At 69.3% G+C, this 115,343-nt stretch carries 98 protein-coding genes, 1 tRNA gene, 2 pseudogenes and 1 riboswitch (1 of these 102 running past the window's edge); of the genes and pseudogenes, 46 read left to right on the plus strand and 55 right to left on the minus strand.

Annotation, left to right across the window (positions count from 1 at the left end; all coding sequences use genetic code 11):
* Positions 1-3: 3 nt before the first annotated feature.
* The 3 genes from tdh to ACO0LU_RS14805 are packed head-to-tail and all read left to right on the plus strand — an operon-like array spanning position 4 to position 3,101.
* Positions 4-1,065, plus strand: coding sequence for an L-threonine 3-dehydrogenase (tdh, locus tag ACO0LU_RS14795; protein WP_424789386.1), 1,062 nt, complete (start codon positions 4-6; stop codon positions 1,063-1,065).
* 52 nt (positions 1,066-1,117) lie between these two features.
* Positions 1,118-2,326, plus strand: coding sequence for a glycine C-acetyltransferase (locus ACO0LU_RS14800; RefSeq protein WP_424792121.1), 1,209 nt, complete (start codon positions 1,118-1,120; stop codon positions 2,324-2,326).
* 37 nt (positions 2,327-2,363) lie between these two features.
* A complete protein-coding gene (locus ACO0LU_RS14805; RefSeq protein ID WP_424792122.1) occupies positions 2,364-3,101 on the plus strand; it encodes a TSUP family transporter in 738 nt (245 codons plus the stop codon).
* Positions 3,102-3,114: 13 nt separating this feature from the next.
* Here the strand turns inward: ACO0LU_RS14805 and ACO0LU_RS14810 are convergent, their stop codons facing one another.
* Positions 3,115-5,067, minus strand: coding sequence for a BCCT family transporter (locus ACO0LU_RS14810; RefSeq protein WP_424792123.1), 1,953 nt, complete (start codon positions 5,065-5,067; stop codon positions 3,115-3,117).
* Between the two features lie 178 nt (positions 5,068-5,245).
* Here ACO0LU_RS14810 and ACO0LU_RS14815 point away from each other — a divergent pair, with 178 nt between their 5' ends.
* Entirely contained in the window at positions 5,246-7,282 is a 2,037-nt protein-coding gene (locus tag ACO0LU_RS14815) for a prolyl oligopeptidase family serine peptidase (protein ID WP_424792124.1), read from the plus strand.
* 112 nt (positions 7,283-7,394) lie between these two features.
* On the opposite strand, the gene ACO0LU_RS14820 is transcribed toward ACO0LU_RS14815, so the two are convergent.
* The 7 genes from ACO0LU_RS14820 to dnaK form a co-directional block, all read right to left on the minus strand.
* Positions 7,395-8,261 (minus strand): LLM class F420-dependent oxidoreductase, encoded by an 867-nt coding sequence (locus tag ACO0LU_RS14820; RefSeq protein ID WP_424792125.1) that lies wholly within the window; start codon positions 8,259-8,261, stop codon positions 7,395-7,397.
* 256 nt (positions 8,262-8,517) lie between these two features.
* Positions 8,518-9,162, minus strand: coding sequence for a pyridoxine/pyridoxamine 5'-phosphate oxidase (locus ACO0LU_RS14825; RefSeq protein WP_424792126.1), 645 nt, complete (start codon positions 9,160-9,162; stop codon positions 8,518-8,520).
* The gene (locus ACO0LU_RS14830) at positions 9,162-9,704 is read right to left on the minus strand and encodes a DUF4282 domain-containing protein (RefSeq protein ID WP_424788679.1); all 543 of its coding nucleotides are present in this window, start codon (positions 9,702-9,704) and stop codon (positions 9,162-9,164) included. Before ACO0LU_RS14830 ends, ACO0LU_RS14825 begins: the two co-directional genes overlap by 1 nt.
* A gap of 179 nt (positions 9,705-9,883) precedes the next feature.
* Positions 9,884-10,306 carry a heat shock protein transcriptional repressor HspR gene (locus ACO0LU_RS14835; RefSeq protein WP_424792127.1) on the minus strand — a complete coding sequence of 141 codons (423 nt, stop codon included), beginning with the start codon at positions 10,304-10,306 and terminating at the stop codon, positions 9,884-9,886.
* 1 nt (position 10,307) lies between these two features.
* Entirely contained in the window at positions 10,308-11,333 is a 1,026-nt protein-coding gene (locus tag ACO0LU_RS14840) for a DnaJ C-terminal domain-containing protein (RefSeq protein ID WP_424792128.1), read from the minus strand.
* Positions 11,334-11,405: 72 nt separating this feature from the next.
* On the minus strand, positions 11,406-12,041 hold the full coding sequence (locus tag ACO0LU_RS14845) for a nucleotide exchange factor GrpE (protein ID WP_424792129.1): 636 nt from the start codon (positions 12,039-12,041) through the stop codon (positions 11,406-11,408).
* Entirely contained in the window at positions 12,038-13,927 is a 1,890-nt protein-coding gene (dnaK, locus tag ACO0LU_RS14850) for a molecular chaperone DnaK (RefSeq protein ID WP_424792131.1), read from the minus strand. The genes ACO0LU_RS14845 and dnaK overlap by 4 nt, the downstream gene beginning before the upstream one ends.
* A gap of 231 nt (positions 13,928-14,158) precedes the next feature.
* On the opposite strand from dnaK, the gene ACO0LU_RS14855 reads away from it, so the two are divergent.
* On the plus strand, positions 14,159-14,911 hold the full coding sequence (locus ACO0LU_RS14855; protein WP_424792132.1) for an alpha/beta fold hydrolase: 753 nt from the start codon (positions 14,159-14,161) through the stop codon (positions 14,909-14,911).
* Between the two features lie 42 nt (positions 14,912-14,953).
* Here ACO0LU_RS14855 and ACO0LU_RS14860 read toward each other — a convergent pair.
* Positions 14,954-15,157, minus strand: a pseudogene (locus tag ACO0LU_RS14860) (AAC(3) family N-acetyltransferase); the annotation flags it as partial.
* 132 nt (positions 15,158-15,289) lie between these two features.
* On the opposite strand from ACO0LU_RS14860, the gene ACO0LU_RS14865 reads away from it, so the two are divergent.
* From ACO0LU_RS14865 to ACO0LU_RS14885, 5 genes are all read left to right on the plus strand, one after another.
* Positions 15,290-16,021: a ThuA domain-containing protein gene (locus ACO0LU_RS14865; RefSeq protein ID WP_424792133.1), complete on the plus strand. Its 732-nt coding sequence runs from the start codon at positions 15,290-15,292 to the stop codon at positions 16,019-16,021.
* Positions 16,006-17,103: a Gfo/Idh/MocA family protein gene (locus ACO0LU_RS14870; protein WP_424792134.1), complete on the plus strand. Its 1,098-nt coding sequence runs from the start codon at positions 16,006-16,008 to the stop codon at positions 17,101-17,103. The genes ACO0LU_RS14865 and ACO0LU_RS14870 overlap by 16 nt, the downstream gene beginning before the upstream one ends.
* Positions 17,104-17,127: 24 nt before the next feature.
* Positions 17,128-18,303 carry a Gfo/Idh/MocA family protein gene (locus ACO0LU_RS14875; protein ID WP_424792135.1) on the plus strand — a complete coding sequence of 392 codons (1,176 nt, stop codon included), beginning with the start codon at positions 17,128-17,130 and terminating at the stop codon, positions 18,301-18,303.
* Positions 18,304-18,415: 112 nt separating this feature from the next.
* Positions 18,416-19,408 (plus strand): DUF4349 domain-containing protein, encoded by a 993-nt coding sequence (locus ACO0LU_RS14880; protein ID WP_424792136.1) that lies wholly within the window; start codon positions 18,416-18,418, stop codon positions 19,406-19,408.
* 120 nt (positions 19,409-19,528) lie between these two features.
* Positions 19,529-19,990, plus strand: coding sequence for an Hsp20/alpha crystallin family protein (locus tag ACO0LU_RS14885; protein ID WP_424792137.1), 462 nt, complete (start codon positions 19,529-19,531; stop codon positions 19,988-19,990).
* Between the two features lie 95 nt (positions 19,991-20,085).
* Here the strand turns inward: ACO0LU_RS14885 and ACO0LU_RS14890 are convergent, their stop codons facing one another.
* From ACO0LU_RS14890 to ACO0LU_RS14915, 6 genes are all read right to left on the minus strand, one after another.
* A complete protein-coding gene (locus tag ACO0LU_RS14890) occupies positions 20,086-20,805 on the minus strand; it encodes an HAD-IA family hydrolase (RefSeq protein WP_424792138.1) in 720 nt (239 codons plus the stop codon).
* Positions 20,806-21,810 (minus strand): aldo/keto reductase family protein, encoded by a 1,005-nt coding sequence (locus ACO0LU_RS14895; RefSeq protein ID WP_424792139.1) that lies wholly within the window; start codon positions 21,808-21,810, stop codon positions 20,806-20,808.
* A gap of 146 nt (positions 21,811-21,956) precedes the next feature.
* Positions 21,957-22,505: a type 1 glutamine amidotransferase domain-containing protein gene (locus tag ACO0LU_RS14900; RefSeq protein ID WP_424792140.1), complete on the minus strand. Its 549-nt coding sequence runs from the start codon at positions 22,503-22,505 to the stop codon at positions 21,957-21,959.
* Positions 22,506-22,634: 129 nt separating this feature from the next.
* Complete coding sequence (locus tag ACO0LU_RS14905) at positions 22,635-23,567, minus strand: carbohydrate ABC transporter permease (RefSeq protein WP_424792141.1); 933 nt, start codon at positions 23,565-23,567, stop codon at positions 22,635-22,637.
* A 1-nt stretch (position 23,568) separates the two neighbouring features.
* Positions 23,569-24,513 carry a carbohydrate ABC transporter permease gene (locus ACO0LU_RS14910; RefSeq protein WP_424792142.1) on the minus strand — a complete coding sequence of 315 codons (945 nt, stop codon included), beginning with the start codon at positions 24,511-24,513 and terminating at the stop codon, positions 23,569-23,571.
* A gap of 13 nt (positions 24,514-24,526) precedes the next feature.
* Complete coding sequence (locus tag ACO0LU_RS14915) at positions 24,527-25,909, minus strand: extracellular solute-binding protein (RefSeq protein WP_424792143.1); 1,383 nt, start codon at positions 25,907-25,909, stop codon at positions 24,527-24,529.
* Between the two features lie 130 nt (positions 25,910-26,039).
* Here ACO0LU_RS14915 and ACO0LU_RS14920 point away from each other — a divergent pair, with 130 nt between their 5' ends.
* Entirely contained in the window at positions 26,040-27,134 is a 1,095-nt protein-coding gene (locus tag ACO0LU_RS14920) for a LacI family DNA-binding transcriptional regulator (protein WP_424792144.1), read from the plus strand.
* A gap of 118 nt (positions 27,135-27,252) precedes the next feature.
* Positions 27,253-29,112, plus strand: coding sequence for a glycoside hydrolase family 2 protein (locus ACO0LU_RS14925; protein ID WP_424792145.1), 1,860 nt, complete (start codon positions 27,253-27,255; stop codon positions 29,110-29,112).
* An 11-nt stretch (positions 29,113-29,123) separates the two neighbouring features.
* Here ACO0LU_RS14925 and ACO0LU_RS14930 read toward each other — a convergent pair whose 3' ends face one another.
* Entirely contained in the window at positions 29,124-29,804 is a 681-nt protein-coding gene (locus ACO0LU_RS14930) for a hypothetical protein (protein WP_424792146.1), read from the minus strand.
* Between the two features lie 171 nt (positions 29,805-29,975).
* Here ACO0LU_RS14930 and ACO0LU_RS14935 point away from each other — a divergent pair, with 171 nt between their 5' ends.
* The 5 genes from ACO0LU_RS14935 (at position 29,976) to ACO0LU_RS14955 (ending at position 35,476) form a co-directional block, all read left to right on the plus strand.
* Complete coding sequence (locus ACO0LU_RS14935) at positions 29,976-31,133, plus strand: N-acetyltransferase family protein (RefSeq protein WP_424792147.1); 1,158 nt, start codon at positions 29,976-29,978, stop codon at positions 31,131-31,133.
* Between the two features lie 115 nt (positions 31,134-31,248).
* Positions 31,249-32,673, plus strand: coding sequence for a branched-chain amino acid ABC transporter permease (locus ACO0LU_RS14940; RefSeq protein ID WP_424792148.1), 1,425 nt, complete (start codon positions 31,249-31,251; stop codon positions 32,671-32,673).
* A 16-nt stretch (positions 32,674-32,689) separates the two neighbouring features.
* On the plus strand, positions 32,690-33,679 hold the full coding sequence (locus ACO0LU_RS14945; protein WP_424792149.1) for a branched-chain amino acid ABC transporter permease: 990 nt from the start codon (positions 32,690-32,692) through the stop codon (positions 33,677-33,679).
* Between the two features lie 88 nt (positions 33,680-33,767).
* On the plus strand, positions 33,768-34,667 hold the full coding sequence (locus tag ACO0LU_RS14950; protein WP_424792280.1) for an ABC transporter ATP-binding protein: 900 nt from the start codon (positions 33,768-33,770) through the stop codon (positions 34,665-34,667).
* Positions 34,664-35,476, plus strand: a complete 813-nt coding sequence (locus ACO0LU_RS14955; protein ID WP_424792150.1) for an ABC transporter ATP-binding protein — start codon at positions 34,664-34,666, stop codon at positions 35,474-35,476. Before ACO0LU_RS14950 ends, ACO0LU_RS14955 begins: the two co-directional genes overlap by 4 nt.
* A gap of 117 nt (positions 35,477-35,593) precedes the next feature.
* Here the strand turns inward: ACO0LU_RS14955 and ACO0LU_RS14960 are convergent, their stop codons facing one another.
* From ACO0LU_RS14960 to ACO0LU_RS14975, 4 genes are all read right to left on the minus strand, one after another.
* A complete protein-coding gene (locus ACO0LU_RS14960) occupies positions 35,594-36,850 on the minus strand; it encodes an ABC transporter substrate-binding protein (protein WP_424792151.1) in 1,257 nt (418 codons plus the stop codon).
* 189 nt (positions 36,851-37,039) lie between these two features.
* On the minus strand, positions 37,040-38,080 hold the full coding sequence (locus ACO0LU_RS14965; protein ID WP_424792152.1) for an ABC transporter ATP-binding protein: 1,041 nt from the start codon (positions 38,078-38,080) through the stop codon (positions 37,040-37,042).
* Positions 38,081-39,859, minus strand: coding sequence for an ABC transporter permease (locus ACO0LU_RS14970; protein WP_424792153.1), 1,779 nt, complete (start codon positions 39,857-39,859; stop codon positions 38,081-38,083).
* Between the two features lie 268 nt (positions 39,860-40,127).
* Complete coding sequence (locus tag ACO0LU_RS14975; protein ID WP_424792154.1) at positions 40,128-41,261, minus strand: thiamine ABC transporter substrate-binding protein; 1,134 nt, start codon at positions 41,259-41,261, stop codon at positions 40,128-40,130.
* A gap of 47 nt (positions 41,262-41,308) precedes the next feature.
* Positions 41,309-41,424, minus strand: a riboswitch (TPP riboswitch).
* A 92-nt stretch (positions 41,425-41,516) separates the two neighbouring features.
* On the opposite strand from ACO0LU_RS14975, the gene ACO0LU_RS14980 reads away from it, so the two are divergent.
* Positions 41,517-41,759, plus strand: coding sequence for a DUF4235 domain-containing protein (locus tag ACO0LU_RS14980; RefSeq protein ID WP_424792155.1), 243 nt, complete (start codon positions 41,517-41,519; stop codon positions 41,757-41,759).
* 18 nt (positions 41,760-41,777) lie between these two features.
* Here ACO0LU_RS14980 and mnhG read toward each other — a convergent pair whose 3' ends face one another.
* The 9 genes from mnhG to ACO0LU_RS15025 form a co-directional block, all read right to left on the minus strand.
* Complete coding sequence (gene mnhG, locus ACO0LU_RS14985) at positions 41,778-42,152, minus strand: monovalent cation/H(+) antiporter subunit G (RefSeq protein ID WP_424792156.1); 375 nt, start codon at positions 42,150-42,152, stop codon at positions 41,778-41,780.
* Positions 42,149-42,499, minus strand: a complete 351-nt coding sequence (locus ACO0LU_RS14990) for a monovalent cation/H+ antiporter complex subunit F (RefSeq protein WP_424792157.1) — start codon at positions 42,497-42,499, stop codon at positions 42,149-42,151. Before ACO0LU_RS14990 ends, mnhG begins: the two co-directional genes overlap by 4 nt.
* Positions 42,496-43,101, minus strand: a complete 606-nt coding sequence (locus tag ACO0LU_RS14995; RefSeq protein WP_424792158.1) for a Na+/H+ antiporter subunit E — start codon at positions 43,099-43,101, stop codon at positions 42,496-42,498. Before ACO0LU_RS14995 ends, ACO0LU_RS14990 begins: the two co-directional genes overlap by 4 nt.
* On the minus strand, positions 43,098-44,639 hold the full coding sequence (locus ACO0LU_RS15000; RefSeq protein WP_424792159.1) for a Na+/H+ antiporter subunit D: 1,542 nt from the start codon (positions 44,637-44,639) through the stop codon (positions 43,098-43,100). The genes ACO0LU_RS14995 and ACO0LU_RS15000 overlap by 4 nt, the downstream gene beginning before the upstream one ends.
* Positions 44,636-45,157 (minus strand): Na(+)/H(+) antiporter subunit C, encoded by a 522-nt coding sequence (locus ACO0LU_RS15005; RefSeq protein WP_424792160.1) that lies wholly within the window; start codon positions 45,155-45,157, stop codon positions 44,636-44,638. Before ACO0LU_RS15005 ends, ACO0LU_RS15000 begins: the two co-directional genes overlap by 4 nt.
* Complete coding sequence (locus tag ACO0LU_RS15010) at positions 45,154-48,156, minus strand: Na+/H+ antiporter subunit A (protein ID WP_424792161.1); 3,003 nt, start codon at positions 48,154-48,156, stop codon at positions 45,154-45,156. Before ACO0LU_RS15010 ends, ACO0LU_RS15005 begins: the two co-directional genes overlap by 4 nt.
* Positions 48,157-48,384: 228 nt before the next feature.
* Positions 48,385-49,431 (minus strand): hypothetical protein, encoded by a 1,047-nt coding sequence (locus tag ACO0LU_RS15015; protein ID WP_424792162.1) that lies wholly within the window; start codon positions 49,429-49,431, stop codon positions 48,385-48,387.
* A 2-nt stretch (positions 49,432-49,433) separates the two neighbouring features.
* Positions 49,434-50,015, minus strand: coding sequence for a dCTP deaminase (gene dcd / locus ACO0LU_RS15020; RefSeq protein ID WP_424788717.1), 582 nt, complete (start codon positions 50,013-50,015; stop codon positions 49,434-49,436).
* A 71-nt stretch (positions 50,016-50,086) separates the two neighbouring features.
* Positions 50,087-50,160, minus strand: a tRNA-Gly gene (locus ACO0LU_RS15025).
* 207 nt (positions 50,161-50,367) lie between these two features.
* Here ACO0LU_RS15025 and ACO0LU_RS15030 point away from each other — a divergent pair.
* Complete coding sequence (locus ACO0LU_RS15030) at positions 50,368-52,056, plus strand: potassium channel family protein (RefSeq protein ID WP_424792163.1); 1,689 nt, start codon at positions 50,368-50,370, stop codon at positions 52,054-52,056.
* Positions 52,057-52,082: 26 nt separating this feature from the next.
* On the opposite strand, the gene pgi is transcribed toward ACO0LU_RS15030, so the two are convergent.
* Positions 52,083-53,765 carry a glucose-6-phosphate isomerase gene (gene pgi / locus ACO0LU_RS15035; RefSeq protein WP_424792164.1) on the minus strand — a complete coding sequence of 561 codons (1,683 nt, stop codon included), beginning with the start codon at positions 53,763-53,765 and terminating at the stop codon, positions 52,083-52,085.
* A gap of 152 nt (positions 53,766-53,917) precedes the next feature.
* Positions 53,918-54,637 (minus strand): M50 family metallopeptidase, encoded by a 720-nt coding sequence (locus ACO0LU_RS15040; protein ID WP_424792165.1) that lies wholly within the window; start codon positions 54,635-54,637, stop codon positions 53,918-53,920.
* A gap of 150 nt (positions 54,638-54,787) precedes the next feature.
* Here ACO0LU_RS15040 and ACO0LU_RS15045 point away from each other — a divergent pair, with 150 nt between their 5' ends.
* Positions 54,788-57,394: a circularly permuted type 2 ATP-grasp protein gene (locus ACO0LU_RS15045; protein ID WP_424792166.1), complete on the plus strand. Its 2,607-nt coding sequence runs from the start codon at positions 54,788-54,790 to the stop codon at positions 57,392-57,394.
* The gene (locus ACO0LU_RS15050; RefSeq protein WP_424792167.1) at positions 57,391-58,383 is read left to right on the plus strand and encodes a transglutaminase family protein; all 993 of its coding nucleotides are present in this window, start codon (positions 57,391-57,393) and stop codon (positions 58,381-58,383) included. Before ACO0LU_RS15045 ends, ACO0LU_RS15050 begins: the two co-directional genes overlap by 4 nt.
* A 12-nt stretch (positions 58,384-58,395) precedes the next feature.
* On the opposite strand, the gene ACO0LU_RS15055 is transcribed toward ACO0LU_RS15050, so the two are convergent.
* From ACO0LU_RS15055 to ACO0LU_RS15070, 4 genes are read right to left on the minus strand one after another with little or no spacing between them, the layout of a single operon-like run.
* Entirely contained in the window at positions 58,396-59,823 is a 1,428-nt protein-coding gene (locus ACO0LU_RS15055) for a glucose-6-phosphate dehydrogenase (RefSeq protein WP_424792168.1), read from the minus strand.
* Positions 59,824-59,882: 59 nt separating this feature from the next.
* Complete coding sequence (locus ACO0LU_RS15060) at positions 59,883-62,186, minus strand: heavy metal translocating P-type ATPase (protein WP_424792169.1); 2,304 nt, start codon at positions 62,184-62,186, stop codon at positions 59,883-59,885.
* 41 nt (positions 62,187-62,227) lie between these two features.
* On the minus strand, positions 62,228-62,452 hold the full coding sequence (locus ACO0LU_RS15065; RefSeq protein ID WP_424792170.1) for a hypothetical protein: 225 nt from the start codon (positions 62,450-62,452) through the stop codon (positions 62,228-62,230).
* On the minus strand, positions 62,452-62,661 hold the full coding sequence (locus tag ACO0LU_RS15070) for a heavy-metal-associated domain-containing protein (RefSeq protein WP_424792171.1): 210 nt from the start codon (positions 62,659-62,661) through the stop codon (positions 62,452-62,454). Before ACO0LU_RS15070 ends, ACO0LU_RS15065 begins: the two co-directional genes overlap by 1 nt.
* A gap of 166 nt (positions 62,662-62,827) precedes the next feature.
* On the opposite strand from ACO0LU_RS15070, the gene ACO0LU_RS15075 reads away from it, so the two are divergent.
* Positions 62,828-65,023 carry a heavy metal translocating P-type ATPase gene (locus ACO0LU_RS15075; RefSeq protein WP_424792172.1) on the plus strand — a complete coding sequence of 732 codons (2,196 nt, stop codon included), beginning with the start codon at positions 62,828-62,830 and terminating at the stop codon, positions 65,021-65,023.
* 31 nt (positions 65,024-65,054) lie between these two features.
* Here ACO0LU_RS15075 and map read toward each other — a convergent pair whose 3' ends face one another.
* The 4 genes from map to ACO0LU_RS15095 all read right to left on the minus strand — a co-directional run bounded on the left by map (position 65,055) and on the right by ACO0LU_RS15095 (position 70,619).
* Positions 65,055-65,822, minus strand: coding sequence for a type I methionyl aminopeptidase (gene map / locus ACO0LU_RS15080; RefSeq protein ID WP_424792173.1), 768 nt, complete (start codon positions 65,820-65,822; stop codon positions 65,055-65,057).
* Positions 65,823-66,531: 709 nt separating this feature from the next.
* The gene (locus tag ACO0LU_RS15085; protein WP_424792174.1) at positions 66,532-67,158 is read right to left on the minus strand and encodes a TetR/AcrR family transcriptional regulator; all 627 of its coding nucleotides are present in this window, start codon (positions 67,156-67,158) and stop codon (positions 66,532-66,534) included.
* A gap of 32 nt (positions 67,159-67,190) precedes the next feature.
* A complete protein-coding gene (locus ACO0LU_RS15090; protein ID WP_424792175.1) occupies positions 67,191-67,655 on the minus strand; it encodes a (deoxy)nucleoside triphosphate pyrophosphohydrolase in 465 nt (154 codons plus the stop codon).
* A 213-nt stretch (positions 67,656-67,868) separates the two neighbouring features.
* The gene (locus ACO0LU_RS15095) at positions 67,869-70,619 is read right to left on the minus strand and encodes a glycosyl hydrolase (RefSeq protein WP_424792176.1); all 2,751 of its coding nucleotides are present in this window, start codon (positions 70,617-70,619) and stop codon (positions 67,869-67,871) included.
* Positions 70,620-70,722: 103 nt separating this feature from the next.
* On the opposite strand from ACO0LU_RS15095, the gene ACO0LU_RS15100 reads away from it, so the two are divergent.
* The 4 genes and pseudogenes from ACO0LU_RS15100 (at position 70,723) to ACO0LU_RS15115 (ending at position 74,334) form a co-directional block, all read left to right on the plus strand.
* Entirely contained in the window at positions 70,723-71,433 is a 711-nt protein-coding gene (locus ACO0LU_RS15100; RefSeq protein ID WP_424792177.1) for a dienelactone hydrolase family protein, read from the plus strand.
* A gap of 63 nt (positions 71,434-71,496) precedes the next feature.
* Complete coding sequence (locus tag ACO0LU_RS15105) at positions 71,497-72,174, plus strand: DUF2993 domain-containing protein (RefSeq protein WP_424792178.1); 678 nt, start codon at positions 71,497-71,499, stop codon at positions 72,172-72,174.
* On the plus strand, positions 72,171-73,154 hold the full coding sequence (locus tag ACO0LU_RS15110; protein WP_424792179.1) for an acetylxylan esterase: 984 nt from the start codon (positions 72,171-72,173) through the stop codon (positions 73,152-73,154). Before ACO0LU_RS15105 ends, ACO0LU_RS15110 begins: the two co-directional genes overlap by 4 nt.
* A 212-nt stretch (positions 73,155-73,366) precedes the next feature.
* Positions 73,367-74,334 (plus strand): annotated as a pseudogene (locus ACO0LU_RS15115) (IS481 family transposase).
* A 13-nt stretch (positions 74,335-74,347) separates the two neighbouring features.
* Here the strand turns inward: ACO0LU_RS15115 and ACO0LU_RS15120 are convergent.
* On the minus strand, positions 74,348-76,027 hold the full coding sequence (locus tag ACO0LU_RS15120; RefSeq protein WP_424792180.1) for a SulP family inorganic anion transporter: 1,680 nt from the start codon (positions 76,025-76,027) through the stop codon (positions 74,348-74,350).
* Between the two features lie 287 nt (positions 76,028-76,314).
* On the opposite strand from ACO0LU_RS15120, the gene ACO0LU_RS15125 reads away from it, so the two are divergent.
* Positions 76,315-77,229: a bile acid:sodium symporter family protein gene (locus tag ACO0LU_RS15125; RefSeq protein ID WP_424792181.1), complete on the plus strand. Its 915-nt coding sequence runs from the start codon at positions 76,315-76,317 to the stop codon at positions 77,227-77,229.
* A 30-nt stretch (positions 77,230-77,259) separates the two neighbouring features.
* A complete protein-coding gene (locus ACO0LU_RS15130; protein ID WP_424792182.1) occupies positions 77,260-78,969 on the plus strand; it encodes a sulfatase-like hydrolase/transferase in 1,710 nt (569 codons plus the stop codon).
* Between the two features lie 102 nt (positions 78,970-79,071).
* Here ACO0LU_RS15130 and ACO0LU_RS15135 read toward each other — a convergent pair whose 3' ends face one another.
* Complete coding sequence (locus ACO0LU_RS15135) at positions 79,072-81,156, minus strand: cytochrome c oxidase assembly protein (RefSeq protein WP_424792183.1); 2,085 nt, start codon at positions 81,154-81,156, stop codon at positions 79,072-79,074.
* A 333-nt stretch (positions 81,157-81,489) separates the two neighbouring features.
* Here ACO0LU_RS15135 and ACO0LU_RS15140 point away from each other — a divergent pair, with 333 nt between their 5' ends.
* Genes ACO0LU_RS15140 through ACO0LU_RS15165 form a run of 6 tightly spaced genes read left to right on the plus strand, consistent with a single transcriptional unit; the run spans position 81,490 to position 86,940 of the window.
* A complete protein-coding gene (locus tag ACO0LU_RS15140) occupies positions 81,490-82,512 on the plus strand; it encodes an AAA family ATPase (RefSeq protein ID WP_424792184.1) in 1,023 nt (340 codons plus the stop codon).
* Positions 82,509-83,411: a DUF58 domain-containing protein gene (locus ACO0LU_RS15145; RefSeq protein WP_424788738.1), complete on the plus strand. Its 903-nt coding sequence runs from the start codon at positions 82,509-82,511 to the stop codon at positions 83,409-83,411. Before ACO0LU_RS15140 ends, ACO0LU_RS15145 begins: the two co-directional genes overlap by 4 nt.
* Positions 83,398-83,898 carry a hypothetical protein gene (locus tag ACO0LU_RS15150; RefSeq protein ID WP_424792185.1) on the plus strand — a complete coding sequence of 167 codons (501 nt, stop codon included), beginning with the start codon at positions 83,398-83,400 and terminating at the stop codon, positions 83,896-83,898. Before ACO0LU_RS15145 ends, ACO0LU_RS15150 begins: the two co-directional genes overlap by 14 nt.
* Complete coding sequence (locus tag ACO0LU_RS15155) at positions 83,895-84,920, plus strand: vWA domain-containing protein (protein ID WP_424792186.1); 1,026 nt, start codon at positions 83,895-83,897, stop codon at positions 84,918-84,920. Before ACO0LU_RS15150 ends, ACO0LU_RS15155 begins: the two co-directional genes overlap by 4 nt.
* The gene (locus tag ACO0LU_RS15160; protein WP_424792187.1) at positions 84,917-86,035 is read left to right on the plus strand and encodes a vWA domain-containing protein; all 1,119 of its coding nucleotides are present in this window, start codon (positions 84,917-84,919) and stop codon (positions 86,033-86,035) included. Before ACO0LU_RS15155 ends, ACO0LU_RS15160 begins: the two co-directional genes overlap by 4 nt.
* Positions 86,032-86,940, plus strand: a complete 909-nt coding sequence (locus tag ACO0LU_RS15165) for a hypothetical protein (protein WP_424792188.1) — start codon at positions 86,032-86,034, stop codon at positions 86,938-86,940. Before ACO0LU_RS15160 ends, ACO0LU_RS15165 begins: the two co-directional genes overlap by 4 nt.
* Before the next feature lie 130 nt (positions 86,941-87,070).
* Here ACO0LU_RS15165 and ACO0LU_RS15170 read toward each other — a convergent pair whose 3' ends face one another.
* From ACO0LU_RS15170 to hisC, 4 genes are all read right to left on the minus strand, one after another.
* Complete coding sequence (locus tag ACO0LU_RS15170) at positions 87,071-88,678, minus strand: dihydrolipoamide acetyltransferase family protein (protein WP_424792189.1); 1,608 nt, start codon at positions 88,676-88,678, stop codon at positions 87,071-87,073.
* Positions 88,679-88,717: 39 nt separating this feature from the next.
* Positions 88,718-89,824 (minus strand): alpha-ketoacid dehydrogenase subunit beta, encoded by a 1,107-nt coding sequence (locus tag ACO0LU_RS15175; RefSeq protein ID WP_424792190.1) that lies wholly within the window; start codon positions 89,822-89,824, stop codon positions 88,718-88,720.
* Entirely contained in the window at positions 89,821-90,999 is a 1,179-nt protein-coding gene (pdhA, locus tag ACO0LU_RS15180; RefSeq protein ID WP_424792191.1) for a pyruvate dehydrogenase (acetyl-transferring) E1 component subunit alpha, read from the minus strand. Before pdhA ends, ACO0LU_RS15175 begins: the two co-directional genes overlap by 4 nt.
* Positions 91,000-91,234: 235 nt before the next feature.
* Complete coding sequence (gene hisC, locus ACO0LU_RS15185; protein WP_424792192.1) at positions 91,235-92,323, minus strand: histidinol-phosphate transaminase; 1,089 nt, start codon at positions 92,321-92,323, stop codon at positions 91,235-91,237.
* 122 nt (positions 92,324-92,445) lie between these two features.
* Between hisC and ACO0LU_RS15190 the strand changes: the two genes are divergently transcribed.
* On the plus strand, positions 92,446-92,841 hold the full coding sequence (locus ACO0LU_RS15190) for a phage holin family protein (RefSeq protein ID WP_424792193.1): 396 nt from the start codon (positions 92,446-92,448) through the stop codon (positions 92,839-92,841).
* A 57-nt stretch (positions 92,842-92,898) separates the two neighbouring features.
* Here the strand turns inward: ACO0LU_RS15190 and ACO0LU_RS15195 are convergent, their stop codons facing one another.
* Positions 92,899-94,368 carry a WXG100 family type VII secretion target gene (locus ACO0LU_RS15195; RefSeq protein WP_424792194.1) on the minus strand — a complete coding sequence of 490 codons (1,470 nt, stop codon included), beginning with the start codon at positions 94,366-94,368 and terminating at the stop codon, positions 92,899-92,901.
* Between the two features lie 31 nt (positions 94,369-94,399).
* Positions 94,400-94,663 carry a hypothetical protein gene (locus ACO0LU_RS15200; RefSeq protein WP_424792196.1) on the minus strand — a complete coding sequence of 88 codons (264 nt, stop codon included), beginning with the start codon at positions 94,661-94,663 and terminating at the stop codon, positions 94,400-94,402.
* Between the two features lie 185 nt (positions 94,664-94,848).
* On the opposite strand from ACO0LU_RS15200, the gene ACO0LU_RS15205 reads away from it, so the two are divergent.
* The 3 genes from ACO0LU_RS15205 to purB all read left to right on the plus strand — a co-directional run bounded on the left by ACO0LU_RS15205 (position 94,849) and on the right by purB (position 97,719).
* The gene (locus tag ACO0LU_RS15205; RefSeq protein WP_424792197.1) at positions 94,849-95,343 is read left to right on the plus strand and encodes a low molecular weight protein-tyrosine-phosphatase; all 495 of its coding nucleotides are present in this window, start codon (positions 94,849-94,851) and stop codon (positions 95,341-95,343) included.
* The gene (locus ACO0LU_RS15210; RefSeq protein ID WP_424792198.1) at positions 95,340-96,116 is read left to right on the plus strand and encodes a fructosamine kinase family protein; all 777 of its coding nucleotides are present in this window, start codon (positions 95,340-95,342) and stop codon (positions 96,114-96,116) included. The genes ACO0LU_RS15205 and ACO0LU_RS15210 overlap by 4 nt, the downstream gene beginning before the upstream one ends.
* 169 nt (positions 96,117-96,285) lie before the next feature.
* A complete protein-coding gene (purB, locus tag ACO0LU_RS15215; protein WP_424792199.1) occupies positions 96,286-97,719 on the plus strand; it encodes an adenylosuccinate lyase in 1,434 nt (477 codons plus the stop codon).
* Positions 97,720-97,815: 96 nt separating this feature from the next.
* Here the strand turns inward: purB and ACO0LU_RS15220 are convergent, their stop codons facing one another.
* Complete coding sequence (locus ACO0LU_RS15220) at positions 97,816-98,898, minus strand: DUF2330 domain-containing protein (RefSeq protein ID WP_424792200.1); 1,083 nt, start codon at positions 98,896-98,898, stop codon at positions 97,816-97,818.
* Positions 98,899-99,098: 200 nt separating this feature from the next.
* Between ACO0LU_RS15220 and ACO0LU_RS15225 the strand changes: the two genes are divergently transcribed.
* Positions 99,099-99,434 (plus strand): metal-sensitive transcriptional regulator, encoded by a 336-nt coding sequence (locus tag ACO0LU_RS15225; RefSeq protein ID WP_424792201.1) that lies wholly within the window; start codon positions 99,099-99,101, stop codon positions 99,432-99,434.
* Positions 99,435-99,464: 30 nt separating this feature from the next.
* Here the strand turns inward: ACO0LU_RS15225 and glsA are convergent, their stop codons facing one another.
* Entirely contained in the window at positions 99,465-100,736 is a 1,272-nt protein-coding gene (gene glsA, locus ACO0LU_RS15230) for a glutaminase A (RefSeq protein WP_424792202.1), read from the minus strand.
* Positions 100,737-100,904: 168 nt separating this feature from the next.
* Between glsA and ACO0LU_RS15235 the strand changes: the two genes are divergently transcribed.
* The 3 genes from ACO0LU_RS15235 (at position 100,905) to ACO0LU_RS15245 (ending at position 105,875) form a co-directional block, all read left to right on the plus strand.
* Positions 100,905-101,672 carry a CPBP family intramembrane glutamic endopeptidase gene (locus tag ACO0LU_RS15235; protein ID WP_424792203.1) on the plus strand — a complete coding sequence of 256 codons (768 nt, stop codon included), beginning with the start codon at positions 100,905-100,907 and terminating at the stop codon, positions 101,670-101,672.
* 41 nt (positions 101,673-101,713) lie between these two features.
* Positions 101,714-104,470, plus strand: coding sequence for a flippase-like domain-containing protein (locus ACO0LU_RS15240; RefSeq protein ID WP_424792204.1), 2,757 nt, complete (start codon positions 101,714-101,716; stop codon positions 104,468-104,470).
* Positions 104,471-104,579: 109 nt separating this feature from the next.
* Positions 104,580-105,875 (plus strand): PP2C family protein-serine/threonine phosphatase, encoded by a 1,296-nt coding sequence (locus ACO0LU_RS15245; protein WP_424792205.1) that lies wholly within the window; start codon positions 104,580-104,582, stop codon positions 105,873-105,875.
* 40 nt (positions 105,876-105,915) lie between these two features.
* Here ACO0LU_RS15245 and ACO0LU_RS15250 read toward each other — a convergent pair whose 3' ends face one another.
* Positions 105,916-106,461 carry a winged helix-turn-helix transcriptional regulator gene (locus tag ACO0LU_RS15250; protein ID WP_424792206.1) on the minus strand — a complete coding sequence of 182 codons (546 nt, stop codon included), beginning with the start codon at positions 106,459-106,461 and terminating at the stop codon, positions 105,916-105,918.
* Between the two features lie 67 nt (positions 106,462-106,528).
* Between ACO0LU_RS15250 and ACO0LU_RS15255 the strand changes: the two genes are divergently transcribed.
* Positions 106,529-107,098: a dihydrofolate reductase family protein gene (locus tag ACO0LU_RS15255; RefSeq protein WP_424792207.1), complete on the plus strand. Its 570-nt coding sequence runs from the start codon at positions 106,529-106,531 to the stop codon at positions 107,096-107,098.
* Positions 107,099-107,107: 9 nt separating this feature from the next.
* Here the strand turns inward: ACO0LU_RS15255 and ACO0LU_RS15260 are convergent, their stop codons facing one another.
* On the minus strand, positions 107,108-108,457 hold the full coding sequence (locus tag ACO0LU_RS15260) for an LssY C-terminal domain-containing protein (RefSeq protein ID WP_424792208.1): 1,350 nt from the start codon (positions 108,455-108,457) through the stop codon (positions 107,108-107,110).
* A 155-nt stretch (positions 108,458-108,612) separates the two neighbouring features.
* Here ACO0LU_RS15260 and ACO0LU_RS15265 point away from each other — a divergent pair, with 155 nt between their 5' ends.
* The gene (locus ACO0LU_RS15265) at positions 108,613-109,221 is read left to right on the plus strand and encodes a GNAT family N-acetyltransferase (protein WP_424792209.1); all 609 of its coding nucleotides are present in this window, start codon (positions 108,613-108,615) and stop codon (positions 109,219-109,221) included.
* A 25-nt stretch (positions 109,222-109,246) separates the two neighbouring features.
* On the opposite strand, the gene ACO0LU_RS15270 is transcribed toward ACO0LU_RS15265, so the two are convergent.
* From ACO0LU_RS15270 to ACO0LU_RS15285, 4 genes are all read right to left on the minus strand, one after another.
* A complete protein-coding gene (locus tag ACO0LU_RS15270) occupies positions 109,247-109,849 on the minus strand; it encodes a hypothetical protein (protein ID WP_424792210.1) in 603 nt (200 codons plus the stop codon).
* 130 nt (positions 109,850-109,979) lie between these two features.
* Complete coding sequence (locus ACO0LU_RS15275) at positions 109,980-110,714, minus strand: ThuA domain-containing protein (RefSeq protein WP_424792211.1); 735 nt, start codon at positions 110,712-110,714, stop codon at positions 109,980-109,982.
* Entirely contained in the window at positions 110,711-111,865 is a 1,155-nt protein-coding gene (locus ACO0LU_RS15280) for a Gfo/Idh/MocA family protein (protein WP_424792212.1), read from the minus strand. The genes ACO0LU_RS15275 and ACO0LU_RS15280 overlap by 4 nt, the downstream gene beginning before the upstream one ends.
* A 66-nt stretch (positions 111,866-111,931) precedes the next feature.
* A complete protein-coding gene (locus tag ACO0LU_RS15285) occupies positions 111,932-113,479 on the minus strand; it encodes a gluconokinase (protein ID WP_424792213.1) in 1,548 nt (515 codons plus the stop codon).
* A gap of 56 nt (positions 113,480-113,535) precedes the next feature.
* On the opposite strand from ACO0LU_RS15285, the gene lpdA reads away from it, so the two are divergent.
* Complete coding sequence (gene lpdA, locus ACO0LU_RS15290; RefSeq protein WP_424792214.1) at positions 113,536-114,933, plus strand: dihydrolipoyl dehydrogenase; 1,398 nt, start codon at positions 113,536-113,538, stop codon at positions 114,931-114,933.
* Between the two features lie 44 nt (positions 114,934-114,977).
* A protein-coding gene (locus ACO0LU_RS15295; RefSeq protein WP_424792215.1) for a YqeB family protein crosses the window boundary here: on the plus strand, positions 114,978-115,343 show its 5' portion. The gene runs 135 nt beyond the window's last position; only the first 366 of its 501 coding nucleotides appear in the window; it begins with the start codon at positions 114,978-114,980; its stop codon lies beyond the right edge, outside the window.

Here is a 115,343-nt window from a genome sequence, read left to right on the forward strand (position 1 = left end):
CCGTTGCGTGCCCTTTATAAGCCCGGCCCGCGTGCTGGTCTGGAACTTGTCGAACGTCCTGAGCCTGAGCCTGGTCGGGCGGAGGTGAAGATCCGGGTGTTGACTACGGGGATTTGCGGGACGGATCTGCATATCCGTAATTGGGACTCCTGGGCGGCCTCGATGGTGACTGCTCCCTATATTCCCGGGCATGAGTTCTATGGCGAGGTGGTGGCCGTGGGGGATCTGGTGCAGGACGTCAAGGTCGGGGACAGGGTCTCTGGTGAGGGTCATATCGTGTGCGGGACCTGCCGCAACTGTCGCGCCGGGCAACGCCAGTTGTGTATCCGCACCATCTCGGTGGGGGTGCAGCGCGACGGGGCTTTCGCTGAGTTCGTGGTGATTCCGGCGGAGAATGTGTGGGTGCACACCTTCCGGGAGGGGCAGCAGCCCATCACTGCCGAACTGGGTGCGATCTTTGACCCGTTCGGTAATGCGGTGCATACCGCGTTGAAGTTCTCGGTGGTGGGTGAGGATGTGCTGATCACCGGCGCCGGGCCGATCGGGTTGATGGCCGCGGCGGTGGTGCGTCATGTGGGTGCCCGGTACATCGCGATCACCGATGTGTCCGCGCCCCGGTTGGCTCTGGCCGAGCGGATGGGGGTGGACCTGAGTGTGGATGTGTCCAAGACCAGCATCGAGTGGGCTTTCGGGGAGTTGGGGTTGAAGGAGGGGTTCGATGTGGGCCTGGAGATGTCCGGGCACCCCGATGCGCTGCCGGAGATGATCCGGGATATGAACCACGGGGGTCGTATCGCGCTGCTGGGGCTGCCTACTGCCTCCATCGATATCGACTGGTCGGTGGTGGTGACGCACATGCTCACGTTGCAGGGGATCTACGGGCGGGAGATGTTCGAGACCTGGAACGCGATGGCCGCGATGCTGAGTTCGTCCACCTGGCTGCACCACACCATCTCCTCGGTGATCACCGACGTCCTACCCGCCACCCAGTGGGAGCGCGGCTTCGAGATCGCCGCCAACGGCACCAGCGGCAAAGTCGTCCTGGACTGGTCCACCCTCTCCTGAGCAGGTTCCGTAGGCTGGGCGCCACGCCCCGCAGCCCGAAAGGACGCCCCCGATGTTCACCACGATGCGCACCGAACTACAGGACGAGTTGGAGGAGTTGCGCGAGTCCGGGCTGTACAAGGCCGAACGGGCCATCACCACCCCCCAGTCGGCGCAGATCCGGGCCGGAGCCCCGGGCGCGCAGCCGGCTTCGGTGCTGAATTTCTGCGCCAACAACTACCTCGGCCTGGCCGATGACCCGCGCATCATCGCCGCGGCCAAGAGCGCCCTGGACGAACGCGGCTTCGGGATGGCCTCGGTGCGGTTCATCTGCGGCACCCAGGACCGGCATCTGGAACTGGAGCAGCGAGTCAGTCAGTTCCTGGGCACCGAGGACACGATCCTGTTCTCCTCCTGTTTCGATGCCAACACCGGACTGTTCGAGATCCTCCTCGACGCCCGCGACGCCGTCATCTCCGACCAGTTGAACCACGCCTCGATCATCGACGGCATCCGGCTGTGCAAGGCCTCCCGGTTCCGCTACGCCAACCGCGACATGGACGACCTGCGCGCGCAGCTTCAAGCAGCGGCCGACGGCGGTGCTCGCCGGATCCTGATCGTCACCGACGGTGTGTTCTCGATGGACGGCTACCTGGCACCGCTGCGCCAGATCTGCGATCTGGCGCAGGAGTTCGGCGCGCTGGTGATGGTCGACGACTCCCACGCCACCGGGTTCATGGGCGCCACCGGTGCCGGCACACCCGAGCACGCGGGCGTGAGTGACCGGGTGGACATCTACACCGGCACCTTCGGCAAGGCCCTTGGTGGCGCCTCGGGCGGGTACGTCTCCGGGCGGGCGGAGATCGTGGCGATCCTGCGGCAGCGGGCCCGGCCCTACCTGTTCTCCAACTCCCTGGCGCCCTCGATCGTGGCGGCCACGCTGACCGCTCTGGACCTGGTGGCGGACGCCGGGGAGTTGCGCGAGCAACTGTTCGCCAACGCCGCCCACTTCCGCCGCCGGATGTCCGAGGAAGGCTTCGACCTGCTGGAGGGGGAGCATCCGATCATCCCGGTGATGTTCGGCGATGCGGTGCTGGCCTCCAAGATCGCCGAGCAGATGCTGGCCCGCGGGGTGTTCGTGACCGCGTTCTCCTTCCCGGTGGTGCCCCGGGGAGCGGCGCGGATCCGGGTGCAGCTCTCCGCCGCGCACACCGCCGAGCACATCGAGGAATGCGTCGCGGCGTTCGTCGCCTCCCGGGAGGCCGCCGCGGCCGAGGGCTAGGGTTCGGGCCCCGGGCGCCTGATGGAAGGATGGCCGGGTGCTGTACGTGCTGGTGATCCTCGCCGTGTTCATCGGCGCCCTGGCCCAGCGAGCCACCGGTCTGGGCTTCGCGATGATCTCCGCGCCGGTGCTGGTGTTGCTACTCGGCGCGTTCGACGGCGTGCTGCTGGTGAACCTGTGCGGCGCGGTCGCAGCGCTGCTCATCATCACCCGGGTGTGGCACCTGATCGAGTGGCGGCAGTTCTGGCTGCTCACCATCCCGGCCCTCGTCGCAGTGGTGCCCGGCACGATCATCTCGGTGCTGTTCACCGGCCCGGGCCTGCAGATCATCGTGGGGGTGATCCTCATCGTGGCGCTCACCGCCTCGCTCATCGTGCGGCGCAGTTTCCGTCCCGTCGCGATCACGCCGAGTGCGCTCCTGAGTGGAGCGGTCTCCGGGTTCACCAACACCACCGCCGGCGTAGGTGGACCGGCGCTGAGCGTGCATGCGGTGCTGACCCGGTGGGACCATCGGGCATTCGCCGCCACCATCCAGCCCTACTTCGTCGTCAGCGGCATGGTCGCCTTCATCGCCAAGGTCGCCAGTGCCCCTGAGGGTCTACCGGCCTATGCCTGGTGGTTGTGGCTGATGATCGTCGGGGCGATCCTGACCGGGCTGGCGGCCGGGGAGTGGGTCAGCACCCGGATCAGCGCCAGGGCGGCGCGCACCGCAGTCATCCTGCTCGCCTACGGCGGCGGGATAGTGGCCATCATCGATGGCGCGCTGGCCGCCTGACGACGCGCGCCGGTCAACGGCCTTGCTCGGGACCCTCGGTGCCCTCCTCAGACGTTCCGGCCGGATCCGTTCCGTCGGCATACTCACCCGTCTCATAGTCGTACTCGACGGGGTTACCCTCCTCATCGGTGCGCTGGTACCACGCGGTGAACTCCTCATCCGAGGTGTCCATGGCCTCGCCGGTGGCGTACTCGTCGGGCGGGGTCACCGGTTCGAGACTGAGGACCCAGTGGTCCCCGTGCTCCTCCACGCCCCGCTCGACGGCCTTCTCGAGTGCCCAGTTCTCGTAGGCGTAGCGGATCACCTGCGGGTCGTTGCGCAACTCACGCACCAAGGCCGCTGCCATGCCGATAATGATGATGGAGAACGGCAGGGCCGTCACGGTGATCAGGTTCTGCAATCCGGTGAGGGCGTCCTCGTCACCGACCAGCAGGATGACCACCGCGATGCCGGCCATGCACACCACCCAGAAGACCGTGATGGGCCGCTTGGGTTCCGGGTTTCCTTTCTGCGACATCTGCGAGTTGACCAGCGAGGCGGAGTCGGCGGTGGTGATGAAGAAGATCGCCAGGATCACGATCACCAGCGGGGCCAGGACCGCGCCGCCCGGCAGTTGGTCGATGACGACGTAGAAGATCTCCTCCGGTGCCGGCAGTGACTGCGCGGTACCGTCGGGGGCGACCTCCCCGTGCTCGCGTTGCAGCCAGATCGAGGTGCCGCCCAGGAGGGTGAACGCCCCGACGATGATGGACGAGGGAATGAGCAGCACCCCGAGGACGAACTGGCGGATCGTTCGTCCGCGGCTGATCTTGGCGACGAAAACCCCCACGAACGGGGCCCAGCTCACCCACCAGGCCCAGTAGAAGGTGGTCCACGCGGTGAGGAACTCCTGGGTCGGCTCCCCGTCGGACATGGTGGCTCCGAGCATCTCGGGCATCGAGCCGAAGTACTCCACGACGACGCCCGGGATGACGTTGAGGAGGAACGCCGTCGGGCCGACCACGAAGAAGAACACCGCGAGCCCGACCGACAGGACCAGGTTGACGTTGGACAGCCGGCGAATGCCCCGCTGGATGCCAGAGACCGCCGAGACGATCGTCCCGGCGGTCAGGGTCACGATGATGACGATCGCGATGGTATTCCCGGTTGTGCCGATGCCGCTGACGATCTCCACTCCCCGAGCGATCTGCAGCGCACCGATCCCCAGGCTCGCAGCCGTTCCGAACAGCGTGGCGAAGATGGCCAGGCCATCGATGATCCGAGCGCCGGCACCGCTTGCTCTACCGTTCCACAAGGGCGTCAGCACCGAGCTCATCAACGGCACCCGGCCGCGGCGGTAGGAGACGTAAGCGACGCAGAGTCCCACGATCGCGTAGATCGCCCATGCGTTGATTCCCCAGTGCAGTGCGGCTTGAGCCATCGCACCCCGGACTGCCTCTGCGGTGGCGGGCTCGTAGAGTCCGGGGAGGGGGTCGAGGTAGTGGCTCAACGGCTCGAAGGGCCCGAAGAAGATGATCCCGATCCCGATGCCCGCGGCGAACAACATCGCGACCCACGAGACGGTGGAGTACTCCTGCTTCTCACCATCGAGGCCGAGCGGGATCCGGCCGTAGCGGGAGAAGGCGAGGAAGAGGAGGAAGACCGCCATTCCGGTGGCCAGCAGGTTGAATACCCACCCGAGGTTCTGGGTAACCCACGCCAGGGCCATCCCGGAGACCTCGCTCACGCTAGCCGGGTTGAGAATGCCCCAGATGATGAACCCGACGATGGACGTCCCGACGACCAGCACGATCGGCCGGTCGATCCCGTAACGAACTCTCTGATCCTCGATGGCGACCCCCGGCACCAGCGCCGGGTGGATGTTGTGCGGGTAGTCGATCTCCTTGATGAACTCCGCAGCCCTGCGCCCCGCGCTTCGCAGCCGGTGGCGATCGGATCCGGGACCCTGCCCTGACTCCTTCTGCATGTCGCTCCTGCCGTTCGAGGGCGAACGTCCGGACTTCCCGGGCGCCTGAGGAATTTCGCCCCTAACGTAGCGAATGGGTACCGCAGAAGCGCGTCCCCACGCGAAGGAATCGGTGCCATGTCATATGCCGCAGCGGTTAGGCTGTCCCGGCATCGAAGTTCATACGGAGAGGACCGTCGTGACCGACACCCGCATCTGGCTCGAGGACGTCGCAGGCAGTGAGGCCCTGAACTGGGTCCGCGCCCGCAACGCCGAGAAAGCCGCGGACCTGGCCGCCACCCCGGAGTTCGCCCGCGCCAAGGACCGTATCACCGCGATCCTGGACTCCGACGACAAGATCCCCGAGGTCTCCAAGATCGGTGCGTACTACTACAACTTCTGGAAGGACGCCCAGCACGAGCGCGGCATCTGGCGGCGCACCACGTTGGAGTCCTACCGCACCGAGAATCCGGACTGGGAGACGGTCCTGGATGTGGACGCCCTCAACGAGGCCGAGAAGGAGAACTGGGTCTGGCACGGCGTCAGCGTGTTGCCGGCCGCCGACCAGGAGTACCGCCTCGCGATGATCCATCTGTCCCGTGGTGGCGCCGACGCCGACGTCTCCCGGGAGTTCGACCTGCACACCCGCCGGTTCATCGAGGGCGGCTTCTACCGCCCCGAGTCCAAGGGCGGCACCTCCTGGATCGATGAGGACACCCTGTTCGTCCACACCGACACCGGTGCGGGCAGCATGACCTCCTCCGGCTACCCGCGGATCACCCGACGTTGGCGCCGCGGCACCCCGATAGAGCAGGCCGAGGCCATCTTCGAGGGCGAGCACGACGACATGTCGGTCGCCGCGATGCACGATTCCACACCGGGTTTCGAGCGCGACTTCGTGGTGCGGGCGCTGGCCTTCTACAACGCCGAGATCCACCTGCTGGACGGAACCGGACTACGCCGGATCGAGGTGCCGGGCTCGGCCGAGATCATGGTGCACCGCGAGTGGCTGGCGATCGAGTTGCGAAAGGACTGGACCCCGGCCGGGACCACCTACTCCGGCGGTTCCCTGCTGGTGACCAACTTCGATGACTTCATGGCCGGTTCCCGTGAGTTCCAGGTGCTCTACTCCCCAACTCCCTCCAGTTCGTTGATCGGTGCCACCTGGACCCGACACCACCTGGTACTGAACATCCTGGATGACGTCAAGCACTGGCTCGAGGTGCACACCCCGGGACCGGACGGCACCTTCACCTCCGCACCCTTCGCCGGCGCGGAGGCCGGTGCCGTCGGCACGGTCCGCGTCGGCGCGGTCGATCCCAAACATAGCGACGACCTGTGGCTGGTCACCACCGACTTTCTCACCCCGACCACTCTCTGGCTCGCCCGGGTGGACGGAGAGCCGGAGAGGCTCAAGTCGATGCCGGGGTTCTTCGACGCGGCCGGATTGGTCGCCGAGCAGTACTTCACCACCTCCGACGACGGAACCCGGGTGCCGTACTTCCTGGTGCGCCGCGAGGATCTCACCTTCGACGGCACCGCGCCGACCCTGATGTACGGCTACGGCGGCTACGAGATCCCGATGCTGCCGAACTACAACGCCGCCCTGGGCGCCGCCTGGTTGGAGGAGGGCGGCGTGTATGTCCTGACCAACATCCGCGGCGGCGGAGAGTACGGCCCGGCCTGGCACCAGGCGGCGATGCGGGAGAACCGACACCTGGCCTACCAGGACATGGCCGCTATCGCCCGGGACGTGGTCGAGCGCGGTGTCACCTCCCACGACCGGATCGGCGTGCAGGGCGGATCCAACGGTGGTCTGCTCACCGGGAACATGCTGGTGCACTACCCCGAGCTCTTCGGTGCGATCGTCATCCAGGTGCCGCTGCTGGACATGGAGCGCTACCACCTGCTGCTTGCCGGTGCGTCCTGGATCGCGGAGTTCGGCGACCCGGACGTCCCCGGGGACCGGGAGTTCCTACGCACGTTCTCCCCGTACCACCTGTTCGAGCCCGATGCGGAGTACCCGCCGGTGCTGTTCACCACCTCCACCCGCGATGACCGGGTGCACCCCGGGCACGCCCGCAAGATGGCGGACCTGATGATCGAGGCGGGCAAGGACGTGACCTACTACGAGAACATCGAAGGTGGTCACGGCGGGGCGGCCACGAACGCCCAGGCCGCCCACATGCAAGCGCTGGTCTACCGCTTCCTGGCCGAGCGCCTCGGCCTGAACTGACCCCGACCGCCGCCCGAGCGCCTGCGAGCGGGTCGAGTACGCTCGCGGGCCCGGGCGAGCCGGGCGGCTCAGCGCCGCTCGGCGGCGGCCGGCCGGCCCGCTCGGCGGACCGCTACGCGCCGTTGACCTCGTCGCGCCACGCGATCCACCGGTCGAAGCCGGTCATGTCGTAGTCCGGGCCGGAGCTGCCCAGGGTGAACAGGCGCACGCCCTGGGCGCGCAGCGCTTCCCCTGACTCAGCCGGTTCGGGCAGTGTGTTCCCGTCCCGGCCGCGGGTGCCGGCACCCGCGGAGACCTCGATCTCACCCATGTCCCGGCCCACGGCGTCGCAGTGCGCCCGCAGCACCGAGAGCTTGTGGTCCAGTTCCGCACCCCTGGCGAAGGAGTGCCAGATGTCGGCGTGCTCGGCCACCATGCGCAGCGTCTTCTTCTCCCCGGCGCCACCGATCAGCAGCGGCATCGGCCCGGCAGGGGCGGGATTGAGCACGTCCAGCCGGTGCCGGATCCTGGGCAGCGCCTCGCCCAGTGCGTCCAAGCGGGTGCCGGGGGTGCCGAACTCGTACCCGTAGGCCTCATAGTCCTTCGCGAACCAACCGGCACCAAGACCCAGGATCAGCCGGCCGCCGCTGATATGGTCGACCGTGCGCGCCATGTCCGCAAGCAGGTCCGGGTTCCGGTAGGAGTTGCACGCGACCAGGGCACCCAACTGGATGCTCGAGGTCTGCTCCGCCCACGCACCGAGCATGGTCCAGCACTCGAAGTGCTTGCCATCGGGGTCACCGTTGAGGGGGAAGAAGTGGTCCCAGTTGAACGCAACGTCGACTCCGATGTCCTCGGCGCGGCGTACCGCGTCGCGGATCGCGGCGTAGTCGGCGTGCTGGGGTTGGATCTGGACCGCGATGCGCACCGGACGCTGCTGCGCCGGCGGGCTCTGCGCGGACGTCGGACTCTGGGCGATGGCAGGACTGCGCTCGGTCATGAAGAACATTATGGCAGTCAGGGCCGGGCGGCCTACCGTGCGTCCATGCGGTCAGAAGCCAGGCCGAGTGGTCAGCAGCGGTCCTTCACGAGCAGGCACGCCGGGCCCAGATCGTCCAGGCCGCGATCGAGCGTGTTCCCTCATCCACCCCGTTGCTGCCGCGACGCCTCGGGGGGCCGCGCACCGTAAACCTCGCCTCCGACGGTCTGCTCGAGCCGTTCCTGGTGCCTCCGGCCCGGCCCGCGGACTGACGGGGTCAGGGCCAGCGCAGCCCGCTCGTCCAGGCTCCCTCCGCAGCGGTGTAGCGCAGCCGGATCTGGCCGCGGTCAGTGGTAGCCTGCCAAAACTCCACCCACTCCGGCCGAATCGCGTAGGCGGCCCAGTGCCGGGCCACCAGGTCCGGGTCGGCCTCGACCTCGGCCAGTGATTGCGCATAGGCGTCCCAGTACTCCTGCCGCGAACCCAGCGGCTGGCTCTGCGCACCGGTGCGGCATGCGGCCCGCGAACCGGGTGGCCGCGCCAGGAAGTCCGCGGCGCCGGCCTCGGCGGACAGTCGCCCCACCCCACCCTGTACCCGCACCTGACGGCCCATGCCGGGCCAGAAGAAGGTCAGTGCGGCGTAGGGGTTGGCCGCCATGTCCTGACCCTTGGGACTGGTGGACTGGGTGGCGAAGACCCAGCCACGCTCGTGCAGGTCCTTGAGGATCAGGGTGCGCCCACTCACCCGGCCGCGATCACCGGCAGTGGACAGCACCGCAGCGTGCGGCATCGGTACCCCGGACTCGGCGGCCTCGCGCAGCCATGCGGTGAACAGGGTGATCGGGTCGGTTGGGGCGCTGCCGGGGTCGAACTCCGGCAGCGGGCCGGGAAACGTCGGCAGCGCCCGCAACCATTGGCGCATCAGAGCCGTTGCAGCAGTTGCTCAGTGTTCTTGGCGGCCTGCACCGCCGCCACGATCGCCTCCAGCGAGACCCGGATCAGGATCAGATAGAGCAGCGCCAGTAGCCCACCCAGGATCATCGTGGCGAATCCGGCGCCGACGCTGGCCGAGAAACTCGCGATGACCGCGAACAGGTATCCGATCCCGAAGGCGACCAGGAGCAGGATGAACAGCACCTTCACCACGGATTCGGCGATGTAGCGCTTGAAGGTGAAGTCGAAGAGATTGGCGAAGAAGTTCCCGCTCTGCTGCTGCTCATAGCCCTGGACCCACCCTGGGGCGCCCGGGCCGCCAGGTGCGCCGGGACCTGCAGGACCTCCCGGGCCGGCGCCGTATCCGGCGGCCGGGGGCTGGTAGCTCTGCCCCGGAGGCGGGCCCTGGTAGCCACCACCCTGGGGCTGCTGTGCCCCCGGCTGCGGTGGGACTGACTGGTGACCACCGGGCGGGGGCGGCGGCATGTTCGGGTTCTGCGGCTGGCTGGCGTTGCCGTAGTTGTCAGTCACAAGGACTCCTAGTTTCTGGTGGTTGGCGGCGCGCGCCGAACTCGCAGGTCGCACACGCCTTGTCGTTCCGAAGCGTAGTAGAGCAACCGGCCACCTGACTGCGGATCGCGATGGGCAGGGGTGCCCATCGACCGGCGCCCCGGGCCGGGATGGCGAACGGCAGGACTCCGGTGGTCGTCTCAGCGCAGTGGCCGCCACAACACCAACGCGCGCTGGGAGTCCTCACCGGCGCGTTGGCGGGCACGCTGTCCCAGCGGGAGGGCGACGACGTCCCCGGTGGCGCTCGCGGTGAACACCCGGCGATGGCCGGTGCTGACCCCGAGCAGGCGCTGGACCTCGTTGACCAGGCGCTCGTTCCGCTCGGTCAGTTCCAGAATGCGTTTGATCCCGGCCAGGTTGATGCCCTCGTCCTGAGAGAGTCGCTGGACCTCCCGGAGCATGTCGACGTCACGCTCGGAGTAGCGCCGCCCCCGACCTGGGGTGCGGCGGGGGACCACGATTCCCAGGCGGTCATACTGGCGCAGCGTCTGCGGATGCATGCCCGCCAGTTCCGCGGCTGCGGAGATCGCCAGCCGTGGAGTGGTGTAGTGCGCGCCTGGCATGTCATGCCCTTGCCGCATCCGCCAGGCCGGCGCGCGGGTCGGTGTCATCGCTGGCGGCGACGAACGTGTCCAACGCCGACTTGGCCTGTTTGGACAGGTTCCTCGGGACGGCGACCTGCACCGTGACGATCAGGTCACCGGTGCTCCTCGCCGTCTTCACGCCCTTGCCCTTGACCCGCAACCGGGCCCCGGACTGAGTGCCGGCCGGGACCTTCAGCCGCACGCTCTCCCCGGACAGGGTCGGCACCGAAATCGTGGCACCCTCCACCGCCTCCGGGAAGGTGATCGGCACGGTGATGGTCAGATTGTTCCCGCTGATCCCGAACACCGGGTGCGGGTCCACGTGCACGGTGACCACGAGGTCGCCGGGTGCGCCCCCGCCGATACCGGGCTGGCCCTTTCCGGCCAGGCGGATCTTCTGCCCGTCCCGGACCCCGGCGGGGATGCGGACGCTCATCGAGCGTCCGCCCTCCATGGTCAGGGTGACGGTGGAGCCCTCCACCGCGGTCCGGAAGGGCAGGTGCGCGGACGTGGTGATGTCGCCACCCTTCTGGCCACCGAACCCGAAACCGGACCGCCCGCCGGCCTGTGGCCCGGCACCACCGCCGAACAGGCCCCCGAGCAGATCGTCCAGGTCCGGACCGCCGGTCCCGCCGGCGCCTCCGGGACCACCACTGGAGTAGCGCACCCGTGGCCCCGCGCCCCCGCCACCGGCGAACATGCCGTTGAACAGGTCCTCGAAACCAGTGGCACCGGCGCCGCCGGGACCGGAGGCGAACCGCGGGCCGCCCCCGGCCATGGCGCGTAGCGCGTCGTACTGTTTGCGCTGCTCGGCGTCGGAGAGAACCGCGTAGGCCTCGCCGATCTCCTTGAACTTCCGCTCCGCGGCCGCGTCACCCGGGTTCTGGTCGGGGTGCCACTTGCGGGCCAGTTTGCGGTAGGCCTTCTTGACCGCAGCCGCATCGGCATCCTTGGACACTCCGAGGGTGCGGTAGAAGTCCTTCTCCAGCCAGTCCTGTCCGCTCATAGCACCTCACCTCCCTGGTTCATTGTCGCGTGCAATCTCATGCGCCGTCTGGCCTCGTGCGAGCGGTCGAGTTCACTGCGGTCCGGACACCGCCACCCGCGCCGGCCGGACCACCCGATCGCCCACGCGGTACCCGGGCTGCAACACGGTGGCGATCGTGTTCTCGGTCGCCTCCTCGCTGTGCTCGTGCATCAGGGCCTCGTGCACCTCCGGATCGAACGGCTCACCGACGGTACCGAAGCGTGCCACGCCGTACTTACCGGCGAGGCTGGACTCCAGCTTCTCGGCGATCGCACCGAACGGGCCGGACAGCTCCTCGTGCTCACGTGCCGCGGCGATGTCGTCCAGCACCGGGATCAGGGTCTCGACCACATCGGCCACGCCCAGGTTCTGCGCCGATTCCACCTCCGCACGGGAGCGACGCACGTAGTTGTTGAACCGCTGGTCCAGGTTGTACAGGTCCGCCTTCGCGCGTTGCAACTGGTCGAACAGATCCGCCGCCTCCGCCTTGGCTTCGGCGACCGGGTCGGGCTCGGCTGGGGACTCGTCGTCGGACGCTTCCGGGGCGCCCCCGGCCGGGGCGCCGTCTGGGGAGACGGCGCCCGGCTCGGTGGCTTCCGGCATCTCCTCGCGGCGCTGACCGGTCTCGGGGTCGATGCGCCGCTTGTCGCGAATCACCGGTTTACCCTCGAACTCGGACTCGCTCACTTGGATTCCTCGTCCTCGTCCACGATCTCGGCGTCGACGATGTCCTCGTCCTCGCCGGCGCCCGCGTCCGGAGCCTGGCCCTCCGTGGTGCCCGAGTCGCCACCGGCCCCGCCGGCCGCACCCGACTCGGACTGCTGCTGGGCGTAGAGGGCCTCACCGATCTTCTGGCTGGCGGTGGACAGTTCGGTCTGGGCCGTCTTGATCGCCTCGATGTCCTCGCCCTCCAGGGCCTTCTTCAGTTCGTCGACCTTGCCCTTGACCTCGCTGGAAACATCCTCGGGGAGTTTCTCGGCGTTGTCGGTCAGCAGCCGCTCGGTGGAGTAGGCCAGTTGCTCGGCACTGTTGCGGGTGTCGGCCTCCTCACGGCGCTTGGCGTCCTCGGCCGCGTGGGCCTCGGCCTCCTTGACCATCCGGTCGATCTCCTCCTCCGGCAGCGCCGAGCCGCCGGTGATGGTCATCGACTGCTCGGTGCCGGTCCCCCGGTCCTTGGCCGAGACATGCACGATTCCGTTGGCGTCGATGTCGAAGGTGACCTCGATCTGCGGCATACCCCGGGGAGCCGGGGCGATACCGGTGAGTTCGAAGGTGCCCAGCGGCTTGTTGTCGCTGGTGAACTCTCGCTCACCCTGGAACACCTGGATCGCCACCGAGGGCTGGTTGTCCTCCGCGGTGGAGAACACCTCGCTGCGCTTGGTCGGGATCGCGGTGTTGCGCTCGATCAGCTTGGTCATCACCCCGCCCTTGGTCTCGATGCCCAGGGACAGCGGTGTGACGTCGATCAGCAGCACGTCGGTGCGGTCACCGGAGATGACGCCGGCCTGCAGGGCGGCACCCACCGCCACGACCTCATCGGGGTTCACGCCCTTGTTGGGCTCGCGGCCACCGGTGAGTTGTTTGACCACCTCCGTCACGGCCGGCATCCGGGTGGAACCACCCACGAGCACCACGTGGTCGATCTCGGAGAGGTCGATCCCGGCATCCTTGATGACGTTGTGGAAGGGGGTCTTGGTCCGGTCGAGCAGGTCGGAGGTCATGTCCTCGAACTGCGCACGGGTCAGACGCTCGTCCAGGTGGATCGGGCCGTTCTCGCTCATCGACAGGTACTGCAGCGAGATGTTCGTCGAGGTGGCGCTGGACAGTTCCTTCTTGGCCTGTTCGGCGGCCTCACGCAGACGCTGCAGGGCGATCTTGTCCTTGGACAGGTCCACCCCGGAGGAGCTCTTGACCTGGTTCACCAACCAGTCGACGATCCGCTGGTCCCAGTCGTCACCGCCGAGACGGTTGTCGCCGTTGGTGGCGCGCACCTGGATGGTGGAGAACTCGTCCTCGTCCTTGCCGACTTCCAGCAGGGAGACGTCGAAGGTTCCGCCACCGAGGTCGAAGACCAGGATGAGCTCGTCCTCCTTGCCCTTCTCCAGCCCGTAGGCCAGGGCGGCCGCGGTGGGCTCGTTGACGATCCGCAGCACGTTCAGCCCGGCGATCTGCCCGGCGTCCTTGGTGGCCTGCCGTTCGGCGTCGTTGAAGTAGGCGGGCACGGTGATGACCGCGTCGGTGACCGGCTCACCCAGGTAGGACTCGGCGTCCTTCTTCAACTTGCCCAGTACGCGCGCGGAGATCTCCTGCGCGGTGTAGGTCTTGTCGTCGATGTCGACCGACCAGTCGGTGCCCATGCTGCGCTTGACCGAGGTGACCGTGCGGTCGACGTTGGTGACGGCTTGGCGCTTGGCGATCTCGCCGACCAGCACCTCACCGGTCTTGGAGAACGCGACCACCGAGGGGGTGGTCCGGGCGCCCTCTGCGTTGGCGATGACGGTGGGTTCGCCACCTTCGAGAACCGACACCACCGAGTTCGTGGTGCCCAGGTCGATACCGACCGCTCGTGCCATGGTGATTGCTCCTTCCCGGCCTGTGGGCCGGCGGTTGATTCGGGATGTTCGTGGCGCTGGTGAACCTCGGGAGGCTCACGGTTGAGTCGTGCGCACTCAAGATTCACCCGCCCGGATTCCGTTGTCAAACCCAGACCGAAGAACTTGAGTCTATTAGGCTCAACTACGCTCAGGGGCGGTCTATTCCCCGGCTTCCGACGTCAGGGGCAACGTGGCCCTAGCCTGACCCTTGTGCAGCCACTACACATTCACCGATACGGCCGCAGCGGGGCCAGGCCCGTGGTGCTCCTGCATGGAGTCACCGACGCCGGCACGGCGTGGCCGGACCTGGTCTCACACTGGCAGGAGCGGTGGGATATCCACGCTCCGGACCTACGCGGCCACGGCGCCTCCCCTCGCTTCGCCGGGGACCAGTTCGACGCCGCCCCGGACGTCATGCTCGACGACGTGCTGGCGGTGCTCGAGCACATCGGTGAACCGGTGGCACTCCTCGGGCACTCGCTCGGGGGGTTCCTCGCACTGCGCGCCGCGCTGGCGCGCCCCCGGAACATCGCCGCCCTCGTCCTGGAGGACCCGGCCAGGCCGAGCGGGGCACATCCCGATCCGCAGTTCGTGGCAGCGAATGAGGAACTGCTGGACAGCATGGTCGATCCGGGGACCCAGATCGAACGGATGCTGCGCGAGACCCCCTGGACGCGGACCGAGGTGGAAGCCTGGGCCACCTGCAAACCGCTCGTGGATCGCCGGTACATCGCTCGTGGCCTGTTCCTGGGTGAAGCGCTCTGGGAGGAGCGTTTCGAGGCGCTGACCGTCCCCACCTTGCTCATCCTCCCGCCGGAGGCGCCGATGGCTCCGCGTCCGGTGCGCAACGACTCGGTCCGCACGGTCGTGATCCCCGGGTCCGGTCACTGTGTCCGGCGGGACCAGCCCGACCGTTACCACGAGGCCGTCGACGCGTTCCTCGCCGACCACCTGGGCGCGTGATCGTCGGGCACCGCGGGGGGACCGCACGTAGTCCCAGGCCTCGAAGGTGACCCACTCGCGCCTGCCGTCGCGGTTGACCGGCGCGCCCTGGCGAACCACCGGCGAGGTGCCGGCCCGGACCTCGGCCAGCTGAAGACTCGTGCAGTTGGTGGTGCCGAGCAGCAGCGTCCGGCCACCCGGTTCGTAGACCCGCGCCAGCGGTGAGAGTTCACCGAGTGACCAGGGCAGGTGATGCCCCGCGGTCACCCTCTCTCACGACGTGTCGAGCGGGCCGGGATCGCTCGCGTCGGCGCACCGTCGGCCCGGTTTCGTTGTCGTCCAGAACAAATCCGCTAGGATCACTCTCGTGCCCTGCTCCCGACGGTGAAGAGCGACCCCATGACTGACCCCCGAACTCTGCCGGATTTCGACAGCAGCCGCGCCCGCCAGGCCCTGGTGGTCCGCGGCGGTTGGGACGGCCACCAGCCCATCGAGGCCACCGAGGAATTCATCCCGTTCCTGCGCGAGCACGGCTTCGAGGTGCAGGTCCACGAGTCGCCCGAACCTTATGCCGACGCCGACCTGATGGCCGGCATCGACCTGATCGTGCAGTGCAACACGATGAACACCATTACCGATGAGCAGTTCACCGGCCTGCGCACCGCGATCGAGGCCGGCACCGGGTTCGGCGGCTGGCACGGCGGCATCGCCGACTCCTACCGGAACAACTCCGACTACCTGCACCTGGTGGGCGGGCAGTTCGCCACCCACCCGGGCAAGGCCCCGGAGGAACGCCGCGGCCACATGGACGACAACTACGTCCCGCACACCATCGAGATCACCGGCGCCGGGCGAAACCACCCCATCACCGCCGGCATCTCCGACTTCGACCTGGTCACCGAGCAGTACTGGGTCCTTGCCGATGACTACAACGACGTGCTGGCCACCACCACCCAGACGGTGCGCCCGTGGGACCCCTGGCACCGGGAGGTCACCTCACCCGCGGTGTGGACCAGGCTGTGGGGCGCCGGGCGCATCTTCGTGTGCACCCCCGGCCACCGCGTGGACATCCTGCGGGACGACAACGTGGGCACCATCGTGCGCAGAGGACTGTTGTGGGCCAGCCGCTGAACGTCGGGATCGTCGGCTGCGGCAACATCTCCCGCCAGTACCTGGCCAACCTGCGCCGACTGGGCAACCTGAACCTGACCGCCGTCAGCGACGTCCACGAGCCCGCCGCCCGCGCGGTGGCCGAGGCCGAAGGAGTTCCCGCGCTGCAGGTAACCGACCTGCTGCAGGCAGAGACCGTCGATGTGGTGCTGAACCTGACCACGCCCACCGCGCACGCCCCGCTCGCGCTGGCCGCCTTCGAGGCGGGTAAGCACGTCTACCTGGAGAAGCCCTTCGCCACCACACCCACCGAGGCACAGGCACTCATGAGCGCGACCACCGACACCGGCCTGCGCCTCGGCAGCGCTCCGGACACCGTGCTGGGCACCGGCATCCAGACCGCCCGGGCACTGGTCGATGAGGGCCGGATCGGGGCGCCGGTCGGGGCCACTGCGTTCATGCTGGCCCCCGGGCACGAGTTCTGGCACCCCAACCCCGCCTACTACTACGCCGCGGGCGGCGGCCCGCTGCTGGACATGGGCGTGTACTACCTGACCGCCCTGGTCACCATGCTCGGCCCGGTGCGCACCGTCTCGGCGATGGCCGGCCGCGCCCGCACCGAGCGGGTCGTTCCCGAGGGCGCTCCCCGCGCCGGTGAGGTACTTCCGGTGAGCGTGGACACCTTCACCTCGGCACTGTTGCAGCACGCCGGGGGCGCCATCTCCACCCTGGTGGTCAGTTTCGACGTGGTCGCCAGCGAGGTACCCCGGATCGAGGTCTACGGGGCCGAGGGCAGCATCGCGGTGCCCGACCCGAACCAGTTCGACGGCGACGTGCGGCTGGGACGGTTCGGCTCGGAGTTCACCGCGGTGGCCCCCCAGGCAGGCTATCGGGGCGCCGGGCGGGGTTACGGCCTGGCCGACATGGCCCGGGCGATCGAGGACGGTGGGCCGCACCGGCAGAGCGCCGAACTCGGCTTCCACGTCCACGAGGTGATGGACCGGATCATCCAGGCAGCCGAGCAGCAGGCGGTGCTGACGGTGCCCAGCACCTGCGAGCGCCCGGCACCGGTCCCCCTCAGCGATGACCCAGCCCTGAACTGAAACCCCGACGGAAGGAAACCGGCTATGACCGCAACGGTGCGGGTGGCAATGATCGGACACGCTTTCATGGGTGCCGCCCACTCCCAGGCCTGGCGGGCGGTGCACCGCTTCTTCGAGCTCGACGTGCATCCGCAGATGGCGGTGCTGGTGGGCCGGGACCCGGCGCGGGCCGCGGAGGCGGCCGCCACGCTGGGCTGGCAGGAGTCGGCCACCGACTGGCGTGAGGTGGTGCGCCGTGACGATGTGGACCTGGTGGACATCTGCACCCCCGGCGATACCCACGCCGAGATCGCCCTGGCAGCCCTCGGGGCGGGCAAGCACGTGCTGTGCGAGAAACCGCTGGCCAACACCCTGGCCGAGGCCACCCGGATGACCAAGGCCGCCCGCTCGGCAGCAGGCAACGGGGTGCGCTCGATGGTCGGGTTCACCTACCGGCGGGTGCCCGCGGTGGCGCTGATGCGCAGGATGGTCGCCGACGGCGCGATCGGCACCATCCGCCACATCCGCGGCCAATACCTGCAGGACTGGATCGTGGACCCCGACTTCCCGCTCGTGTGGCGTCTGCAGCAAGAGCGGGCCGGCTCCGGTGCGCTCGGGGACATCGGCGCGCACATCCTGGACCTGGCCCAGTTCGTCTCCGGCCAGCGCATCACCGGGGTTGCCGCTCAGACCGAGACCTTCGTTCGCCGTCGGCCGCTCGCCCGCGGGGGTGGCGCCCTGGGCGCCGCGACGGCACAGGCGGACGGACCGATGGGAGAGGTGACCGTCGACGACGCGGCGGTGCTGCTGGCCCGCACCGACGGCGGGGCACTCGGCACCTTCGAGGCCACCCGGTTCGCCACCGGACGCAAGAACCGGATCATGCTGGAGATCAACGGCTCGGACGGCACCCTGGCGTTCAACTTCGAGAACATGAACGCCCTGGAGTACTACGACGCCTCCCGAGGGGACCTGGCCGGGTTCACCACCATTCCGGTGACCGAACCGACCCACCCCTATGTGGGGGCCTGGTGGCCGCCCGGGCACGGGCTGGGCTATGAGCACGCGTTCATCCACCAGGCCCGGGACTTCCTGGAGGCGATCGCCACCGGAACCGACCCCCAACCCTCCTTCGCCGAGGGCACCGGGGTGCAGCACCTGCTGGAGGCGGTGCTGGCCAGCGCCGCGGACCACGCCCGCTGGACCGACGTGGGCACCTGAAGCACCGCGGCCCTGCTCAGAAATCGGTAACGGCCCCCCGCCGCCGCAACAGCGGTCGCGATGGTGACACAGAGCAGTCATCACACACCGACCACGAACCAGGGGATGACCGATGAGACACGCGGGAGTGATCGCCGCCGCAACCATGGTCGCGGGACTGGGCCTCGCCGGATGCGGGAGCACCGGTTCGGACTCGGGGGGCGCACCGGAGACGGTGGAAGCCACCCGGGAGTACCGCGAGCCCGCGACGGACGCCGACGCCGGCTACGACGAGGCGGGGGGCTACGCCGACGCCGCCGATGACGGCCACGTCCCCAGCCAGCCCTCCGGTGACATCTCCGTCCGGGAGGTCATCACCACGGCCGAGGTGAGCATCGTGGTGCCGGACCCCGCCGAGAGCGCCAACGAGGTGGTACGCCTGGCCGAGACCGCCGGCGGCCGGGTGGACCAGCGTTCGCTGCACGCGGCGGACAACGACGGTGACGAGGACTATCCGGCCAGCGCGTGGTTGACGGTGCGCATTCCCGCCGCCGATCTGGATGACTTCCTCGACGACCTGGACGAGGTGGGCGAGATCCGCCAGGTCAGCCAGAGTTCCGACGACGTCACCCAGGTCGCCCAGGACCTCGACGCCCGGATCGAGGCGCTGGAGACATCGACCGACCGGTTGCTGGACATCATGGCCGAGGCCGAGGACAGCGCGGACCTGATCGCGGCCGAGGAGGCCCTGAGCCGGCGGCAGGGCGAACTGGAGTCGCTGCGCTCACAGCGGGCGTACCTGTCCGACCAGGTCGCCATGTCCACAGTGCACGTGGACCTCACGGCAGAGCGGGCGCCGGCGATCGAGTCCGACGGCTTCACCGGCGGGCTACAGACCGGATGGCACGCCATGATCTCCTTCGTCTCGGCCCTGCTGGTCCTCGCCGGCGTGCTGGCGCCGTGGCTGGCCATCGTCGGGGTGCCCCTGCTGGCGCTCCTGCTGGTGCTACGCCGGCGCCGCCGGTCCCGGGTGGCCGGAACGACGACGGGGCCGACGACGGGAACCGGGGCGACGGTCACTGCTTCGGGCGCCCCGGGCCGCACGGCGCAGAACCCACAGGACTAGCCGGAACCACGCGGGTCGCGGGATTCGCTGTCAGCGAATCGTGGAATTGAGCCGAAGACGCTCAAGTTGACCTGGATAGCACGTGTTCGAACGTGAACTGTCAAGTTTCTGGAGGAAACGATGAGCACTCTCTCCCTGTGGTCCCGCCGCAACCCCGCCGCCGAGTTCGACGCCCTGGTTCGCAACGCCTTCGGCGCCCACGCACTCGCCACCACCGGGTACAACCCGGCCGCCGAGGTGGTGCCCGACGGCGAGGATGCCCTGGTGCGGTTGGAACTGCCCGGCGTGAACATCGACTCCGACGTGACCGTGGAGGTGACCGACGGACGGCTCGTGATCCGCGGTGAGCGCCACGAGACGAAGGAATCGGCTGAGACCGCCACCGTGCGCGAGATCCGCTACGGCTCCTTCGAGCGCACCTTCCGGCTGCCGGGTTCGGTCGGCGCCGACCAGGTCAGCGCCGACTACGACGCCGGGATCCTCACCGTGCGCGTGGCCGGTGCCTACGCCGGCTCCACGCCGCGTCAGATCGCCATCAACACGGTTGCGCCCGCCCAGGCCGGGGGCGAGCAGTCCGAGTAGGCCGTGACCACCCCACCCGAGGGCCCTTGACGCACCAACCGGCCGGGCCGGCCCGCACGGGTCGTGCCCGGCCGGCGTGCGTGCGTCCGCTGCGGCTACCCGGCCTGCGGGGAGCGGTCGCCGACCGCGATCCCGGCCGGGCCGACGGCGAAGCCGACTCGGTCCAGTCCACTCGCCCCCGCGTGGGCTTGCCCGAGCAGGGACAAGCCGTGGCGGCCGCCCACCCCCAGCACGGCACACCCGGCGGCCAGGGCCGCGGTCACTCCCGCCGGGGCGTCCTCGATCACCAGGCACCGCCGCGGATCCACACCGAGCGCCCGAGCACCCAAGCGGAACGGATCCGGATAGGGCTTGCCGCGCTCGACGTCGTCGGCCGTGACCACCACCTCGGGTGGTTCCAGCCCGGACCCGTTGATGCGCGCCCACGCTTGCGCATGGGTGCAGGAGGTCACGATCGCGGCCTGACCCGGGCGCAGTGAGCCCAGCGCTAACTCGGCGCCGGGTAGCACGTGGATCCCGGTTGCGTCGGCGATCTCCAGTTCCAGGATCCGGGCGACGCCGGCCTCCACCTGCTCGGCGGGCAGCAGAGTCGGGACCACCTGCGAGGCCGGGATCCCGTGCTGCACCTCGAAGGTCTCGGCGTCGGGCAGGCCGAACTCACGGGCCCACCGGCGCCAGCAGCGCTGCGCCGAGGCAGCCGAGTCGATCAGGGTGCCGTCCATGTCGAACAGCACGGCATCGAAGGTGCGGTCGTCGAACGCGCGGCCCGGCGTCGGCAGGCCGGCGCCTCCGGCCTCCGGGTTGTGGCCGTGCACTCAGGACAGGCGGGCGGGCGGGGACTGGGTCAGCGAGGCGTCGGTCTCCACGACTTTGCCGAGGGCCTTGTCGACCCTCTTCAGCACCGACTTGTCCAGTTTCACCCCGGCGGCGCCGACGTTGTCGCGCACCTGCTCCGGCCGGGACGCACCGATGATCGCCGAGGCCACGTTGGGGTTCTGCAGCACCCAGGCCACCGCGAGCTGGGCCATGGTCAGGTCCAACTCATCGGCGATCGGCTGGAGTTTGGCGACCGCCTTGAGGGTTTTGTTGTTGAGGAACTTGGCGATCATGTCCGCCCCGCCCTTGGTGTCGGTGGCGCGGGAGCCCTCCGGGAAGTCCTTCCCGGGGCTGTACTTGCCGGTCAGTACGCCCTGGGCGATCGGGGAGAACACCACCTGGGAGATGCCCAACTTCTCCGAGGCCGGGACCACCTCGCCCTCGATGACCCGCCACAGCATCGAGTACTGCGGCTGGTTGGAGATCAGTTGCACGCCCAGGGCGTCGGCGAGCGCGTGGCCCTCCTTGAGTTGGTCGGCGGTCCACTCACTCACCCCGATGTACAGGGCCTTGCCGGCCCGGACCACGTCGGCGAAAGCCTGCATGGTCTCTTCCAGGGGCGTCTCGTAGTCGAACCGGTGCGCCTGATACAGGTCCACGTAATCGGTGCCCAGGCGCTTGAGGGAGGCGTCGATGGACTCCCGGATGTGCTTGCGGGACAGGCCGGTGTCATTGTGACCCATCGGACCGGTGGGAAAGTAGACCTTGGTGAAGATCTCCAGCGACTCGCGCCGCTCGCCCTTCAGTGCCTTCCCGAGCACCTCCTCGGCCACCGTGTTGGCGTAGGTGTCGGCGGTGTCGAAGGTGCTGATGCCCTCATCCAGGGCCGCCTGGACACATCGCGTGGCGACCTCGTTCTCCACCTGGGAGCCGTGAGTGAGCCAATTGCCGTAGGTGATCTCGGAGACCTTGAGACCGCTATTGCCGAGGTATCGGAATTCCATACCGCCAGACTAGAGGGCTTCCGGTGAACGTGCTACGGGTGACACCCTCCCTATCGTTCCACCGCTGCCCCGGGGGTGCCGGCGAGGTCGGGCAGCAGGCTACCAGGGCTCTGCGCGCGAATACGCAGCGGGCAGAACGTGCGGACTCAGGCGGTCTGGCCGGCGTGCTTACCCTCGCCGATCTCCTCCACGATCTTGTCGTTGAAGGCGGGCAGATCATCCGGGGTACGGCTGGACACCAGACCCTGGTCCACCACCACCTCCTCATCCACCCAGGTCGCCCCGGCATTGCGCAGGTCGGTCTTGAGGCTGGGGAAAGAGGTGATCGTGCGGCCCTTCAGCACATCCGCATCGGCCAGGATCCACGGGCCGTGGCAGATCACGCCGACCGGCTTGTGCTGGTTGAAGAAGTCCCGGGTGAAGCCGACCGCGTCGGTGTCCATCCGTAGGTGATCGGCATTGGAGGTGCCGCCGGGCAGCACCAGGCCGTCGAAGTCGGCGGCCCGGGCCTGGCTCACGTGCATGTCCACGTCCTGGGTGTGACCCTTCTTGCCCTCAACGCGCTCCTGCTGCGGTGAAACGAGCACCGCCTGCGCGCCGGCCTCGGTGACCGCCTGCCAGGGGCTGGTCAACTCGCTGTCCTCGAAGTTGTTCGTGAGCAGGAACGCGATCTTCTTTCCACTCAGGTCAGCCATCAGGCTCTCCCTTCGTCGATGTCATCAGGTCCATTCCCCACGTTAACCGGGGCGGCCGTGATGTGCCCGCCGGGCGGCCCCGGGTGACCCCGAGCCGCTTTGGCCACGTCACGCAGCGCCGGAGCGCTGCTACTGACCACCCATGCCGGTGGTGGCGACCCCGCGCACGATCTGACGCTGGAACAGCATGAACACCACCAGCAACGGCAGGGCCGCCAGCAGCGCCGCGGCCATGGTGCGCGCGTACTGCAAGCCGTACGTCTCGGTCACCGTGGCCAGGCCCACCGGAATCGTCATCAGTGCCGAGTCCGTGGTGACGATGAAGGGCCAGAGGAAGTTGTTCCACGCACTGATGAACACGAAGATCGCCACCGCTCCGAGGATCGCGCGGGACAACGGCAGGACCACGGTCCAGAAGGTGCGCCAGGCGCCCGCACCGTCCACCCGCGCGGCATCGATCAGTTCGCGCGGGATGCCGTCGAAGAACTTCTTCAGGATGAACACCATGATCGGCGCCACCACCTGGGGGAGGATGATACCGGCGAAGGTGTCCACCATGCGGAAGAACAGCATCTGCTGGAACAGCGGCACGATCAGGATCTGGGCGGGCACCATGATCGAGGCGATCGTGACCGCGAACATCCAGCCACGGCCGCGGAACCTCAGTTGGGAGAACGCATAGGCTGCCATCGCCGAGATGATCAGAGTGATGGCGGTGACCAGTACGGCCACGAGCAGGGAGTTGAACATCCACAGGGGAAGGGCGCCGCGCGTAATGACGCCGATGTAAGCGCCGAGGGTCCACCCGCCCTCGGGCACGATCTGCCCGGGATCGGCCGCGTCGACCTCGGACTTGAACGAGGTGATCACGGCCCAGGCGAACGGCAACAGCCAGATCACGGTCATCAGGATGAGCGCCGCCAGCGACAGCACTCTGCCGCTGGTGCTGGTGCCGAGCAGCAGGCTGGTCGAGCGCCGGCTCTCCGCGCGGCGCGCGATCGCCTTGCGCTCGCGCGCCCGGCGGCGGGCCACCTCGGGTAGGACGAGGGTCTGCGCCGACATCTCAGGGCTCCCTTCGGGCTGCGAACAGCCTGGTCAGTGACACCGCAACGATCAGGGCAAAGAAGATGAAGGAGATCGCCGCCGAGTAACCCAGCCGGTAGTTCACGAAGCCGGTGTCATAGATGTAGACCAGCACCGAACGGGTCGAGCCCGCCGGACCACCACCGGTGAGGAGGTAGATCTGGTCGAACACCTTGAGCGAGGCCAGGATCTGCAACACCAGCACCACCCCGGTGATCCGGCGTACCTGCGGCAGCGTGATCGACCACAACCGCCGCCATGCCCCCGCCCCGTCGATCGCCGCGGCCTCGTAGTGATGCTCGGGGATGGCCTGCAACGCCGAGAGGTAGAGCAGGAAGTTGAAGCCCACCGTCCACCACACGGTCACCAGCGCGATGGACCACATGGCCACGCGTTCGTCCGTCAGCCAACCCACCGGGTCGAGTCCGACGGCGGTCAGCCAGGTATTGAGCAGGCCCAACTCGGGGTTGAACAACCATGACCACACATCGGTGACCACGACGACCGGCAAGAGGAAGGAGGCGAAGAACGCGAACCGCCACAACCATTGCCCGGGCAACCCGGTGTAGACCAGCAACGCCATCACCAGCGCCACGATCACCAGCGGGATGGTGGTGATGATCGTGAAGAAGACGGTCTGCCACAGGGTCTGCCAGACCTGGGGGTCAGCGAACGCCTCGACGTAGTTGGACAGGCCGATCACCGAGGGTTCCAGACCGATCAGGGATCGGTCGGTCAGACTCATCCACATGCCGTAGACGATCGGCCAGACCAGGAACAGCACGAACGCCAACGCGAACGGGGCCAGAAACCAGTAACCGCTCCCCCCCGAGTGCAGGCGCTGGGCACGTCGCTCGGCCTCACGTCGGGCCCGCCGCACATCGCGGGGGACGGACATCGGGGCTGAAGTCGTTGTGGAAACCATCGATCCCTCCGGGTCAGGCCGGCGCCGGTGAGGACAGCAGGACGTTCATCTCATCGAGCATGCTCTGCACGCCCTCCTCCGCCGAGATCAGGCCGAGCAGCGCGCGTTGCATCTCCTGGCACATCCGGTTCTGGAAGTCCGAACCCGATCCGGTGAACCAGACCGGGGGGTCCAGGAAGATCCACTCACCGGCCTCGGCGTAGTTCGCCTGGGGGCGCATCTCCTGGTACTCCTGCGACTCCACCACCTCGGTGAGCGTGGGGATGTGCCCGGCGCCGGCCCAGGCTTTGCCCTCGCGCAGGATCGCGGCCAGGACCTCATACGTAGCCCGCCGACGCTCGGGGTCGGGGCTGATCTGGCGCGGCAGGACGTAGGCGTGGGAGTCACCGAACGCCGCAGGCTGGTCATAGATGATCGGCAGCGGCACCGCCGAGACCTCGGGCACCGCACCGCGCAGGCTGTTCAACTCCCAGTCACCGGAGATGATGGCGCCGGCACGTCCGGTGTTGAAGTTGGCGATCGCGCTTCCGTAATCGCTGTTCGGTGCGGTCACGGTACCGTCCAGCATCGACTGCATGAACTCCAGGACCTCGGTGGCTGCGTCGACGTCCAGTTCGGCGGGGCGCCCGGGCGTGAGGTCGTACTCGGCACCCTTCTGCCCGTACAGTCCCCAGAACAGCCGCCACGCCTGCGCGCTGTCGTTGAGGTAGCCGTAGGCGATGCCGGTGTCCCCGGTGACTTCGGCCAGTGCCCGGCCGGCGTCGAGGAACTCCTCGGGGCTGGTGATCTCGGTGAGCAACCCGTCGTCGCCGATCAGTCCGGCCTGCTCGGCGACCGCCGGGTCGTAGAACAGGATCACCGGGTGGGTGTCCAGGGGCAGGGCGTACAACTCCCCCTCGTACAGGGCGCGCTCCCACAGTGCCGGCGGGAAGTCGGCCTCGGTGATGCCCACCTCGGCAAGCATGTCCAGATCGAACGGTTCCAGCAGCCCGCCGGGCGCGTAACCGATGAGGCGGGACAGATGCACGATCGCCGATTCCGGGGCACGCCCCCCGGCAGCGGCCATGGCCAGTTTGGTGTAGTAGGGGGCACCCCAGGCCAGCGTGGTCCGGTCGATCACCGTCTCGGAGAAGTCCCCGCGCACGTCATTGAGGATGCTGTCCATCAGTTCCCCGTCGGAGCCGCCGAGCAGGTCCCACACCCGCACCAGCGTGCCCCCGGCCGTGGCTGTGCGCACGTCGCCCGAGCAGCCGGCCAGGGATCCCGCCGCGGCCAGGGCACCGAGGCCGAGCGCACCCTGGAGGACACCGCGCCGTGAGAGCCCCGTGAGTCCGCGACCTGCCGTGGCCGGGCGCGGTGGCAACGACGCGCCGTTGTGCGGCGTGGATCTGGTCATCGACGACCTCCCTGAGTCCGCATCATCACGGGTCACTACAACGTTGCAAGTAGGGTGGCGCGGTTGCCCCGTCGTGTCAAGACCCCCAGGTGCCCGCTCCACCCACGGCCGCGTGCGGCACACTGTGGAGATGTCTCGCGCCGATTCCCCCACGCCGTGGCAGGGCCGCTCCCGCCCCGGAATCAAGGACGTGGCGGCCCTGGCGAGTGTCTCGTGGAAGACGGTCTCCAACGTGGTCAACGAGAGCGCACCGGTGCGCCCGGAGACCCGGGCACGGGTGCAGGCCGCGATCGCCGAACTGGGTTACCGTCCCACGCTCTCCGGGCGATACCTGCGCCAGGGTCGCAGCCGGATCCTCGGCCTGGCCGTGGCGGACCTGCGCCTGCCCTACTTCTCCGACCTCGCCCACGCCGTGATCGAAGCCGCCGGGACGCGTGATTACACCGTCCTGATCGAGGAGACGCTCGCCGAGGTGGAACGGGAACGCCACGCCGCCGACGGCTTCGGAGTGCACCTGTTGGACGGCCTGATCTACTCCCCCCAGTCACTGGATCCCGAGGAGATCCGCCGGGCGAGCACCACGCTGCCCACCGTGGTCCTCGGCGAACACGGCCTGGCCGAACTGGCCAGGGACCTGGCCCTGGACCGCGTGCTGATCGACAACGTCGCTGCGGCCCGGGAGGCTACCCAGCACCTCCTGGACACCGGTCGGCGAGCGATCGTGTTCCTGGGTGCCGACCCCCGCCCCGGTGCGGGCCCACCCGATCACCGGCGGCGGGGCAGCGCCAGCGGCGCGGGAAGCCTGCGGCGCGATGGCTATCTGGAGGCGATCGGTACCGACATGACGCCCACGATCCTGCCGACGTCGGTCTACTCACGCCCAGCCGGCTACGACGGTATCTCGACCTACCTGACGGAGTCGGGGACCGACCGCCTGGACGCGATCTTCTGCGCCAATGACCAACTGGCGATCGGCGCGATGGCAGCACTGCGCCAGGCCGGGCTGCGCGTGTCCGAGGATGTGGCCGTGCTGGGTTGGGACGGGTCGGAGGAGGGGCGATTCGCCAACCCGGGACTGACCAGCGTCACGCCCGATCTCAGCGCGCTGTCCGAACTCGCCGTGGACCTCCTGCTCGCCCGGATCGAGGGCAGTGCCGGTCCCGGCAAGGTCCACGTGCTGCCGCATCAGATCCACATCCGGGACAGCACCGCGCCGGCACGTTGACCGAGCACCCAGGCGGCAAATGGCTGCACGTTCACGTGGGCACGAGTATGCTTTCCGTGCAGCCCTACAACGTTGTACTGCAGTCGTTGTACTGAAGTCGTACCGAAAGGTGCATGCGATGCCCGAGCACACGCCCGCCCAGACCCACGACCACGCCGCCGTTCCCCGCCCCGAGTACCCCCGCCCGCAGATGGTGCGCCCGGACTGGCTGAACCTGAACGGCACCTGGCAGTTCGAGGTCGATTCCGGCGATTCCGGCCTGGAGCGCGGCCTCGTCGATGCCGAACTCTCCGGCACGATCACCGTTCCGTTCGCACCGGAATCCGAACTCTCCGGCATCGCCAACACCGACTTCATGGAAGCGGTCTGGTACCGGCGCACCGTGACCATCCCGTCGGCCTGGAGCGGCCAGCGGGTGCTGCTGCACTTCGGGGCGGTGGACCACGACGCCACCGTCTGGGTGAACGGCACCCAGGTAGGGCGCCACCGCGGCGGCTTCTCCTCCTTCACCGCCGACCTGCACGGGGTCGCCGAGCCCGGGCAGGAGGCCATCATCGTGGTGCGCGCCCGGGACCGGCGCCACATCCCCCAGGCGCGCGGCAAGCAGGCCACCAAGTACGCCAACTCCGAGTGCCACTACACCCGCACCACGGGCATCTGGCAGACCGTCTGGCTCGAGCCGGTCCCCCAGGTGCACCTGCGCCGTCCGCGGATCACCCCGGATGTGGCCGCACCGGCCTTCCGCGTCGTGGCACCGCTCAGCGCCAACCGGCGCGGCATGACCGTGCGCGCCGTCGTCTCCGACGCCGACGGTGAGGTCGTCACCACCCAGGTGCGCGCCGACCTGGACCTGGCCCCCGCCCTGCACCTGCCCATCCCGCCCGACCGCGTCCGGTTGTGGAAGGTGGGTGAGGGCTTCTGTTACGACGTGCGCCTGGAACTACTGGACGAAGCCGGCACCGTGGTCGACGCGATCGACTCCTACGCAGGTCTGCGTTCGGTCAGCATCGACGGCAACCGGGTACGGCTCAATGGTGAGGTCGTGTTCCAGCGGCTCGTGCTGGACCAGGGCTACTACCCCGACGGGCTGATGACCGCACCCAGCGATGCCGCCCTGGTCGAGGACATCGAGTTGTCCCTGGCGGCCGGCTTCAACGGAGCGCGTCTGCACCAGAAGGTCTTCGAGGAGCGGTTCCTGTACCACGCCGACCGCCGCGGCTATCTGCTCTGGGGTGAGTTCGCCGACTGGGGCTGCTCCGCCCAGGGTCACCGCAGCGACCATCAGCGGCCCGACGCCTCCTACATCACCCAGTGGACCGAGGTGATCGAGCGCGACTACAACCACCCCGCGATCATCGGCTGGTGCCCGCTGAACGAGACCTGGCAGGTGCTGCACGATGAGATCACCGTGCTCGATGACGTCACCCGCGGGATGTTCCTGGCCACCAAGGCCGCCGATCCGACCCGCCCGGTCATCGACGCTTCCGGCTACTCCCACCGGGTGGCCGAGACCGACGTCTACGACTCCCATTCCTACGAGCAGGATCCGGAGGCGTTCGCCGAACAGCAGGCCGGACTGGTCACCGGTGACCCGTTCGTCAATTCCCACGACGGGCAGACCATCTCCCTGCCCTACGCCGGCCAGCCCTACTTCGTCAGCGAGTACGGCGGCATCTGGTGGAACCCGGACGAAGCGGCCGAGGCCGACGGCACCGACCGCGCCGAGTCCTGGGGGTACGGACAGCGAGTCGCCGATGAGGAGGAGTTCCACGTCCGGTTCGCCGGCCTGACCGATGTGCTCCTGGATGACGCGAACATGTTCGGGTACTGCTACACCCAGCTCACCGACGTGTTCCAGGAGCAGAACGGCATCTACCGGTTCGACCGCGGCGTCAAACTCGACGTGGATCGGGTGCGTCGGGTCCAACAGCGGGTGGCCGCTGCCGAACGGGCCGACGGCGACTCCCCCGGCGCGTAGGAGCGAGCCCCCTAGCGCCGGGCCAGCGGATCGTGGCCCACGCGCAGCCACAGGTGCCGGGGGATCAACTGGATGATGCCCAGGAGCAGGTTGAGGTAGAAGTCGATCCGTTCTACCTCCTGGCGGCCGCGGACGTACAACAGGATGTCCTGGCCCTCCACGGTGATGTTGTGCCCGACCGCGTCGGGCTGCAGGAGACGGTCCATCATCCGCGGGTGGATGAAGTCGAACGGGAACTGCCCCTCCGGACCCTGGACCCGCCAGGTGTCGTTGAACGCCTTGGACTCGAACCGGATGTCCTGCCCGCCGAAGAACTTGCTGATCGCCGAACCGAAGCCCTCCGGGTTGAGCCGGAGCCAGGGCAGGGCTGCCGGGAGGTGCAGGGCCACCACGTGGAAGTGATGGGTCGTCTTGTTCTTACCGCTGCCGGTGGTGTACCGGTAACTGAAGGAGACCGCCTGCTCACCGTGGAACGTCCCGGTGAGCACCTCGTTCGCCTGCCGCGCGCGGCCGACGCCGAACGGGGGGCTGGTCCAGCGGTTCACCATCTCCCTCGAGTGTGGCTGATACGTCCAGCCACGCTGCTGGGCATAGGCCCGGATCCTCTCCTGGCGCTTACGGTTCAGGACCTGGGTGACGATCACGGCACCGACCGCGACCACGATGACGAACAGGATTGGAGCAACGTCCACCGTCCCCACCCCTTCGCTCTCAGACCGGGCGGCAGCGGCAGCGCCGCCCTGCCCGCCGGTCCTGCTTCGACCATTCCGTGCTCCTGCGGCAGGATAGCAAGGCCCGGCCGCAGGACCCGGTTGGACGAATTCGCTTGGCACACGTGGCGGCACCGGAGGATGCTGCGGTGCATGCCCAGGTTCGTGATCACCCACGCACGGCTGCCCACCGACGACGCCGAGGGGGCGCACACCGGCGTCGAAACAGGCGCCGGTGGGACGTGGGCCCGGGCCGAGCCGTCCTGGCAGATCCGCGGCATCGCCGAACTGGACCGGGACTATCTCGTGGAGGCGCTGGGCAGCGATGATCTCGCCGAGGATGCCGAGCAGATGGCGGTACGCCTGGCCAACCAGCGCGACACCCGCAAGGAGGTGCTGCTAGCCCTGGATCCCGACCACGGGCAGGATCCGGCCGCGGTGCTCGGAGCCGCCTGGCTCGAATTCCCGGCGACGGACAACACCCATCTGGCCCGCGTCTCGGTGATCGTGCGCTCGACCCACCGGCGCCGCGGCATCGGCTCCGCACTGTGGAACCGGGCGCTGCGCGGCATCCGGGGGGCCGGGCGCGCCGTGGTCACCGCGGAGACCTGCCAGCGCACCGAACCCGAAGCCGACTCCCCCGATGCGCTCGCGGCGCCGACGGGGAGCGGCCGGGTGGACGCCCGGGAACCCGGGGTGCGATTCCTGCGGGCACGCGGCTGCACCCTGGCGCAGGTGGACCGGCACTCCGTGCAGCACCTGCCCTTGCCCGACGGCCTGCTCGCCGGGCTGGGCGGGGCCGCCGCAACCCGCGCGGGCGAGGACTACGAACTCCTCTCCTGGACCGACGCGGTGCCGCAGCGCTGGCTGGCGGGGATGGCGGTCCTGCTGCGGGCGATGAGCACGGACGCACCCACCGGCGCGTTGGACTACCAGGAGGAGAACTGGGACAGCGATCGGATCCGGCACGGCGAACAGGTGCTGGCCGCCTCCGGGATGCGCTCGATCACCACTGCGGCAAGGCATGCGCGCACCGGGGAGTTGGCCGGTTACACCGAGATCCATCTCGATGCGCGCAAGCCCCAGGTTGCCTACCAGGAGAACACGGTGGTACTCACGCCGCACCGCGGACACCGGCTCGGCATGCTGTTGAAGACGACGAACCTGGACCTGCTCGCCCGCGAAGCGCCGCTGGTGCGCCGGGTGCACACCTGGAACGCCCAGGAGAACGAGCACATGCTCGCCATCAACGTCGCCCTCGGCTATCACGTCGCCTCGATCTGGGGTGCCTGGCAACTGGGGATCAGTTGAGCCCGGCGCCTGCTTGAGCGGGGCAGGGCACGCGCAGGTATCAATCTGATCACTTGTCATCTGATGCTCCTCCGGTTGTGGTTGACTTTGCGCGATGCCAAGGAGGGAGCGTGCCGTGCAGCGACGCATCGCCCCCTTGCTGGCGACCCTGTTCCTGTTCCTGGTCATGACCCCTGCGGCCGCGGCCGCTTCCATCCTTCCCGGCGGCGGTCCGGTCCCGATGAGTACCGAGGACGGCGATGCCCAGGTGCTCTTCGGCACCATCAACGACCCCGACGGCGAACCGGTCGAGGGGGCGGGCCTGACGCTGGAGCAGGCAGGCGAGGAACTGGACGAGACGGTCACCGACGGCGAGGGCTCCTGGGAACTGGAGGTGCCCGGCCCGGGTACCTTCGACGTCGTCCTGGACGTGGACACACTGCCCGCCGACCTGCAGCCCCAGCAGGAGGCCGGTGAGCGCCGCGAGGACATCCTGGTGCGCCCCGGCCGGCTGCAGACCAGGGTGCCGTTCCCGCTGATCGGGGCCGATGAGACCCAGCAGCCGGCGCCGGGCACCGAACCCCCCGAGACCGACGACGACGCTCCCGTCGATGACGCCGCGACCCCGGAGGAGGACGAGGGCGCGATCGCCACCGAGCAGCCCCGCGGCGCCTCCTTCTCCGCCCGGTTCGCGCAACTGACCGTGGAAGGGATCAAACTCGGCGCGATCATCGCCATCACCGCCGTGGGCCTGTCCCTGGTTTTCGGCACGACGCGCCTGATCAACTTCGCCCACGGTGAGTTCGTCACAATCGGTGCGGTCACCGCCTTCTTCCTGTCCACCTCCCCGGGGAACGTGCCACTGATCCTGGCCGCGGGGCTGGCGATGGTGGTCGGTGCGCTGCTGGCCGGGGCATTGGAGAAGACCGTCTGGCTGCCGATGCGAAGACGCGGCACCGGATTGATCCAGCTCTTCATCATTTCCATCGGGCTGTCCCTGCTGCTGCGCTACCTGTTGCTGGTGGTGTTCGGCTCCCGGCGCGGGCAGTACGACACCTACACCGTGCAGGCTGCCCTCGAGATCGGGATGGTGCGCATCACCCCGCGGGACCTGATTGTGACGCTGCTGGCATTCGCGATCATGGTCGGGATCGGGATCATGTTGTCCAAGACCCGGATCGGCAAGGCTATGCGCGCGGTCTCGGACAACAAGGACCTGTCCGAGGCCTCCGGGATCAACGTCAGCCGCGTGATCATGATGGTGTGGGTGCTCGGCGGTGGTCTGGCTGCCCTGGGCGGGGTCTTCTACGGCCTGACCTCAGCGGTGTACTGGGACATGGGCTTCTATCTGTTGCTGCTGATGTTCGCCGGGGTGATCCTCGGTGGGATCGGCAGCGCCTACGGGGCGATGGTCGGCAGCCTGATCATCGGGCTGGTCTCGCAGTGGTCCACGCTCTGGTTCCCGCCGGCGCTGCAGAACTTCTGGGCGCTGCTCGTGCTGATCCTGGTGCTGTTGCTGCGACCGCAGGGGATCTTCGGCAGAGCGGAGCGCGCCGGCTAGGCGCGGGAGGTCGCACATGGAGTTCATGGACATTCTTGCCAACGCACTGCGCGGGGCGATCGGGCCGGAGGCGGCGATCTACGCGCTCGCCGCGGTGGGGCTCAACCTGCACTTCGGCTACACCGGGCTGCTGAACTTCGGCCAGGTCGGGTTCATGCTGGTGGGCGCCTACGGCGTGGCCGTCAGCGTGGCCACCTGGGACCTGCCGCTGTGGGTGGGCATCCTGATCGGGATCGGGTGCGCGGTGGTCCTGGCCCTGATCCTGGGGATCCCCACGCTGCGATTGCGCGGGGATTATCTGGCCATCACCACGATCGCGGCCGCAGAGGTGCTGCGCTATCTGTACCGCTCCTCCTGGGCCGAACCGCTGACCGGCGGGGTCTACGGGCTGAGTCAGTTCGCGGGAGACTTCTTCGCCCTGAACCCCTACACCCAGTCCCTGGTGCTGGGACCGTTCTCCTTCAGCGCGCGCAACCTGTGGGTGATGACGGTGACCTGGGGGCTGGTCGCCTTCTTCTCCCTCCTGGTGTTCCTGCTCATGCGCAGCCCGTGGGGCCGGGTGCTGAAGTCGGTCCGTGAGGACGAACTCGCCGCCCGCAGCCTGGGCAAGAACGTCTACGCCTACAAGATGCAGAGCCTGATCCTCGGCGGTGTGCTCGGGGCCCTGGCCGGGGCGATGATGGCGATGCACGGCCAGACCGTGAACCCCGATATCTACATGCCGGCGGTGACCTTCTACCTGTGGGCCATCGTGATCCTGGGCGGCGCCAGCCGCATCATGGGACCGATCGTGGGCAGCATCATCTTCTGGTTCCTGCTGACCTTCCTGGACGCGCTGCTGCGGCAGGCCACCACCCAAGGCATCATCCCGTCCTCGATCCTGGCCTCCAGTGACGTGAGCGCGATGCGATTCGTGTTCGTCGGTCTGCTCCTGGTGCTGTTGATGGCCTTCCGCCCGGCCGGGATACTCGGCAACGCAGAGGAGATCCGACTCAGTGTCCGATAAGCCACGCCCCGAGTCCTCCCCGGCCCCGGACCGGACCGAGGAGGACCTCGCCGCGGCGCGCGATCAGATCCTGGACGAGCGGGAGGATCTGGTCGAGCACGAGGAGGCACGGGAGCAGGCCGGGCCCTCCTCCGGGGCCGTACTCGCGGCAAAGGCACTGGCCGACGTCGCGCCCGAGCCCGGGGTGGCCAAGCCCGACCCGATTCTGGTCGCCACCGGGATGACACGTCACTTCGGCGGACTCAAAGCCGTCGACGTGGACCACCTCGAGGTGCAGCGCGGCACCATCACCGCCCTGATCGGACCGAACGGTGCCGGTAAGTCCACCTTCTTCAACCTGGTCTCCGGCTTCGACAAACCCTCCGCCGGAAGCTGGACCTTCAACGGACAGTCGCTGCGTGGCCTGCCCGCCTACAAGATCGCCCGTCGCGGCATGGTGCGCACCTTCCAACTCACCAAGGCCCTGATGCGCCTGACCACGCTGGAGAACGTGATGCTGGGCGCCACCGGCCAGCGTGGCGAGAACATCCTGGCCGCGCAGCTACCCTTCCTGTGGCGCAGTCAGGAGCGGCAGATCGAGGCACGCGCCGATGAGTTGCTGGAGCGCTTCCGGCTCAGCCAGATGCGCGATGAGTTCGCCGGCACCATGTCCGGCGGGCAGCGCAAACTGCTGGAGATGGCCCGGGCTCTGATGGTGGACCCGGACCTGATCATGCTCGATGAGCCGATGGCCGGGGTGAACCCGGCACTGACCCAGTCCCTGCTGGGGCACATCCAGAACCTGCGCGATGAGGGCAAGACGATCGTGCTGGTCGAGCACGACATGGACGTCATCATGAGCATCAGCGACTGGATCATCTGTTTCGCCCAGGGTGCGGTGATCGCCGAGGGACGCCCAGCCGACATCAGCACCAACCCGGCGGTGATCGAGGCCTACCTGGGCAGGCGCGCCGAGCCGGCCGAGACCGGCGTGCAGGAGGAGCGATGAGCCAGGAGCGAGCCGGCGACACCGACCCGGCGGGCACGGACCAGGAGGCCACCTCGACCGAGCGGAACAGCCTGCCGGACGGCGCCATCCTGCTGGAGAGCCGCAGCCTAGTGGCCGGGTACATCGCGGAGGTGGATATCCTCAACGGTTGCAATGTGCACCTGCGCGAGGGAGAGCTGGTGGGCATCATCGGCCCGAACGGGGCCGGGAAGTCCACCCTGATCAAGACGATGTTCGGGATCGTGCCGGTGCGCAGCGGCGAGGTCCTGCTGCGCGGCCGGAACATCGTGGGGGTCCCCACTTACCGGCTCGTCGATCGGGGCGTGGGGTACGTGCCCCAGAACAACAACGTGTTTCCCTCCCTGACCATCGAGGAGAACCTCCAGATGGGGCTGTACCTGCGGCCCCGGGAGTACGAGGAGCGGTACCAGGTGGTGACGGACCTGTTCCCGGTGCTGCACGAGCGTCGCCGCCAGCGCGGCGGCTCGCTGTCCGGGGGCGAGCGGCAGGTGGTCGCCATGGGACGGGCCCTGATGACCGACCCGCAGGTACTCCTCCTGGACGAGCCCTCGGCGGGGTTGTCCCCGATCATGCAGGACACTGTCTTCGAGGCCGTGCAGCGGATCAACTCCGCCGGTGTCTCCATCCTGATGGTGGAGCAGAATGCTCAGCGGTGCCTGCAGTTGAGCGACCGGGCCTACGTGCTGGATCAGGGCCGGGACGCCTACACCGGCACCGGGCAGCAACTGATGCACGATCCCAAGGTGATCGAACTGTATCTGGGAACCCTGGGCCGTACCGGCGACTGAGGCGCCCCGGACCCGACCCACGAGGCCGCTGCGGCCATCGGCGGCCCTCGGCGTGCCCGTCCCGGCACACCGCCTGGCCCGGACCGCCTTGGGCCCGGGCCAGGCGGTACCGGTCTGTTACTCCGCCGGAGCGGACTCGACCACCTCGATGGTGGACAGGGTGCCCTCGGAGTCGTAACCGTAGACCTCGATCGACGCAATGCCGGGCTCACCGGATTCGGTGAAGTCCAGCGGACCGGAGACGCCGTTGTAGTTGATCTCCTCACCGTCGGCGAGTAGATCGCGGCACTCGGCGAAGGACGAGCAGTCCGTGCCGTCGCGGGTGACGTCGATCAGGTGGGGCTGGAAGTCAGCCGGGTTGGTCGAACCGGCGGCCTCGGCGGCCAGCGCGATCACCGTGACGCAGTCGAAGACCTGTGGGGCGAACTGGGTCTCGTCCAGGTCGGCGAATTCCTGCAGGTTGTTCAGGAAGTCGGCGTCCTCCGAGGAAGCCGGGGCGGTTCCCTTCATCCCGTCCAGGATGCCCGGGTCGTTGGAGTCCACCAGGTTCGGCAACTCGTTGCTGCGCATCCCGTCGGCACCGTAGAACCCGATATCCTGCGGGGTCAGCCCGCCCTCGATGATGCCCTGGGCGATCTGGGCGCCCTGCTCGAAGGCGATGATCACCACGGCGTCCGGATCGGCCGAGACCACCGACTGCACCACACCGGTGAACTCGGTGGCGTTGCCGTCGAAACCCTCGCTGGAGATGACGTTGGCGCCGCCGCCCTCCAAGGCTTCCTGGGTAGCGTTGGCCAGGCCGACGCCGTAGTCATCCTCCAGGTGCACGATCACCACGTCGCTGTGGCCGTCATTGATGACCGTCTCGGCCAGCACCGGGCCCTGCAGGGCATCGGAGGGCGCGGTCCGGATGTAGAAGCCGCCGTGGTCGTAGTCGGTGAACGTCGGTGCGGTGTTCGACCCGGAGCACTGCACCACCTCGTCGCTGGTGATCCGGTCGATGATCGCCAAGGACATGCCCGAGGCCGCGGCACCGATGATCGCGTGCGCACCGTCGGCGAGCACGCGGTCCGCGGACTGGCTGGCGATGGCCTGGTCCCCGCCCTCGTCACCGGCGATCGCATCGGGCAGTTCCGTGCCGAGGACGCCGCCGGCGTCGTTGATCTCCTGGATCGCGAACCCGGTCGCGGCGATCTGCGGCGGTCCGAGGAACGCCAACGGCCCGGTCTCGGGTAGTACGTAGCCGAACTGCAGCGGTTCGACATCGGCCCCATCGCCGTTGCCGGCGTCCCCGTTTCCATTCCCGTTACAGGCCGCGGCCAGCAGCAGCACGGCCGCAACCGGTGCGAGTGCCCTCTTCGTGGAGCGCTTCATTGTTTCTCCCGAACGTGTCAGGGCGCGACCCTCGCACCCGAGTGCATCATGGTGACACAGTGACGTGGAGCACATGGGGCTATTCCGTGCGATGAGACCAACCTGTGACGTGATTGAGACGATTCTGCTCGATTCGCGGTCCCGGCCGGCTCGATCGCTGGCGGCGCGGGCGTGGCATCGGCCGCCTACTCAGAACCGGATGATGCCGCCGGCGTCCACCCGCACGGTGACGAGCACCCCCGGTTCGAGGGGCACGATGCCCTCGGCGACGGCCCGCTGCAGGCCCCAGTCAGGTATCTGCACCACGGCGGTGGTGCGACCGCGGGCAAAACCCACGCTGACCACCTCGCCGCGGAGGCGGACATCGTCGGCATCGCGCAGGCTCGGCCCTGGCCCGGACCTGGTACCGGTGCCGCCGGTCTCCTCCGCAGTCTCCCCGTTCTCGACCGGCTCCAGGCGCAGCGCCTGGGGCGAGAGACCGAACCTGGCGCCGTCGGCTCCGGTGACGAGCCGGTACCCGAGGAACTCCGCGACCTGCGCATCGGCCGGAGCCGCCCACAACTCCTCGGGGGTACCGACCTGCACGATCCGCCCCTCCATCATCACCGCCACCCGGTCGGCCACGGTGAACGCCTCGTCGTGGTCGTGCGTGACGTACAGGGCGGTCGTGCCGGCCCGGCGGAGGATGTGGTGCAGGTCCGCGGCGAGCCGTTCCCGCAGCGCCCGGTCCAGCGCCGAGAGCGGTTCATCGAGCAGCAGCAACCGGGGCTTCGGGGCCAGGGAGCGGGCCAACGACACCCGCTGGGCCTGCCCGCCGGACAGGCTCGCCACCGCCCGGTCCTGGTAACCCGGTAGGCCGACCAGGTCGAGGAGTTCGCGTACCCGCTGCGCCCGTTGCGTCCGCGGCATCCGCTCCATCTGCAGGCCGAAGGCGATGTTGCCGGCCACGTCCCGGTGGGCGAAGAGCTGTCCGTCCTGGAACATCAACCCGAACCCGCGCCGATGCACCGGCACGTCACTCAGGTCCGCCCCCTCCCAGCACACCCGGCCGCGATCGAGTGGCTCCAGGCCGGCCACCCCACGCAACAGCGAGGACTTGCCACAGCCGGAGGGCCCCAGCAGGGCGACCACCTCCCCCGGCGCCACCTGCAGGCTCACCCGGTCCACCGCCGTCGTCCGCGGTTCCCGGACGCCGTAGCGGACCACGGCGTCATCGATGGTCAAGGACATCTAGAACTCACCCGTCCGTTCCGACCGCAACCGTTCGGCCACTCCCATGATGGTGGCGGTCAGCAACGCCAGCAGGACCGACGCGGCCAGGGCCATCCCGTAGTTCTCCGCACCGGGGCGCCCGATCAGCCGGAAGATGACCACCGGCAGGGTGGGTGCGTCGGGGCGGGCCAGGAAGGCGGTGGCGCCGAACTCCCCGAGGGAGACGGCGAAGGCGAATCCGATCGCCAGCCCGAGCGATCGCACCAGGAAGGGCCCGTCGACGTGGGCAAGCACCCGGCCCGGAGAGGCGCCCAGCACCGCGGCGCTCTCGCGCTGGCGCGGGTCGATCGCCCGCAGGACCGGCAGGACCGTGCGCACCACGAGCGGGATCGCTACCACCGCCTGGGCGATCGGAATCAGGATCATCGACGTGCGCAGGTCCAGCGGCGGCCGGTTCAACGTGATCAGGAACCCGAAACCCACCGTCACCGCCGACACCCCCAAGGGGAGCATGAAGAGGGTGTCCAGTCCCCAGACCGTACGTCGGACGTGCACGTTGCGCGGCCGGCGAGAGACCACCAGCGCCACCAGTGCGCCCACCACCACCGCGATCACGGTGGCATCCACAGCCACACGCAGGGAGTTCGCGGCCGCGTCCCATACCGTCACGGTGAGCGCGTTCGGCCCGCCGGTGCTGCCCAGGGCCACATAGTTGTCCAGCCCCCACGCGCCCGACGGCGTGCGCAGCGAGCGCACCACCAGCGTGGCCAGGGGTAGCGCGAGCAGGCCCACGATCACCACGGCGGTCACCGCGGCCGCCGGAAGATCAGGCCCCGGGCGGCCCCAGCGGGCGGCAAGCCGGCCTCGACTTCGAGCCGTATGGCCGAGACCGACGGTGCGGACACTCGACTTCGCCCATAACCCTCGCTCTCGACGATGCGGCACGGGCTGCCACAGCCGCAGCCGGCGTGCCTGGTGCTGGGCGCCGTGTAGTTTCAGGGCCGCCTCCCGCCGAGCCCGGGCACGGGAGAAGGTGATGAGCGCGGCGGTCACCACCGATAGTTGCAGTACCGAGAGCACCGCGGCGGTGCGCAGGTCGAGGAACTGGGTGGTCTGGATCCAGATCTCGGTCTCGATGGTGCCGAACCGGATCCCGCCCAGCACCAGCACCACTCCGAACGCGGTGGAGCAGAACAGGAACACCACCGAGGCGGCGGAGGTGATCGCCGGGGTGAGCGCCGGCAATGTCACAGACCAGAAGGCGCGCGCCGGGGAAGCGCCCAGGGCCCGGGCGCTCTGCTCGGTGCGCGGGTCCAGACGCTCCCAGAAGCCGCCCACGGTGCGCACCACGATCGCGTAGTTGAAGAACACCAGCGCCAGCACGATCGCGGTGAAGGTGCGGTCCAGGCCGAGGAACCCGAGCGGGCCGTCAGCGGCCAGCAGCGCCCGGAACGCCACCCCCACCACCACGGTGGGCAGCACGAACGGGATCGTGATCAGCGCCCTCAGGATCCGTTGGCCGCGGAAGGTGCGCCGGTACAGCACATAGGCACCGGGGACGCCGAGCACCACCGAGAAGACGGTGCCGAGCACCCCCAGCGCGATCGTGAGGAAGAGGATCCGCCAGGTGCGCGGGCGGGCGAACACCTCGGTGAAGCCGCTGAGGTCCCACGAACCGTCCGGCACGAAACCACGCAACACCAGGGTGGTCACCGGCCAGGCGAAGAAGATGGCCAGGAACACCAGCGGCACGGCGGCCGCGAGCACCCACACCCCGCCTCGCAACCACCGTGCCATCCCCAGGACCCCTCCTACTCGGCGGCCCGCGGCCGACCGGGTGACGCAGTGCGCAGACCCACCCGGACGGCAGCGCAACGCCGAGCCACGCAGACCCGGACCCGGCCGGGCCCTACCGGATCGGGCCGGGCCGAGCCGGGGCGTGCCGGGCCGTGCCGTACCGGGCTGCGCCGGGCCGGATTGGGCCGGGTCAGATTGCGCCGGGCCGGATTGGGCCGAGTCGGATTGGGCCGGGTCGGGCTGGACCGGGCGGTGCTGGCTCCCATCCTCAGCCGATCACGATGTCGGTCCAAGCCTGGATCCAGTCCTGACGGTTCTCGTCGATCTCCGCCGGGTCCACGGTCAACGGTTCCTCGGCGAGGGGGGCCCATTGAGTCCACTCCTGCGGGAGTTCCAGGTCGTGGTTGACCGGGTACATGTACATCTGTCCGGGAATGTCAGCCTGGACGGCGTCGCTGAGCAGGAAGTCGATGAACGCCTCGGCGCCCTCGGGGTTGTCCGCCCCGGCCAGCACCCCGGCGTACTCAACCTGCCGGAAGCAGGAGGCGAGCATCGCCGTCGTCGTCGGGTCCTCCCCGTCCGGTCCGACCTCGAAGGCCGGCGAGGTGGAGTAGGACAACGCCACCGGGCGCGGGCCCTGTCCGACCGAGCCGGAGAACTCCTCGGAGTAGGCGGTGGACCAGGAGTCGACGACGAGCAGGCCGTTGTCGGCCAGGTCCTGCCAGTACTGCGTCCACCCGTCCCCGAACTCGGCGACCGTGGCCAGCAGGAACGCCAGGCCGGGTGAGGAGGTGGCCGGGTTGGTCACCACCACGTGGTCGGCGTAGTCAGGCCCGGTCAGGTCGGCCAGGTCGGACGGCTCGGCGATACCGGCCTCGGCGTACCAGGCGGTGTCGATGTTCAGGCACACATCGCCCACGTCGATCGGAGTGAGTTCGTTTCCGCCGTCGATCAGGTAGTCCTCGGCGGCCGGGGGCAGTGCAGCGGAGGTGTAGGGGCTGAAGACGTTCTCGGCGATACCGCGGGAGGCGAAGGAGTTGTCGATGCCGTAGGCGACGTCGCCCAGGGGCGCGTCCTTGGTCAGGATCAACTGGTTCACCAGGGCTCCACCGTCACCGGGTGCGCTGAAGGACAGCGTGTAGCCGGAGTCCGACTCGAACTGGCTGATCAGGTCCTCCGAGACGTGGAACGAGTCGTGCGTGACCACCTGGACCGTGCCTCCGGCTCCGGTGGCCTCGCCCTCCTCTACTGCGGTGGTGTCCGCGTCGTCGTCAGGGGTGGTGTCGGGGTTGTCGTTCCCGGTGCCCACCGTGCAGGCGGCCACGGCCAGTGCCAGAGCGGTGAACGCGGCAAGATGTCCGATCCGTACAGGTCTGCGGTGAGACATGGTGTGGTGATTCATTCTTCCTCCTCAGCGTGATGTGAGAAGGGGTCCGCGGCGCGACGCCACGGGAGAGATGCTCGACTCCCTTCGCCGGTGCTAACCGGAGCAGGTTCGAGGGTCTGCGGGTGGCCGCACTCTCAGCGCCGCACCTGACTCGGTCGACGCTCCCCTGTCGCACCCACGAGGCTACACCCCGTCGGCCGGTGCGGCCGACGGGTGCGCGAGGATCGTGGACGGCTACGCTGGGTGCAGTCGTCGTAAAGGAGATCTGCCATGGAGCGAGTCGTCACCGCCGTTGCCACCATCGTCGCCGGCCTCGTCGCGAACAAGGTGCTCGGCACCGCCTGGAAGAGCGTCACCGGTCATGAGCCACCAACCGACGACAAGGACGGAAGCATGCCCATCGCTGAGATCGTGCTCTTCGCGGCGATCTCCAGCGCGCTGGTGGCGTTGGTCCGCGCCTACGCCAGCCGTGGCGCCCACAAGTGGATGTCGAGCGGCGACGTCGCTCGCTGAGGGCGGTCGCACAGCAGGTCAGGCCTGGGAGTCCCCGTTCTCGGCACGTACCGACTCCAGATCCTCGGTAAGTTCGTCCACCCCGAGCAGGTCGAACCGGACCCTGTCGGTGCGGTAGCCCGCCCGGCCCACCATGTGCGCGGCCACCGGCGCGGTAGCGAGTTGGAACACGATCACCGGAAGCACCTTCCAGCCCACCTGCCAGGACGCCAGTGACAGGGCGAGGCCGTTCATCATCAGAATGATGCCCAGGACCTGCGGCTTGGTGGCCGCGTGCATGCGGGATAACAGATCCGGGAAGCGGTTCACGCCTATGGCGGCCACCAGGGTCAGGAACGTCCCGGTGAGGAAGAACGCCGAGGCCATCACCTCGCGGAGCAGGTCCCAGCTCATCCTTCAGGCTCCTGTTCGTCCATCCGGGCCAGCCGCGCTCTCTCGACCTGCGCCAGTTCCTCGTGGGTGAGGATCCTGCCCTCGTCCTCGGGCTCGCTGGCCGCGAACCTGGACAGGGCCACTGCGGCCACGAATCCGACGATCGCCATGACCGTGAGCAACGGGACCAGGTCCACCCGCCCGGTGCCGGCCGACCACAGCGCGCTGGCCCCGATCAATGCGGCAACCACCACGTCGAGCGCGGCAATCCGGTCCAGCATGCTCGGGCCGACCTCCATCCGGCGCAGCGCCACCAGTACCGCCACCAGGAGAATCGTCCCGGCGATCCACATCACCACCGGGCTCACTGATCGACCTCCCCTCGACCGCCGCCCCACCAACGCCGCCGGGGTAGTCCGGCCTTGGCCAGATCCTCCTGGTTGGCCAAGGCATAGAGCAACCGGCGTTCCTGGGCCAGCACCATTTTGCGCATCCCGTCGGCACCGTCGGTCATGCCCAGATCCAGCACGTGCACGTACAGAGTTCCGGTGAGTCGATGCGCCTCCACAATGATCGAACCGGGAACCAGGGAGGTGAACACGCCGGTCAGAGTCAGGATCAGGTCCGATGCCGACCGCAACCGGATCCGGACCACACCACCCTGGGGAGCCTTGCGGGGATGCAACGCCAGCCATGAAACCTGGACCGAGGCGTGCAGAACGTCGAATATGAACCGCCCGACCAGGTGGACCAGACCGAAGAAACTTGGCCGTCCGGCGTATCCCACCGCCGGCATCGGGGCCACGATCAGCAGGATCGCCGCGATCGCGACGCCGGCGAGAACGTTCGCCAGGGTCAGATCGCCCCACAACAGCACCCACAGGGCCGTCATCCACAGCAGCATCGGCCACCGGTGGAACCAGGAGGCCAGGCTCCGGCCTGGCGCCGTCGTGGTGGTCGGGGCGGTCATTCTTCCTCCACCACCTCATCGGACACGCCCTCGCCGCGTTCACCGTCGGGAAGGACCGAGGATACGTAGGCTGTCTGCGCACGCAAGTCCCGCGAGGCTGCGTCGGTGTAGGCGTACAGTGGCCCGGCGATCACCGCCAACGCCACCCCGACGGCAGCGATCGCCGCAGCCGGGAGGAACATCCCGCGCGGCACGGTGGTGTCCGGCAGCGGCTTGGGTGCCTCCTGCCAGAAGGCCTTGTTCCACGCCTTGATAATGGCGTAGAGGGTCAACAGCGAGGCGACCAGGCCGGCCCCGACCGCGACGTATGCCAGGGGGGTCTGGTGCTGGACACCGGCCTGCATCAGACCCAACTTTCCCAGGAAGCCTGACATCGGGGGGATGCCGCCCAGGTTCATCGCCGGGACGAAGAACAATACCGCCAATGCCGGGGCAGCCTTGGTGAGCGAGCCGAGCCTCTCCAGGGACGTGGTGCCGCCGCGCCGTTCGATCAAGCCCGCCACCAGGAACAACGCCGTCTGCACAGTGATGTGATGGACGACGTAGAAGATCGACCCGGACAGCCCCAGCTGGGTGGCCAGGGAGATCCCGAAAATCATGTACCCGATGTGGCTGACCAACGTGAAGGAGAGCAGACGTTTGATGTCGTCCTGAGCCACCGCGCCCAGGATTCCCACGATCATGGTCACGATGGCCGCGACCATGAGCACGGTGTCCATCCTGCCGTCGGTGAACAGCAGCGTCTGGGTGCGGATGATCGCGTAGACACCCACTTTGGTGAGCAGCCCCGCGAACACAGCGGTGACCGGGGCCGGGGCGGTGGGATAGGAATCAGGCAGCCAAGCCGAGAGCGGGAAGACGGCGGCCTTGATCCCGAAGGCGATCAGCAACAGGATCTGCAGCACCAACGCCACACCCGGATCGATCTCGGGTATCCGCAGGCTCAACTGGGCGAAACTCAACGTGCCGGTGGCCGCGTATGTCAATGCGATCGCGGCGAGGAACATCATTGAGGACAGCAACGAGACGACGACGTAGATCGACCCCGCCCGCATCCGCGCCCCGGTCCCGCCCAGGGTGAGCAGCACGAAACTGGCGGCCAGGAGCATCTCGAACCCGACGAACAGGTTGAACAGGTCCCCGGACAGAAAGGCGTTGGAGACCCCGGCCGCCAGCACCAGGTACGTCGGGTGATAGATCGCCACCGGAGCGCCCTCGTCACCGTCGGCCAGCCCCTGGGCCATCGAGTACAACAGCACGCCGAGCAGTACCACCGCCGAGACCACCAGCATCAACGCCGAGAGCCTGTCGGCCACCAGGGCGATGCCCACCGGCGCGGACCAGCCACCGAGGTTGGCGACCTGCGGGCCTTCCAGGTGAGCGATCACCATCAGCGCGACGGCCATACCCAGCACCACGGTCAGGGCGGTCACCGCCGAGGCCAGTTGGGCCTTCGGCCGCTTGGCCATGGCCAGGGCGAATCCGGCCGCGAACAGCGGCAGGATCACCGGCAACGGCACGAGCCAGCTCAAGTTCATCCCGGCCCGCCCTTCCGCTGCTCCTCAGCATCGGCGATCGGCACCGGGCGATCTGCGATGACCGGGTGCTCCTCGGTCTCATCGCGCGCTTCGGCGGCCTCACGGGCAAGGCTCGCCCCGACGTCGTCATCACGCGCGTCGAACTCACCGCGCGCGGCCCGCCGCGCGATCCGCCGGTCCTCCAAGTCGTCCTGGACCTCGTCATGACCGTGCAACTGCCACGTCCGATAGGCCATGGCCAACACGAAGGCGGTCAGGCCCAGGTTGATCACGATCGCGGTCAGAACCATCGCCTGGGGCAAGGGGTCAGCCATCTCCTCCTCCGGCCCGGCCCCGATCAGCGGCGGTCCCCCGGCGGCGCCCCCGGAGAGCAGGAACAGTAGGTTGATCGCGTTGCCGATCAGATACAGGCCCACGATCACGCGGGTCAGGCTACGTTCCAACAGCAGGTACACCCCGGCGCCGAACTGCGCCCCGACCGCCAGAACGAGCGCCAGGCTGGGACTGATCTCGATCATGAGTCCTCCCCGGCCCGTGACTCCGGTGCCGACCCGGACAGGGTGGCACCCGCACGCATATCGGTGTCCTCAACCGTCGAACGCGGGGAGTCGTGGGCCACGTCCGGCGCGGCTCGGCCCTCAGCCTCACCGTGCCGGTCCACCTCAGCACCCAACGAACGCAGGATATCCAGCACCAGGCCCACCACGATCAGGAAGACGCCGATGTCGAAGGACAGGGTGGTCATCAGATGGACCTCACCGAGGATCCCCAGATTGAGATCGAGCCGGAGGGACTGCAACACCTCCCCGCCGAAGAAGATCGGCGCGATCCCGGTTCCGGTGGCCAGGAGCAGGCCCAGGCCGAGCAGGGTGCCCGGCAGCACCGGCAGTGCCTCACCGAGTTCGTATCGCCCACCGGCCAGATAGCGCACGATCAGTGCGACACCGGCGACCATCCCTGCGATGAAACCACCACCGGGAGCGTTATGGCCGGCGAAGAGCAGCCACACCGCCAGCACCAGCATGGTGTGGAACAGCATCCGGGTGATCACCTCGAAGATCACCGAGCGCCGGTAGGGTGCGAGGGCCGATCCACCCGGGAGCCACTGCTGGTCGCGGCGCCCGGTGGCCGGGATGCCGGGGTCACCGAGACGGCGCAGCGCCGGGTCGGGGCGCGGGCCCACGCTCCATCCCGGGGCCCCGTCGGGGTCACGGTCCCGGATGCGCTCCACGCCACGGTCCCGGATCCGCAAGAAGACCAGGGAGGCCACGCCGGTTGCGGCCACCAGCAGCACCGCGATCTCACCCATGGTGTCCCAGGCCCGGATATCGACCAGCGTGACATTGACGATGTTGTTGCCCCAGCCGAACTGATATCCCTCGGCGAAGAAGTGCTGGGAGACTTCCTCATGCACCCGGGTGCCGGGGATGGCCAGCGCCAGGAACGACATCAGCGCCCCGGCCAGGACCGCTACCGCTACCCGCCACCACCGGCTGGCGGCGAGGGGCCGGTTGGAGTAGTAGGCCGGCAGGCGTCGCAGCACCAGCAGGAACACCACGATGGTGACGGTCTCCACCAATGCTTGGGTCAGCGCCAGATCCGGGGAGCCGTGCAGGGCGAAGAGGAGCACTACGCCGTAGCCGGCCACCCCCATCAGCACCACAGCCTTGATCCGTCGACGGGCGCGGGCCACCAGCAGGGAGGAGATCACGATGACGATGGCGGCGCCCCCGGAGACCGGGCTGTCCCACAGCCGGTATTCCCCGATGCGCACATCCCCGTCGAACAGCGCCACGGTCACCAGCACCAGCGTGGTCACCAGGATCACGCCCAGGTACACCGGTAACGCACCACTCTGGGTGTAGCGGGTCAGGGCTGCGGAGAACCGGTCCAACTGGCGCATCGAGTCCCGGTAGGTGCGGTCGGCATCGACGGGCGGACTGATGCGCTCCTGCACTCGTTCCACGCCGCTGCGGCCCAGCGCCAGCAGCGAACCGAGGACGACGATCAACACCGTCAGTGCCAGCGGGATTCCGAAGCCGGCCCATAGGGTCAGGTGACCGGGTTGGCCCACCGGGTATGTCAGCGCGTAGGGCGCGAGCAGGTGCTCACCCAGGGCCGGCACCAGGCCGGCCACGATGCCGGCCGCGGCGAGTAGGTTCGGCGCGATGAACAGGCCGATGTGCTCGGGTTCCAGTTCGGTATCCGCCACGCCGGGCTTACGGGCGTAAGCACCCCAGAGGAACCGCATGCCGTAGGCGAAGGTCAGGATCGACCCGATCACCACCACCGCCATTAACACCCAGTGACGTGGCTCACCCCCGTCGGTCACGGCTTCCAGGACCGCTTCCTTGCCCACGTAGCCGGCTGCTGGGGGCAACCCGACCATGGAGACAACTCCGAGCAGGCCCGGGACGAAAGCGCCCCTGAGGTTGCGGGCCAAACCCGAGAGTTCACGCAGGTCGCGGGTGCCTGCGGCGGCGTCGATCACCCCCACGGTCAGGAACAACGCAGCCTTGAACATCGCGTGCGCGCCGATCAGGGCGAGCCCGGCCAGGGCGATCCCGCGGTCCGGCTGCCCCACCAGCAGGATCAGGAACCCGAGCTGGGAGACGGTCCCGAATGCGAGCAGCAGTTTCAGGTCGTGCTGGCGCATCGCCCGGTACCCGCCCAGCAGCATCGTGACCGAACCGCTGACCAGCACGATCCAGTACCAGATGGGGTTCTCGGCGAAGCCGGGCGCGAGGCGGGCCACCAGGTACACGCCGGCCTTGACCATCGCGGCGGCGTGCAAGTAGGCGCTGACCGGCGTGGGCGCGGCCATCGCACCGGGAAGCCAGAAGTGGAAGGGCACCAACGCCGACTTGCTCAACGCACCAAGCAGCACCAGCACCAGCGCCGCGCCCAGCATCGCGGACCCGGCCGGTGGGTCGGCCACCAGTTCGGAGAACCGGTAGGAACCCCCCGGCATCTCCCCGAGGATCAAGAACCCGGCCAGCATCGCCAAGCCGCCGGTGACGGTGACCACGAGGGCCTCCATCGCCGAGCGACGCGAGCCCTTGCGTTCGAAATAGTGGCCGATCAGCAGGTAGGAGGTGATGGTGGTCAGTTCCCAGAACACGAACAACACCAAGGTGTTGTCCGAGGCGACCAGGCCCAGCATGGACCCGGCGAAAGCCACGAAGGTGGCGGCGAACCGATTCAGGTACTTGGCGCCACTGGCGAAGTACCAGGCGCAGTAGAACAGCACCATGGCGCCGATACCCCCGACCAGCAGGAGCATCAGCCAGGTGAGTCCATCCACCCGGAAGTCGAGGCTCGCGCCGAGGCTGGGAATCCACTCGACCCGGACATGGACCGGGTTGCCGTCGAGGATCTGACGGGTATGCGCCAGCGCCCACACCGCCACCGAGAGGGGAACCAGTGCCAGCACGAAGAAGCCGCGCCGGCCGAACACACGCATCAGCGTGGGAGCAGCCAGAGCCGCTACCAGGTGTAGCGCCAGCAGCTGCAGCACGTCCGCTCCTCGGGGGTGGTGGGCGTGGTCAAGTTGTGCCCATCATGCACGGATCAACCCCGGGCATGGCCGTGTCTTCGCCCCGGGGAGATGTGGGCATGCGGGCGGTGCAATCCGCCGGTCATGTTATCAACGCGCGCCGGTACCCCCGACTCGGGCACAGGCTCCGGGACCAGTTTCCGGCCCTGACCCACCCTCGCGGTGGGCAGCCTCACACCCTGTTCGCCCTCAGTCGCTCTCGCTCGGGTCCACCTCCAGTCCCAGGTCCACCAGGAAACCGTCATCGTCGGCCACTACCCCACCCACGGCGGCCAGCAACGCCGCCGCGCTGTCCTCGATCAGGGCGCGTACGTGCTCCGGGACGGCCGGCTCCTCCTCACCAGCCTCTACCGCGACCGGGTACCAACGCAGGTAGTAACTGAGCAGACCCTGCCCGGCCCACTCCACCCCTAACAACACCGGGGGCACCACGTCGGTGGCTTCGACCTGCACCGAGATCACGCCGTCGTCCCCGAAGTGCCACAGGGCGCCGTAACTCTCGGGCACCTGCTGGGCGGCCAGGGCCGCGGCGTCGAAAGCATCGGCGCGGGCGTGCAGTTCGGACCGCTCGGCGCGTTCGGCCTCGCTCAACTCCTCCGGGGCGGTGGGGGGCATCGGCAGAGGGGCCAAACCGGTGCTGGTAAGGATCTCCAATTCCGGAAGCACCTCACCGAGCACCACCTGCAGTGCCTCGGGTTCCAGCCAGACCGCGCTGTGCACGATCAGGTCCACGAACGAGGCGGGATCGGGCACCAGCACCATGCCGGAGCCCCCGGCACGCAGCGCACCACCCAGTCGGCGGGCGACGGCGAAGAGAAACTCGACCACTTCGGCCTCGTCCCCCTCCGGGGTGCCCTCGGCGAAGGCGTCCAGGAGACCGCCCAGGCCGCGCAGTTCCTGCGGCACCGCTCCGGCGCGGAGCACCGGGGCGCGGGCCAGGTAGGCCTCCTGGGCTTCCTCCGGCACCTCCAGCGCGGCGCGGGAATCGTCGTCGAGGCGCCACGGGCCGGTCAGCCAGGCGCCGGGGATCAGGTCGATGGTGTGCTCGTCGCGGCGGGAGGCGCCGGGGAAGCGGCTCAGCGCCAGTGCCTCCACGTCACCCGGGTCGATCCCGGGGCCCACCAGGAGCAGGTGATGGCCCCAGGCCAGATCGGGGTCGAGGTGAGCCCGGGCGGGATCCTGCGCGGCCCGGTCGGTGCCATGGGCGGTCGCGCCGTGCTGCTGGGGGGCGGACATGCTCACGGCTGGATCCGGGTGCGGTGGAAGTTCAGGTAGGAGCGCGATGCCGTCGGGCCCCGCTGGTCCTGGTAGCGCGAGCCCTGGGCGCCCGAGCCGTAGGGATGCTCGGCCGGGCTGGAGAGGCGGAAATAGCAGAGCTGGCCGATCTTCATCCCGGGCCACAGCAGGATCGGCAGGGTGGCGGTGTTGGACAGTTCCAGGGTGACGTGACCGGAGAAACCCGGGTCGATGAAGCCGGCTGTGGAGTGGGTGAGCAGGCCCAACCGGCCCAGACTGGACTTACCCTCCAACCGGGCGGCGATGTCATCGGGCACGGTGATCAGTTCGTAGGTGGAACCGAGCACGAACTCCCCCGGGTGCAGCACGAACGGCTCATCCGGCTCGGCCTCCAGGAGCCGGGTCAGGTCGGGCTGGTCGGCGGCGGGGTCGATCACCCGGTACTTGTGGTTGTCGAACAACCGGAAGAACCGGTCCAGGCGCACGTCGACGCTGGAGGGCTGGACCATCGAGGCCTCGAACGGGTCCAGGCCGAGGCGGCCGGCGTCGAGTTCGGCGCGGATATCACGATCGGAGAGGAGCACGGGGCCACGGTACCGCTCCGGGCGGCCCGCACGCGGCCGGGAGCCGGCCAGGCCAGGACCTGGCGGCCACATGGAGCGGGTGACGGGAATCGAACCCGCGCTATCAGCTTGGGAAGCTGAAGTTCTACCATTGAACTACACCCGCGAGCGCAGCACCGGGACTGCAACCATGTCCAATATACCCGCAATCCCACCCCGGCCGGTCACAGGCACGACCGGGTTGGCCGCTGACTCGTCCACACGAGCCGGCCGCGCCCCCGATTGTCATCCATGACCGGCTGCTCTACGCTCAACCAGCGGTGTGCCGGGAAGTCTGGTCGGCGACGACATCACGACGTCCTGAAGGGGACCGATGAACGACAACGGTAAGACCAGTGCCCAGCGTGCCCGCGCGGCCGCGCGCCGCCGACGCCGCAAGTTCGCCGCTGCGATCCTCCTCATCGCACTGGTGCTTGTGGGCGGGTTCAGCGCGCTGTTCCAGGTCCTCATGTCCGCCGAGGGCCAATCCCACTCCTGGGCCACCGCGGTCTACTGGACCATCACCACGATGTCCACACTCGGCTACGGGGACGTGACCTTCAGCACCGACATCGGCAGGCTCTACTCGATGGTGGTGCTGCTCAGCGGGGCAATATTCATCCTGGTGCTACTGCCGTACTTCGTCATCCAGCACGTCCTGACCCCGTGGCTGGACAAGCGCGACGCGGCACGGGCTCCCCGCCGCGCTCCGGCGCAGATCCGTGACCATCTGATCCTGGTGGGCTCGGATACCGTGGTCGAGACGCTGGTCGCGCGCGCGAAACGCTCCCGTGTCCCCAGCGTCCTGGTGGTGGACGACCCCAAACGGGCCGGGCTGCTGCACGATCGCGGTTACCACGTCGTGGTGGGGCCATTGGACTCGGTCGAGACCTACCGTAAGGCCGGTGTGGAGCGGGCGAAGATGGTGGTCTCGATGCTTCCGGACACCACGAGCACCAACGTGGTCTTCACCGTGCGCCAGGTCGCCAAGGACGTGACCATTGCGGTGACCGCGGACAAGGCCGCCTCGGTGGACGTGCTGGAACTGGCCGGGGCCGACCACGTCCTGGAACTCGCCAAGCAGTTGGGCGCGGCGATGGCCGAAAGGGTGCTGGGCACCACGGGACGCACCCATCGCATCGGTGCGTTCGGTCGGACCATCATCGCCGAGGCCGCGGCCCGGCACACCGACCTGGTCGGAAGGTCCTTGCTCGAAGCACGCACCGCGGTGCGCTGCATGATCCTGGCGGTCATGCGGAAGGGCAGGCTACGACCGCTGGACGCTAATCAGGTGATCACGGAAGACACCGTGCTGATACTGGCCGGCACAGCCGAGCAACTCAGGCAGTACGACGCGCAGTTCCAGGTCGCACAGACCCACGACGAGCCGGTGCTGATCATCGGTGGCGGTCGCGTGGGCCGGGCAGCCGCCCGCGCACTCACCGACACCGGTCTGGCCGCCACGATCGTCGAGCAGGTGCCGGGGCGGGCCGGATCGATCACCCGGTGCGTCGAGGGTGACGCCGCAGACTTGGAGGTGCTGCGGTCTGCGGGGTTCGACGCAGCACCGGCGGTGCTGGTCACCACCCACGACGATGACCTGAACGTCTACCTCTCCCTGTATTGCCGCCGGCTGCGCGAAGGGATCCAGGTGGTCTCACGAGCCACCCATGAACAGAACGTTGCCACCCTCTACCGGGCCGGTGCCGATGGAGTGCTCTCCTACGCCACCACCGGAGCAACTGAATTGTGGAACCGCGCGAAGTTGCCGCATCGCATGGTGATCGCCGAGGGCAATGAGCTGTTCCTGGTTCCCCGTCCGGCGGCCCTGGCCCGGCTGCCGGTCCGGAACCCGGAGGTGTACCACCAGACCGGCTGCCAGATCGTGGCCGTGGCCGAGGCGGACGGGACACTACTGCAGGACACCGAGCGGATCCCCACCACCGAGGGGCACCAGTTGCTCCTGCTCGGTGATCGGCACGCCGAGAAGCGATTCCGCGCGAAGTACCTGCACCACCGCTGAGCCCGCCCCACCCACGGAAACCTCGATCACCCGCGCCGGGCGTCCCGGTAGTACCGGATCAGCGCCTGGGTGGAGGCGTCCTGGGCCGCGAGCGCCTCCTCATCCCCGGTGACGGCCGGCGCGATCTGGCTGGCCAGCTCCTTACCCAGCTCCACCCCCCACTGGTCGAAGGAGTCGATGCCCCAGACGATGCCCTGGGTGAAGGTGATGTGCTCGTACAGTGCGATCAACTGACCCAGCACCGACGGGGTCAGCGCCGGAGCCATGATCGAGGTGGTGGGCCGGTTCCCTGGGAAGGTGCGGGCGGGCACCACCGCCTCGTCGGTGCCTTCGGCGCGCACCTCATCGGCGGTCTTGCCGAAGGCCAGCGCACGGGTCTGGGCGAAGAAGTTTGCCAGGAACAGGCTGTGCACATCCACGGGCCCGTCCTTGCGGGGGTCGGCGGGGTTGGCCACGGCGATGAAGTCGGCGGGGATCAACCGGGTGCCCTGATGGAGGAGTTGGTAGAAGGCGTGCTGGCCGTTGGTGCCCGGCTCACCCCAGAACACCTCACCGGTGTCGGTGGGCACGGGTGAGCCGTCCCACCGCACCCCCTTGCCGTTGGACTCCATCGTCAGTTGCTGCAGGTAGGCCGGGAAGCGGTGCAGGTCCTGGGCATAGGGCAGCACCGCGTGGGTGTGGGCGCCCAGGAAGTTGACGTACCAGACGTTCAGCAACCCCATCAGGGCGGGCACGTTGTGCGCGATCTCGGTGCTGCGGAAGTGCTCGTCCACGGCGTGGAGGCCGCCGAGGAACTCGGTGAACCGCTGTGGCCCGATCGCGATCACCAACGACAACCCGACGGCCGAGGGCACCGAGTAGCGCCCGCCCACCCAGTCCCAGAAGCCGAACGTGTTGTCGGTGTCGATGCCGAAGTCGGCCACCCGTTCCAGGGCGGTGGAGACCGCCACGAAGTGGCGGGCGACGGCGTCGGTACGCTCGGCCTTCCCGGTCCCGATCACCCCGCGCCGGGCGAGCTGCTCCCACAACCAGGTGCGGGCCATCCGGGCGTTGGTGAGGGTCTCGACCGTGCCGAAGGTCTTGGAGGCCACGATGAACAGGGTGGTCTCGGGGTCCACGCCGGCCAGGGTGGCGGCGATGTCGGCGGGGTCGATGTTGGAGATGAATCGCACCTCGAGGTCCTCGGCCACGTAGGACCGCAACGCCTCGTAGGCCATCACCGGGCCCAGGTCGGAACCACCGATGCCGATGTTGACCACGGTACGTACGCGCTTGCCGCTCACCCCGGTCCACTCCCCCGAGCGCACCTGGTCGGCGAAGGTATACATCCGCTCCAGCACCTCGTGCACGTCGGCGTCGATGTCCTGGCCGTCCACGACCAGCGCCGGACACTGATCCCTGGGCCGGCGCAACGCGGTGTGCAGCACGGCCCGGTTCTCCGTGGCGTTGATGCGCTCCCCGGCGAACATCGCGGCGATCCGCCCGGGCAGGTCGACCTCTTCGGCGACCTTGGTCAGCAGCCTGAGGGTCTCGTCGGTGATGAGGTTCTTGGACAGGTCCACATAGAGGTCCCCCACGGTGTGGCTGTAGCGTTCGGCGCGGCCGGGGTCCCGGGCGAACCAGCCGCGCAGGTCCGGCTCGAACGACTCGGCGTCGGCCTGCAGGGAACGCCAGGCGTCGGTGGCGGTGACATCGATCGGGGTATTCACGGTGGAGCTCCTTCGAAAACTGATACCTGCCCTCACCGTATTACCCAGGCGGCTGCGGCGCTCCCGCCGTGACCTCGCAACTTCGGCGCAGGCGGGTGCTCAAGGGCCCGGACTACTTCCGGCCGGGCGTGACCGGTGCGCTCGGGCTGGGCTCACAGCAGTAGCCGCTGGGCCTCGGTCACCACCAGTGCGGTGGCCGCGGCCAGCACCAGCGCGAACGTCAGCAACCACACCACCCGAGGTAGCGGCGTCAGGCGCGCCAGTACCGCCGGATCCGAGCCGCGATCCCGGCCCCGCCAGACCGAACCCAGGTGCCGCCAAGCCCCGATCAGCAGCAGCAGTCCGGTGGCCACCAGCACCTGCATCTGCAACACCACCGACCCCGCCCACCACAGCCACAGTGCCCCGGCGCTGACGGCCAGCATCACCAGCGCGGTCAGCACCGATCGAACCCGGACCCAGGAGATCAGCAGGATCACCAGCACCGCCGTCAGCACCGGTGGCCCCAGCCCCCGCGTGGCGGTCCACACCAGCACCGCGCCCAGGATCGCCGGAGCCGGATAGCCGGCCCAGGTGGTCGCCACCAGGGCGGCACCGCGCGGTTTACCCCTGGTTACGGCGTGCCCGGACATGTCCGCCCGGAGCACGAAACCTGTGAACGTGCGCCCGGTCGCCAGGCCCACCAGAGCATGCCCGAGTTCGTGCACCAGCGTCACCGCCAACCGGACGATCCGCCACAGCGGACCCACGGCAACCAACGCCAGGGCGATACCCGCGCTGATCAGCAGGTGCTCGGGTTCGACCTGACCGGCCTGGCTCGCCGGAACCGGGACGATGCGCTCGGAGATCTGGGACCAGGACGGGACATTCACGCAGTCACCCTAACCGCGCCCATCGGCGGGGCCGCGCAGACCTACTGCACCGGCCTGCGCCCACGCAACGATTGACATACGATGTGCGCTGCATCGCGCGTGCGTCCCCCGGGGGCGTTCGGGCACCCACGGGAGGAGAGGCGCGAGCGAGTGAGTGACCTGCTCGATTCCTATGGCGCGCCCGGCCCGGGCCGGGATGAGATGGTGCACGCCACCGGCACGGCCCGGGCCGCCTGGGATCAGATGGCCGATCTTGCGGATCTGCACGCCTGGCACCAGATCGAGGACGCCCGGGCGGAGATCGCCACCATGCTGTCCGACCAGTGGGTCCGCCACGGCAGCGACACCGAGGAGGCGCCCTGGGATCTCGATCCGTTCCCAGTGATCCTCGATGAGGTGGAGTGGGCCGTGGTGGAGACCGCACTGGGCCAGCGCGCCGAACTGCTCGATGAGATCCTCACCGACGTCTACGGACCCCGCCGGCTGATCACCGAGGGCCTCATCCCGGCCGACCTGGTGCTGCCCCATCCCGGATTCCTGCGCGCCGTGGACGGGATCACCATCCCGGGCCCGCGCCAGTTGTTCCTGCACGCCGCCGATGTGGCCAGGGAGGACGACGGCGGCTGGCGGGTGCTGGCCGACCGCACCCAGGCCCCCTCCGGGCTGGGCTTCGCGATGGCCGACCGGCGGGCGGTGGCCCAGGTGATGGCCGGGTTGTACCGCCAGGCCCGGATCCGGCGGATCGGCCCGTTCTTCCACGCCCTGGCCACCGCGCTTCGGGAGGTGGCTCCGCCGTCGGCTGGTGATTCCCCACGCATCGCGATGCTCACGCCCGGGCCGTACTCCGAGACCGCCTTCGACCAGGGGTATCTGGCCTCGATGCTGGGGCTGGCGTTGGTGCAGGGTGAGGACTTGGAGGTGCACGGGGGTCGGTTGTGGATGCGTTCCCTCCACGGCGCCGAACCGGTGGACGTCCTGCTGCGCCGGGTGGACGCGGAGTACTGCGACCCGCTGGACCTTCGCGGCGACTCCCGTCTCGGTGCTGCCGGCCTGGTGCAGACGGCGCGGGAGGGCAACCTGACCGTGGTGAACACCCTGGGTAGCGGGGTGCTGGAGAATCCGGCCCTGCTGGCCTACCTGCCGCAACTGTGCCGGGCGCTGCGCGACGAGGACCTGGCGCTGCCCTCCACCGAGACGTACTGGTGCGGGGATCGGGCCATGTGCTCCCATGTGATCGCCAACCTGGGCAGCCTGGTGATCCGGCACACCGCCCCGGGTGCCCCACCGATCCACGGCTGGGAACTGGACGCCGACGCACGCGCGAGCCTGTCCGCGGTGATCGCCGCCCAGCCGCGCCAGTGGGTGGGCCAGGAGCCGGTCGCAGCCTCCACGACCCCCACCGCCGGAGCCGATGCGCTGGTGGCCCGGCCCACCACGCTGCGCACCTTCGCGCTGTCCCGGCCCGGTGGCTACCAGGTGATGTCCGGCGGGCTCGCGCAGGTAAGCGGCCCGCAGACCCGTGCCTCCGACGTTCCCAGCGCCTTCGCCAACGACGCAGCCGCGGGCGGCGCGGCAGCCGGTGCCATCGCCAAGGACCTGTGGGTGCTGTCCACCGAACCGCAACCGGTCCTGGAGCCCTGGGAGCCGGGCAGGGCCGACGACGACGCACCGGTGGGTGCAGCAGGTGCGGCACCGGAGGGGGCCGGCCCGGGAGGGCCCGAGACCATCTCCGCAGGAGCCGCCGAGAACCTGTTCTGGTTCGGCCGCTACGGCGAACGGGCCGAGGCCACGGTCCGCCTGCTGCAGGTGGTCGTAGACCTCTGGGCCGACCACCACACCAGCCCGAACTCCCCGGGCGGGCGCTACCTGGGCGTGCTGGAACGCGTCCTCGCCGAGACGACCGCCGGCGGCACCCCGCTGCAGGTCCTCATCGGGGAGGGACCGGGCTCGGTGGCCTTCGCCGTGGACCGCATCCTGCGCGCCGCCATGGCGGTGCGCGACCAACTCTCCTCCGACACCTGGCAGGCGCTGGCCACGGTGAACCGCGCGCTGGATCGGGCCCGCGCCCAGCAACGAGAGGGTGGGGCAGTGGACCTGACCCGGGCCGTCACCCGGGTCACCGAGGGGATGCTGGCGCTGGCCGGGATCAGCGCCGAGTCGATGATGCGGGACGTGGGATGGTCGCTGATGGAGATCGGGCGCCGGATCGAACGCGCCCAGCACCTGGTGATGACGCTGCGGGCATGCCTGCCGCACCAGCAGCCCCCCGCGGTGGAGGCCGGGGTGCTGGAGGCGCTGTTGATCGCGCACGAGTCCGCCATCACCTACCGGCGCCGCTTCCAACGGCACGCCCGGGTGGACACCTTCCTGGATCTGGTGCTGCTGGACCGGCGCAATCCGCGGGCACTGGCCTACCAGGTGGAGGCGATCAGCACGCTGCTCGGGCAGGTGCCCACCCCGGTGCGGGACGCCAGTTCCAGGGACCAGTTGTTGGCGGATCTGCGTGACCTGCTCGCCGAGGCGGAGACGACGGTGCTGGCCGACCCCGACGACGACGGCCACCGCGCCCACCTGGCGGGCTTCCTGGAGTCGTTGCACTGGCGGCTGGCCGAACTGGCCAACGAGATCGCCCGGGTGCACTTCATCCACCCGGTGCCCAGCCAGTGGCTGGACGCGGTGGGCATCCGGGTACCCGCTGCCGACGAGGCCACCGAGCCCCCGGTCTGGGCCTGGGGGAACGGGGGTGGCGCGCGATGAGCACATCCGAGACGTCCGTGCGCCACTACCGGCTCACCCACGCCACCACCTACACCTACCCGGCCGACGTCACCTCCTCCTACGGGCGGGCGACCCTGCTGCCCCGGACCGGATCCGGCCAGCAGGTGCACATCGCCGGGCTGAGCGTGGATCCCGGCGCCGACCACAGCGGGCAGCACCACGACTTCGCCGGGAACCGCTCCACCTACTTCCACGTGACCCGGCCGCACCGGCGCCTGGAGGTCACCGCCCGCTCGGTGGTCACCACCAAACGGCGCCGGGTCGAACCCGACGCCCTGCCCGCGGTGGCATGGGAGGAGGTCGGCCGCGCCGTCGACGCGGTGTGCCGCACCGGTGAACACTCGAGTGTGGGGGGAGCCACCACCGCGCTGGCCATCGCCGAGGCGCGCGCCGCCTCCCCGATGATCGACGTGATCGAGGAGGTGCGGGCCTACGCCGCCCCCTCCTTCGTCCCGGGGCGCCCCATGGTGGATGTGGTGGCGGACCTGAGCAACCGGATCTTCACCGACTTCGACTTCGTCTCCGGGGCCACCCGGGTGGACACCCGGCTCTCGGAGGTACTCAAGCGGCGCGTGGGGGTCTGCCAGCACTTCGCCCACCTGCTCATCGGGTGCGCGCGCTCGATGGGGCTGGCGGCCCGGTACGTCTCGGGGTACATCGAGACCCAACCACCCCCGGGCCGGCCGAAACTGCGGGGCGTGGACGCCTCCCACGCCTGGGCCGCGCTGTGGCTCCCCGGCGGCGGGTGGTTGCACATCGACCCGACCAATGACCAGTTCATCGACAGCCGCTACGTCCAACTCGGCTGGGGCCGTGACTACGGGGACGTCTCCCCGCTACGGGGGATCGTGTTCACCGAGGGGTCCGGCTCCACCCTGGAGGTGGCGGTGGACCTGTGGCCGATCGAGGCCGATCAGGTGGAGGCGACCGTGGCCCAGGTTCGCCAGGAGCTGGGCGGGGATGGTTGATTCAGCCGGTGGTCATCGGGCGGGGCCCGCGCTTCCGGCGGGGTAGGTCCGTAGCGGCACCGTGCCCGCGGCCCAGGCAGCCAGCACCGGCTCCACCACCCGCCAGCACTGCTCCACCACGTCACCACGTACCGACAGCAGGGGGTCCCCCTCCAGAACTCCGGAGAGCACCTCCCCGTAGGCGGGCAACTCCCCTCTGGCAAAGGCGGTGGACATCACCACCCGGTCCAGTTCCCACGGGTCACCGGAGCCGTTGACGTCCAGTTCCAGATCGAGGCACTCCGGGCCCAGGCCGAGCCGCAACCGCGCCGGCTGGGAGGTCCCGAGCAAACCGGTGGGCAGATGCGGGACCGGTTTGAAGGTGATCAGTGCCTCCTTGCGGGGCCGCCCCAGCGCCTTGCCGGACCGGAGCCGGAACGGCACTGCCTTCCAGCGCCAGTTGTCGATGAAGCAGGTGACCTCGGCCAGGGTCTCGGTGCCGGCCCCGGAATCCACGCCGGGTTCATCGGCGTAGGCGATCACCTCCCGCTCCCCGATCCGCCCGACGCCGTAGCGCGCTCGCACGCTGTGCCGGGACGGGTCTGCCGCCCTGGTGGCACGCAGCACCTCGGCGATCCGGTCGCGCACGTCGCGTTCGCCCATCGTGGCGGGCGGGTCCATCGCGATCAGCGCCAGCACCTGCAGCAAGTGGCTCTGGATCATGTCCCGCAGCGCACCGGCGGAGTCGTAGTAGCGGGCCCGGTCCTCCAGGGCCAGGTCCTCGTCGTAGACGATGTCCACCGCGTCGATATGCGCCGCGCTCCACAGCGGTTCGAAGATCCGGTTGGCGAACCGGAATCCCAGGATGTTCAGCACGGTGGACTTGCCCAGGAAGTGATCGACCCGGTGGATCTGCTCCTCCGGCACGAGGGCGCGCACGGTCTCATTCAGCGACCGGGCCGACGCCGCGTCGGACCCGAACGGCTTCTCCATGATCAACCGGGTGCCCTCGGGCACGCCGATCGCACCCAGCGCCCGGCAGGCCTGCTCGGTCACCGCCGGGGGGAGTGCGAAGTAGATGGCCACCGGGCCGGTGCATACCTGCAGGGCGCGCCGCAGGTCATCGGGGCTGGCGGCGTCGGCGCGCACGTAGACCGACTCGCGCTCCAGCCGGCGCAGGGTTGCCGCACCGGGATCGGACAGGGTGGGCGCGGCCATCTCCTCCCAGGACGCGACCTCAATACTGGGCGTGGCCGCGAACGCCTCGCGCAGCCGGGTCCGCCACCGGGTGTCATCCCAGTCCTCCGCACCCGCTCCGACGAGGTTCAGGTCCGGCGCCGCGCCGCCGGCGAGCAGGCGCCCCACGCCCGGCAGCAGGAGCCGGCCGGCCAGGTCGCCACTGGCACCGAGCACCAGCAGGGTGCGCACCTGTGCCTCCGAGCCGGCTTCGACCTCGGTCATTGCGCCACCTCCGCATCACCGCCCGCACCCGATCGATGGTGGAGCACGTAGGGGCGATCCTACGAGGCGGTCACCGGGGCTACCTGCGGGGCGGGTGTGTGCGCCCGGGACTTGAAGGACCGCAGCCGCAGGCTGTTGCCCACCACGAACACGCTGGAGAAGGCCATCGCGGCGCCGGCGAGCATCGGGTTGAGCAGGCCGAAGGCGGCCAGCGGGATCGCGGCGGTGTTGTAGGCAAAGGCCCAGAACAGGTTCCCCTTGATGGTGCCCAGCGTTCTGCGGGACAGCCGGATCGCATCGGCCGCGCTGCGCAGGTCCCCCCGGACCAGGGTGATGTCGGCGGCCTGGATGGCGACGTCGGTGCCGGTGCCCATCGCCAGGCCCAGGTCGGCCTGGGCCAGCGCGGCGGCGTCGTTCACGCCGTCGCCGACCATCGCGACCACCTTGCCCTCACTCTGCAGGCGGGCCACCACGTCCACCTTGTCCTTCGGCAGCACCTCGGCAACGACCGTCTCGATGCCCACCTCGGCGGCGATCTGCTCCGCAACGGTCTTGTTGTCGCCGGTGAGCAGTACCGGCGTCAGACCGAGTGCCCGCAACTGCCGGATCGCCTCGGCGCTGGTGGGCTTGACCGTGTCGGCCACCGTCAGCACACCCCGGGCCGCGCCGTCCCACGCGACGACGACGGCGGTCGTGCCCTGCGACTCGGCGGCGGCCTTGACCGTGGCCAGACCCGCGGGCAGGTCCTGGGAGATCTCTCCCAGCAGGCTCTCGCGACCGACGATGACGGTGCGGCCCTGCACCACGCCGCGCACGCCCCTGCCCTCGAGGTTGGCGAAGTCGTGGGCCTGCGGCAACTGGCCCACCTCATCGGTGGCGCCGGTGGTGATGGCCCGGGCGATGGGGTGCTCGGAGGAGTTCTCCAGCGCCCCGGCCAGGCGGAGGAGTTCGGCACGGTCCACTCCGTCGCCCGGATGGACCCCGGTCAGGGCCATCGTGCCGGTGGTGACCGTGCCGGTCTTGTCGAGCACGACGGTGTCGGACCTTCGGGTGGACTCCAGCACCTCCGGGCCCTTGATCAGGATCCCCATCTGGGCGCCGCGCCCGGTGCCCACCAGCAACGCGGTGGGGGTGGCCAGGCCGAGTGCGCACGGGCAGGCGATGATGAGCACCGCCACCGCAGCGGTGAAGGCGGCGCTGAGCGGGAAGCCCGCCCCGATCCAGGCGCCCAGGGCCGCTACCGCGATCGCGATGGCAATCGGGACGAAGATCCCCGAGACCTTGTCTGCCAGGCGCTGGATCTCGGCCTTCCCGGACTGCGCGTCCTCGACCATCCTGGCCATCTGCGCCAGTTGGGTGTCGGCGCCCACACGCGTGGCGCGCACCACCAACCGCCCCCCGGCGTTCACGGTGGCCCCGGTGACGGCATCGCCCTCGGAGACCTCCACCGGCACCGATTCGCCGGTGAGCATCGAGGCGTCTACTGCCGAGGTGCCCGAGACGATGACGCCGTCGGTCGCGACCTTCTCCCCCGGGCGCACGATGAACTCATCGCCCACCGCGAGCTCGGCAGTGGGGATCCTGGTCTCCACCCCGCCGCGCAGCACGGCCACGTCCTTGGCGCCCATCTCCATCAGTGCGCGCAGCGCCGCACCGGCCCGGCGCTTGGAGCGCTTCTCGAAGTAGCGACCCAGCAGGATGAACATCGTCACCCCGGCAGCCACCTCGAGGTAGATGTTCGCGGCGCCGTCGGTCGGGGCGATGCTCAGTTCGAAGGCGTGAGTCATCCCCGGCACTCCGGCGGTACCGAGGAAGAGCGCGTACAGCGACCACACGAACGCCGCGCTGGTGCCCAGGGACACCAGGGTGTCCATCGTGGCCGCACCGTGACGCAGGTTCGTCCACGCCGCCTTGTGGAAGGGCCAGCCGGCCCACACGATCACCGGCGCGGTCAGGGCCAGGGAGGCCCACTGCCAGTAGATGAACTGCAACGCCGGGATCATCGCCATCGCGATCACCGGCACCGATAGCAGCACCGAGCCGATCAGGCGCTGGCGCAGCGTGACCAGTTCGGGATCGACCTCACCGCCGGTCTGGTCCTCCTCCGCACCGGACTGCGGGGGTTCGGGGAGCGTGGCGGTGTAACCGGTGCGGGCCACGACGTCGATCAGGGAGTCGATCTGGATGCCGTCGGCGATGGTCACGCGGGCCTTCTCGGTGGCGTAGTTCACCGAGGCCTCGACGCCGTCGAGTTTGTTGAGTTTCTTCTCCACCCGCATGGCACACGAGGCACAGGTCATCCCGCCGATCGCCAGTTCCACGGCGCTGCCGGCGCCCTGCTGCCGGGCGGGGGAGGTGGACATCGGTGCGTCTCCTTCGTACTGCTGGCTTGTGCGTGACCGCCTCAGTGGTCGGCGGGGTCCTCGGCGGGGTCCGTCTCCGTGCTCTCGTCGTCATCGTCGGGTCCGGTGCCCGGGTGGCCGGGTTCCTCGTGACGGATATCCTCCACGGTCTGTACCCAGTCCTGCACGGTCTCCTCCGGCACCGCGACGTTACCGACCGCGGCCGCCGCGACGAAGACCACCACGAGGCCTGCCCCGTAGAGGCCGAGCCGGAGGGGAACCCTCATCAGGCGCGCACCGCCTCGTATCCGGCCTCGTCCACCGCAGCCACCACGGCGGCGTCATCGACCGGCCCGTTCACGCTGAGCACGAGGGTGCCCGTCTGTGCACTGACCTCGACCGCTTCCACGCCGGAGATCTGCCCGACCTCCTCGCGGACGGCGTTCTCACAGTGCGAGCAGGTCATGCCAGTCACCTGGTACTCGTGCCGGTCCATGCGTCCTCCTTAGTCGATACGGTACCCATAGGGGGTATAGGTTCCGTCTGATCGTATACCCAGGGTGGGTATCGGTGTCAATCGACGCGATCGGGCCGGGGCAATCGTATATCGTGGGCCACCCTGATACCCTACGGGGGTATATAGCGAATGGGAGATTGTCGTTATGAGCATCTCAGGACCTCACCACCACAGCGACCCGGGCATCCAACAGGCTCAGGATCCTCGCGGCCACGCTCCCGAGGGCGACGGCGAGCACAGCGAGCACGCCCACCACGGTCACGGCGGCCACGGTCACGGCGGCCACGACCACGGAGGCCACGACCACGGTGACCACGTGGGCCAGTTCCGCCGGTTGTTCTGGATCATGCTCCTCCTCGGCCTGCCGACGGTGCTGCTGAGCCCGATGTTCGCGCACATCATCGGCTATGACCTGCCCGAGGCCGGCTGGCTCACCTGGGTCTCGCCGGTGCTGGGCACGATCATCTACCTCTGGGGTGGCCGGCCCTTCCTCACCGGCGCCGTCGGTGAGCTCAAGGCACGCAAGCCCGGAATGATGCTGCTGATCGCGATGGCGATCACCGTTGCCTTCATCTCCTCGTGGGGCGCCGGCCTGGGCCTGCTGTCCCACGAGCTGGAGTTCTGGTGGGAACTGGCGCTGCTGGTGGTGATCATGCTGCTGGGGCACTGGATCGAGATGCGCTCCCTGGAACAGACCTCCTCGGCACTGGACTCGCTGGCCGCCTTGCTCCCCGACGAGGCCGAGCGGGTCGACGGCGACCAGGTCACCACGGTCGCGCCTTCGGACCTGGTCGTGGGCGATGTCGTCATCGTGCGCCCGGGTGGGCGCGTTCCAGCCGATGGAGTCGTGGCCGAGGGCAGTGCCGACGTCAACGAGTCGATGATCACCGGGGAGTCCAGGCCGGTGCCCCGTTCCGCAGGTGACCGGGTCGTGGCCGGCACCGTGGCCACCGACAATGCGCTGCGGGTCCGGATAGCCGCCGTCGGCGAGGACACCGCACTGGCCGGCATCCAGCGCCTGGTCGCCCAGGCGCAGTCCTCGGCCACCCGGGCACAGCGGCTGGCGGACAAGGCAGCCGGATGGTTGTTCTGGTTCGCGCTCGGCGCCGCAGCCGTCACCCTGGTGGCCTGGATGCTGCTCGGCACCCCCGACCAGGCCTTGATGCGAGTCATCACCGTACTCGTGATCGCCTGCCCGCACGCCCTGGGCCTGGCGATCCCGCTGGTGGTCTCCATCGCCACCGAACGTGCCGCCAAGGGTGGGGTGCTGGTCAAGGACCGGATGGCGCTGGAACAGATGCGCACCGTGGACGCGGTGCTGTTCGACAAGACCGGCACCCTGACCGCCGGCGCACCGGTGGTCACCGGCATCACCACCGCCGGCGACACGACCGAGGAGGACTTGCTGTTACTGGCTGCCAGTGCCGAGGGTGACAGTGAGCACCCGCTCGCACGGGCCATTCGCGAGGCGGCCGCACAGAAGGGACTGACCGTTCCGGTGGCCGGCGACTTCTCCTCGGCCACCGGCGTCGGTGTCCGGGCCACCGTGCAGGGCCGCACCGTCGCCGTCGGGGGTCCTGCCCTGCTGGCGACGTCGGACCGCTCTGCGCTGTCCGCCACCGAGGGGTGGTCCGGCCGCGGTGCCACCGTGCTGCACGTACTCCTCGACGGCGAGGTCGCGGGTGCGCTCGCCCTGGCCGATGAGATCCGCCCCGAGTCGCGCGAGGCGGTCCGCGCCTTGCATGACCTCGGCATCCACGTGGTGATGATCACCGGCGACGCCGAGCCGGTCGCCCGCGCGGTGGCCGAGGAACTCGGAATCGATCAACTCTTCGCCGAAGTGCGGCCCGAGGACAAGAGCAGCACGGTCGCCGAGTTGCAGGAGCAGGGTCGGGTGGTGGCGATGGTCGGCGACGGCGTCAACGACGCCCCGGCCCTGGCCCAGGCAGATGTCGGCATCGCGATCGGCGCCGGCACCGACGTCGCGATTGCCTCGGCCGGGGTGATCCTGGCCTCCGACGATCCCCGGTCGGTGCTGTCGGTGATCCAACTCTCCCGTGCGGCCTACCGCAAGATGAAGCAGAACCTGTGGTGGGCCGCCGGGTACAACCTCGCGGCGGTGCCGTTGGCCGCTGGCGTGCTCGCCCCGATCGGATTCGTGATGCCGATGGCGGTCGGTGCGCTGCTGATGTCGCTGTCCACCGTGGTGGTGGCCATGAACGCCCAGTTCCTGCGACGCCTGGACCTGCGTCCCGAGGCCAGCGTGCGGGCCGCCCGGGGCGCCGCCCCGGTACGCGCGGAGCGACTGAGTCGGGAAGTCCCGATGCCCAGCCACCACTAACCCGCCGACGGAGCGGGCGGCCCGCCGGGCCTCAGTCGCGTGCGGTCAGCACCACCGGGCCATCGGGGGTGATCGCCACGGTGTGCTCGCTGTGCGCGCCCCGGGAGCCGTCCGCGGAGCGGATGGTCCATCCGTCCGGGTCGGTGTAGATCTCATCGGTACCGGCCATGAACCACGGCTCGATGGCGATCACCAGACCGGGGCGCAGCGGCATCCCGCGGCGGGCCCGGCCGTCGTTGGGCACGTGGGGCTCTCCGTGCATGCTGCGGCCGACCCCGTGCCCACCGAACTGGGTGTTCACCTTGTAGCCGTGGTTAGCCGCCACCGCGCCGATGGCGGCTGAGATATCCCCGATCCGGTTGCCCACCACGGCGACCTCGATCGCCGCCTGCAGCGCGGTCTCGGTGGCCCCGATCAGCCGCTCGTCCTCGTGATCGGGGGTGCCGACGATCATGCTGGTGGCGGCGTCGCCGACCCAACCGTCCACGGAGACCGCGAAGTCCACCGAGAGTAGGTCGCCGTCGGCCAGTGCGTAGTCGTGCGGCAGTCCGTGCAGCACCGCGTCATTGACCGAGGTGCACAACACCTTGCCGAACGGGCTCGCCCCGAATGAGGGGTGGTATTCGATGTAACAGGACTCCGCTCCGGCGGCGCGGATCATCTGGTGCGCCATGGCGTCCAGGTCCAGCAGGTTCACGCCCACGGCGGCGTGCTCGCGTATCGCGGCGAGCACCTTGGCCACGAGCCGGCCGGCGGGCCGCATCTGGTCAATCTCGGCGGGCGTCTTCAGTTCGATCACGCCTCCAGCCTACCCGCGGCCGCCGCGGCCGCCGCTTGGCCGATTCGGCGGCGCGGGCGTGTCGCTGCCAGGATGGGCCGGTGTGCCCGGCAAGGATTACGGGCACAAAGCAAAGGCCCCTCGAACTAGGGATTCGAGGGGCCTTGCTTCGTCGTCGAGGGTTGCCGATGCGATGACCATCCGCCGACTCCGGCCGCCGAAGCGACCGAGTCACCTCGTCGACGATCCCATGCGGTCCGTTCAGCGGTGCGGTCCCATCGAAGACCATCCGAGCCGCGAACCCGAGGGCTCCGGCTCGGCCACTGCCGTTTTCCACATGGCGTCGTCAACAACGTCGTCCTGTGCACCTTCACCGGGTAACCCCGGCGGTTGGGTCACAGACCTGCTCGATCCGGAGAACCGGACCGGTCGGGCTGACCATCGCCCGGGTCTCCCCAGCCGATGGCCCCGCAGGTTTGGTAAACCAAACCCTTGGTTGACGCTTTCCCCTCCGTTGGGCGATCCGTAAGGATCTCCTTCCTTCGGGGAACCTCTGTGCTGTTGTCGATAAGTAATGTCTAGTACCCGAACATGGGATTAACAAGGGGTTTCGCCCACGACTTTTCTATCCCCAACTCGTGCACAGGTTCGTCCACAGCACGACCTGGGAGAACGCTGTTCATGCACAGGCCTGTGCACAGGATTTGTGGATGACGCCGGCCGGCGGTCCTCAGACCTCGACCGGAATCCTATCGGCGGCTACCGCCTGCTCGGGCACGCCGACCGCCCGCATCACGAACGCCTCGGTGGCGATGATGGCCCGCTGCCGCTCCGGCCCGGATTCGGGCACCGCGCGAGCGGAAAGGCAGGAGTTGATCAGCGGCACCACCGAGTCCAGGTCCTGGGCGGGCAGCCGCCCGGAGTCGATGCCGGCCGCGAGGATCTCGTGCAGCATGCTCTCCACCAGCACCACGTGGTCGCGCAGCCGGGTGAGGGTGTGCCGGGAGACCACGGCGCGCAGCGCCGCGGGGGCCAGGTGGTAGGAGCGGCGCAGGTTGATCTGCTCCCGGACGTAGACCCGCAACTGTTCCTGCGGGTCCTGCACCTGCACCAGGGCCTGGCGCAGGTCGTCCAGGAACCGCTCGGTCTCGTGCTCGATGAATCCGATCAGCAACGATTCCTTGTCCGGGAAGTGGTTGTACACCGAGGTCCGGCCCACCCCGGCCTGCTGGGCGATCTCGGCCAGGCTGACAGCGTCGAAGCCGGAACGTTCCATCAGGTCCGACAGCGCGGCGAACAACTTGCCGCGCACCTTCTCGCGATGCTCCGCCAGGGAGCCTCCGATGATCTTGGGCACCCCGACATCATCTCACATGCTGACGACGGGACCTATTCTGTCGCAAAACGGTTGGGAGCGGTCTCACCCGCGCCGACGACGCCGAGCCGGGACTGGATCGCGCGCACGATCGGCAGATCGGGATCGAGCCAGGCCACCGTGCGCAACTCCCCCAGGGGGAGCCAGCGCAGATCGTCGTGATCGGCCAGCGGCGCCGGATCGCCGGTGACGATCTGGGCGAACCACACCCGCATCCGGTGACCGTGCAGGATCGGCCAGTCCGCCCCCGCCGGGCCGGCGATCTGCTCACCCAGGTGGATCCGGATGCCGAGCTCCTCGTGCAGTTCCCGATGCACGGCGTCGTGGTCGGCCTCCCCGGGCTCGACCTTCCCGCCAGGGAACTCCCAGCGCCCGGCGAGGGTCTTGGGCGCGCTGCGCCGCGCCGCCAGCAATCGGGTGGGGTGGCGCAGATCGTCCAGAATCGCCGCTGCGGCGACCAGGGCTCGGGGAGCGGTCATCCAAGCGATACTACCGATCCGACTTATCCACAGCCTTCATCCACAGCTGTGTGCACAGGATGTGAGTTGGCACGTCATGGCTGTGGACGCCGGCCCGAGGACCCATCGCGCCCGACCGCGGCCGGCGCGGGGCCGTAGGTCACCTACGTCGAGGCGTCGCGCCCGCCACGGTGGTGCGAGTCCGTCGCTACCGCACCGCCACCGGGCAGTGGCCTACCGGTGCCGGACGACGAGGCGGGGCGCTGCCCGGAGTCCGCTCACCACCGTAGTGGTGGCGTGCTGCAGGTCCTGCATCCGGAACCGGACGCCGTGGCGGCGCCTGGTCGCCTCGATGCGGTCGGGCAGTCCGGCATCGGCGGCCACGGCGCGCGAGCCCACCGAGTGCACGATCAACTCGATGCGGTGTTCGGTCACCCCCGGCCCACCGCCGTCGGGCCCGTTCGGCCCGGACGCCGCACGCAGTGCCTCGGTGATGTCGATCCAGTAGGGCGGTGCCCACAGGTGCCCCACCGGCGAGCCGTCGATGATCACCTCGGCGACCTCACCTACCGGGGTGTCGACCTCGGCACGGAAGGACTGCGGCGGCAACCCGCGCTCGGCCAACGCCGCGGGGTCGATGGGCTGCGTGGGTCCCAGGTCCAGTAGCACCTGCGCCGTCGAAGCCGGCTCCCCGGCCCAGACCCGCTCGGGGATGGTGACCACCGCCTCATAACGCAGGCTGCCCAGGTGGGCCGGTACCTCGCCGTCGCCCTCCCACACGTGCGGCAGCCGCACCGGCCGCAGCGGGCCCTCCGCGGGTCCGGCCGACCAGCCACCGACCTCCATCTCCTCCTCCCGGGGACGCACCCCCTGCTCACCGGGCGCCGGCCACGGTTCGTCGGCGACGCCGGTGATGAGCACCTGGGCGCCATAGGGCGCCAGTTCCACCTCGATCCAGGGCGGGGCCTCATCGGTTCGCTCGAGCGTCCGTGCGTCCAGCACGGTGCCGTGGGCCGGATCGGCCAGGGCCCAACGGGAGTAGCCGGCGCGCGGGCGCAGTCCGGTGCGGACCTGCTCGGCGCCGGTGTTGACGACCAGGTAGACCTGCACCGGGCCGAGGTCGCGGTGCACCACACCGACCACGTCGGCACCGGTGCGCACCGCACAGTCCGCCCCGATCCGCCCGATGAGCACCTGCGCCAACCGGTCGGCCGGGACCACCTCGCCGAGTTCGGCGCCGTCGGGCACGGCATGGTTTGGCATGGCATCCCCGGGCACGGAATCTCCGCGCAGGTCCACACCGCGCGGGCCGGCCCAGCGTTCAGGTGCCGGCTGCACCTGCCCGGGATCGTCGTCGATCGTTAGCACGGCCACCCCGGCGTTCCGGGCAGCCCGCAGGAACGCCCGTGCCCGCGATCCGAGGGGGCTGCGCCAGGGGACGACGACGGCGCGGAAGGTGTCCGGGTCCAGTCCTGCCAGGGCGTCGTCGTCGAGCAGGTCGAAGTCCAGCCCCGCGGTGCGGATCCGGGCCGGGATGTCACCCAGCGCACGCGCGGTGCCGCGCCACAGGTTGCACCCGTACGGTCCGCCGGTGCCCATCCCGGCGTAGATCGCCGCGGATGGGACCAGGACGGCAACGTCCGCCACCGCGCGGCCCTGGCGCAGCAGCCACCCCAGCCGGGTCAGGTACCGGCTCAGTTCCGGCATGACCGGCCACCAAGGGTTGCGATCATCGAGCGCCCCGGCGGCGTAGAACAGATTCCCCACGCCGGGCGCGTCCTCGCCGGAGTAGGGCCAGCCGTGCAAATAGAACTGGTTCACCCCGGACAGGAAGTGCTCATGTGCCTCTCCCTTCAGATCCAGTGGGGTGGCGCGCAGGGACGGGGAGTGGATCCAGGTGAATGCCTCGGCCGAGACCACCGGGCGCTCGTACCGGTGCGCGGCGGCCGCGGCCCACCGGGTTTCGGGCAGGCCCAGCCAGCCCCAGCCCTCCCCTTCGAAGGCCTGGGCGTGACGGTAGGAACTGATGGTGGCCGGCGGCTCCCCGTAGTTCTGGATCCGCAGGTCAACTCCGGCGTCCTGGGACCAGCGTCCCAGCACCGCGACGAAGTTCTCCTCGTACAGTTCCGACAGGGTGCGGTAGTAGTCGGCGCGGAAGGTCGCGTGGCCCGGCCCCTCCACCCGGAGCAGGTACAGATACGGCAACGGGTCGTACCCACGGCGTCGGCTGAACTCCTCGGGCAGGTGCACGGTGAAGTCGGAGCCGTAGACCTCCAGTGAATCGCAGAACACCGCGCCGATCCGGTCCGGGCCGGCCGCCGCCAGGAGTGGGTCGGCCACCGCGCTCAGGTGCGCGCGGGTGGCCGCGGCGCTGTAGTGGTCCAGCACCGGGCCCTCGGCGCCCTTGGCTGCCCGCTTGACCTGCTGTCCGGTCAGCACCGACCAGACCAGCAGCACCGTCCTGGGCCCGGCTCCGGGTGGGATGGCTGCCCCGGCAGGCCCGACCGGAACCGGTTCGTAACCTCCCGGTGCCGCCTCCCCGGGGGCGCCGGGGGCGAGGAAGGCGGCGAGCAGTTCATCACCGGGCCACGAGGCGCTGCGGGCGGCCCGGTGTGCCGCCGGGCCGATCTCGCGTACCTCCCAGCGCAAGCCCCGGGCGGCGTGTTCGGGGCCGATGTGCCCGCCTCCGTATGACCACCCGCTGCCCAGCGTGAGGTCCAGGCGCAACCCCAGCTCGGCCGCCGTGGCGGCGGCGTAGTCCAGGTGGTCCAGGAACTCCGGGGATCCGAACTCCTCCGACTCCTCGGTGAGGGGGTAGACGAAGGAGAGTTCGGCACCGCCCAGTCCGGCCGCACGCATGGCGTGCAGTTGGCGGGCGATCCCGGACCGGTCCACCTGCGGACCGAACCACCACCAACGCACCATCGGGCGGGCGTCATCGCAGGGTTCGGCCATACCGTCCAGCACGGATCTCAGACTTGCCATGCCCTTCACCCTGCCAGTGCTGCCGCTCTCGGCTCGCCCGGCCGCGCCGGAACCGGAGCGGACCCGACGGTGCCCATGGCGCGGACAGGGCAGACTTGGGGACATGAGCACTGATGGCGAACTGTTCGAGGTCCCCACGTCCGCCGGCGCGATGCCGGCCTACCGATGGCTGCCCGCGCAGGGGCAGGGCCCGGGCGTGGTGGTGGTGCAGGAGATCTTCGGCGTGAGCACCTACATCCGGCGCCGTGCCGCGGACCTGGCCGAGGCCGGTTTCGTGGTGCTGGTGCCGCAGTTGTACTGGCGGCTGCCGCGGGCCCATCTGGATGAGTCCGACCCGGCGGTCCTGGAGCAGGCGATGTCGCTGGCCGGGCAGCTGGAGTGGGCCGACGCCACTTCTGACACGCGTGCGGCGCTGGCGGCGCTGCGTGCCGATCCGGCGGTGAACGGCAGGGTCGGACTGCTGGGCTTCTGCTACGGCGGTGGGGTGGCCTTCCAGGTGGCGGCCGAGGACTCACCGGGCGCGCTGGTCAGTTACTACGGCTCGGCGCTGCCCGGGCTGATCGATCTGGCCGAGTCCATCACCTGCCCCAGCCTGCACCACTTCGGCACCGCTGACGCCTACATCCCGATGGAACAGGTGGCCCTCATCCGCCGGGCCGTCACCGCCGCCCCGGCGCCCGCGCAGTTCGAGACCTATGACGGCGCCGGGCACGCCTTCGACAACCCCGCACCGGCGTTCCACCACCCTGGGGCCAGTGCGCTGGCGTGGCCGCGCACCCTGGAGTTCCTTTCCGGGCACCTGCGCGCCACCTGAGCGGATTCGCCGACACTCGTGAGCGCAAGGAAGAACCCCCATCGGCCACGTGGCCCGCGCAGCGTGGTTGCGCTGCTGCTGGCCCTGGCACTGGTCGCCGCAGTGCTGTACGGCGCCGATCACCTACTACGGGCAAGGGCGCAGTCGCACCTGGCATCAGAACTTCGCCAGGCGCTACCGGAAGTCTCCGACGATCTGCAGGTGCAGATCGACGGTGCGCTCTTCCTACCGCAGTTGATCACCGGGAGGGTCGGGTCGGCGCAGGTGAGCGCCTCCGAACTCCAGATCGACGCGTTCTCCGCCCACGACACCCACGTGTACCTGCGTGGGATACACCTGCGTGAGCCCTACCGGGTGGAGCACTTGCACGTGGATGCCGTCGCCCCGGCCCAGACGCTGCAGGCGCTGCTCACGGCGGCGGGAGTTCCCGACGGGGTCCGCATCGACCTGGACGGCACCGATCTGACCGCCCGGTCGCAGTTGCTCGGGGTACCGCTGGCCGCGGTCCTCATTCCGGAGGCACGCGGTCGGTCCATCGCCATCACGGTGGGCACGATCGAACTGGGTGGTACCCGCATCGAGGCCGCCGACCTGCCCGACGCCATGACGGGATGGCTCAGCGACCTGGAGGTGGAACTGAGCGACCTACCCGAACCATTGCTGCTGGACCACCTCGAGGTTCGCCCCGGCGGCGTGGCCCTGCGTGTGACCGGCACTGATGTGAACATCGAGGATCTGTGACCGGCGCCGCAGATTTCGCCGCGTGGTTCGGCCCGGACGCCTTCGATGCCACCTATGGCTATGACCTCGCCGCGCTCCGCGGTGTGCGCCCCTGTCCGGGGCCTCCGGGGTTCGCCGAGCACTGGCGCGCACGGTACCAGCGGGCCCGTGCGGTGCACGGCACGATGCGAAGGGCCGCGCTCGGCCCTCTCGGCGCCCATGAGTTGTACCGCATCGACTTTCCCGGCACCGATGACCGGCGGCTGGGTGGCTGGCTCGCCCTGCCGCGGGACGGTCGGGTGCACCGCGGTGTGGTGCAATCGCACGGGTACGGCGGCCGGAGCGGACCCGAGCCGGGCATTCTGAGCCCGGGCACAGCGGTGTTGTGGCCGGTGGCCCGGGGCCTGCCGACGGCGAGCCTGATGCCGGACCTGCCGGCCCTGGCCGCCGAGCATGTGCTGGTCGGCATCGACTCGGTCGACACCTACATCCTGGGTGGGTGCGCCGAGGATATCTGGTGCGCCGCCACGGCGCTGCTGAACACCGTAGGGCAGGTGCCGTTGCACTTCGTCGGTGCCAGTTTCGGTGGTGGGATCGGGGCGTTGGCGCTGCCCTGGGATGACCGGTTCGTCTCCGGCGCCCTGCGCGTGCCCAGTTTCGGTCAGTATGACCTGCGCCTGCAGATGCCGTGTACTGGCAGTGGGGAGGCGGTGCGCGCCCATGTGGCCGCGCATCCCGGGGCACGGGAGGTACTGGCGTTCTTCGACGCCTCCGCTGCGGCGACGTTCCTGGACATCCCTATGTTGCTCGGCTGCGCTCTGTGGGACCCGGCGGTGCCGCCGCCCGGTCAATTCGCAGTGCAGAATGCTCTTCCCCAAGCCCAGGAGTTCATCTTCACCGCCGGGCACGCGCAATTCCCCGGGGATGCGGAGCAGCTGGCGGCCTGGGGATGCCGCGTTCAGGCTTTCATCGATGACGTCGACGGTATCGCCGCGCGCTGAGGACTCATGGGGCATTCCGTGCCGGGCCGTCGTCGGGACCGTTGTGCCGACGGGCTCCGCGGGCAGGGTGGCGCCAACCCGCGGTCTGCGCCGGCCTAGTTGTACCCAGCCAGGACGTTGGTGACACTCGCCGGCTTGGTTCGTTGACGTGAGGAGGACCTCCGGGTGAGGTGTGGCTTGTCGACAGTCACATCTACATCCCGGAGGTCCTCGTGTCCCACCGTAATGCCCGTCTGACGTTCCAGGGACGCCTGCTGCTGGTGCAGCGTGTGCGCCAGCAGGGGTGGGCGGTGGCCCACGCCGCTAAGGCGATGGGCATTTCCCGTCAGTGCGCCCATCGCTGGCTCAAACGCTACGACGAGCACGGCGAAGAAGGCCTGCAGGGCCGTTCCAGCCGGCCCCACCACAGCCCCCATCGGACGCCGCCAGAACTGGTCGATCGGGTCGTGGCCTGCCGGCGCAGCCACCGCCGCGGGCCGGACTGGATCGGCGCCGAACTGGGCGTGCCGGCCCGTACCGTGTCCCGGGTGCTGCGCCGCGCCGGGGTGCCTTACCTGCGTGAGTTGGACCCGATGACCGGTGAGCAGATCCGCTCCTCCAAGGCCACCGCCACGCGGTATGAGCGCTCCCGGCCCGGGGAGCTGGTCCACGTGGATGTGAAGAAACTGGGCAAGATCCCCCACGGTGGGGGCTGGCGAGCCCACGGCCGAGCCGCGGGTAACCGGGACCGCAAGAAGCGCATTGGCTATGACTACGTTCACTCCATGGTCGATGACCACACCCGCCTGGCCTACTCCGAGATCCACGACGATGAGAAAGCCGAGACCTGTGCGGGGTTCCTGCGCCGAGCCGCGGCCTACTTCGCCACCATGGGCATCGGACGCATCGAGCGGGTGATGACCGACAACGCCTTCGCCTACCGCCACGGCCGTGCGTTCATCGCCGCGGTCACCGAGTTGGGTGCGGCGCAAAGTTCATCCGACCCCACTGCCCCTGGCAAAACGGCAAAGTGGAGCGGTTCAACCGCACCCTGCAAACCGAGTGGGCCTACCGCCACCTCTTCACCAGCAACCAGCACCGCCGCAACGCCCTTGCGCCCTGGCTGCACACCTACAACACTGAACGACGCCACAGCGCACTCGGCGGCCTCACCCCCATCAGCCGAGTGTCACCAACCTAACGGCCGGGTACACCTAGTGGCCCTGCGCCCGCACCCACTCCTCAGCCAAGCGGATCGCCGCCCGCAGTGAGGCGCCCAGGATCTCCTCGCCCGGCACCAGGACTACCTGATCGTCCAGTGCCACTCGTTCGGAGCGCACGATCTGTTGCGTGAACCGTGTGGTCAGTCCGCACAGGTACAACCGGCCACCGTTGCGAGCGAGCTGCTGGGCGTAGTCGTTGATCTCCTCGATGAACGTCGACCCGATCTGGGTGTTGCCCCGCACCCGCAGGACGACGGCGGCGCCCTCACCCGAACTTGCCGGGGGTAGCCGTTCACGTAGCGTGCGGGCCGCCGCGAAGTACAGCGATCCGTCCACATCGATCACGCTCACCCCGTGGGAGGAGAGTTCCTCCGGGGGATCGACCACGTGGATGCGGTCGTCGTCATCGATTCGCAGGCCGTGGACCTGCACCGTCTCCCCGGCGCGCAGGATGAACAACACCAACGTCAGCACCACCCCGATGGCCACCGCCATCGGGACCGACGTCAACAGCGTGGCCAGGAACGTCACCGCCATCGCCCACCGGCCGCTACCACCGACGCGCCAGATGGATGCCATGGCACCGAACTCGATCGCCTGGAACGCAGCCACCATCAGGATCGCGGCGAGCACCGTCATCGGCACCAAACCCACCAACTGGGAGGCGACCAGGAGGATCACCAGCATGCCCAGACCATGGAAGACCATCGCGAACCGGCTGCGTGCCCCCACCTGGCGGTTGAGCGCACTTTGACCCACCGAGGCACCGGTGGGCATGCCGTGGAAGAAACTCGCCGCGGTGTTCCCCAGACCTTGGGCGAACATATCCCGGGAGGTGTTCGGTTGCGAGCCGTCGGGGTTGCGCGCCGCCTGGCTGACACCGGCGCCCTGCACGGCGACGACCACCGCCAGCGCGAACGCCGACGCCACCAGGCCCGGGGTGAGCAACGTCAGATCCGGGAGCGCGAACGGGGGCAGCCCGGTCGGGATGTCGCTGACGTCGCGGACCAGTTCCACCCCTTCGGGTCGCCACCAGAACGCCACCACCGTGGGAACGACCAACGCCACCAAGGAGGCGCCGTTGGCCAGTGGCGTCCGCGCCAGGGCAACCATCAGGGCCAGGGCGATGGCGCCGACCGCCACCGTGGTCCAACTCACCTCGTGCAGACTCACCAGCAGGTCCACGAACGCACCGAGCGTGATGGACCAGTCCGAGGAGTACCCGGCGAACTGCGCGGCCTGATCCATGAGCAAGGCCGCCGCTACCCCGGACAGGAATGCCGTCATCACCGGGTAGGAGATGTACCGCACCAGCCGGCCGGCCCCCACCACACCGAAACCGATGAGAAACAGTCCAGCCAATCCCACCAGCAGGAACAGCGCCGGTCCGCGCTGTTCCTCCGGGTAGGCGGCGATCGCCTGACCGGCGGTGAGCGCGGAAGCACCGGTGGTGGCGATCTGCATCAGTTGCGAACTGGCGAACAACCCACCGACCGTGGGGGAGACCACGGTGGCGTACAGCCCATAGACCGGGTTCACCCCAGCCAGTGCCGCCGTTGCCATCCCCGAGGGCACACTGACCACCGCAGTGGTCAATCCTGCCAGGGCATCGGACGCCAGGCTCCGCAGGCGGGAGCGCGGACCGGGCTCATCGGCGGTTGTCTCCGGCACCCATTCCTCCTGACCCTCAGGCCGGCGTCCGGGTCGCCGGTTCAGCCGCCACGGTAGCCGCCCTACGTGCCGGCGGCGATGTCGCTGTCGGTGTCGGTGTCGACGTCGACGTCGACAGGACAGTAACGATCCCAGCCGTTACCGTCAGTAGGAGACGCCGGTGCTGATCCGGCTGAAGCCAGGTCGGCAAGCAGCCTGCACGCACTGACCGACCGGTCCCGATCGGACTCGTTGACGTGGTCTGATCGACGGACCGATTCGGTCGCGAGGAGCCCGAAGGAGCCCGGTTGTACGAGTTCTTCCAGACGGTCGGCTCCTGGGGGGTGACCGTCTTCGTGGTCACCTCCATGCTGAACGTGGGGTTGACGCAGAAGCCCTCGCGCCTGCTGGCGCACCTGGACAACCGGGCGTTCCTGCTCCGGATGGTGCTGGTGAATTTCGTGGTGGTGCCCGCCCTGATGATCGCAGCGGTCTACCTCGTGGACCTGGAACCGGTCTACGCCGCCGGGATATTGCTGTTCTCCCTGGCGGCAGGGGCCCCGTTCGTCATCAAACTCACCACGGTTTCCCAGTCCGATATTGCCTTGGCCACCACCGTGCTGCTGATGCTCATGGTGGGCACCGTCGTCATCCTTCCCCTGGCGCTTCCGCAGGTGATCGAGGGCATCACGGTCGATACATGGCAGATTGCTCAGAGTCTGATCGTCCAGATGATCCTGCCGTTGGCCGTCGGGATGGCGCTGCTGCAGATCGCTGAGCGGCTCGTCGCCGTGATCCAACCGTGGGTGGCGGCCCTGTCCAATATCGCCCTGTACGTGCTCATCGTGGCGATCATCATCGGTTACCTGCCGTCGATGAGCGATCCGGCCCTGTGGAAGGCAATCGGGGTGGGGCTTGCAGTGCTGTTCCTCGCCTTGTTCCTGGGCTGGACGATGGGTGATGGGCACGGCCACCTGCAGGAAGTGGGCGGGCTGGCCACCGCTCAACGCAACACGGCCGCCGCGTTGATCGTGGCTCAGCAGAACTTCGACGACCCGCGCGTACTCGTGGTGATCACCCTGCTGAACACCCTCGGTGTGGTGATGCTCATCGGCGCAGCGAAGTTAATGAGCCGGGAGAACAGTTTCGCCTTCCTGATCCCGGCTGCGGCAGACGTACCGGGAGAGGACAGTATCGACGAAACCGCGACGGCGCGGCAATGACGCCGGCACGACTCGAGAGGAGCCAGATCAATGAGTACCGAACAACGGCCACGCCCCAACATCCTGGTGCTGTGCATGGACCAGTGGGATGTGCATATGGACCTGCCCCCCGGGGTGGACCTTCCAGCAATCCAACGCCTGGTGGGTGCCGGGGTGAGCCTGCGCAACCAGTACTGCACGGTCCCGCAGTGCACCCCTTCCCGGGCCACCATGTGGACCGGGCAGCACGCCAAGAACATCGGATTGTGGGACAACACCAACTTCGCCTGGACCGATGTGATGGATACCAGCATCCCCACCATCGGGACCATGCTGCGCGAGCAGGGCTACTACACGGCGTTCAAGGGCAAATGGCACCTGTCCGAGCCGGAGCGTTCCCCTGATGCGCTGGAGGACTACGGGTTCTCCGACTACCAGTCCTGGGGAGACAACTGGGGCCGCCCGCTGGAGGGGGAGATGGTCGACGGCGCCGTCGCGTTCGAGACTGCCGACTGGCTGCGCCACAAGCGCCCCCAGGACCAGCCCTGGCTCCTCATCTCCTCGATGGTCAACCCGCACGACATCATGTTCCTGCGCGCCGGAGCCGATGAGAAGGCCCATCCCAGCGGTGCTATGCAGGCTCTGACCCACCCCCCGCAGGACTTGGGGTTCATGCGCGAGTGGGAGGTTGAACTGCCCGCGAACTTCGACGACGACCTCGATGCCCAGCCCTACGGGGTGCGCTCCTACAAACGCACCACCGAGTGGAACTTCGGGGGTATCCCACCCGGCCGGGAGGACCTGTGGAAGGCCCGCCGGAACTACCTCATCAACTGTCTGCGGATGGTGGACCAGGAGTTCCAGAAGATCCTCGATGAACTGGACCGCCTCGATCTGTGGCGTGACACTGTCGTGGTGCTCACCGCCGACCACGGGGAGATGAACGGGGCCCACGGACTCACCCAGAAAGGTGCCATCCCCTTCCAAGAGGCCTCCCTGGTGAACATGACCGTGGTCGCCCCCAACGGGCCCAGCGGCGTGCACTCCGACGCTGTGGGGTCCCACCTGGATCTGGCCACCACACTCCTGTCCTGGGCCGGGCTCCAGGAGCAGGAGATCCGGCAGCGTTACCCCTCCCTGACCGGCCGGAACCTGCGCGAGGTGTTCGAAGCCCCGGACGCCTCCACGCCGCCGCGAGGCTCCACCTCCGAACCCGGTGACGGCGCCCTGATCAGCTGGGACGGGCTGAACATGCTCGATCCCGAATGGGCGATCCAAGGTGCCCTGGGTGAGTTGGCTCAATTGGGAGACGGGCCACCCAAGACGATGGCGGACTGCCGGGCGGCCGGGGAGAAGTACGGAGCTCCGGATATGGACAAACGCACCTTCTTCCGCGCCGTATCCGATGGCCGGTACAAACTGGTGCGCTGGTTCTCCCCGAGCCAGTACCCCACCCCGCGCACGGTCGAGGAGTTGCACGAGACCTCCGACGCGGCGCTGTACGATCTGGTGGCTGACCCCGGGGAGATGCACAACATCGGCGATCCGGCCCACCCGGACTACGACGAGCAGGTGCTGCAGCGCATGCTGGACAAACTCCTGGCCCTGATCGACACCGAACTGGGCGCCGATGAGGCACCGTTCGACCTGAACCTGTTCGGAACCCGGGAAGTGCGGTACCGGCTGGAGGACATCGAAGCCGGCGTACCCGACGGAGTCGCTCGCCCGGAGCCCAACCCGGTGACCGCCACCCGTGGCTGACCTGCACCGCGGATAGGGCTGATCGACGGCGGGCAGTTCCCGGGGGTACCGCACCGTCGCCGGGTGCAACCAGGACGCCGGCGATCTGCCAGCGACGACGCCTCACCGTCGATCGCCGTCACGTCGGGCGAGCATTCGGGCGTAGGCGCGGGCCTCAGCGTCATCCGGTTGGTCCTCGGGAGTTGGCACCTCCGGGAGAACCGCGGACGGCGAGAAGTCCTGCGGGCGGGTACCGCCGTCGTCGTGCGCTGTCCTTGACCCAAGCACCTTGCGCTTGCCGACGAGTGGGAGTTCGCGCGAACCAGCCCGCTGGGCCCGGGCGGCCACGGCGACGAGCGCCAGCATCGCGATCCCGCCCAGCAGCCCCAGCACGAGCGCTCCAGCACGTTGGTCGGCCAGCGCATCCACACCCCAGGGAAGACCGAGCGCACCGAAGTAGTCGGCGGCCAGCAACCGGTCCGTCCTCGCCAGCACCACCACCCCGACCGCGAGCAGTGCTGCCGCCCCCAGTCCCAGTGCCACCACGGGCACGGTGGTGGGCCGCCCGCCGGCGGCGTGCCGCAGCGCCGGGTCGGTGGGGAGGAAGATGGTGACGAAGAGGTATCCCAGGACGCTGAAGTGGACCAGCATGAGCACCAGCCCGATCCGGGTGGTCAGCGCGAGGTGGAACAACCCGGTGGCGTGCAGGACCACCCACGACAGCGCCACGGTGGCGGTGGTCACCACTGGACGCGCCCAGAATCGGCCCGCACGTGAGCCGGTCAGCGCCAGCAGGTACTCGCGCGGGCCGCGGGAGTCATCCGGTCGTGGCGGCAGTGCTTGCAACGCCAGGCTCACCGGCGCACCCAGTGCCCACAAGGCCGGGACCACGAAAGTGATGGTCACCAGCACCACCAGATGCGCCGAGAACATCACCTGGCCATACACGGCCGGACCTCCCAGGATCACCCAACCCAGCACTGCCACCCCGGTAAGGAAGGCGCCCGTGCGTCGGCGCGGCCACGGCTGATCCGGCGCCTGCCGGCCCACCCGGCGCGCCCCGGTCAGGTACACCACCGCGAGCGCGACGACACCGGTGGCGAACAGCACGTCGGGGTCCGCCTGCGTCAGCCACGTTCCGATCTGCGGTGGCGGGGGTACGGGCCGCCCGGAGAGTTCCTCCGCCGGGACGGGGACGTAGGGCAAAGTGTCGGGCACCGGGGTGGGGGTGACCGCCAGCGCCGCGGCCACCCCGATCACCGTCCCCATCAGCAGCACCTCACCGCCGGCCAGACGCCAGAACGCCCCGACCCGGGAACCACCGTTGGACAGCGCGCTGACGGTGCGGCGCCGGTGCCACCAGCCCAGCAACCCCAGGCCGGTGAACATCACGGCCTTGGCCACCAGCAAACCGCCGTAACGGCCGGTCAGGTCGCCGGGATCGTTCAGCCGCAGCCACCCGCTGGCCACCCCGGAGACACCCACCAGCACGAAGCACCACAGCGCCATCCGGGAGTATCGGCGCACCACGTCGGCGGTGTGCTCCCCGAGAGACCGGGCGAGCAGGCACAGCACCACCAGGCCACCCACCCACACCGACACTGCCACCAAGTGCAACCACATCGCCGAGATCGCCGACTCGTGGTCGGCAGCCGAACCGGCGTGCCCCCGCACCGACCACGGCACCAGCACCGCGAAGGCCGGCACGGCGGCTACCGCCACCCCGCGGTAGGAGGTGATGCCCACCGAAACCACAGCCGCCAAGGCGATCAGCACGGTGGCCACCAGCGAGGCGCGGCCGGCAGACAGTTCAGTGAGGTAATAGGCCAGTTCCTGCCCGAACTCCGCGCCGCCCATCGGGCGCCCGGCCGCGCGGGCGTACCGCAGCAGCACGTCGGCCAGGTTCAGCACCGCCCACACCGGGGCCGCCCACGCCAGCATCGTCATCGCCCGGCGCCACACAGGTGCCTCGCCACCCCGGCAGGGCAGCACCCCCAGCAGCAGCACGAGCGAGCCCAGCACCACCGCGGCAGCGAGGTGATTAGCCGCTCCCAGGACCGGCCCACCCCAGCGCACCCACGCGCCGGGATCCCCGAGAAGTTCTGCCCGCGCAGATCCGGACAGCGCCAGTGCCGCCAGGGCGGCCAGGACCGCGACCGGGACCACCGCCAGCACGAGGCGGGCCCCAGGCGCCAGGGGAGTGCTCACACACCGAGCCTAATCGGCGGGCACGGACGCAGGAGCGGCCTGGTCGTGGCTGCCGGGGCAGCGGTGATGCGCACGTGCGGTGACCCGCGTGGCGCACCACCGCTGGTGCCATGGCAACCGGCCCGAGGTGGGCCATTCCCGTCCCCTGACCACATTGTTGCGTCGTGCTCGGGCCGGGGTCGATGGGCAGTGCTGCCCATCACGGTCCCGCGTCACTACCAGATTCGGCTGGCATAATCGCCGTGGCGGCACCGATTGATACCCGACCGATTTTCCGAACCGAGATCCTGTCTCGCCCCGCCGATGAGCAGCCCCGATACGTGAGTGGAGACCATGTCCAGCACCGCTGCGTCGCACCTGGCGCCGAGAACCTCCCCGATCTCCTACGACGAGACGGCGCGGGCCACCGAACTGCTCGGCCGGATCACCCGCGTGTTCGATCAGCGGATCGTGGGTCAGCAGGCGCTGCGGACCGCGCTGGTCTCGTCCTTGTTGGCCGGGGGGCACGTGCTGCTGGAGTCGGTGCCGGGCCTGGCCAAAACCACCGCGGCGCACACACTGGCGCAGGCTGTCGGCGGGTCCTTCCACCGGATCCAGTGCACCCCGGACCTGATGCCCAACGACATCGTCGGGACCCAGATCTACAACTACGCCACGGGCGAGTTCTCCACCCAGCTCGGTCCGGTGCACGCCAACCTGGTGCTGCTCGATGAGATCAACCGTTCCAGCGCCAAGACACAGTCGGCGATGCTGGAGGCCATGCAGGAGAAGCAGACCTCCATCGGCGGTGAGATCTTCCCGCTGCCCAAGCCCTTCATGGTGCTGGCCACGCAGAACCCGATCGAGGAGGAGGGCACGTACGTCCTGCCCGAGGCGCAGATGGACCGGTTCCTGATGAAGGAGGTGCTGACCTACCCGGGCCCGGATGAGGAAGTGGACATCCTGGTGCGCATCAACGACGGCTCGATGGCGGCGCCGATCACCGCCGAGCCGGTGTCGTTGGCCGATGTGGAGTTCATGCAGACCCTGGCCGCGAAGGTGTACGTGGACACCTCGATCAAGCAGTACATCGTGGCGCTGATCAACACCACCCGTGGCGGCGGCCCGCGGCCGCTGCCGAACCTGAACCAGCACGTGCGGGTGGGGGCCAGCCCCCGCGGGGGGATCGCACTCATGCGCATCGCCCAGGCCCTGGCCATCCAAGCCGGCCGCGCCTACGTGGTGCCCGATGACGTCAAGGCACTGCGGCACTCCATCCTGCGGCACCGGATCGTGCGCACCTACGACGCGCTGGCGAACAACGTGGCCCCGGAGTCGTTGATCGACGCGGTGTTCGCGGCGGTGCCCAGCCCGTGACGACCCCGGCGTCCCGGACCACGTCCCGGCTGGCCAAGATCCGGGCACGCCTCGACCTGCCCACCGTCCGGCGGGCCTCGGGGCTGCTGGAGGGGCGGCACCGGTCGATCTACTCCGGGCACGGCCAGGACTTCGACGAGATGGCGTTGTACCAGTTCGGTGACGACGTCGGGGACATCGACTGGAAGGCCTCGGCATCCAACGCGATCCCGGTGATCCGCCGGTTCGTGCGCGACTCGAACCTGGCGATGGTGCTGGCCCTGGACACCGGGCGGAACATGGCAGCCACCGCGCCCTCGGGCGGGCCGAAGTCGGACGTGGCGATGTTCGCGGCCGAGGTGGTCTGTTTCCTGGCCCGTGCCCGCGGCGACACCGTGGCGATGGTGGCCGGGGACTCCGAACGCATCCAGCAGATCCCGGCCCGCGGCGGCAACCTGCACATGGAGATGCTGCTGCGCCGCTACGAGGCGATGCTGGACCTGGCCTCCCCGCCCTCGGACCTGCAGCGGGTGCTCGACCGGGTGCTCACCTGGTTCCCGCGCCGGTCGCTGGTGGTGGTGATCACCGATGAGGCCCGGCCCGAACCGGACCATGAACTGTCGATCAAACGACTGCGCACCCGGCACGAGGTGATGGTGTTCCGGGTAGGGGACGCGCTGCCCACCGACGAGGTGGATCAACCCGTGCAGGACGTGGACGTGCCGCTGGAGATCCCGGAGTTCCTGCGCTCGCGGAGCGACCTGGCGGCCGAGGCAGCCCAGGCCGCTGCGCAGCGGCGCCTGGACGTGGAGGCGATGCTGCGCCGACAGGGCGTGGAAGGGGTGACCGCGAACAGCGAGGACGAGTTGGTGGACCGGATGATCGAGTTGTTGCGGAGGCAGAAGCGTGTCCGCCGCTGACGTGATCGCCGCCGAGATCTCCGCGGTGTCCATCCACGACCCGGTGGACCCGTTCGCGTTCGCACCCTGGGTGCTGATCATCGGAATCGCGCTACTGGTGCTGATCGCGGCCTGGTACGTGTTCGTGTTCCGGTACACCCGCGAGCGCCCGGCCACCACGGAACGCCGTGGCCGCCGCGATCAGTGGGCCTCGCTGCGCAGCACCACGCTGGAGGAGGTCGACGCCGCCGAGGAACGCTACCGTGAGGGTGAGACGGACCTGCGCAGCCTGCACCTGGACCTGAACCACATCCTGCGCACTTTCGCCAACAGCCGGCTGCGGATGGACACCAGTTCCCTGACCGTGAGCGAACTGGCCCGGCTGGAGGGCACCGAACGGCTCACCGACCTGCTCAGTGACTACGAGGAGCCGGCCTTCGCGATCGACTCCGACGCCGAGGCGCTGTCCGCCACGAACAACGCGCGGGCGGTGATCTCCGAGTGGTGACGATGCACCCCTGGGCGATCGCAGCCGTTGTGCTCGCCGTGGTGATCCTGGGCATCCTGGGCTGGTTCGCCCGGCGCCGCCCCACCGAGCACCAGGACGTGCGCTGGGTGGCCAACGCCGGTTACCTGACCACGTTGCGCTCCTACCGGTCCCGGCTCAGCCGCTACCGCACGGCGCTGGGGTTCATGGGGGTGCTGCTGCTGGGCGCCACGGTACTGACCGGGATCCTGGCCGCGCGCCCGGTGGAGCGGGACCTGCGCGCGGAGGAGATGGCCTACCGCGACATCGTGCTGTGCCTGGACGTGTCCGGTTCGATGATCGAGTACGGCACCGAGATCGCCGAGAAGTTCCTCACCATGCTGCCGGAGTTCGAAGGGGAACGGATCGCGCTGTCGATCTGGAACTCCACCTCCCGCACCGTGTTCCCCCTCACCGATGACTATGACCTGGTGGAGGCCGAACTCACCGAGGCCGCCGAGGCGTTGGACTTCGACATCTACTCCCCCATCGACAACCTGAACTCGGCCAAGGTGGACCGGCTGATCCGGTTCATCACCGGCACCGAGGGCGGCACCGGGGATGCCTCCTCCCTCATCGGTGACGGCCTGGCCAGTTGCGCGCTGAATTTCGATGAGGCCGACACCGAGCGTTCCCGCACGATCATCCTGGCCGGGGACAACGAGGTGTTCGGCGAGGGCGTGTTCACGCTGGATGAGGCCGTGGACCTGGTGCACGAACGCGACATCACCTTGCACGGGATCTACGCCCCCACCACCAATCCCCGCCAGGCCGAGGAGGAGGCCGAGTACCGCGAGGCGGTGGAACGCCACGGCGGTTTGTTCTACCACGCCAGCGACGCCGATGCCGTGCCGCGGATCATCGATGAGATCTCCGCCCAGCAGGCGGTGGACCTGGACGCGACCCCCGAGGTGATCGTCACCGACACCCCGGAGCGCTATTTCGGCATCCTGGTGGTCCTGTTGGTGCTGTACCAGTTGGGCGTGTGGAGGTTGCGCTCATGACGCTGCGGATGATGTGGCCGTTGTGGGTCACCGTGATCGTCTTCGCCCCGCTGCTGGCGCTGACGATCTGGCAGTCGGTGCGCAGCCGCGGGCAGCGCCGGCTGCATTGGCTGCGCCGCGGGGCGATGGTGCTGGCCCTGATCGTGATCGCGCTGACCCCGGCGGTGCCGAGCACTCAGAGCACCCAGGTGACGTCGAACGCCGAACTGTTCTTCGTCGTCGACCGCACCGGCTCGATGGCTGCGGAGGACTACAACGGGACCCACCCTCGCCTGGAAGGGGTGCGTCATGATCTGGTGGCCCTGACCGAGGCGATGCCCGGGGCGCGCTACACGATCATCGGGTTCGACTCCCAAGCAACCCAGCAGCTGCCACTGACCACCGACGCCCGGGCGGTTCGATCCTGGGCGGAGACGCTGAATCAGGAGATCACCGCCTACTCGGCCGGCACCGCGGTCGACCGGCCGCTGGAGACACTGGGTGACTCCCTGAGTGCCGCCGCCGAACGGAACCCCGCGAACGTGCGGCTGGTGTTCTTCCTCTCCGATGGAGAGAACACCAACGAGGCCGACGGCGGTGAGGCGGCCTCCTACGCACCCCTGGCGGAGTTGGTCGACGGCGGAGCGGTGCTGGGGTACGGCACCCCCCAGGGAGGCACCATGCGCTCCTACGACGGCACCGCCAACTCCGGTCCGGGCACCGACGCGCCCTACATCATCGACCCGGCCACGGGTGAGCCCGCGGTCTCGGTGATCGATGAGGACCAGTTGCGCACCATTGCGGCAGACCTGGGCCTGGACTACGATCACCGGATCAGCCCGGACGATGTGGACCACCTGGTCTCGGGGATCGACGTCGCCGAGATCGCCGAGGACGGGCGCCGTGACGTGCGCCACTACGCCGACGTGTACTGGCCCGCCGCTGCCCTGCTGGCCCTGTTGCTGGCCTGGGAGGCGTGGGAGTTGACCCGGGCGATGCCCAAGAACCGGCGAGGTCACGACGTGGCGGAGCGGGACCGGCGTCGCTCCGGCTCGGGTCCGGGATCCGGCTCGGCTTCCGGTGCGAGTACTGGTTCGAACGCCGCCGACGGCGCCAGGAAGGTGGGCGCAGTATGAGTACGCAGACCCTGCCACCTCCCGGTGAGTTCAAGACCACCGAGGAGATCCGGGACGCGCGCTTCGCCGAGACACTGCGTCGTCGGCGGCGCCTGCTCCTGTGGTGGTCCGCGCCGGTGGTGCTGCTGGCGTTCCTGGTGGCGTTGAAGTTCCTCTCCGCGGTGCTCATCAACACCGCCGGAATCAGCGCCTACCACAACGAGAACCACAACACCGCGGCCACGCGGTTCGGCCATCTGGAGTTCTTCAACGTGGTGGAGCCGTGGAAGCCCTACTTCAACGCCGGCACTGCGGTGTACGCCGCCGGTGACTTCTTCGGGGCCACCGTGCCGCTGGGCATGGCCCTGGACCTGGTGCCCAAGGCGCCCGAGGAGGAACCACGCGGGGAACTGGAGTGCGCGGTGCGCACCAACTACTCGCTGTCCTTGGAGGGCCTGGGCGATGAGGCCCTGATGGCTGAGGACCCCGGCACCGCGCTGGATTACTACGAGCAGGCGCAGGAGATGCTGGCCGATTGCGTCGACGGCGGCGGCGGCGGTGAGGAGGCCGAGGAGGCCGACGAGCGTCAACAGGAGAGCCAGGAGCAGGCCGAGGAGCAACAACAGCAACAACAGCAGGACCAGCAGGACGGCAGTCAGGGGGAGCAGGAACAGGAGGCTCCCGAGGGCGGTGCGGACGAGGATCCCACCGAGACCGACGACGGCGAGAACGGGGACCCGACCGAGACCGAGACCGAGACCGAGACCGACAACGGTGACAACGGGGACCCGACCGAGACCGAGACCGAGGAGCCGGGCGACCCGCGCGAGGAGGAGCTGGAGGAGCGCAACCGCCAGGCCCAGCAGGACCGTGAGGAGCAGGAGCAGCAGGAGGGCGGCGGCGACGGCTCCGGGCAGAACTGGTGAGTCCGGCCAAGGCGCCGGCCGGCGCCTTGGCCGGATCGCCGGTCAGTCGGACCGATCCAGGCGTGCACGCGCGTGCGAACCACCCGGCCCGGTCACCCTCGGGCGGGCTTGCCCGCGCGGGCGAGGCCGCTCAGCCCCAGACCAGACCCTGCGTGGGGTCCGCCATCACCCGGGCGACATCGGCCAGGACGCGTGAACCCAGTTCACCGTCCACCAGGCGGTGGTCAAACGACAACGCCAGTTGCGTCACCCAGCGGGCCTTGAGCTTGCCCTTGTGCACCCAGGGGCGCTGACCGATCGCGCCGAAGGCCAGGATCGCCGACTCCCCCGGGTTCAGGATCGGGGTTCCGGTGTCGATGCCGAAGACACCCACATTGGTGATGGTGACCGTGCCGTCGCTCATCGCCTGCGGGGTGGTCTTCCCGGCCCGGGCGGTGCCGGTGAGGTCACCGATCGCCACCGCCAACTCGTGCAGGTTCATCCGGTGGGCGTCCTTGATGTTGGGCACCACCAGCCCGCGCGGTGTGGCCGCGGCGATGCCGAGGTTGATGTAGTGCTTGTAGACGATCTCCTGGGCCTGCTCGTCCCAGGCGGCGCTGATCGCGGGGTTGCGCTGGATCGCCAGGATCAGTGCCTTGGCAGCGATGAGCAGCGGTGTTACCCGGACACCGTCGAACTCTGCGTCGGAGCGCAGCCGTTCCACGAGTTTCATCGTCTTGGTCACATCCACGGTGGTGAACACCGTCACGTGCGGGGCGGTGAACGCTGAGGTCACCATCGCCTCGGCGGTGCGCCGGCGCACGCTGCGTACCGGCACGCGGGACTGGCGGCCGTCCTCGGAGACAGTGCTCCCATCCAGCCAGGGCTGGTCATCGCCGGGATAGGTGGCCAGGCTCCGCGCCTCCTCCTGAGCCTGGGCGGCCACGACGTCCTCGCGCGTGATGATTCCGCCCGGGCCGGTGCCCGGGACCCGGGCCAGGTCGATCCCCAAGTCCTTGGCGAGTTTGCGCACCGGCGGTTTCGCCAGCACGCGGCCGGTCTGCTCACCGCCCGCGGCGCTCGGTCCCGTGAGACCGGCGCTGGCCCCCGTGAAACCGGCCGAACGCCCCTGAGACCGGTCGGGTGCGCGGCCGGTCTCATCGCGCTTGACCGGTCTCGCGGGGGTGGGAGGGGTGGGGGTGGACGGCGTGGCGGGAGTGGGGGTGGCACGGCGGCGACGGCGGGTGCGCACGCCTTTGGTGCCGTAACCCACCAGGACGTCGCCGCTGGGCTCCTCGGTGCCGCTGGCGTCCGGTCTGTCGGAGTCCGTGTCTTGGCCGGCCCCCTGGCCGGAGGCCGCGTCCTCGCCGGCCCCAGCGTTCGTGCCGGTGCCCTCGCCGGGCGCAGCGGCTGGGTCGATAGCCTCGCCGACCCCCCGGCTCGCGCCAGCGTCGTCACCAGGCGCAGCGCTCCCTTCCTGGGCACCGCCGTCGTCGGAAGCCGCCTCCCCGTCCGGGTCGGTGTCGATCACGATGATCGCGGCGCCGACCTCCACGGTCTGCCCCACCTCCACCAGCAACTCGCTGACCACGCCGGTGTAGGGGCAGGGCAGATCGACCAGCGACTTGGCGGTCTCGATCTCCACGATGTCCTGGTTGACCTGAACACGGTCACCGGCGGCGACCTTCCACTCCACGATGTCGGCCTCGGTCAGGCCTTCACCGACGTCGGGGAGGGCGAATGTCACGTACTGGGGCATCGGGGCTCCTGGTTCGGTGTTCAGGTTCAGCGTTCAGGTTCAGTGGCTCAGGGAGTCGTCGATGGCATGCATGACACGGTCGAGGTCGGGCAGGTAGTCCTCCTCGAGGTTGGCCACCGGGTAGGGGGTGTGGAAACCACCGACCCGCAGCACCGGCGCCTGCAGGTGGTAGAAGCACTCGGCCGAGACGCTCGCGGCCAGTTCGGCCCCTGCCCCGAAGTAGGTCGGGGCCTCGTGGACCACCACCAGGCGCCCCGTCTTGCGCACACTCGAGGCCACCGTGTCGATGTCCAGTGGGGAGACCGAGCGCAGATCGATCACCTCGGCGCTGGTGCCTTCCTCCTGCGCCGCCTGGGCGGCGGCCACGATGGTGCGCATCGTCGGCCCGTACCCGGCCAGGGTGATGTCGGTGCCCTCGCGTACCACGGTTGCGTTCTGGATGGCGCCCGGGTCGAAGACCGACGGCGGCTGCTCGTGCTGCGCGGAGTGCGCACCCGGGCCGTACGGCTCGGTGCCGACATCCTGGCCGCCCGGGCCGGTCCGGCCCGGTGGACGCACGCGCACCGGGCCCTTCTCCCAGTACCGGGCCTTGGGTTCGAGGAAGATCACCGGGTCGGGGCAGGCGATCGCGTCCTGGATCATGGCGTAGGCGTCCTCGGCGGTTGCCGGACTGATCACCCGCAGCCCGGGAGTGTGGGCGAACAGCGCCTCCGGCGATTCGCTGTGGTGTTCCACCGCCCCGATCCCACCGCCATAGGGAATCCGGATCACCACCGGAACCTGCACGGCCCCACGGGAGCGGTAGGACATCTTGGCCAACTGGGTGGTGATCTGGTCGAAGGCGGGGAAGACGAACCCGTCGAACTGGATCTCGACCACCGGCCGGTAGCCGGCCATCGCCATCCCGATCGCGGTCCCCACGATCCCGGACTCGGCCAACGGGGTATCCACCACCCGGCTGGCGCCGAAGTCCTTCAACAACCCGTCGGTCACCCGGAACACCCCGCCCAGGGCGCCGATGTCCTCACCCATCAGCAGCACCTTCGGGTCGCGCTCCAAGGCATGGCGCAGGCCGAGGTTGATCGCCTTGGCCAGCGGGAGCTGCTCGGTGCCCGCGGCCGGCGGGGACGTGGGTCCGGTGCTCACTGACCCTCCTCGAATCCGGCCTGGTAGGTGTCGAACCACTCCCGGTCGGCGGTGACCAGGTGGTGCTCGGTCGCGTAGACGTGCTCGAACATCGCGCTGGGCGGCGGTGGGGCGAGGGATCGGCAGTAGTCCCGCAACCGCTCTCCCAGTTCCTCGGCCTCCCGGTCCAGTTCGGTGAAGAAGTCCGCACCGATGCCCTCAGCCTCCAGCAGGAGGCGGAGCCGGTCGATCGGGTCGCGGCTGCGCCACAGGTCCTCCTCTGCGCGGCTGCGGTAGCGCGTGGGATCGTCGGAGGTGGTGTGGGCGCCCATCCGGTAGGTGACCGCCTCAATCATCGTGGGCCCGCCACCTGCCCTGGCCCGGCGCAGCGCCTCGAGGGTGACGGCGTGGCATGCCAGCACATCGTTACCGTCCACGCGCACCGAGGGGATGCCCACGCCGGTGGCCCGCTGGGCCAGTGGCACCGTGGACTGGCGGGTGGACGGCTCGGAGATCGCCCACTGGTTGTTCTGGCAGAAGAACACCACCGGGGCATCGTTGACGGCGGCGAAGACCATCGCCTCGTACACATCGCCCTGGGAGGTCGCGCCGTCGCCGAAGTAGGCGACCGCGGCCCGGTCGCGGTCCGGATCCCCGGTGCCCACGTCCCCATCCCGCTGCATCGCCATCGCATAGCCGGTGGCGTGCAGGGTGTGCGAGCCGATCACCAACGTGTAGAGGTGGAAGTTGTGCCGGGCCGGATCCCAGCCGCCGTGGTCCTGACCCCGGAACAGGTGCAGCAACTCGGTCAGATCCAGTCCGCGGGTGTAGGCCACCCCGTGCTCGCGGTAGGAGGGGAAGGCGTAATCGCGTGGGTTCATCGCCCGACCGGACCCGACCTGCGCGGCTTCCTGGCCGAGCGAGGGCGGCCACAGGCCGAGTTCGCCCTGTCGCTGCAGCGAGGTGGCCTCGGCATCGAAGCGCCGCACCAGCACCATGTCCCGGTACAGACCGGCGAGCGCGTCCCTGTCGAGGTGCTCCACCAGGGGGTCGTAGCGGTGGTCGGACACGCGCTCCCCGGTTGGGGTGAGCAGTTGCACGGTGTGCGAGGAGGCATCGAGGTTGCCGGCGCCGCCGAAGGCGTCCTCGGTGTGATGCGGTACCGGTGCCGGAGAGGTCTCACTGCTGGCGACCACAGGTTCTCCTTGATCGAGGAAGCTGTTGTACACACACCCCGGGGCGCCTGGGTGTGGCGCATCCGGGGTGTGAGTGGTGTACATCAGCCGGGTTGGTGGGTCACACCAGGCATCCGGCCTCAGCAACCTACGCAAGCGTAGGCTACGCAACCGTAGGTTGATGCTGTGCGACTCTCCCCAATCGGGTAGCAGAGATTTGTAGGTTTCCTCTAACAGCCAGATGGTCTGTGTGGAGTCAGCGCCGGACTGCCGCAGAGACCCAGCGCGATGCCACGGACAGCGCAATGTCGTTGGCCTCGGCCTCCGCCACGGTGACCCGGACCCCGTGGCCGGCGAAGGGGCGCACCATCACGCCCGACGCCGCGGCGTCCTCAGCCAGTGCCAGCGCCCGGTCCCCCACCGGCAACCAGTAGAAGTTCCCCTGGGGCTCAGGGATCTGCCAGCCCTGCTCCCGCAACGCCGAGACGACCCGGTCCCGCTCGGAGACGATCTCGTCCACCGCGGCCGAGACGGCCTCGCGCTGGTTCAGCGCGGCCACCGCCGCGACCTGAGCCAGACTGTTCACCCCGAACGGGGTGGACGCGGTGCGCAGGGCGCGCACGAGCCGGCGCCGGGCCAGGGCGTACCCGACGCGCAAGCCGGCGAGCCCGTAGGCTTTCGAGAACGTACGGAGAACGACGAGGTTCTTGTATCTCTCCAGCAGCGGGACGGAGTCGATCGGGTCGGGACTGCGTACGAAGTCGACGTAGGCCTCATCCAGGATCACCATGATGTTCCTGGGGACCCGGTCCAGGAAGGCGACCAGGTCGGCGTGGGACATCGCCACGGAGGTGGGGTTGTTCGGGCTGCACAGCAGCACCACCCGGGTACTCCCGGTGATGGCCTCCGCCATCGCGGCCAGGTCATGACCGCCGTCGGCTCGCAGCGGCACCTGCACCCCATCGGCCCCGGTGACCTGCACCAGGATCGGGTAGGCCTCGAAGGAGCGCCAGGGATAGACCACCTGATCGCCGTCGGCGCACATGGATCGCAGCAGGAGTTCGATCAGCGCCACTGAGCCGTTCCCCACCAGCACCTGATCGACCATCAGGTCGTGCCGGTCCGCGATCGCCTCGGTGAGCCGGTCGGCGTACATCTGCGGGTACCGGTTCGCGTCCTCGGCGGCATCGATCACCGCTGCGGTCACCGCCGGCAGCATGTGCCCCGGGAGTTCGTTGGAGGAGAGTTTGAATACCGAGGCGTTGGATCCGCCGGCCCCGGGCACGTAGTGCGGCAGATCCTCCAGCGCGGCACGCAGCCGCACCCCGCCGATCTCCGAAGTCACTGGACTGGGTGGTTTCTCCGGCATGGGCCCAGCATGCCAGGCCGGCACGGGCTGCGGGACGGCTCGCCGTGGATTCGCCCAGGTGCTGTGCTCACGGCAACACGCGGTGCCACAATGGGCCCATGCGTTTCATCCTGCGACTGATCATCTCCGGTTTCGCCATCTGGGTGGCCTCCCTGTGGATCAACGGGATCGAGGTGGAAAGCGACGGCTCCTGGCAGCACACCCTGTTCGTGGTCGCCGTGGTCGCGCTGATCTTCACGGTGGTGAACACCCTGGTGAAGCCCTTGGTGAAGATCATCTCGCTGCCGCTGTACATCCTCACGCTGGGGTTGTTCTTCCTGGTGGTCAACGCGCTGATGCTGATGTTGACCAGCTGGCTCAGCGGACTGGTCGGGGTGGGCCTGGACGTGGACGGGTTCGGTACGGCCGTGTTGGGCGCGCTCCTGATCGCGGTGATCACCCTGATCCTGAGCCTGGTGATCCCGGGGTCGGGAAGCTCCAACGGGCGTCGCTGAGGCCGGTGCGGTGCCCGTTCGGCGCACCCGCGCAGACAGGCAAGCAACCGGGTTGACTCAGGGCACCCGCACGGACTGGACGTAGGTCGAGGTGACCTCGGTGCGGGGATCGAGCATGCCGGAACTGGCGGCCCGCCAGTTCCGCACCGCCGGGTCGGTGCTCGCATCGACCAGGTGCGCCGTCTCGGCATAGGCCGGGATGTCGTGGGCCTGCGTCACACCCCCTACCCGGTACCACGGCGATGCGGCGGTGACGTCCCGGGTCACGGTGGTTCGCTCGGGCGTGATGGGAGCGGGCCTACCGTCCGGGCCCGTGACGAGATCGTCGGTGTGTTCCAGTTGCAGGACGGCCACACCCTCGGGGATCTCGATGTGGTTCACCGGGGCGCCGATGGTCAGGACCGAGGAGATCGCGAACTCTCCGCGTACCTCCTCGCGGGCGGCCAGGTCCGCCGCCACCAGACCACCCTGGGAGTGACCAGCGATCAGCACCTCCTCACCTGCCCCGACCCCGGCGGCGCGCATCGCAGCGATCACCGCCGCACTCGCCGCCGAGTCCTGCCGCGCGAATACCTGCACGTTGGAGGCCCAGTCGTTGGGAAAGGGCCCGTTCCAGAAACTGTGCCGGGACTGGGTTCCCGGAACGAGCACCTGCCAGCTCACGGTGCCGTCGGGGGCCACCAGCCGGTCCACGCGCACGGTGCCCGGCTCAGCGCCGCGCTCGGGGTAGAGGGCACCGATGTTGCGGACCAAGCCGGTGACGGTGGTGGTCGGCGGTGGATGCTCCCCGGCCCGTGGTGCCGAACCCTGGTTCGGGGACGCCCCGGCCCGGATCGGCGGTGGCGCAACCTTGCGACTCGCCACCCGAGTGCTCACCCCGGCGGTGGTGACGTGGTTCACCACCGAGGCGAAGACCTGGATCGAACTTCCCCCCTGCAGTGCACCGCCGACGTCGTAGATGGAGGTCAGTTCGCGCAACAGGTACCCGGTCTGGGCCCCCGACGGCGACCAACGTCGGTTCACCACCGACTCCACCACGGTGCCCTGGATCGCCCCCAGCACCCGACCCGGGTAGGCGAACAGGTCCCCGAAGGCGCCCCGGACGCCGAGGGGACGCGGCGCCCGGCACATCGGACCCCGGTGCGGCACCTGGTAGGTGCTGATGTAGTGGCGCACCCGCTGCTCACGGTCCAGGTACTCCCGGGCAGCGGTACGCAGATCCCCGGCCAGGCTGGTCAGCGCCGAACTGAGCGCGGGGCGCCGGGCCAGCGCCGTCCACACCGCCTCCGCCGCGCGCTTCCCACTCACCGGCGCGTACGGGATCGTGGACTCCAGCGTCGCCCCCGCCCTCCGTGCGTGGTTCAGGGCCTGGTCGAGTTCGGCCTGCGCGCGGGTGATCTGGTGTGCCAGAGCGCGCAATTCGCCCGGATCCACCTGCACCCGAACCCCGTGCACCGTCAGTTGCTCGCTGGCATGCGCGGCCGTGGAATCCCACAGCGGCACATCGGCCACCGGCTCGATCCTCACGCGGCACCACCGGTGCCGACGGACACGATGGTCATCGTGCGTGCCCGTACTGCGCCTGCACGACGCGCAACTCATTCTCGTGCGCGCCGGCCGACCACCCCGCAGTGGCCAGTTCATCGGCCAGGGCCGTCACCGCTCGCGCCAGCGAGGACAACCGGTAGGCGTAAGCGATGGCGGCATGACCGCGCCAGTCACCGGTGCCGGCGAGCGTCAGCAACTGCCTCGCCTGCTCGGCATGGTGCCCGGCCGCGCGCAGCAACCATGTCGCCGACGGTAACGGCTGCAGACCTCCCACCAGGGCCCCCTCGGTTTTCGCTGATCCGGTGCCGGCAGGCTAGAACGCCGGATCACCCGAACGTGCTTGCCCGCCGCGCCCTGTGGATACCGACTCGCCCCACGCGGGCCTGCGGATGCCGTGCGCAGGACACGCAGAGCCACCCGGGGCGTCGACATCGGCGTCCGGAGGAGCACAATGGGGGTATGTACGAGCCCTACACCGTGACCGTCGTCTGCACGGGAAACATCTGCCGCTCCCCGATCGCGGAGGTCCTGCTGCGCGAAGCCTTCTCCGAAACCGGGTTGGATGACCGCGTCCAGGTGGACTCCGCCGGGACCGGCGACTGGCACCTGGGGCACGACATGGATCATCGTGCCCGCGCGGTCCTGGAGGGTGCCGGGCACTCCTTCCCGGTGCACTCCGCCCGCCAGTTCCAGGCCGAGGCGTTCACCGACTCCGATCTGATCCTGGCCGCGGACGTGGGCCACTACCGGGACCTGGTCGCGATGGCCCCCGATGAGCAGGCCGCAGAGCGGGTGCACCTGTTCCGTAGTTTCGATGAGCAGGCCCGCGTCGATGAGGACCTGAACCTGGCCGACCCCTACTACGGCGACGAGCGGGACTTCACCCTGACCTACCAGGCGGTCACAGCCGCGGTGCCCGGTGTGGTGGAGTACGTGCGCGGCCAGCTACCGTGACCTGGACCAAGACCCGCTTCCCCGCCCCGCACGCGGCCTGCTTCGAGGCCGACGGGCTCCGGTGGCTGGGCCGGGCCGAGGACGGGGTGCGGGTGGCGCAGGTGGTCTCGGTGGGCCCGGGCCGGCTGGAGTTGGAACGGATCGACTCCGGGCCGGCCGCACCGGAGGCCGCGGCCGACTTCGGTGCGAACCTGGCTCGCACCCATGCCGCGGGTGCGCCGTACTTCGGGTTCATCCCCGGCGACACCCCCGGTTACATGGGTCAGGCCCCGCTGCCGCCGGCGCCCGGGCCGGCCGAGGCCACCGGGTGGGGTGAGTTCTACGCCCACCACCGGGTGTTGCCCTTCCTGCGCAGAGCCGTGGAGCAGGGCAGGATCGGTTCGGACGGTGCGGCGGTGATCGAGCGGGTCGTCGAGCGGCTGGTCGCCGGTGACCTCGACCATGACCAGCCCGACCTCGTGCAGGGTGCCGCGCGCCTGCACGGGGACCTGTGGAACGGCAACGTGCTCTGGGATGCCCGCGACGGGTCGGCGGTGCTGATCGATCCCACCGCCCACGGTGGGCACGCCGAGACCGACCTGGCGATGCTGGACCTTTTCGGGCTCGCTCACCTGGAGCGGGTGCTCACCGGCTACCAGGAGGTCTCGGCTCTGGCCCCGGGGTGGCAGGAGCGGGTGTCGCTGCACCAGTTGAACCCGCTGCTGGTGCACACGGTGCTGTTCGGTGGTGGGTACGCCGAAGCCGCGGTGTCGGCGGCGCGGCCCTACGCCTGAGGCGCACCAAGCATCGGTCCTCCACGCCGGGGCGGGCACCGTCGACGGCACGCACCGACCACCGGCGCCAGCCGCCCGCGCCCCCGGCATTCTCCCGGTCGGCCGACCCATGTGGTCGGCTTCGCCACGCCGTTGCACCGCCGTGCACCCCCTCTGGGAAGATGTGTCCATGGACTTCTCCGTGCGACTGGCCGACCTGGAACCCTCGATCGCCCTCGGGCCCCTGGACGGACGCTACCGCGCCGCCGCCGCTCCCCTGGTGGACCACCTGTCCGAGGCGGCGCTGAACCGGGCCAGGGTGCACGTGGAGGTGGAGTGGTTGATCCACCTGGGCGCCGTCGGTGCACTACCGGGGGCACCGCACCTGAGTGCGGCGGAGGTGGACTACCTGCGGGCCATCCCCGCCGGCTTCGGCGCTGCCGAGGTTTCCGAACTGGCCGGTATCGAGGCCGAGACCCGTCACGACGTCAAGGCTGTGGAGTACTTCCTCAAGCGGCGCCTGGCCGCCTCCCCGGAGCACCTCGGACCGGAGACGGTACTCCCGGACACCAGCGAGATCGTGCACATCTTCTGCACCAGCGAGGACATCAACAACCTCGCCTACGCCCTCACCGTGCGCAGCGCGATCAGTGCGGTGTGGCTGCCCGCCGCGCGCCAAGTGACCGACGACCTCGCGCAGATGGCCCGCGAGCATGCCAACGTGCCCATGCTGGCCCGTACCCATGGCCAGGCCGCCACCCCGGTGACCCTCGGGAAGGAGCTGGCCGTGCTGACCCACCGGCTACGCCGCCAATTGAGCCGCGTGGACTCCGCCCAGTACCTGGGCAAGATCAACGGCGCCACCGGCACCTACGGCGCTCACGTGATCTCGGTGCCCCAGACGGACTGGGAGCGGGTGGCCAAGATGTTCGTGGAGCACCTGGGCCTGACCTGGAACCCGCTGACGACTCAGATCGAGAGCCACGACTGGCAGGCCGAACTCTATGGCGACATCGCGCGGTTCAACCGGGTGCTGCACAACCTGGCCACCGACGTGTGGACCTACATCTCGCTGGGCTACTTCACCCAACGCCTCTCCGCCCAGGGTTCCACCGGATCCTCCACGATGCCGCACAAGGTCAACCCGATACGGTTCGAGAACGCCGAAGCGAACCTGGAGATCTCCTGTGCGCTGCTGGACACCCTGTCCGCGACCCTGGTCACCTCGCGCCTGCAGCGAGACCTGACCGACTCCACCACCCAGCGCAACATCGGGGTGGGGCTGGGGCACTCGATGCTCGCGCTGGATAACGTGCGCCGCGGGTTGGCCGGGCTGGACGTGTCCGCCGAGGCGATGGTGCAGGACCTGAACGGCAACTGGGAGGTGCTCGGCGAGGCGGTGCAGTCGGCGATGCGGGCTGCCTCGGTGGCCGGTGCCCAGGGCATGGCCGACCCGTACGAGCGCCTGAAGGACCTGACGCGGGGGCGGCGGGTGGACGGCGCGGCGATGCGGGCCTTCATCGCCGATCTCGGTCTGCCCGAAGAGGTGGAGGCCCGGTTGCTGGACCTCACCCCCGCCACCTACACCGGCCTGGCCGCGCAGTTGGTCGCGCACCTGGAATGAGTGCGCCGTTGGTCGCACCCCTGGAGTGGGCGCTCAGTTGCTCCGCACGGGCCGGCAGGGCCAGGCGGACCCAGCAGGACCAGGCGGGGCCGCCGGTCAGGTCTCGACGGGGGCGGGGGTCTCGGTAGCGCAGTTCGGTGCCCGCTGCGGGGCGGGGCCGGCGGAGCGTCGTCGCCACCACACCAAGCCCAGGGCCCCCACAACCAGCACGACCAGCCCGGCACCGAGGGCGAGGGGCCCGGCGGGCAGCCCGGCGATGAGCAGCAGCCGCTCCTCGACCACCACCTCCCGGTGGTCGCCCCCGTTGCTGGAGCGCTCGAACACGAAGTCGGAAACCACCTGCGCGCCCGGGGCGTAGAACGACTGGTCCACCACGGTCAGGTACGGTCCGGCCTCAAGCAGTTCGGACAGGGTGCCGTTGGTCACAGCGGCCGGTTCCGGGGAGCCGGCGTAGCGCAGGTTCACGGTGGTGCTCTGGGCGCTGGCATCGGCGCGTGTCATGCGCTGGTCGGCGAAGAGGTAGGTGCGCACGTGCTGGGGGGTGGTTGCTGCGGCGGACATCCGCATCGGATAGACCACCGAGGAGGAGTCGAAGGTGATGTCCAGCGGAGGCAGTTGCCCGGAGAGGCTCTGATCCGCCGTCATCCGCACCGCCACGTAGTACCAGCCTTCACTCACGTACGGTGCCACCGCGGCGGCGAGAGCGTCGTCCATGACGTACTCGTGCTCGGCCAGCCACCGGGCCAGTTCGTCGGGATCGGAGGCACTGAGCACGCTGGCCTCCACCGGGCCCAGATCCACCTGCTCCAGCACCGCCACGTCGGAGCCGGACGTCGGACTGCCATCGCCCTCATCCGAGCGCGGCCACCAGTAGTAACTCACCTCTACCTCCGGGGCGATGACCTCCTCCAGCGCCTCGAAGAGCCCTTCCTCGGCCAGTGCCACCTGCGCGGGGGCCGGGGTTGGCACCAGCAGCGCGGCTTCACCCGAGTTCGACAGCGCCGACAGCGACAGCACGATCCGTTCGGTCTGGCCGTCCCAACTGATCGCGGCGACCTCGCGCTGCACCTGCACCTCGGCGTCCTCGGCGCTCACGAACGCCCCGCACGCACATGCCCGCGCTGCACCCGGCACCAGGACCAGCAGCGCCGCCAGCAGCATCGTGACGAGGGTCGCCACGACGACTCGTCGTAGCGGCGTCAGCGGTGGGCACATGCACGGTACGTTAAGCGCATTCCGCGAGGACGGCGCGGCCTGATACCGGATTGAGACCGCCGGTGGACCGATCGTGACCTTTCCGTAGCCGGAGGCGTGGCGAGGATCACGCGTGGTACCCTATGGGGGTATATGCATTGCGCTGACCTGGAGGGATGTGCGCTATGACTCACACTGTCGAGACCTCGAACGCAGGCGCCGCAGCCGAACCCACGGCCCCGCACGGGTATGACGCGCAGAAGGACGCCTACCTCAGGCGGTTGCGCCGGGTCGAGGGCCAGGTCCGCGGGATCGCCCGGATGGTGGAGTCCGACACGTACTGCATCGACGTGCTGACCCAGATCTCCGCGGTGACCAAGGCGCTGCAGGCGGTGGGTCTGGGCCTGCTGGAGGACCACATGGAGCACTGCGTGGTCGACGCCGCACGCTCATCCCCCGAAGAGGGCAGGGAGAAGGTGGCTGAGGCCACCGCCGCGATCGCCCGCATGGTGCGGTCCTGAGGGATCCGTCCGTGCGGTATCGCCGGAGGTTTACTCGTTGATCAGATCGCCGGCCACCGCCAACATCTCCGGCACGTCTGCACCATCCCCCGGTTCCTCCTCCTCGGAGTAGGCGCCCAGGTACTCATCCGGGTCCACCAGGTACACCTCCCGGTCCTGCTGGCTCATCAGGCGCCGCAGCACCTCCCGAACGATCCGGCGTGCGACGTCGTCGAACCCCCCGGCCCGGGACACGTCGATCATCACCCGGGACGTCTGCGGCGGGTTGTCGATGAACTCCCGCGCGATCAGTTCCGCCCCGGCAAAGCGGATGTCGCCCTGGATCTCATACACGCTCACCTGACCCGCCACATCGGCGAGGTCGGCCACGTAGGCCTCCGACATCACCCCCGAGGTGGCCTTGGGTCCGGACATGATGTGCAGCCCCATGTCCGCGGAGAGTCGTTCGAAGGTGACCACGCCGCGCACGCTGTTCCCGTGCTTGTCCAGCGGCGGGGAGTACACCGCGATGCCCACCTGGCCCGGTAGTACGCCCAGGATCGCCCCCGAGACCCCGCTCTTGGCCGGGATGCCCACCGAGGTGACCCAGTCGCCGGCGGAGTCGTACATGCCGCAGGTGAGCATCACGCTCAGCGTCTGGCGCACCGCCCCGGGTTCGACCACGTGTGCGTGCGTCACGGGGTTCACCCCCCCGTTGGCCAGGGTCGCGGCCATCACCGCCAGATCGTCCACGGTCACCGAGACCGAGCACTGGGCGCTGTAGCCGTCGACCGCCTCATCGGGGTCGCCACCGATGATCTCGGCATTGCGCAGCAGGTAGGCGATGGCCCGGTTGCGGAAGGCGGTCTCCAGTTCGGAGTCCAGCACGTCCCTGTTCAGTTCCAGGTCCCGTCCGGCCACGGCGCCGTAGAAGTCCAGGACCCGCTGCCGGCGGTGCTGAGCATCGGAGCCGTGCACCAGCGCGTAGGTGGCCAGCGCTCCGGCATTGATCATCGGGTTGCGGGGGCGGCCGGAGTCCGGCTCCAGGGAGATCTCGTTGTAGGCCTCCCCGCTCGGCTCCACGTCCACCTTCTCCAGGACCCCCTCCAAGCCCTGGTCGTGCAACGCCAACGCATAGGTGAACGGCTTGGCGATCGACTGCATCGTGAACTCCGTCCCGGCGTCGCCCACGTGGTAGAGATGCCCGTCCACCGTGCACACCGCCAACGCATACAGCGACGGATCCACTTCCGACAGTTGCGGGATGTAGTCGGCCACGTGCCCGACGGCGATATCGGCACACTCGTTCAGGACCTCGTCCAAGTAATCTGATACCGGCGATTTCATCCCGCCATCGTCGCACGCACCGGCGCCCCCAGCAGGTCCGGGCGCCGAGCACCCGAACCCGAAACCCGGGCGCCCCGCATTGCGATCACGGCGGAGCCGCCGCTCGCGCACGTGCCCCTATGATCGATGCGCTATAACGACCCCATGAGCACACCAGTCACCCAGCGGCGCCGGCTCGGCCTCGAGGTGTGGATCGTGATGGGCCTGTCGCTGGGACGCTCGGCGGTATACGCGGCGGTCAACATCATCGACCGGGTGAGCCGTGGGCCGCTGGGGGAGCAGACCGCCACGCTGAACCCCTCCCAGTCGGTGCGGCCGTATCTGGACCTGACCTACCAGATGCTCTCCCTGACCTTCGCCCTGGTACCCGTCGCGCTGGCCCTGTACCTGCTCAGCGCCCACGGGCGTAGCGCGGTCCACCGCATCGGACTCGACCTGCGCGAACCGGGTAAGGACATGGCCTGGGGTCTCGGCCTGGGCGCACTCATCGGCATCCCCGGCCTGGGCCTGTACGTTGCCGGGCGGGCGCTGGGTGTCACGGTGGCCGTGCAGGCCTCGGCCCTGGCGGAGTACTGGTGGACCATCCCGGTGCTCATCCTCGCCGCGCTCAAGAACGGTCTGCTGGAGGAGGTGCTGGTGGTGGGTTACCTCGTGGAGCGGCTGGAGGAACTGGGCTGGCGGGTCTGGGCGGTGCTGGTCACCTCGGCATTGATCCGGGCCGGATACCACCTGTATCAGGGCTGGGGCCCGTTCGTGGGCAACGCGATCATGGGCCTGATCTTCACCTGGTTCTACCTGCGCAGGCGACGGGTGATGCCGCTGGTGATCGCCCACACCCTGCTGGATGTGGTGGCCTTCGTGGGGTATGCCTACCTACCCGCACAATGGCTGGACACCCTGGGTGTGGGCTGAGCAGCCACAATGCGATAGACCCACCTCCTACTATCGACACCATGAGTTCACCCCGCCGGCCCGGGCCTGTCGAAGCCCGGGGGGGCTTTCGCCCCGCGAAGGCGGCGAGCCTGACGGCGGAGGCTGCCTCGACGGAGCCGGATGAACAGCCCGAGCACCGCGAGTTCGCCGGTGAGCCCGGCGAGCAGCCACCCGGCGAGGGCCCGCGTACTGTGCAGGTACTGGACCTGCCCAGCCAGCGGGTGCGCCGACCGGCGGACCTGCTGCACCTGATCGCCTCCGCGATCGGCATCGCCGTGGTCCTCATCCTGTCGGTCTACGCACACTCCACCACCGCCGGTGTCACCCAGGACGTCCAGTCCGCCCTGGCCCAGACGGTCCGTAGCCTGTTGCTGGTCCCGGTCACGGTGATCGAGGGTTTCCTGATCCTGGTGCTGCCAGTGATGGTGATCGTGACCCAGGTGCTGCGCCGCGACCTGCGGGGCGTCGGTGAGGCCGTGGTGGCCTCGGCGGTCGCCTACCTGCTGGCGATCGCGGCCATGTGGGCGGTCAATGAGTTCGCGGCCGGCACCGAGGCGGCCCGGGCGCTACTGCGCTGGCGTGGCGGGGAGTGGATCATCACCATCACGCCCACGGTGACGGCCCTGGCCGGGCTGCTCACCGCCGTCGGGCGCCGCGGGCGGTTGCCCGTGGTGGGCCTCTCGTGGAACCTGCTGTGGATCGCCCTGGGTATCTCGGTGATCACCGGTGACACCACCCTGGTCGGGGCGATCGTCACGGTTCTGCTGGGCCGGATCGCCGGCATGGCCATGCGGTACGGATCCGGGGTACGCAGCGATCGCGCCCATGGCGCCGACCTGGTGCAGGGAGTTCGGCGCACCGGGATCGAGCCGCTGGCGCTGGTACGGCTCGGGGACAACGCGCAGCATCCCGACCTGCAGCCTCAGACCGTGATGATCGACGACAGGGGCCGGTCGGTGGCCAGCCCGGTGCGCGCGCAGGCTTCCGTCCGCGTGGACCCCGCCACGCCCGGGGAGGTGCCACCGGGCCGCAGTCAGCGCGCCCGCATGCTGTCGCGGTTCCGTGCCGGACAGCCGGTTCCGGCGGCGGCGACGGTGGCCACCGAACGGGATGGGCGCAACCGGGTTTACGCCGTCATCGCGGTGGACGGCACCCGATGGGACGTGGTGGTGCTCGACGACGACCGCCAGGTGATCGGCATGCTCGCCTCGGTCTGGACCGCCCTGCGCCTGCGCGGGCTGGCGCGGCGTACCGCGGTCTCGCTGCGCCAGGCCACCGAGCGCGCCGCGTTGATGCACTACGCCGCGACCGCCGCCGGCGTGCGGAGTCCGAACCTGCGCGGTATCGCCAAGGCCGCGGAATCCACGCTGCTGGTGGGTGAGCACGTCAGCGGTGCCCGCAGCGTCCACGACCTGCCCCCCGGCTCCCTCACCTTGGAGGAGATGGCGCGCGCCTGGGAGCAGCTGGCCACGGCCCACCAAGCCGGGATCGCCCACCGCAACCTCTCGGTGGAGACCGTGCTGATCGGGACCAGCGAGGATGATGCCTCTCAGGTGTGGCTGACCGGGTGGGAGCAGGGCGAGATCGCTGCCTCTGCACTGGCCCAGCGGGTGGACCGGGCCCAGTTGCTCACCGCGTTCGCCCTGCACACCGACGTCTCCACCGCCATCGAGGGTGCGCGACAGGTGCTGAGCGCCGAGGAACTGGCCGAACTGGCCCCGTTGCTGCAGCCGGTGGCCTTCCCGCCGATCACCCGCACCGCTGCGCGTTCGGACAAGCCCACCATGGACGCCCTACGCGCTGCGCTGCTGTCCTACCTGCCCGAGGGGGCGGGGGCCGAACCGATCCGGCTGAACCGCTTCTCGGCCCGCACCGTGGTGACGCTCACCGTCCTGGTGGTGGCGCTGTGGATCCTGGTGACCACCCTGAACTTCGACCAGGTCCGCGAGGTGGTGGCCGGGGCCAACCCGGCGTGGATGCTCATCGCGTTCGGCCTGGGCCTGGTCAGTTACCTGGGTGGCGCGCTGGCGCTGGTGGCGTTCTGCCCGGAGCGACTGGGCCTGTGGCGCACCATCCTGGTCCAGGTGGCCGCCTCGGTGCTGACCTTGGTCACGCCGGCCGGTCTGGGTCCGGCTGCGCTGAGCGTGAGGTTCATGCAGCGCCGCGGGGTTCGTACCTCGTTGGCCCTGGCCACGGTGGGGCTGGTGCAGTTGGCCCAGTTCGTCACCACAGTGCTACTGCTGGTGGTCCTGGCCCTGGCCCTGGGCACCGCCGGACCGCTGCGGCAACTGCCCTCCCTGGTGGTGGTGATCACCCTGGTCGTGGTGGCCGCAGTAGCCGGGATCGTGCTGCTGGTGCCGCGGGTCAGGGCATGGTTGGCACGCCGGGCGCTTCCCACCTGGCGGCAGATCTGGCCCCGGCTGGTGTGGGTGATCGGGCAGCCGCAGCGGCTGGTGCTGGGCTTGGCGGGCGGACTCCTGGTCACTGCAGGCTTCCTGGCTGCGTTCATGGCCACCCTGGTCGCGCTGGGCCAGTCGGTTCCGATCACCACCTTGACGATCGTGTACCTGACCGGGAACACGATCGGTTCGGCCGCCCCCACCCCGGGCGGGATGGGGACGGTGGAGTTGGCCCTGTCCGCCGGTCTGCGCACGGTGGGCCTGGCCACAGCGGCGGCCGCTTCGGCCGCGGTGCTGTTCCGGGTGCTCACCTTCTGGCTGCGGGTTCCGCTGGGCTGGGCGGCCTGGCGGTACCTGCAGCGCAAGGAGGATCTGTAAGCGTGAGTGACCTGCGCTGCACGCACCGGGCCCGCGGCAACGATAGGGTGGTCACGCAATGGCGATCCGCCGGTGAAGGCGGACCGACACGACCGGCGAGGCGGTGCACATGACGGTGAGGTTCCGTGCTGCGGCCGGCACCCACCTGGGCACCGTGCGGATGAACAACGAGGACTCCGCCGTCGTCTCCGACCAGTTGCTGATCCTCGCCGACGGGATGGGCGGGCACGCCGCCGGTGAGATCGCCTCGGTGCTGGCGGTGCGCGTGTTCAGTGAGGTGGACCACGGCCCGGGAGCGGACCTGGACACCGCGCTGCTCGAGGCCGGCCGCCGGGCTCGCCGGGCACTGGTGGCGATGTCCGACGCAGACCCGGTGCTGGAGTCGCTGGGCACCACCCTGATCACGGTGGTCACCGATGGATCCAGGGTGCTGATCGGCCACATCGGCGACTCGCGGATGTACGTGCTCCGCGATGGCTCGATGTACCAGATCACCACCGATCACACCCATGTGCAGCGACTGGTCGAGCAGGGTCAACTGAGCCCGGACAAGGCCCGCACCCACCCCTACCGGGCGATGCTGTTGAAGTCGCTCGACGACCACTGCCCCGGTCCGGACCTGGACCTGATCGAGGTAAGCCTGGAACCCGGGGACCGGCTGCTGCTGTGCAGCGACGGGCTCTCGGACTATCTCTCCGCCGAACAGATCGGCCGGGCCCTGGCCACCGAGGCGCGCAGCGAGGCGGTGGAGGCGCTCATCGACGCCGCGCTGCGCGCCTCCACCCGGGACAATGTCACCGTGGTGGTGGCCGACGTGGACTCCGGGGCGGCACCCGGCCGCACCGACGATCGTGCGGACGAGGACGCCAACGCCGGCGTGGTCGCGGTGCCGCTGACCGAGCCCGGCCACTTCGGTGCGGTGGTGGACGGGATCCGCCTGTCCCAGGAGGCTGCCGACGCCCTCGCCGCGGCACTACCCGGCTTCGAACTGGACCCCCACGAGCCGTGGCGCGGATCGGCTCTGCTGCGCGAATCCGCTCCGGTGGGAACTGCTCGCGGCACCGACAGTTCGGCCGTGGGTAGCGCCGACAGCACCGGTGCCGCCGGGACGCCCGACGATGACGCTCCCGACCCGGCCGGGAGCGCGCCGGCCGCTGTCGACGTTACCGGGGACGGCGTATCCAGTGCCGAGCAACCCGGCATCGCTGCCTCCAACAGCGCTGCGGGGCGGGGCAGCAGTGAGACCGCGAACGCCGTCGGCACCACCTCCGGCGACACCGCCCCCCGAGAGGCTCACTCCCCGCAGGACGCTGCGCCGACGAAGCCGTCGGTGCTGCCCGGGGTTCTGTCCGGGATATTCAGCCTGGCGGTTCTGGTGCTGCTGGCCTACTTCCTGTTCGGTTGAGCCGGCTCGGGTGCCCCGGGGCCCTTCGCGCCGGCCGGGCTCAGGTGCCGCCCGACCCATCCGAAGCCGCCCGCACCCTGGCATGGGCACGGGTCAACTCCGCCAGTACGCCGTCGTCGGGCATCGCTGTTCCGTGCAGATGGGAACCGCGTAATTCGTCCATGAAGCGCTCCCACATCGGGGGGCCGCCCTCGGCGAGCAACTGCGCGCGGATGGACAACTCCGGGGTGGTGGGCAGCCAGCGCGCGCCCCAGGCCCCCATGTGGGCGATCAGCGGGACCAACTGGATCGCGGCCTCGGTGAGGCGGTAGTCCACCTTCTGCCGATGGCTCGGGTCATCGTGCCGGGTGAGCAGGCCGGCCTCGGTGAGTTTACTCAGGCGCGCGGCCAGGATGTTCGAGGCGATGCCCTCCACCGATTTGGTCAGCAACTCCCGGAACCGGCGGTTGCCGCTGAAGATGATGTCGCGCAGCACCACCATCGACCATTTGTCGCCCAGCAGTTCTGTGGTCATGTTGATCGGGCAGCCGGAGCGGCCGGCGGGCACGGGAAGCACGTCGCCGGTCCCGGTTTCCGATTGCGTCACGCAACCAGATTACGATAACTTCCCACCGGTTGCATGTCGCAATCAGCACTCGCTTGGAGGCCTACCGATGGCGCGACTGATCTACTCGATGATCACCTCCCTGGACGGCTACGTCGCCGACGCCGAGGGCGACTTCGGTTCGTGGGCCCAGCCCGATGAGGAGGTGCTGGCCGCCCTCAACGACGACATCGCCCGGCTCGGCACCTACCTGTACGGACGGCGCATGTACGAGTTGATGGCGGTCTGGGAGAGTGACCCCTCCCTCACCGCGGACTCGCCGGCGTCGGAGGACTTCGCCCGCCTCTGGCAACAGGCGGACAAGGTCGTCTACTCCACCACGCTGACCCAGCCGGTCACCGAACGGACCCGGGTGCACGGCATCTTCGACCCCGAGCAGGTGCGGACACTGAAGGAGACCAGTTCGGCGGACCTGAGCATCGACGGGCCCACCCTGGCTTCGGCGGGGCTGGAGCACGGCCTGGTCGATGAGATCGCCATGTACATCTGCCCGGTCAGCCTCGGTGGTGGTCTGGCCTTCCTACCCCGTCAGCGGCTGGACCTACGGCTCCTGGAGCAGCACCGGTTCGGCAACGGGGTGGTCCGGTTGCGCTACGCCGTCGGCAACGGTTCGCGCTGACGCGGGTGCTCAGGTGAGCGCCGGTTCACCTTGCCTGCGCCGCGAACCCAGGGTGTAGACCCGGGCGGTGCTGCCGGACAGGGTGATCAGCACCAGGATCTCCACGGCATTCCCGAACAGGTTCAGTGCGAGCGCCTGCTCGGGGGCACCGGTCAGCCACAGCGCGGCCCAACCGATCACGCTGGCCGCGCTCATCACCAGCACCACGATGCGCGCCCAGTTGTGCCGCAGCGCCACGAGGACTCCCAGCACCAGGTAAGCCAGCAGGAAGGCTCCCACCAGCCAGAGCACGTTACGGGCCGTCCAGTCCCACGGCAGCAGCGGGGCGAGGACGTCCTGGTAGATCACCTCGGCCTCGCCGGTCCGCATCGCCTGCACCAGTGACCACACCCCGACCGCCACCCGCGCCGCGATCGTGGCCAGGACGAACGCGACCGTCAGCGGCACCGCACGCGGAGACATCGCCTCCTTCTGCTCGGCGGCGATACGAGCCCGCATCTGCGGGCTCGGGTCCGCACTGTCGCGCAGATCCACGATCGGCAGGTCCCCGTCGGTGCGGATCCGGTCCCCACCCCCGTTGCGGTGGTGGTACCCGGAGGAGAAGTTGCGCAGCCAGCGCACGCCGACCCCGGCGTTACCCGCCTCCGGGGCGGTCAGGGTGGCCAGGATGTGGTCGCGTTCGGCGTCCACCTCGGCGTCGATGCGGTGGGTGACCTGCAGCGTGAACCAGTTCAGGCCGACCGCGGTGTCATAGGTGCCGGCGGCCAGCCAGTCCACCTTGCGTCCGCCGGGCAGGCGCCATCCCGGCGGGCAGGGCCAGAACCGAACGTGGTGACGCTTCTTCGGGTTGCCCTCCACCTCCTGCTGGTAGGTGAAGGCCATCCGGCGCCCGAACAGGTACAGCGGGCTCACCGGTGCGTCGGGGTAGGAGCGGCGCAGCAGCGTCGCCGTGACGATGCCCAGGCCGCTGCGCAGGTTCAACTCATCCGCGCGGTGCCAGCCGGCGTTGATCATCGCCTGGTGGATCTGCTCCTCGGTGCCGCGCAGACCGACGTTGATCGGGTCCCCCAGCAGACCCTCCCGGGTGCGGGAGCGGCCGATGAAGTAGTCCGGCACGTACAACCGGGTCAGCAGCCGGTGTACCCGGGGCAACAGGAAGTAGGTGATGAGCAGCCAGAACGGGATGAACGTCCACAGGTGGCGCCACCCGTCGGTGATGAACTGGTGCAGGAGCAGGAACGCCAGCCACGCCGCCGCGACGGCCGCCAGGAAGAAGAAGAACCCGTCCAGGGCGCGGACCGGATTCCGCTGGACCTCGGCGACCACATCGTGGGCCGCTTCGGTCAGGGTCCTGGGCATGTGGTTACGCTACCCGGCCGGGCGTGGGGCCACCCGCCCGGCCGGGGCGACGGGCCACCGGTCCGGTCACCACCGGCAGCGGAACACCCGTGCGGTGCGGCACTCCACCGCGATCCCCTGGATGGGTGCCACCCGGCTGATCTAGCCTCAACCCTGTGCCCGCAGCCTCACCCACACCCCCGATCCAGGGCCCACGCCTGCAGTTGCGGGATTGGCGGCCCGCAGATCTGCCCCGGCTGGCGGACCTGCTCGATCCCGCCCGGCCCTGGCACACCACGAACGGCCCCTACTTCGGCACCCCGACGGCGGCACAAACCCAGGAGGAACTGCGCCGGTTCTCCGCCCTGGCCGCAACCCCGGGCACCGGCCTGCCCACCCCGCGCACCATGTTGGCCATCGAGGCCGGCGGGGTGCTCATCGGAGCGGTGACCTGGTACTGGGAGTCACAGGAGACCGACTGGCGCCGGATGGGCGTCGTCCTCCAGGACGAGGCGTACTGGGGCCGGGGTCTGGGCACCGAGGCGATGGCGCTGTGGACCTCCTACCTGTTCGGCAGCACCGACGCGCTCCGGTTGGATTTCGCCACCTACTCGGGCAACCCCGGCATGATCGCCATCGGCCTTACCCTGGGTTTCGTCGAGGAGGCACGGTTCCGCCGTGCCCGCCGGTGGGCCGGTGGCGTGCACGATTCGGTGGTCATGGGACTCCTGCGCGAGGAGTGGGAGCAGCGGCGCAGCGCCTGGCCTACCGCCGCCGGGACCTGACCGCGCTCGGTCCGCCCAAACGATCTCATCCCACGATGGAGGAGATCACCATGAGGACCAGGACGACGATGAGCAGGATCGCGACGACGGCACCGGGGTGACGCCGGGACCAGGGCAGCATGGCGGCGTAACGGGGCCGCAGGTCGGCCACCCGCGTCGGCTCCTCGACCACCGTGAGGGTGGCACCAGCGCTCACCAGCGGGTCCAGGACCGGCGCCAGGTGGGCCGGTGGCCACAACGGGGTGCCCACGCTCAGTCGCCGCCGGCCGTCGTGGTCGGCCAGCAGGGTGGTCCACTCGGAGGCCTTGCTCCCGGGCGAGCGGAGGTTGAGGTGGACCACCTCGGCAACGTTCGAGGGGCCGAACCGTCGCATCCGGCCCAGTGCTGGGTGGTAGTGCACCTCCTGGCCGTGCACCTCGAACCGGACCCGCCGCCAGGACAGCGCGACCAGGACCACCCCAACGCCTGCGCTGATGCCGAGGACGACGCTCATCACGATGCCCAATCCGCCCAGAGGGAGAAACACGGCCAGCACCGTCGCGCCCGCCACCGCGAGCAGGCCGGTCAGCAGGTGCCCCCGGTGCGGGCGCAGCACACCGTCGAACGGAGCCAGCCGCGCCGGGTCCACGTGGCCAGGGCCGGAGTAGGCGGGGATCCTCGGTACCGGATCCGGTGGGCCATCAGGGCCGGGCAGGCTGTACGCGTCCGGCGGGCGCCCCGTATCGGGCAGTCGGTTCGGGTCCGGCGGGCGGTGCCGGTCAGGCACGATCGGCCTGGAACACCGCCGGTAGTTCCCGGGTCACCCGCGGGCGCGCCCAGACCACCCCGTTGGCGATGATCCGGCGGATCTCGTCCTGGTAGTACACCGGGTACTCCTGATCGCCGGAGCGGAAGTAGAACACCCGGCCGTGCCCGCGACGCCAGCAGCACCCGGACCGGAACACCTCGCCGCCGGAGAAGTTGGAGATGAACACCAATTCATCCGGGGTGGGCACATCGAAGTACTCCCCGTACATCTCATCGGCGGGTACCCGCACCGGCTGGGGCAGGCCCTCGGCGATCGGGTGGGTGGGGTCGACGGTCCAGATCAGTTCCTGGTCCTCGGCACTGCGCCAGCGCAGGTTGGCGGTGGTGCCCATGAGTTTGCGGAAGACCTTGGCGTGGTGGGCCGAGTGCAGCGCCACCAGGCCCATCCCGGAGAGCACGTGCTGGTAGACCCGCTCGACCACGTCATCGGCGACCTCCTCGTGGGCGGCGTGGCCCCACCAGGTGAGCACGTCGGTGGCGGCCAGCACCTCCTCGCTCAAGCCGTGCTCGGGTTCATCCAGGGTGGCGGTGCGCACCTGTGCGCCCTCACCCACGTGCTCGGTGATGGCGTGGGCCACGACGGTGTGCATGCCGTCGGGGTAGATCTTCGCCACCGAGGCGTCGGTGCGTTCGTGCCGGTTCTCCCCCCAGACGGTGACGCGAAGGGGTGGGGTGGGTGTGCTCATGGGGTCTCCTGGATCGTCGATGTCCTCGAGGCCGCGGCGGTTGCGGGCACGGCGCTACCCAGCCTCACTTCGGTGCCGGTACCGGCCGAGGCGTAGCAGGCATCGAGCACCCGGGCCCGGTGCAGCGCGTCCCGGCCGGTGTACTGCTGGTGCGCCCCGGAGCGGACCTTGGCCAGGAAGCCGGTCACCGCCGCCGCGTGGCGTCCGTGCGGGCCCACGTGCGGGGCGAGCTCGGCCGGCACCCCGGACACCTCGGTCCACACGTTCAACCGCTCGTAGGGATCGCGCCCAGTGCCACCCCACTCGATGCTGGCCCCGCCCTCGGAGCCGTAGAGCATCACGTAGCACTGGTCATACGGGATCCACTGCGCCCAACTGGATTCCAGCAGCAACGTGGCCCCACCGTCCAGGCGCAGGAACGCCGTGGCCAAGTCCTCCACCTCGAACGGGGTGCCCTCCTCCAGTTCGCTCACCCCGAAGCCGGAACCACCCCGCCCCAGCGGCCCGAACTCGGCGTGCGTGGCTGCCGAGGCCGTGATCACCTCGGGTTCGCCCATCAGGTGCAGCGTCATGTCCAGCATGTGTACGCCGATGTCCATCAACGCCCCGCCACCGGCCCGTTCGTTCTTGGTGAACCAGGTGCCCAGTCCCGGGATCCCGGCGCGCCGCAACCAGCCCGTCTTGGCGTAGTAGATGCGGCCGAGCACCCCGGAGTCGATCACCTGCTTCAACGCCTGCACCTCACCGCGCTGGCGGTGGTTGAACGCGACGTCCAGCACCCGTCCGGCCTGCTCGGCGGCCCGCACCATCCGCTCGGCCGCCTCGGCATGCTCGGCCATCGGCTTCTCGCACAACACGTGGATCCCGGACTGCAACGCGCTGATGGTCATCGGGGCGTGCAGGAACGTGGGGGTGGCGATGCTGAGCACGTCCAGGTCAGCGTCGAGGAGTTCCCGCCAGTCGGTGGTGCGGATCGGCACCTGGTGCGCTTCGCCGTACTCGGCGAGCAGGTGCTCCTCCTGCGCGGCCAGGGCCACCAGATCCACACCGGGGGTCCCGGCGTAGGCGGCCACGTGCTGCTGCCCCGCCCAGCCCAGGCCGATCACACCTGCCCGCAGCGGTGGTACCCGGGCGTCGTCGTCAGTCGTCATGATCCGATCCTGCCATCGATGAGCGAACGTGCCCCGCGGGAGCCGCCGGCGCACGGCGCCGCCGGTTCACCCCACCGGACCGGCGATGAGCGCCTGGTAGGCCACCTCGAACCGCGCCTTGCGGTGGGCGTAGTAGTCCGCTCGGGCCGGGTCGGGCCGGTAGCGGGAACCGGTCCGGGCGCGGCTGCGCGCCACCCCGGGGGCCAGGTGTTCCAGAGCGAGGAGCGCGGTGCCACGCAGGGTGGAGCGCTTGTGCCGCACGTGCACCACCTCGGTGCCCAGCACGTCGGCCAGGATCTGCAGCCAGCCGGGCAGCCCCTTGGCCATCCCACCGCCCACGGCGATCCGGGCGGGCGGGCCGGTGACGGTGCGCAACTGTTCGGCGATCCGGCCCAGCGAAAGGGCGGTGGCCTCCATCGCTCCGCGGTAGATCTGATCGGCGGTGGTGGCCGCGCCCAGGTCCAGGATGTGCGCCCGGGCCCCGGTGGCCCACCCGGTGGAGCGCTCCCCGCTGAGGAACGGCAGCATCAGCGGTGTGCCCTCACCGGGTTCGGCGGACAGCACCGCATCCAGGAGGGCACCGTCCGGGCGTCCACCGGCATCCGCCGTCGGACCTCCGACCCGCAGGATGCTCTCGGCCCAGCTGGACACCCGGCCCACATCGCTCACCGCACCACCGAGCAGGGTGCGCTCGGTGCTGATGCGGTAGGACCACAGGCCGCTCGGTAACCGCCCGGCCGCGGTGGGCACGATGGTGCGCATCGCCCCCGAGGTTGCCGCCGATACCCCCACCACACCGGGTGTGGCCGCATCGGCTCCGATGTTGGCGGCCAGCCCGTCCCCGATCACCGGGTACCAGTCCGCCTCCGCCAGCGCCGGCCAGCGCCGGGCCAGGGCGGTCGCGGCGGCGCTTCCCGGCAGCGGCCGGATCGGCTCGTCCGGCTCGTGCACCGGACTGAGTTGATCAGCGGTGATCCGGGCCGCCGCCAGCATCTCCTCGTCCCAGGTGCCGGTCACGCGGTCCAGCATCCCGGACCACGACGCCGCCGCACTGCCCACCGCCGTGGTCCCCAGCAGGTGCAGGTAGACGTACTCCCCCAGCGTCAGCCACCGGGTGGCGGCGGTGAACATCTGCGGGTGGTCCTGTGCCAGCCACCGCAGCCGGGCCGGCGTGTAGGAGGTGTGCAACCGGGTACCGGTGCGCTGGTGAACCTGTTCCTCGTCCAGCTCCCGGCGCAGGTCCAGCACCTGCTCATGGCACCGCGTGTCGGCGTAGGTGAAGCACGGGGTGACCGCGGCGCCGTCGGCATCCACACCCACCAGGGAGGAGGAGAAGGTGTCCATCGCCACCCCGGCCACGCCCCGCCCCGCCGGGAGCGCGCCGAGGATCTCATCGGTGATCGCGGCGACCTCGGCGACCACCTCATCGGCATCGATCACCGCGGTGCCGGAGGCGTCGGCGATGAAGGCGTGGCCGGACTTGCCGCTCAGGCCGGGAACCTCGGTGCCGGTGGCGTCGAACACTCCCCCGCGGGTGCCGGAGGAGCCGACGTCGAAGGCCAGGACCAGGGGACCAACCGCGTCCACGGTGCCCTCCACCACGCTGGTATCCACGATCACTCCTCATCCGGTGATGTACCTCGGCGCAAGCAACGATAGAGTCTGATGCTGTGAGTTCACACTATGACGTCGTTGTTCTGGGAGCCGGTCCCGGTGGGTACGTCGCAGCGATCCGCGCGGCGCAACTGGGCAAGAAGGTTGCCGTGGTCGAGAAGCAGTACTGGGGCGGTGTGTGCCTGAACGTGGGCTGCATCCCCTCCAAGGCGCTGTTGCGCAATGCCGAACTCTCCCACGTGCTGACCAAGGAGAAGAAGAAGTTCGGCATCGAGGGCGACGCCACGATGTCCTACGAACCCACGCACAAGCGCTCCCGACAGGTCTCCGACGGGATCGTCAAGGGCGTGCACTTCCTGATGAAGAAGAACAAGATCACCGAGGTGGACGGTTGGGGCACGCTGACGTCGGCTACCTCGATGACCGTGGAGGGTGACGACGGCAAGACCGATCTGACCTTCGACAACCTCATCATCGCCACCGGCGCGACCAGCAAGCTGGTTCCCGGCATCGAGCTCAGCGAGAACGTGGTCACCTACGAGGAGCAGATCCTCGACGCCGAGTTGCCCAAGTCGATCGTGATCGCCGGTTCCGGCGCGATCGGCGTGGAGTTCGCCTACATCATGACCAACTTCGGGGTGGACGTGACCATCGTGGAGTTCCTGGACCGGATGGTGCCCACCGAGGACGCCGAGGTCTCCAAGGAACTGCTCAAGCACTACAAGCGACTCGGCGTGAAGGTGATGCTGTCCACCAAGGTGGAGTCGGTCACCGACACCGGCGACGGCGTGCAGGTCACCGTCTCCCCCGCCGACGGCGGAGAGGCCCAGGTACTGGAGGCTGACCGGCTGCTCTCGGCGACCGGGTTCGCCCCCCGCCTGGAGGGTTACGGCCTGGAGAACATCGACGTGGCCACCGAGCGTGGTGCGATCGTGGTGGACTCCCGCGGCCGCACGAACGTGGAGAACGTCTACGCCGTGGGCGACGTAACCGGCAAACTGATGCTGGCCCACACCGCCTCGGCGATGGGAATCGTGGCCGCGGAGACGATCGCGGATGCCGAGACGATGGAGGTCGACTTCGACTTCATCCCCCGGGCCACCTACTCCCAGCCCCAGATCGCCTCCTTCGGCTACTCCGAGGAACAGGCCAAGGAAAAGGGATACGAGGTCAAGACCTCCAAGTTCCCGTTCTCCGCCAACGGCAAGGCCGCCGGCCTGGGCGACACCTCCGGGTTCATCAAGGTGGTCGCCGATGCCAAGTACAACGAGATCATCGGCGCGCACATGATCGGACCGGACGTGACCGAACTACTCCCGGCCCTGACCCTGGCGCAGCGGTGGGACCTGACTGCCGATGAGGTGGCGCGCAACGTGTTCGCCCACCCGACCCTGAGCGAGGCGATCCACGAGGTGATGCACGGCATCGCCGAGGGGAACATGATCCACCTGTAGGTATCCGCTGGGAGCCCGTCCCCGCGCACCACTAGCATGCGGGGGTGAGTTCCGAGGATTCCTCCGTTCCCGACGGCGCGACCCGGGTGGGCGGGCTGGGGCCGGCTGACCGCTGGCTCACCGTGCTGCTCTTCGGTGCCCTCGGGTTGAGCGTGGGCCTGCTGGTGCCGTTGCTGGCGAACTGGGCAGCCGAGGTGCCGTGGATGCCCTTCCAGGGTCCGCTGCAGTTGATCGGCTCCTTCGACCACGACTGGCTCACCTGGGGCCGGCCCGCTATCGGAGCCGTGCTGGGCCTCCTGGTGGCGCTGTTCGTGCTCCGGGTGTCACCGGTGCTCACCCTCACCGATGAGCGCATCGAGATCCGCGCCGGTGATGAGGTGACCGTGATCGAGCGGGAAAAGGTGGACGGC

This window comes from Pseudactinotalea sp. Z1748, from assembly GCF_049725185.1.
In the GTDB taxonomy this organism is placed as follows: Bacteria; Actinomycetota; Actinomycetes; order Actinomycetales; family Beutenbergiaceae; genus CALKWS01.

Bases quoted from the DNA above. Each gene is read 5' to 3' on its own strand.
- ACO0LU_RS14910 (WP_424792142.1), bottom strand. From the start codon at position 24,513: ATGGTTTCCACAACGACTTCAGCCCCGATGTCCGTCCCCCGCGATGTG.
- ACO0LU_RS14970 (WP_424792153.1), bottom strand. From the start codon at position 39,859: ATGGCACGGTGGTTGCGAGGCGGGGTGTGGGTGCTCGCGGCCGCCGTG.
- ACO0LU_RS14955 (WP_424792150.1), top strand. From the start codon at position 34,664: ATGAGCCAGGAGCGAGCCGGCGACACCGACCCGGCGGGCACGGACCAG.
- ACO0LU_RS15245 (WP_424792205.1), top strand. From the start codon at position 104,580: ATGACGGTGAGGTTCCGTGCTGCGGCCGGCACCCACCTGGGCACCGTG.
- ACO0LU_RS15050 (WP_424792167.1), top strand. From the start codon at position 57,391: ATGAGCACATCCGAGACGTCCGTGCGCCACTACCGGCTCACCCACGCC.
- ACO0LU_RS14965 (WP_424792152.1), bottom strand. From the start codon at position 38,080: ATGTCCTTGACCATCGATGACGCCGTGGTCCGCTACGGCGTCCGGGAA.
- ACO0LU_RS15140 (WP_424792184.1), top strand. From the start codon at position 81,490: ATGTCCAGCACCGCTGCGTCGCACCTGGCGCCGAGAACCTCCCCGATC.
- ACO0LU_RS15030 (WP_424792163.1), top strand. From the start codon at position 50,368: ATGAACGACAACGGTAAGACCAGTGCCCAGCGTGCCCGCGCGGCCGCG.
- ACO0LU_RS15190 (WP_424792193.1), top strand. From the start codon at position 92,446: ATGCGTTTCATCCTGCGACTGATCATCTCCGGTTTCGCCATCTGGGTG.
- ACO0LU_RS14865 (WP_424792133.1), top strand. From the start codon at position 15,290: ATGACTGACCCCCGAACTCTGCCGGATTTCGACAGCAGCCGCGCCCGC.
- ACO0LU_RS14875 (WP_424792135.1), top strand. From the start codon at position 17,128: ATGACCGCAACGGTGCGGGTGGCAATGATCGGACACGCTTTCATGGGT.
- ACO0LU_RS14810 (WP_424792123.1), bottom strand. From the start codon at position 5,067: ATGCAGAAGGAGTCAGGGCAGGGTCCCGGATCCGATCGCCACCGGCTG.
- purB (WP_424792199.1), top strand. From the start codon at position 96,286: ATGGACTTCTCCGTGCGACTGGCCGACCTGGAACCCTCGATCGCCCTC.
- ACO0LU_RS14880 (WP_424792136.1), top strand. From the start codon at position 18,416: ATGAGACACGCGGGAGTGATCGCCGCCGCAACCATGGTCGCGGGACTG.
- ACO0LU_RS14960 (WP_424792151.1), bottom strand. From the start codon at position 36,850: ATGAAGCGCTCCACGAAGAGGGCACTCGCACCGGTTGCGGCCGTGCTG.
- ACO0LU_RS15070 (WP_424792171.1), bottom strand. From the start codon at position 62,661: ATGGACCGGCACGAGTACCAGGTGACTGGCATGACCTGCTCGCACTGT.
- ACO0LU_RS15255 (WP_424792207.1), top strand. From the start codon at position 106,529: ATGGCGCGACTGATCTACTCGATGATCACCTCCCTGGACGGCTACGTC.
- ACO0LU_RS15100 (WP_424792177.1), top strand. From the start codon at position 70,723: ATGAGCACTGATGGCGAACTGTTCGAGGTCCCCACGTCCGCCGGCGCG.
- ACO0LU_RS14885 (WP_424792137.1), top strand. From the start codon at position 19,529: ATGAGCACTCTCTCCCTGTGGTCCCGCCGCAACCCCGCCGCCGAGTTC.
- ACO0LU_RS15000 (WP_424792159.1), bottom strand. From the start codon at position 44,639: ATGAACTTGAGCTGGCTCGTGCCGTTGCCGGTGATCCTGCCGCTGTTC.
- ACO0LU_RS15160 (WP_424792187.1), top strand. From the start codon at position 84,917: ATGACGCTGCGGATGATGTGGCCGTTGTGGGTCACCGTGATCGTCTTC.
- ACO0LU_RS15235 (WP_424792203.1), top strand. From the start codon at position 100,905: ATGAGCACACCAGTCACCCAGCGGCGCCGGCTCGGCCTCGAGGTGTGG.
- ACO0LU_RS15275 (WP_424792211.1), bottom strand. From the start codon at position 110,714: ATGAGCACACCCACCCCACCCCTTCGCGTCACCGTCTGGGGGGAGAAC.
- ACO0LU_RS15130 (WP_424792182.1), top strand. From the start codon at position 77,260: ATGAGTACCGAACAACGGCCACGCCCCAACATCCTGGTGCTGTGCATG.
- ACO0LU_RS15055 (WP_424792168.1), bottom strand. From the start codon at position 59,823: ATGACCGAGGTCGAAGCCGGCTCGGAGGCACAGGTGCGCACCCTGCTG.
- ACO0LU_RS15280 (WP_424792212.1), bottom strand. From the start codon at position 111,865: ATGACGACTGACGACGACGCCCGGGTACCACCGCTGCGGGCAGGTGTG.
- ACO0LU_RS15065 (WP_424792170.1), bottom strand. From the start codon at position 62,452: ATGAGGGTTCCCCTCCGGCTCGGCCTCTACGGGGCAGGCCTCGTGGTG.
- ACO0LU_RS14920 (WP_424792144.1), top strand. From the start codon at position 26,040: ATGTCTCGCGCCGATTCCCCCACGCCGTGGCAGGGCCGCTCCCGCCCC.
- ACO0LU_RS15260 (WP_424792208.1), bottom strand. From the start codon at position 108,457: ATGCCCAGGACCCTGACCGAAGCGGCCCACGATGTGGTCGCCGAGGTC.
- ACO0LU_RS15005 (WP_424792160.1), bottom strand. From the start codon at position 45,157: ATGATCGAGATCAGTCCCAGCCTGGCGCTCGTTCTGGCGGTCGGGGCG.
- dnaK (WP_424792131.1), bottom strand. From the start codon at position 13,927: ATGGCACGAGCGGTCGGTATCGACCTGGGCACCACGAACTCGGTGGTG.
- ACO0LU_RS14900 (WP_424792140.1), bottom strand. From the start codon at position 22,505: ATGGCTGACCTGAGTGGAAAGAAGATCGCGTTCCTGCTCACGAACAAC.
- ACO0LU_RS14840 (WP_424792128.1), bottom strand. From the start codon at position 11,333: ATGAGCGGACAGGACTGGCTGGAGAAGGACTTCTACCGCACCCTCGGA.
- ACO0LU_RS14835 (WP_424792127.1), bottom strand. From the start codon at position 10,306: ATGCCAGGCGCGCACTACACCACTCCACGGCTGGCGATCTCCGCAGCC.
- ACO0LU_RS14975 (WP_424792154.1), bottom strand. From the start codon at position 41,261: ATGAATCACCACACCATGTCTCACCGCAGACCTGTACGGATCGGACAT.
- ACO0LU_RS15095 (WP_424792176.1), bottom strand. From the start codon at position 70,619: ATGGCAAGTCTGAGATCCGTGCTGGACGGTATGGCCGAACCCTGCGAT.
- ACO0LU_RS15205 (WP_424792197.1), top strand. From the start codon at position 94,849: ATGTACGAGCCCTACACCGTGACCGTCGTCTGCACGGGAAACATCTGC.
- ACO0LU_RS14905 (WP_424792141.1), bottom strand. From the start codon at position 23,567: ATGTCGGCGCAGACCCTCGTCCTACCCGAGGTGGCCCGCCGCCGGGCG.
- ACO0LU_RS15075 (WP_424792172.1), top strand. From the start codon at position 62,828: ATGAGCATCTCAGGACCTCACCACCACAGCGACCCGGGCATCCAACAG.
- ACO0LU_RS15240 (WP_424792204.1), top strand. From the start codon at position 101,714: ATGAGTTCACCCCGCCGGCCCGGGCCTGTCGAAGCCCGGGGGGGCTTT.
- ACO0LU_RS14945 (WP_424792149.1), top strand. From the start codon at position 32,690: ATGGAGTTCATGGACATTCTTGCCAACGCACTGCGCGGGGCGATCGGG.
- ACO0LU_RS14995 (WP_424792158.1), bottom strand. From the start codon at position 43,101: ATGACCGCCCCGACCACCACGACGGCGCCAGGCCGGAGCCTGGCCTCC.
- ACO0LU_RS14980 (WP_424792155.1), top strand. From the start codon at position 41,517: ATGGAGCGAGTCGTCACCGCCGTTGCCACCATCGTCGCCGGCCTCGTC.
- ACO0LU_RS14820 (WP_424792125.1), bottom strand. From the start codon at position 8,261: ATGACCGAGCGCAGTCCTGCCATCGCCCAGAGTCCGACGTCCGCGCAG.
- ACO0LU_RS14800 (WP_424792121.1), top strand. From the start codon at position 1,118: ATGTTCACCACGATGCGCACCGAACTACAGGACGAGTTGGAGGAGTTG.
- ACO0LU_RS15015 (WP_424792162.1), bottom strand. From the start codon at position 49,431: ATGTCCGCCCCCCAGCAGCACGGCGCGACCGCCCATGGCACCGACCGG.
- ACO0LU_RS14925 (WP_424792145.1), top strand. From the start codon at position 27,253: ATGCCCGAGCACACGCCCGCCCAGACCCACGACCACGCCGCCGTTCCC.
- ACO0LU_RS15165 (WP_424792188.1), top strand. From the start codon at position 86,032: ATGAGTACGCAGACCCTGCCACCTCCCGGTGAGTTCAAGACCACCGAG.
- ACO0LU_RS15090 (WP_424792175.1), bottom strand. From the start codon at position 67,655: ATGACCGCTCCCCGAGCCCTGGTCGCCGCAGCGGCGATTCTGGACGAT.
- mnhG (WP_424792156.1), bottom strand. From the start codon at position 42,152: ATGAGCTGGGACCTGCTCCGCGAGGTGATGGCCTCGGCGTTCTTCCTC.
- ACO0LU_RS14935 (WP_424792147.1), top strand. From the start codon at position 29,976: ATGCCCAGGTTCGTGATCACCCACGCACGGCTGCCCACCGACGACGCC.
- ACO0LU_RS15170 (WP_424792189.1), bottom strand. From the start codon at position 88,678: ATGCCCCAGTACGTGACATTCGCCCTCCCCGACGTCGGTGAAGGCCTG.
- ACO0LU_RS14915 (WP_424792143.1), bottom strand. From the start codon at position 25,909: ATGACCAGATCCACGCCGCACAACGGCGCGTCGTTGCCACCGCGCCCG.
- ACO0LU_RS15060 (WP_424792169.1), bottom strand. From the start codon at position 62,186: ATGTCCACCTCCCCCGCCCGGCAGCAGGGCGCCGGCAGCGCCGTGGAA.
- ACO0LU_RS14825 (WP_424792126.1), bottom strand. From the start codon at position 9,162: ATGCGCCAATGGTTGCGGGCGCTGCCGACGTTTCCCGGCCCGCTGCCG.
- ACO0LU_RS15225 (WP_424792201.1), top strand. From the start codon at position 99,099: ATGACTCACACTGTCGAGACCTCGAACGCAGGCGCCGCAGCCGAACCC.
- ACO0LU_RS14895 (WP_424792139.1), bottom strand. From the start codon at position 21,810: ATGGAATTCCGATACCTCGGCAATAGCGGTCTCAAGGTCTCCGAGATC.